Below are 108,105 nucleotides of genomic sequence, written 5' to 3' on the forward strand. Positions count from 1 at the left end.
TCCAACTCCACCTCCTCGACCTCCTCGACACCGACATCACACAAACCCGCTGGCCACAGATCTGAAACGGTCACCCGCGAAGTACGGGTCTAGCATGCGAGCCATGAGTGATCTTGACGAGAGGGTGCGCGCGTTTCGGCTTCACGTGGCCGAGGGGGAGCTGGACGACCTGCGGGAGCGCCTGGGGCGGGCGCGGTGGCCCGACGAGTTGCCCGGGGCCGGATCGGCGTACGGAATGCCGCTCGCGCGGATGCGGGAGCTCGTGGGGTACTGGCGCGAGGCGTACGACTGGCGGGCGGCCGAGGCCCGGCTGAACGAGTGGCCGCAGTTCACCACGGTCATCGACGGGGCGCGGGTGCACTTCGCCCATGTCCGCTCGCCCGAGCCGGACGCGGCCCCGCTGCTCATGACGCACGGCTGGCCCGGCTCGCCGGTGGAGTTCCAGCGCGTCGCGGGCCCACTGACCGATCCCCGCGCGCACGGCGGCGATCCGGCGGACGCCTTCCACCTGGTGCTGCCGAGCATCCCCGGCTTCGGGCTGTCCGGGCCCACGACCGAGCCGGGTTGGGAGTTCAAGCGGGTGGCCCGGGCCTTCGGCGTGCTGATGGAACGGCTGGGGTACCCGTCGTACGGGGTGCAGGGCGGCGACTGGGGAGCCGCGATCTCGCGGGAGCTCGGGCGGATCCGGCCCGACCGGGTCACCGGCGTGCACCTCAACCTGCTGCCCGGGGGCGGGGCCACCGCGGAACCCCGGCCGCAGGAGCTGGCCGAACTGTCCCCCGCCGAGCGGGAGCGGACGCTGGCGTCCTGGGAGCGGTACCGGATCTGGGCGCGCGAGCGGCAGGGGTACGCGGACATCCAGGCGACCCGGCCGCAGACCCTCGCCTACGGGCTGAACGACTCACCCGTCGGGCTGCTCGCCTGGATTGCGGAGAAGTTCGACGAGTGGAGCGACCCCGCGTGCCCGGTGGACCGGGACCAGATGCTGACCAATGTGATGCTGTACTGGCTCACCGGCACGGCCGGCAGCGCCGCCCGCATCTACTACGAGCGCGCGCACGCCGCGTACGCCGGCCGGCCGCCCGAGGTGTCGCACACCCCGACCGCACTGGCCGACTTCCCCCGGGACAACTTCATCCCGCTGCGCCACATCGCCGCGCGCACCGACACCATCGTGCGCTGGACCTCGTACGACCGGGGCGGCCACTTTCCGGCGATGGAGGTCCCGGACCTGCTCGTGGGGGACATCCGCGCCTTCTTCCGGCAGCGGCCCTGACCGGCGCGGACGCGGTTCCGGTGACCCGCGCTCGGCGCCCCGCAGCGCGTGCTGCTCCTCGTCGGAGGAGTGATCGCGGACCGGTTCTCCCGTCAACGGGGCATTGTGATAGGCAACGTGGTGCCGGCCCTCACCCAGGGCGGCGTCGCTCTCCTCGTGGTGTCCGGAGGAGCCACGACAGGGCGGATCGCCCTGTTGGCGGCGCTGGCGGGCTGTGCCTCGGCGTTGACCCGACCTGCCATGAACAGCCTGCTGCCGCAGCTCGTCGCTCCCGGCGAGCTGCAGCAGGCGAACGCGTTGATGCGGTTGCCGAGCAATCTGATCCGCATCCTCGCGCCGGCGGTCGGCGGCGCCCTCGTCGTGCTCATCGGTCCGGAGTGGACCCTGGGCCGGGACGCCGTCAGTTTCGTGGTCGCGGCCCTCCTGTGCGGCCGTCTCGGCGTGTCCGGCCCTGTCAGGACGGCGACTTCAGTCCTCCGTGACCTCAAGGACGGCTGGAAGGATTTCTCCCGTCTCTTGTGGATCTGGTCGTATGTGCTGTCCGGAACCGTGGTCGTCGCCCTCTGGCTCGGCGGCTATCAGCTCCTCGGCCCCGTCGTGGCCGCGAACGGCCGGTTGGGCGCTTCCTCCTGGGGCATCGTCCAAGGGGCCTTCGCGGCAGGCCTGTTCCTGGGCGGAATCGTTTCGCTCACATGGAAACCGTCCCGGATCATGGTCGTGTGCGGATGCGCCAACGTGCCTCTCGCGCTGCCCCTTCTCGCGCTCGCCCAGGGCGCACCCCTCGCCGTGCTGGCGGGGGCGGCCGTCATGGCGGGCATCGGACTCGACATCGCGATCGTGTGCTGGAGCACCGCCGTGCAGGAACATCTGCCCTCCGAGGTGCTCGGGCGGGTCAGCTCCTTCAGTTCGGCCGGTGAGCTCATGTCCGTGCCGCTGGGCTACCTCGTCGTGGGCGCCGCCGCGACGTCCCTCGGCACGGAACCCGTCCTGCTCCGGAGCGCGGTACTGATGACCGCGGCCAGCCCGGTGCTGCTGCTCGCTCCGAGTGTGTGGGCGGTCCGCAGGCTGCCCGCCGGCCCCGGCCCGGCCGCGACAGCGACGGAGGACCAGGAGCACCGGGACGGCCGGAGCCGGACCGGCCGGGCACCGGATCAGGTGGCCCGCCCATAGCGGACCGCTGAGCTCCAGATCCGCTCCAGCCGCACCCGGGTGCCGGGGCGTGGGGCGTGCCAGATTCTGTCGTTGCCGGCGTAGATCCCGACGTGGGTCATGGTCGCGCCGCTCGGGAAGAAGACCAGGTCGCCGGCGGCGCGATCGGCCTCCGGGATGTGGCGGGTGTGCTCGTACTGCTGTTCGGCGGTGCGTGGAAGCCGTTTGCCCGCCTTCTTGAAGGCGTAGAGGGTCAGGCCCGAGCAGTCGAAGCGTTTGGGGCCGGTGGCGCCGTAGGCATACGGCGAGCCCTGTTTGGAGGCGGCCACCGCGACGGCTCTGGCGCCATACGGGGCTGCGGCGTGCGCCGGGGCTGCGGGGCCGCTCAGCGCGGCGGCCGTCAGGAGCAGCAGGGAGAGAGCGGCGCGTGCTCTGGGGCAACAACACGTGGGGAGAAGGCCCTTGGGGGCCCTTCGGAAGTCGGTCCTGAAGCAGGACATCGTGACACCTCCGTGATCGGTTGGCAGGTAACAGTCAGATCAGTGGTCGGGGTCCTGTTCTCGGTCGGATACGTCATGGCTCTGACGGCGGACCAGTTTTCTCCGATGTGCGGCGCTGAAAGGTGTCGGACACAGGCTGATTTGTCTCGATTTTGCATTCGATTCGAGATCATAGTCTTGAAGGACAGTCATATCCGCGTGTCTGGAATGGCAGGTTTTGCCCGTCCGTGCGGGCCTGTCGGCACAACGGCGCGACGCCCGATCGAGCGACTTCTATGATCATCGGATGTCAGATCCTCGCTACCTTCGAGACCCTCGTTACCCCGTGAAGCCGAACCCCGGGGACCGGGTCGCGGTCCTGTCGCCCTCGTCCGGCCTCCCCGGCCTGTTCCCGCTGCCCTACGAGTTGGGCGTGCGCCGGCTCCAGGACGAGTTCGGGTTGAAGGTGGTGGAGTATCCGACGACCCGGACGATGGGCGTGACGCCCGAGGAGCGGGCCGCGGACATCCACGCCGCCTTCGCGGACCCCGGCATCAAGGCGGTGATCGCGAGCATCGGCGGGGACGACCAGATCACCGTCCTTCCCCACCTCGACCGGGACCTTCTCCGCGCCAACCCCAAGCCCTTCTTCGGCTACAGCGACAACACCAACCTGCTCCTGTTCCTACGGGACTTGGGGATCGTCGGCTACCACGGTGGATCGGTCATGGTCGAGCTCGGACGGCCAGGCGCGCTGCACCCGTCGACCGCGGCCTCGCTCCGGGCGGCGCTGTTCACCTCCGGCGAGTTCGAGCTCACCGAGGCGAGCAGCTCCGGAGACGTCAACAGCCCGTGGGAGGACCCGCACACCTTCGCTTCCGAGCCGTACATGGAACCCGCTGACGGCTGGTCATGGCACAACGGCGACCAGGTCGTCGAAGGCATCGGCTGGGGCGGAAACCTCGAGATCATCTCCTGGCTTCTGATGGCCGACCGCGCGGTCCGACCGGCCGACACCTACGCAGGCAACGTGCTGTTCCTGGAGACCTCCGAGGACATGCCGCGCGCCGACGAGGTCTACTGGATCCTGCGGAGCATGGGCGAACGCGGGCTGCTGCGACAGTTCCCCGCACTGCTCATGGGCAGGGCGAAGAGCTGGTCCTTCGAGAAGCCGCTCGGCCCCGAGGCCAGGGCCACGTTCCGCCGGCAGCAGCGGGAGGCCGTCCTGAAGGCCCTCCAGCAGTACGCCCCGGACACGATGGCCGTCTTCGACGTCGACCTGGGCCACACCGACCCGCAGTTCGTGGTCCCCGTAGGAGGCCGCATCCGGGTGGACGGCCCGGCGCGCCGGATCTTCGTCACCTACTGAGACCGGTGCGGCGTCGGCACCGACGCGCTCAGTGGCTCTCGGAGCGGTAGGCGCGCATCGCCAGGGGCATGAGGACCGCGGTGATGCCCGCCGCCCAGAGCAGTGACCAGAGGATCGGCCCGCCCGCCGGTGTGCCGAGCAGCAGCCCGCGGAACGCGTCCGACAGGTGCGTCACGGGGTTGATCTGGACCCATGCCTGGAGCCACCCGGGCATGGTGTCGACCTCGACGAAGGCACTGCTCGTGAAGGTGAGCGGGAAGATGAAGGTGAAGGTGAAGGCGTAGACCTGCACCTTCTCCGGGTCCCCGGCCACCATCCCGATCAGCACCGCCGTCCAGGACACGGCTGCGGCGAACGTCAGCAGCAGGGCCGCCCCGATGAAGCCCGCCGCGCCGCCGGTTGTCTCGAAGCCCAGCACCACGCCCGGCCCGATCATCAGGAGTATGGCCCACAGCTGCTTGGCCAGGTCGGCCACGATCCGCCCGAACAACGGGGCCGATCGGGCGATCGGCAGGCTGCGGAGTCGGTCGAACACGCCCTTGGTCAGGTCGGTGTTCAGTGACATGGCGGTATACATGCTCATGAACAGCGTGTTCTGAACGATGATCCCGGCCAGCGCGTACTGGAGGTACTCCTGAGGGGAGCCCGCCATCTGCCCGCCGAAGACGAAGGTGAACAGGAACACGAACATGATCGGTGTGACGCTGTAGTCGACGAGCTCCAGCGGGTTGTGCTGCACCGGGACCAGGCTGCGCCACGCCATGGTGGCGGTCTGCCGCAGCGCGGGAAGCGGCCGCACCCCTCCGCCGCGGCCCAGAGTGTCGGTGAGGGTCGTGCTCGTCATGACGGCCTCCCCGCTTCCGCGTACTGGCTGTCGTCGCCCGCGTCATCGTCGTTATCGGCGTCGGTGTTGATGTCGGCGTCGTCACGGGGCGCGGTGCCCGGCTCGGCGCGGTGGCCGGTCAGGGCGATGAACACCTCGTCGAGGGACGAGTGACGCAGAGTGAGTTCCCCGACGGGGATGCCGGCCTGGTCGAGTCTGCGTACGACACGCGGCATGAGTGCCGGATCGTTGACCGGATCGTCGACCGGGGCGATGATCCCGTTCCCCTCGGTCTTCGCCTGCGGACCGGCCTCCTGCGCGACCAGGGCGTGCGCCGCGTCGAGATCGGCGGGGTGTACCGGACGCAGGTGCAGCACCTGACCGCCGACCTGGGCCTTGAGCTCGTCCGGTGTGCCGCCGGCGATCACCCGACCGTTGTCGATCACCACGATGCTGTCGGCGAGCCGGTCGGCCTCGTCCAGATACTGCGTGGTCAGCAGCGTGGTCATGCCCTCCGCCACCAGAACGCGCAGCATGTCCCACACCTCACCGCGGCTGTGCGGATCGAGCCCGGTGGTCGGCTCGTCCAGGAAGAGGATCCGCGGCCGGCCGGCCGACCAGGCCGGCCGCGAGGTCGCGGCGCCGTCTCATACCGCCCGAGTAGGTCTTCACGGCGCGTCCCGCCGCGTCACCGAGGTGAAAGCGATCGAGCAGTTCGGCGGCGCGGGCGCGTGCCCCGCCGCGACACGCCGAGCAGGCGCCCGATCATCAGCAGGTTCTCCGTGCCGCTCAGGTTCTCGTCCACGGCCGCGTACTGCCCGGTCGGCCCGATGAGCGAACGGACCCGGCCCGCCTCCCGCACCACGTCGTGCCCGCCGACCTCGGCCCGCCCCTCGTCCGGGCGCAGCAGCGTGGCGAAGATACGGACCGCGGTCGTCTTGCCCGCGCCGTTGGGGCCGAGCAGGCCGAGCACCGTGCCCGCCGCCCCGCTCGACAGCCGTCGGCTGCGGCGCAGGCCCCGCGAGAGGGCCGAAGAGGCGATCCCCGCGGCCCTCGGCGGCGCCGGGATCGCGGTGCGTGCGCCAACTGTCGTGCACGGCCCGGGTATCGCGCGCCGATCGGCGCTTCTGCCCGACACGGGGCGGGCCTGTCCTCCCGACATGGAGGCACTGGCCGTACGGCTGTCAGGACTGGACCCGTACGTCGACGGCGCGATCCGCATCATCGCCTTCTACGACACACTGATGCGTCGCGCGGATCTCCCGGCGCTCGCCCGGGCCTCGGCTGGGCTCGCCGAGTGCGTGGCCGGGATTCGCCTGCACGGCGCGGGGCGGACGATACGATCCGCGTCGCGCCCGACGGCCGTGGGCCCCCGGTCCATCGGCACCCGCGTCCACGACCAGGTCCTCCTCGACCGGCTCGCCCTCGCGGCCGCCGCAGCCGTCGAACGGTACGGTCCGGCTCGGACCGCCCTCCGCTTCACCACCGCCCGCCGACCGGTCTTCCACCACGACGAGTTGGGGTCATTGGCGCTGCTCGCCCAGGTGCCCCGGGACGCGGTGCGCGACAACACCGATGGGCCGGCCGTCGCCCGTATCGCCGCGCGCAACCCCGAGGACCTCGAGACCCTGGACGCCTACCGCGCCACCGGCCCGGACCACGCGGCCGACTACGAAGGGCCGTACCGCGCGAAGCCGCAGCCGGACGCCGCGGTGGCGCAGGGCGTTATCCGCATCCGGTCCTGCGCGTACTCCACGGTCTCGCCCGGGAGGATCAGCAGCCCGGGCTCCTCGTCAGGACAGTCCGTGCCGATCGGCTTCACCTGCACGGCCGGGCCGAGGCCGTCGGCCATGAACACCGTCGGGTCGACCTCCCAGCCGTGCACCGCGAGCCACAGCTCCAGCGCCGCCGTGTCCCGGTCCTCCGCGCCGCGCGGCCACTCGAACGTCGTGCTCCCCATCCCTGCCCCCTGTAGGTGGTTGGATCACCGCGGTAGATCCTGCCACCCACCACTGACAGTCGCCGCACCATTTCGAGCGGTGTCCGCACACACGGGCGTGCCCGCACCCCCGAGTTGCACGGGGGTGCGGGCACATTTTCGGGCCGGGTCAGCCGTTGCGGTGGTGACGGCGGCCGTTCCAGGAGTCGCTGTCGACGACGTTGCCGCGACGGTCGCGGAGCGTGGCGGTGTCGCGCTCGTCCCAGATCTGGTGGCGGCGGTCCTGGTAGACGTCGCGGTGGGTGTCGCGGCCCTGGCCGGTGTGGACCTTGACGCTGGAGCGGCCGTCGAGGCGGAAGTCGGAGAAGCGGTAGCGGTTGCCCTGGCGGTCGGTGAGGGTGAAGCCGCGCAGGTTGACGCTGTTGCGGCCGTTGTTCTTCACCTCGACCCATTCCCGGTTGAGCGCCTGGGCGGAGCGGTCGCGGCCGCCGCTGCCGTACTGGACGTCGCTGATGACGATCGAGGACTGCGGGGCCCGGTGGTCGCGGTCGCGCCGGTGGTCGTCGGCGGTGGCCGGGAGGGCGGCGGCGCCGACCAGGGCGCCTGCGGCGAGGAACGCGGCGACGACCCGGCGGGTGGCGAGAGAAGCAGACATGAAGATGACCCCTTCAACAGACAGCAGCCCCGCCCGCTCATTTACGGCGGGTGGGCTTCGAACAGTTCCCGGCGTCCTGCCGAGGAGCCACACTCTGACCCCCAAGCGCCATCAAAAGCCACCAATTCGGGGCGTGTTGCAAAATACGGACCTTTCGGTGACTGTCCCTTGTAGGGGACACACGTCAACGTCGCGCTGACGCGATCGGCGGGGGCGCGTGCGGTCGGCCTTGGCGGGCCCGGAGACGCGGGCCCTCCCGTCCCGGGCGCCCCCTCCCGTGGCACCCTCACGCCCTGGGCCGAACGGGTTCAGGCCCGCGTAACAGCCGCTCGCACCGTTTCTTCGTACGTGTTCACGCCCACAGTTCTGGTGTTCTGAAGCCGCACCCCCGGGCGGCCCGCCCGCACCCGATGCGGGTGCCGTTTCTCGTCGGCGGGGTGGGTGGCGACCCGGGATGCCGCGTGGGCGGAGGTCCCGCTCTGCCCGATAATGGGGAGGAAAGGGCATTCGCCCGCTGGTGGAGCCGTTCGCCCGGAACTGTCGGGCGCAGAGGAGGCCGTAATGGGACCGGACAGCACGTACGAGCTGGTATTCGTCGCCCCCGACCATGCGGCACCGGGTGGAGAGGAATCGGTCCTCGTGCACCGCACCGACCGGTCCGGCCCCGGAGGTCACCCGATCTACGCCGACGACACCGGCATCGTGCAGGCGGAGATCAGCGACCAGGGCGACGTACGCATGATCGCGAGCGGCGGCCACCAGGAACCCGCCTCGCGGGTGCGGGTCCGTCCGGTGTCGACCGGGTGAGCTTTCGATTCATAAGTTGAATCATCGCCAGGGAATCAATGATGCCGAATTGCCACTGAAAATCCTGAATGTGCGAATGCGGACGGTGATGGCAACGTTGCCATCACGTTAACAATTCACTTCTTGACGAGGGTGTCAGTGCCGAGTTGACTGCCTCTACCTCGGCCGCAAGGACACGGCCTCGTCAGGGAGGTTTACATCGTGAACGCATATCTGGGTCGTGCCGCCGTTGTTGTCGTGGCGTCGGCGATGACCGTCTCGCTCGCCGCCTGCGGCAGCGGGGAGGACGCCGACGGAAGACCGGGCGGCTCTGTCAAGGACGACGAGATCAAGGTCGGTCTGCTGCTTCCGGAGGACCAGACCGCGCGTTACGAGAACTTTGACAAGCCGCTGATCGAGAAGGAAGTCGCCAAACTCACCCGGGGTAAGGGCAAAGTGGTTTATGCCAATGCCAAGCAGGACGCGAACGCCCAGAACACCCAGGTAGACGCGATGATCGCCGCCAAGGTGAACGCATTGATCATCGACGCCGTGGATTCCAAGGCGATCGCGGGAGCGGTCAAGCGGGCCAAGGACGCGGGAATCCCGGTGATCGCCTACGACCGCCTCGCGGAAGGCCCCATCGACGCCTACACGTCCTTCGACAACGAGGACGTGGGCCGGCTCCAGGGCAAGGTGCTGCTGGAGGCGCTGGGCGACAAGGCCAAGGACGGCCAGATCGTCATGGTGAACGGTTCGCTCACCGACCCGAACGCCAAGCAGTTCAAGTCCGGTGCGCACTCGATCCTCGACGGCAAGGTGAACGTCGGCAAGGAGTACGACACCGTCGAGTGGAAGCCGGAGAACGCCAACGCCAACATGGCCTCCGCGCTCTCGACCCTCGGCAAGGGCAGGATAGTCGGGGTCTACTCCGCCAACGACGGCATGGCCGGCGGCATCATCGCGGCCCTCAAGGCGGCCGGCGTCTCCCCGCTCCCGCCGGTCACCGGCCAGGACGCCGAACTCGCCGGTGTGCAGCGCATCGTCGCGGGCGATCAGTACATGACGGTCTACAAGCGGTACGCACCCGAGGCGGCCGCCGCCGCGGAGATGGCCGTCGCACTCGCCAAGGGCGAGAAGATCGACGGACTCATCAACCAGATCGTCGACAGTCCGACCACCAAGCGCATCCCGTCGGTCCTCGTCCCCGGCGTCACGGTGACCAGGAACAACATCAAGTCCACCGTGGTCGATGACGGGGTCTTCACCATCGCGGCGATCTGCACCGACCGGCTGAAGGCCACCTGCGACGAGATCGGTCTGAAGTAGCGGAGCCCAGGGCCGGCGGGGGCGGGGGCGGGCCGGGGGAGACCCGGGGCGGTGTGGCCATGACCACCGTTTCGCTCGGAAGATTCCCTTTCGGTCGGTCGGCTCGCTACCGTGACGATCCGATCCCCCCTCCTACCGGTCCGGATGGTCAGCCGTGTCCGCAGACTCCCCCCTCTCGCCGCTGATCGCGGCGACCGCGTACTGGCTCACCCAGGCCTACCCCGCCGACGGCGGCGCCCTTCAGCGCGGCCTGGCCGAGACCCAGGCCCGCCAAGCCGTCACGGTCGCGGCATGGCTCTGCTATCCGACCGGGCTCGATGCGCAGCTGGTCGTCGTGACCGGCCCCGGCGGAGCGGATCGACTCGACTGGATCACCGGTACGGACGCCCGCGCCTCGACCGTCGGCGAGGGCGCCGGCGGTGGCGCTGGCGGTGAGGGGGAGCGGGAGGACCGGGAGGACCGGGCCTGGCGTTCGTGGGTGGACGAGGTCGTGGCCAGCTGGGCGGCGTGCCTGCTGAGCCACCCCCACCTGGCCGACGCGGCGACCCGGGCCCTGGCCCGCACCGAGCACGGCAGCGCCGTCCCCCTGGCCTTCCACCGTCTGACCCGGCCGGGGGCGGCCGACCACGGGGCGGCCGCCCTGCTGCGCCACCCGGACCTCCTCGCGCCCATAGCCCAGCTGCACCGCTCCCGGCTCCTGGCATGTCTGGACGCTGACACCAGCCTGGCCGGGTAGCGGAACCCGGCACGGACGGCCCGCGCCCCGGCCCATCCGCCCCGGTGGGGAGGGTCTCAGGTGCCGGCGGTCCGGTCGGCCAGCCCGTCGACCACGTCCCGCAGCCGGCCGGTGCGTTCAAGTGCGGCACGCTGGCGGTCCGCTCCGGTGCCCTTCCTGCGCAGCGCGTCCAGCAGACGGCCGACCTCCGCCTCGTCGCCCGCCGCCCGGAGCCCCGGGCCGGCCGTCCTGACCAAGGCGTCGATCAGCGCCCGGGCCGGTACGCGCTCACCGGTGAACGGGTCGAGGGCGAAACCGGCGGCTCCGTACCGGGCCGCGTAGCGGTGCGCGTCGCTCAGCAGCGCGAAGGACACGTCGGGCGGCGGCCGACCCTCGCCGGCCCGGGCGAGGAACGTGGCGCACAGACCGCGCAGCAGCAGGGCGACGAGGAGAGTGGTGTCGAGGTCGGCATTGGTGTCCGTGACCCGGAACTCGATCGTCGGCTGGTGTTCCGACGGGCGGGCGAACCAGTAGATCATCCGGCGGTCGATGAGGACGCCGGAGTCCACCAGCGCCTCCGCCATCTCCTCGTACGAGGCGGGGTCCAGGAGCGGGGAGGGGCCCGCGGTGGGCCACCGGCCGAACTCCAGGGCCCGCCAGCTCGCGAAGCCGGTGTCCAGTCCGCCCGCGAACGGCGAGTTCACGGCGAGGGCCTGGAGCGCGGGAAGCCAGGGGCGCACACGATTCGCCAGGAACAGGGCTTGCGCGCGGTCGGCGGTGCCCACATGGATGTGGCATCCGCACACGATGCCCAGCCTGCCGTCGACGAGCGCGCCGAAGTGCCGGGCCATGCGGCGGTAGCGCGGGGTGTCGGTCACCGGGATCGGAGCCGTCGGCGGCACCACGGGGGTGCCGGAGGCGACGAGCAGGCAGTCCGAGGCGCGCGCCGCGGTGGCGACGGTCGCCCGGAGGAAGCGGAGCTGGGCCCGTAGATCGGCGGCGGTCGTCGCCGGCCGGGTACAGGTCTCGACCATGCAGCGGTAGAACTCCGACTGCACCAGGTCGCCGAGCGGGTACGAAGCCGCTTGGATCACCGGATCCGCCCGTGCCACGGGAGCTCTGGTCAGCCGGTCGACGAGAAGGAACTCCTCCTCGATCCCCACGGTGGACACCACCGGGCCGCCGGTGGGGGCGAGCGCCGGGCCCGGGCCGAGACCCGGAGCGCCGGCCGGAAGGCTGCGCGGCTCGGTAGCTGTCATATGTCACGTTTACCCTAAAAACGCCCCAGAAGCAGCATGGGGCCCGATGAGCCCGGAACGACCGGTGTGACGACCGCCTGTACGGGAAAGCGCACAACGCACGCGGAACCACCACTGCGCGCTCCGACGGCGCGACGGGTACGTGCCGGCCCCGACCGGGTGTGCCACGCCCCGGACGCTTCAGCCCTGGCCGGGAACGCGGATCCCCGGGGGCCACGCCACCTCGCACCAGACGCGTTTGCCGTCCGACCCGGATTCCGAACCCCAGCGCCGCGCGAGGCGCTCCACGATCAGCAGTCCGTGACCGCCCGGCTGCTCGCGTGCCTGCGGCCCGCGGGCCGGGACGCGCACCGGCGGGGCCGGGTTGCCGTCGGTGACCTCGATCCGCAGTCGCTCGGCCGAGCAGTCCAGGACGAGCGCGCGGGGGCCTCCGCCGTGCAGGCAGGCGTTGGCCACCACCTCCGAGACGAGCAGGAGCACGTCCTCGGCGGCCTCGCGGCCGCTTTCCCCCCTCCCCGGGAGCCAGTGCCAGGCGGTCAGCGCCCGGCGGGTGAAGTCACGGCTGCGCGAGACGACGTCGGTGGTTCCGGACAGCCTCAGGCTCCAGGTCCGCTCGGACGGCCCGCGCTGCTCCATCGTGCTCAGGCTCCTCCGCCGTGGGGCGTCCTCAGGGCTTCCGTCACATCGGGGTGGATGGGGAACACGCCGTCCGCACCGGTGATCCGGAACATGCGGGCCACGGGCCCGTGCAGGCCGACCAGTTCCAGGCTGGCGCCCGCCTCCCGCGCCGCGAGCCGGCTGTTCAGCAGTACGTTCAGCCCGGTCGAGTCGCAGAATCCGAGCGCGGCCAAGTCGACCAGCAGCCGGCGGCCCGGGGTGAGTGCCGTGTCGAGGGCATCCCGCAGGGGCTGCGCCGTGTCGTGGTCCAATTCCCCCGCGAGCGCGAGGATGACGGCTCCATCCACGGCCTCCACCGCGACGGTGAACCGTGCTCTCTCCGCTTCCGGCACCATCCGGCATCACCCTTCCGTCGTGCTCTTCTGCACCTGCCCGGGTTCGAGCGCAATATACCTGTCTGTCCGGTGCGAACGGCGGAGCGGGGGTGCCTCAAGCCGGGTCGGCCTGCGCCTCCTCGGCGAGCAGTCCCTCCCTCAGCCGGCCCAGGATGCGGCCCAGTAGCCGGGAGACATGCATCTGGGACATGCCCAGGCGCTCGCCGATCTCGGCCTGGGTCAGCTCCTGACCGAAGCGGAGGGCGAGGATCGTCCGGTCCCGTTCCGTCAGCTCCTCCAGCAGCGGCTTGAGCGATTCCAGGTCCTCGACCGTCTCGAACCGCGCCTCCTCGATGCCGAGGCCGCGGGCCAGGGTGCCCGGAGCGTCGTCCTCCTCCGTCACGGGGAGGTCGAGGGAAAGGCTCGTGAAGCCGTTGGCCGCGATCCGGCCCTCGCAGACCTCCTCCGCGGTGATGCCCAGCCGCTCGGCGAGCTCCCGCGCGCTCGGAGCGTGCCCGAACTCCTGCTCCATGGCGTCGTTCGCCCTGGCCAGGTCGATGCGCAGCTCTTGGAGCCGGCGCGGCACGCGGACGGCCCAGGTCGTGTCACGGAAGTACCGCTTGATCTCGCCCACGATGGTGGGCAGGGCGAACGACATGAACTCGAACCCGCGCTCCGGGTCGAACCGGTTGATGGCCTTGATCAGCCCGATGGTGCCGACCTGCATGACGTCTTCCCACGGTGCGCTGCAATGGCGGACGCGCGTCGCCGCGTACTTCACCATGCTCAGGTTCAGCTCGACCAGCGTGTTGCGCACGTACGAGTACTCCGCGGTGCCTTCCTCCAGTGCGTGGAGCCGCCGGAAGAGCGTCACCGACAGGTCGTGGGCGTCCGCCGTACTCACCGACTGAGGATCGGTGATCTCCGGGATCTCGGGAAGGACCGGAGGTACGTCCGGCTGCGGCGAGGGGGCGGCCTGGATACGCAGAGTAGTGGACATGAGGCCTCCTTGGGAGTTCCCTCAAGCCACATACCCGCTGCCGCCCGGTTGAAGCGGTACGGGTCGTGGCCGCTCGTCACCCTCCGTGAGTTTCCGCGCCCTGATCGGCCCCTGTCGCGCAGGCGGTGCGGCGGATCGGGGGCCGTAGGCGTTCCCTGAGCGGCTACCCGGCCGTCGGGCGTTGATGTGGCCCCCGCGGCGGGTGGGCCGGGATCCCGGCAGCCGCTCAACTGCCGGGTCGGATCACCACCGCCACCACCAGCACCGGCGCGCTGTGGCGGAAGTGGAGGACGAACGGCAGCGTGTCGCCCGCCTGCCAGCCGGTCTTCGCACGCGCCATGACGCTCACGTCGGACGGGGACATGGTGACGGTGCCGCCCGCCGGGATGCTCACCGATCCCGTCATCACCATGGTGTCCGCCCCGAGGCCGGAGCTCCGGTGCCGACTCAGCATCGCCTTCTCGACGCCCGGTGACGTCACCCCCGTCAACTGGTCCTCCGCACCGCCGATGTTGGTGATGTCGAAGAAAGCGGCGGTGTCCCGGCTGTTGCCGTACGGCAGGAAGACGCGGCCGTTGCCGGCCGCGATCTGCGGCGGGGTGCCCGCGGCACCGGACGAGGTCCAGGCCGCCAGACCCGCCAGACCCGCCAGCGCCACCGCGCACGCGATCACCGGGACGGCGGCGGCGCGCACCGCATCGCGCACCCGCTGCCCGGTGGGGAGCCACTGGTCCGGGGACTGTTCCGAAGCCGACTGCGTCATCGCCCTGCACCTCCCGTCCGCAAGCCCGTACCGGCCCGGCGCGTATGCGGCGCCGGCTGCCAGGTGCGCAACCGGAGACTGTTGCCCACCACCATCAGGGAACTCGCCGACATCGCGACCGCCGCGACCATCGGGTTGAGCCACCCCACCGCGGCGAGCGGCACGGTGACGGCGTTGTAGCCGAAGGCCCAGGCCAGGTTGGCCCGGATCGTCCCGAGGGTCTGCCTGGCCAACTGGACGGCGTCGGCCACCGCCTCGATGTCGCCGCGCACCAGCGTGACGTCGGCCGCGCCGATGGCCACGTCCGTTCCGCTCCCCATGGCGACACCGAGGTCCGCGCAGGCCAAGGCGCCGGCGTCGTTCACCCCGTCGCCGATCACCGCGACCCGGCGCCCCTGCCCGCGCAGCTCCTTCACGAGGCGCGCCTTGTCCTCGGGCGAACACTGGGCGTGCACCTCCGCGATCCCGAGCGCGGCGGCGACGCGGACCGCGGTGGCCCGGCGGTCGCCGGTGGCCAGCACCGGCTCCACCCCCAGGCGCCGCAACCGGTCGACGGCCCGGTAACTGCCCGGGCGCAGGACGTCCCCGAGGGAGATCAGAGCCTGGTCGGCGCCGTCCACCCGGACCAGGACCGGCGTGTGCGCGACCGCCTCCGCCTCGGCCAGCGCCCGGTCCAGCGACGGGTGGAGGTCCGCTCCGGCCGCGCGGACCTCCACCCGGTGTCCCTCCACCAGCCCGGCCACGCCGATCCCCGCCGTGGCGCGGAACCCGGTCACCTCGGACAGGGGCCGATGGCGCAGGTCCTGCCGGGCGTACGCGACCAGGGCGCGGCCCAGCGGGTGCTCGGAACCCTGTTCCACCGCCGCGGCCAGCCACAGCGCCCGGTCCCGCCCGATCCCGTGGGGTACCGGTGTCACGTGCGCGACGGTCATCCGGCCGCTCGTCAGCGTGCCGGTCTTGTCGAGGACCACGGTGTCGACATGGCGCAGCGCCTCCAGCGCCCGGGGGCCGCTGACCAGCAGCCCCAGCTGAGCGCCCCGGCCCGTGGCCGCCAGCAGGGCGGTGGGGGTCGCCAGGCCCAGCGCGCAGGGACAGGCCACGACGAGCACGGCCACACAGGCCGTGACGGCCGACTGAGGATCGGCGCCGGCGCCGAGCCAGAAGCCGAGCACGGTGGCCGCCAGGGCCAGTACCACCGGCACGAAGACACCCGCGACCGTGTCCGCGAGGCGCTGCGCACGGGCCTTCCCGGCCTGCGCCTCGGTGACCATACGGGTGATGCGGGCGAGCTGGGTGTCCGCACCGACCGCGGTGGCCCGGACGATCAGCAGACCGCCCGCGTTGACCGCGCCGCCGACCACCGCCTGCCCGGGGCCCACCTCGACCGGTTCGCTCTCGCCGGTGACCAGGGAGAGGTCGAGGGCCGAACCGCCGGAGGCCACCTCCCCGTCCGTCGCGACGCGCTCGCCCGGCCGGACGATGAACTCCTGCCCCACCTGCAACCGCTCGATCGGGAGGAGCCGCTCGCGGCCGTCCTCCCACAGGGTCACGTCCTTGGCCGCCAGTCCGGCCAGCGAGCGCAGTGCCTCACCCGTGCCGCGGCGGGCCCGGGATTCGAGGAAACGCCCGGTCAGGACGAAGAGCGGAACGCCGACGGCCGCCTCCAGGTAGATGTGGGCGACCTCCCCGCCGGCCGAGGGCAGCAGAGTGAACGGCATCCGCATCCCCGGATCGCCCGCCCCGCCCAGGAACAGCGCGTACGCCGACCAGGAGAAGGAGGCGACGACGCCCAGCGACACGAGGGTGTCCATCGTGGCCGCCGCGTGCCGCAGCCCCCGCAGGGCCCGGGAGTGGAACGACCACGCACCCCAGACGGCGACCGGCGCGGCCAGGACGAAGCACAGCCACTGCCAGTTGCGGAACTGAAGGGCGGGCACCATCGACAGGACCAGAACCGGAACGGACAGCAGGGCGGTGACAAGCAGTCGCTGCGCCTCCTCCCGGCCGGGGGAACCCTCGTCCGGCGCCGGCGGCGTCCTGTCCTGCGCGGGAAGGATGGGCGCGGGCAACTCGGCGGTGCAGCCCGCCTTCTCGACCGCGGCGACGAGGTCCCGCGTGCTCACCTCCGAGGGGTGGCTCACCCGGGCCCGTCCGGTGGCGAGGTTGACCGTGGCGCGCACGCCCTCGATCCTGGCGAGCCGCTTCTCGACGCGGTTCACGCAGGCCGCACAGGTCATCCCGCCGACGATCAGGTCCGTGGTCACCATGAGGGTGCCCGTCCGCTCGGCCGTCACCGCGCGCCCTGCGTACCGCTGCCGCCGCTGTGCCCGTGCGGCCGGCCCAGGTCCCCGTCGAATCCCGGGCTGTCGATCTCGGTGGAGTGCATGCCGGGAGCGACCGGTCCGGAGGCGGAGCCCACCGCGTACGCCGCGCCGAACATGGATATGAGGAGCGCCACGAAGCCGACGAGAGCCGGCGGCGGAGCCCACTGCTTGAGGGTGGTGATCGCCGCGGTCGGGTACGGGGGCCGGTCCGTCATCGTCACTCCGGATTCTTGTACTCGGTTCCAGGCGGACGAGGTGCCGGTCACGCTGCGCCGGAGCCGGGACGGCACTCCCTCCGGCGACGTAGTCGCGCGGAAGCGGAAGGAAGTTCCCGCGAAGTTCCACGACTTTTTCGCGGGAGGGAGGTCACAGTGTCGGGCCCTTATGGACCTCTTGCTCCGTATGTCACTCTGGCCGGGCGCACCGGGCCCTCCGCCTGCCGCATGCCCCGGCCGATCGACCGACACGGAAAACGCCCATGTCCCTGCCGTTCCCGTACCGAGCCGTCCCCGCTGTGCTCGCCGGTGCCGTGACCGCCCTGCTGGTGGCGTGCGCGCCCTCGGTCGCCGCCGGTCCCGCGGTACCCGCCTCCTCCGCGGCCTCCCTGCCCTCCGCGCCCTCCGCACCCGCGCGGGCGGCCACTTCCGCCGCCGCCCCCACCCCTGCCCCCGCGCCCGCCGTCGTGCCCGTGGAATCGACGCTGTCCATACCCGCCGCGGGTGTCTTCGGGCTGCGCGTGGTGCCGTACGAGGGCACCACCGATGACGTGCCGGGGACCCGTATCCAGGACCTCGGCGTGGCCGCCAGCCCGTACGGGCAGCGGGGCGGAGCGGGGCCCGGTCAGGTGGGCAACTTCCTGGTCACCGCGCACCGGCTGTCGGCCGGTGGCCCGCTGGGGAAGCTGCCCTCGCTGGGCCCGGGGGACACGGTCCTCGTGACCGTGGGCGGGGTGGCGTACACCTACGAGATCACCGCGACCCGAAAAACGTCCTTCCGGTCGGAGCGCTCGCTCAGCGAGCAGCGCGCGGCCGTGCCGGGGGTGCCGGGCGCGGCCCCCACCCAGGCCATGATCACGATCTCGACCTGCGCCACGCCGGAGGATCACGCCGAGGGCAACTTCTGGAGCGATGCCCAGGGCAACCCAGAGCACCGGATCGACAAGATCGGCGTGCTGCGCAAGACCTCGGCGGCCCCGCCCGCGGGCTGATCGATGCGGGTGACGGACGCGTCAGCCGGGGAGTGGTCGTCCTGCCCGGCCGGGCGGAACAACTCCCTCTGGGGGAAGGCGCCTTCGGTCGTACTCGTCCTGGCCGACCGTGGATTCACCGACCTCGCCTTCACGCCTCCGGGTGCTCGCGGTCGACAGCGCGGGCCATTTCGGCGACGACCCGGTCGGGGTCGTCGGTGTAGTGCAGCACCCAGGCCGGCCGCCCCGGCCTCGCCCAGCTGTGCGAGGCCCTGCTGCCGGCGCTGCGGGACCACTTCGCCACCGGGACCTACCGGTTCAACGATGACGCCGTCATGCTCGTCGCCCGCCGCCGGTGGCGACTTCGCGCCGTTGGCGGGCGGCTGCCTGCCCCGCGCGGCAGCCGTACGCACCCAACTGTACGGATCCGCGGACCCGTACCCGGTCACACGGAGAGATCACCCGCCGACCTCGAACTCCAGGGAGCGCGGGAGCTGCCCGTCGCCCGGTGGGCCGGGCGCTACGGTCTCTCTACGGAGTGATGCGGCGGTGAGCGGCACGAGCGTTGGTGAGGCGGGCCACGACGGTGCCCGTGCTCGCCGCCGCGAGCAGGCAGGTGAGGCGCACGAGGTCGTAGGGGGCGTCCCAGGTGAGCTCGCCGATGGGCGCGGTCGCGTAGGCGTTCAGGACGAGCCAGCACAGCAGGGCCGTGCCCGGGGCGGCGGCGAGGCGCGCGCCGGTGCTCACCACGGCCACGGCGAGGGAGAGCGCCATCAGGTCGACCAGGGGGTCGCCGGGGCCGTCCAGGAAGTTGAGCGCGGCGACCAGCGCGACGGCCGCGACGGCCGCCGCGGCCCAGACCGAGCCGGTCGCCGCAGGCGTGGGCACGGGACGCAAGCCCGAGCTGATCCGTTTCCACTCGAGCATGCGACGCCTCCTTCACGCGGTGCCCCGCCGTTGGGGCCTTCCGAGATGATGCACCACCGGGCGTGCGCGCCCGCTGCCGTTCATCCGCCCGCGGGTGTGATCCGCTCGCGCGGACACCACCGCAAGTGGGGGGCACAGCAGCGCTGTTCACCCCTGCTGTCACTCGGAACGCGCGTCGCTACAGTGGCTGTCGGAGGGGCGCCTCATCGCCCGCCTCCTTCGGCGACAGCACACACCGGGGGGTTTCCGTGCCCGTTCCAGGCCTGAGCAGCACCCCCATACCGGGCATCGGCGTCCGCTACGACCTGACGACCCGTGAGCACCGCCGCATCTCGATGGTGGCGCACCGGGACGGAAGCGGACCCCGAACGCGTATCACCGTGACGATCCGGACGAGTGCGCGCTGTCCGCGAAGTTGATTGCGAGGGAGGCTGGGGCGTTGATCGACGCACTGATGCCGTCCCACCACAGCCCAACTCTCGCTGGGCGTAGGGGCGCTGAGCAACCGGTCGGTACGTGTCCACGCCCCGACCGGGACCGCCCCGACCGACCCTGCCCACCGGCACGCGCTCCGGACCGCCGTCATCGGCGCCCGCCCGCCTGCCCGCACGCCCGCCTGCGGGACCGGCCCTTGTGCGCCCGTTCGGCTCCGTGGGCGGGCAGGGCCGCGGAGCCGGGAAGGCGTGCGCCGCGCGCGGGAGCCGCGGGGGATACTGGCCGCATGCGTCAGACGCCGCCGCCCGCAGCAGTCCCGGAGCCGATAACGGCCGACCCGCCGCACCCGGTGGACCGGCCCCTGCTCACCCAGTCGTGGCTCGACCTCGCCTTCCTGCACTGGGCCGCCGACCCGGCCGACGTCGCCCCACTGCTGCCCGCCGGTACCGCACCGGACACCCTGGACGGGGTCACGTACGTCGGCCTGGTGGCCTTCCGCATGCACCGGGTCGGCTGGTTCCGCCTGCCCGGCGTTCCCTACCTGGGTTCCTTCCCGGAGACCAACGTCCGCCTCTACTCGATCGACGCCCAGGGCCGCCGCGCCGTGGTCTTCCGCTCCCTGGATGCCTCCCGGCTGGTCCCGGTGGCCATCGGGCGGGCCGCATTCCGCATCCCGTACGTCTGGTCCCGGATGACGCTCCGTCACGACGGCGACACGGTCACGTACGCCGGGAGCCGCCGCTGGCCCGGCCCGCGCGGCGCGTACAGCCGGATCGCCGTCCGGGTCGGGGAGCCCGTCGCGGAGCCGACCGACCTCGAGCACTTCCTGACCGCTCGCTGGGGCATGCACACGGAGTTCCGCGGCCGGCCGCTGTACCTCCCGAACACGCACCCCCGCTGGCCGCTGCACCGCGCCGAACTGCTCGACTGCGACGAGAACCTGGTGGCGGCGGCGGGTCTGCCCGCCCCGGTCGGACCGCCGGTGAGCGTGCTCTACTCGCCGGGGGTCCCCGTACGGTTCGGGCGGCCGCAGCTCGCAAGGCCCTGAGCGCCCGACCCGCCCGCGGTGTCGGAGGGGGGCCGGGCGGCCGCCGCGTCCGGCGGGCTGCTTCACACGGGCGCCGACGACGGAGCCGGTGACGCCGTGCGCAGTGTGATCGAGCCCACCGGGCTGCGCGAACTGACCGCCTTCGTCGGAGCGGACGCGGCCGCCCTCCGGCTCGCCGTGTCGGGCGGGGTCCTGCTCGTCCTCCTCGCCGGATGGCTGGCCGTGGCGGTGCGGATGAGGGCCGGCCGTGGCTGGGCCCGTACGGTCCTCGGTATCGCGGGCGTGGGAAATCTGCTGTTCCTGGCCACCGACCTCAGCATGAGCGGTACGCAACCCGGCCTCGGCCCGGCCCTGGCCTCCCTTCCGGAGCTGCTCACCGCGGCGGCCGCGGTCCCGATGTTCCTGCCCGAGGCGCGTGCCCACTTCCGGGCCCGCCCGCACGGGGTCTGAACCCCACCGGGGACTACACCGCCGCGCGGGGCTCGCTGTCGCCGGGCGTGTCGTTCGTCACCTCGGCGGCGGCGGGATCCGTCGGTACGCCCAGCGGACCGGCCAGGTAGGCCAGCAGGCCGGCGATCTCGTGGCCGGCCTCGGCAGGGTGGCGGAAGCGGGCGCCGGGCGCCACCACGTAGCGGTTGCGCCGGCCGTCCCGGGTCCTGGTGAGGTACCCGTCCGCCTGGAGGTCGGTGACGATCGCCTGCACCGTGCGCTCGGTGAGACCGCAGTCCACCGCGATGTCACGCAGACGGATGCCCGGATCCCGCGAGATGGCGATGAGTACCCGGGCGTGGTTCGTCAGGAAGGTCCAGCCGTTGCGCCGGTGACCTGTGTGCTCGCTCTCCACACCCGCCATTCTTGAGGGATAACTCACGAAAAGCAATTCCAGAACCAGCTTTCCGGTATTACTTGACGTCTGTCCTCGACCCCGACAAGGTGCAGGGAAGCGGAGGCAGACTTCCGCACGACCCGAGCTATCGAGCGCACCGCAAGCACACGTGCCCAAGGAGCGAAGACGATGACCTTCACGGCCACGGCCGAGGCCATGACCCCGACGACGACCACCACGGGTGGAGCCGCAGGTGCCGCAGACGCCGCAGGACTGGGCGGGCTGCCGGACGTCCCCTGCCCACGGGAGCTGTCGACCAGCGATGCCCGGGAACTGACCCGTATCTTCTTCGAACGGCTGCAGAGCCTCGAAGAGGGCACTCACGCGTACCAGTACGTGCGCAACACGCTCATCGAGATGAACATCTCACTGGTGCAGTTCGCCGCCCGCCCGTTCCGTGACCGCCCCGGCGGACCCGAGAACGAGGACATCATCCAGGTCGGCGTCATCGGCCTGATCAAGGCGATCGACCGCTACGACCCCGAGCGGAACACGCAGCTCACCACGCTCGCCCTTCCGTACATCACGGGCGAGATCAAACGGCACTTCCGCGACACCACCTGGGCCGTGCGCGTTCCGCGCCGCCTCCAGGAGCTCCGCCTGGAGCTCGCGAAGGCCACGGAGGAGCTGACCGCCGAGACGGACCACGCGCCGACCCCCGCGGAACTCGCCGAGCGGCTGGACCTCACCGAGGACGAGGTCCGCCAGGGCCTGGTCGCGGCCAACGGCTACTCCACCCAGTCCCTCGACGTGCCCCAGGACAACGCGACCGGCGGCACCCAGGCGCCCACGGCCGCACGGGCTGCGCGCAGCCTCGCGGAGACCATGGGCGACATCGACCCCGCCCTGGAGGCGGTCGAGGACCGGCAGGCCCTCGCGCCGCTGCTCGCCGACCTGGACGAGCGCTGCACCCACATCCTGGAGCTGCGCTTCGGCCAGGAGATGACCCAGGCGGAGATCGGCGAGGAGATCGGTCTCTCCCAGATGCAGGTCTCCCGCCTGCTCACCCGCACTCTGGGCACCCTTCGCGCGGAGCTGCTGCACGACTGATCCGGGCGCGGCCGTCCGCAAAGGTCGGGCCGCCCCGGCCCGGTCCTCCCGACCGGGCGGGCTCAGGCGTGCCCGGGCGCCGGCCGCCACAGCCGCTCCGCGTCGAACTCGGCCCAGACGACCTTGCCGTGCGCGATGGCCTCGGCGCCCCAGCGGTCGGCGAGCCTGCGGACGAGCAGCAGGCCGTGACCGCCCGGAATGCCCGGAGTGCGCAGCCGCGCCCCGGGCGCCAGCCGCCGCAGGTCGCCGAGGCCGTCGTAGACCTCGACGCGGAACGCCGCACCGCCGCGGAGCAGCAGCTCGTGGCAGCCACCGCCGTGCAGGTTGGCGTTGGTGACCAATTCGGACACGACCAGCAGGGCGTCCTCGGACGCTTCCTGACCGACCCACCCCCAGTCCTCCAGCGCCTCACGCGCGAAGGCACGCCCCCGTGCGACCTGCCGGCGGGCGCCGTGCAGGGCGAGCCGACGGCGTTGTGCAAACGTCGGCCCCCGTGCGTCGCCCGATGTGCGCTCGCCGGTGTCCACTCCGATGGTCCGCACTGCGCCCTCACCTCGTCCTCGGCTCTGATGTCCCGCTATGTCGTGGTGCGCTTGTACCCACCCTCGCGCGGCGGACGCTCCCCTCCCACCCTCTTGCCCCACCCTCTCGCCCGTTCCTGTTCCCGAGACCCACCTCAGAGGAGTCATGAACAGCCTTCTGCGACTGCTTGCCGTCATCGGCGGCTCGATCGTGCTCACCCTCGTCGTGAGCCGGCTCACCGACCTGCTGCTGCGGCGCGCGGCGGCCCGCCACCCCGAGACACCGCTGTGGGACATGCTGCGCCGCTGCCGCACCGCGGTCCGGGTGCTGCTGTTCACCGCGGTGCTGCGCGGGGTGTACCGGCAGATCGAGTGGCAGCCGCTGCACGATCACGAGGCGTCCGTGGGCCGGATCCTGACGCTCGTACTGATCGGGGCGGGTGCCTGGTGCGTCGTCCTCGTCAGCTCCGCCGTCGTCGAGTCCTCCTACGCCCGCTACGCGCTCGGCACGCGCGACCCCTCCCGCCTGCGCAGGGTCCGTACCCAGGTGACGCTGATCATGAGGATCGTCACCGCCGTGGTCATCGTGGTCGCGGCCGCCGCGATGCTGCTGACCTTCCCGGACCTGCGCGCCGTCGGCACCTCGCTGCTGGCCTCGGCCGGCATCATCGGCATCGTCGCCGGTGTGGCCGCGCAGTCCACCCTCGGCAACCTCTTCGCCGGGTTCCAGATCGCCTTCGGCGACATGGTGCGCATCGGCGACACGGTCGTCGTCGCCGGCGAGTGGGGTGTGGTCGAGGAGGTCACGCTCACCTTCCTGGCCGTGCGCACCTGGGACGAGCGCCGGATCACCATGCCCGTCTCCTACTTCACCGGGCGGCCCTTCGAGAACTGGTCGCGCGGCGGGATCCAGATGACCGGCACGGTGTTCCTCCACTGCGACCACACCGCCCCCGTCGCGCTGATGCGCGAGAAGCTCAAGGAGGTCCTGGACGCCTGCGAAGCGTGGGACGGCCGCGGCTGGGACCTGTCGGTCACCGACACGACCGCCTCGACCATCGTGGTGCGGGCGATCGTCACCGCGAAGGACCCGGACGACCTGTGGACCGCCCGCTGCACGGTGCGCGAACAGCTGGTCGGCTGGCTGGCGGAGAAGCACCCGTACGCCCTGCCGAGGGTCTCCACGTCCTCGGCCGTCTCCCCGCCGACGTGGGAGGACGGAGTTTCGAAACGGTCACCCGGGTCAGACGCGTGAGGGAGAAGTCCAGCGACATGCGCAACACGGATGAGAGGAGTTCGCAGATGTCCAAGGTGGCACGCCTACCGGGCCGTGCGGAGCACCTGTGGCAGTGGCAGGAGGACGCGGCGTGCCGGGCGCTCGGTACGGACCGCTTCTTCCACCCGGCGGGGGAGCGCGGCGAGGAACGCTCGGTGCGGGAGCAGGAGGCCAAGGAGGTCTGCGGGCAGTGCCCGGTGCGGGCGCAATGCCTGAGCCACGCGCTGCGGGTGCAGGAGCCCTACGGTGTGTGGGGCGGCCTCACCGAGGACGAACGGCGGGCGCTGGGCGCCCGGACCCGCGCGCGCAGGGCCGGCTGACCGACCGGGCGCTCCGCGCCGTGCGCGGAGATCCACCCGGTCGGCAGGCCGGCGGACGGCCGGCGGACTGATCAGGGGCGCGCGTTGAGCTCCGCGACGATCGATGCGGGGGTAGGGCCGCTGCCGTCCGAGAGGCGGTGGAAGTCGACGGAGACGAAGTTCGGGTCCCGCCCCCCGGTGGCGGACCGGCACTGCTCGGCGATGCGATTGCGCAGCTTGCTGCCGTTGTCCAGAGCCGCGGTCAGGACGGTGGGGACGTTGCGGTGGTGGCTCATCGTGAACAGGCGGCGGAATCCGGGCTCCTGGCGGTCCAGCGGTACGTCGGACCAGCGGCTGACACAGGTGAGGTCGTTCCCCAGGTCCCCCAGGCTCCAGAAGTTGCTCACGGTCCAGGCCTTGTCGTACATGACACCCAGGTGCTCGCGGTCGGACCGGTCGGAGAAGATCAGCAGGCGTTTGCCCGCGGTGACGAGGTCGGCCACCTTGGGCCAGCCGTGCTGCCGTACGCCCCACTCGTCGGGCCGGAACACCATCTCCTGCAGACCTCTGACCCGGCCGAGGGACTGTTGCAACTGGTCTGCGCCGACGTAGTCCTCGAGGAAGACGGTCACGACCTCCTGCGGATGGGCGGCGAGGAAGTCCACCACGGTCTGCATCGTGCCGTGGAACGACTGCCGGGGCAGGGCGTAGGTGGCACCGGCGAAGGTCTTGCAGTCCCCGTGGCACAGGTACACGTCGCTGGGGTAGCAGTCGCTGCCGAAGCTGATGACGCACAGCCAGGTGCTGCGTTCGTACCAGTGGGTGTCGAGGCTCAGCCCGCGGACGCCGTTGTCGAGCTGGGCGCGCACGGACTCGGACTGGTTCACCGAACTCCAGCGGGAGTCCTCGTAGTTGGTGAAAGCGTTGTGGGTGGTGAGGAAGGCGACCTCGTCGAGCCGCCGGTCGCCCCAGCGGGCCGCCGCGGCGTCGGCCGACCCGGCCGCAGGAGCGGCGGCCGCCGTGGTCGCCGTACCCAGCAGGGCCAACAGGAGGAGTCCGACCAGGAGGCGCAGTCGCCCCCGTGGCCGCCTTGGCTGCATGTCCATGTCAATCATGGCGCGGAGGATAGCGCTCGGGGCGCCGATCCGCTGCACCCGGGACGCGAGCGGCCGAATGGTGGCGCCCCCTCGACCCGCCCCCTCACTCCGCGGCCCCGGCTCGCGCACGCCGCCGGATCGCGGTTTCGTGGAGACAGGGGCGTGTACCGATCAGGCGGAGGAGGGCGGATCATGCCCAGGCTCGGCCCCGTGACCGGCCGCCGCCGCTGCGCGACGGTCCTCGTGGCGGCAGCGATCTGCTCGTCGGCGCTCACCGCGCCGGTCCTGGCCGCCGACCGCGCCGAGCCGTCACCCTCGGCGACCGTCCCCCGGTTGGACTGGAGCCCCTGCAAGGCCGGCAGCCCGTACGACTGCGCCACCGCCGAAGTGCCGCTGGACCACGCCGCCCCGGCCGGCCGCGCCATCGATCTGGCCGTCGTGCGCCGCAAGGCGGGCGACCCCGCGAAACGCGTGGGCACCCTCTTCGTCAACCCGGGCGGCCCCGGCGGCCCCGGCACGGTGCAGGTGCCGCAGAACTACGACGGGTTCCCGAAGGAGCTGCGGGAACGCTTCGACATCATCAGCTGGGACCCGCGGGGGATCGGCAACAGTACGGCGGTGAACTGCTTCGACAGTCCCGAGGAGGCGAAGGCCTGGGGTGCGGGCAAGCCGGGCGGCTTCCCGGTGGGCGACAAGGAGCGCACGACCTGGATCGACGCCTACGAGGACCTCGGCCGCCGCTGCGAGAAGCGCGACCCCGACCTCCTGCGCCACGTCTCGACCGCCGACACCGCGCAGGACCTCGACCTGCTCCGCCGGGCGGTGGGGGAGCCGCAGCTCAACTACCTCGGCGTCTCCTACGGCACCATCCTGGGCGCCACCTACGCCAACCTCTTCCCCGGCAAGGTCCGGGCCATGGTGCTCGACAGCAACATCGACCCGCTGGCCTGGACGAACAACGCCTCGCCGAACGAACCACGGACCACGACCCTGCTGCGCATGGGCTCGGACCGCACCGCGGCGGCGACCCTCGACAAGTTCCTCGAGCTGTGCGGTTCCGCCACCACCGCCCGCTGCGCCTTCTCCGCCGGCAGCCCGGAAGCCACCCGCGACAAGTACGACCAGCTGATGGCGCGCCTGCGCGAGCACCCCGTGGGCCCGTGGACGTACGCCAACGCGGTCGCCGACACGGTGAGCGGCCTCTACATCGTCGACCCGGGCTGGGCCGATCTCGCCGCCCGGCTCCAGGACCTCTGGCAGGGCCGCACCCCGAAGCCGCCCCAGTACCCGCCACCGCCCCCGGTCGCGAACCCGAGTCCGTACCTGGGCGAGGAGCAGGCGGGGGCCGTATGGTGCGGCGACAGCCCCAACCCGCGCGACCCGGCCGTCTACGAGGGGCTCGCGCAGGAGAGCGCTCGGCGCACGGGCGACGCGGGGAGCTACTGGACGTGGTCCGGCGAGCCGTGCGCCACCTGGCCGGCCCGGGCCGCCAACCGGTACGACGGCCCGTGGGACAAGCCCACCGCGCACCCCATCCTGGTGATCGGCACCACCTACGACCCCTCGACGCCCCACTCCGACGCCCAGGCCATGGCTGGGGAACTGGCCGACGCCCGCCTGCTCACGAACAACGGGTACGGCCACACCGCACTCTTCAACAACAACAGCGCCTGCATCAACACGTATGAGAGCCGCTACTTCATCGACGGCACACTCCCGCCGCCCGGCACGACCTGCCGGCCGGACAGGATCCCCTTCTCCTGAAAGGGCCGACGGCCGCGTCACGGGACGAGGACGACCTTGCCGGCGACCGTGCCGGACTCGGCCAGGCGCATCGCCTCGGCGGCGCGGGCCAGCGGGATCTCGGCCGCCACCTTGGCCGTGATCTCACCCCGCTGCAGGGCCGTGAGCACCTGGGTGAGGTCGGAGCGCAGACGGGCCCGGAAGCGGCCCTTCGCAAAGGCGCGCCCGGCCCACACGTTGTAGAAGTACGCGCGGCGGCCGTTGGGCAGGGCGTTCCACACCCACACCCGGCCGAGCAGCTTGAGCACAGGCCACGAGCCGGAGCCCTCGTCGTCGCGGGTGGCGGCGCTGCCGTAGGAGACGAGCGTGCCGCCGGGGGCCAACAGCCCCCAGGACTCGGTGATGCCTTCGCCGCCGACGTGGTCGAAGACCGCGTCCACCCCGCCGGGCGCGAGAGAGCGTACCCGCGCGGCGACATTCCCGGACCGGTAGTCGATGGGGGTCACGCCGAGCGCGCGCAGCGCGTCGTGATGGCGGGTCGAGGCGGTGCCGATGACGTGGGCGCCCGCGGCCAGCGCAAGCTGGACCAGGATCGAGCCGACCCCGCCGTTGGCGCCGTGGACCAGTACGGTGTCGCCGGCGCGCACCCGGGCCTTGCGGTGGAGCATCTGCCAGGCGGTGATGCCGTTGACGACCGCGGTCTCCGCGTCCACCGGGCTGACTCCGTCGGGAACCTCCACCACGTCGTCGGCGGCGAGGGCGATGTGGCTCGCCCAGCCCCCCGTCTTCGTCAGGGCGGCCACCCGCTTGCCGACCAGGCCGGAACCCACCCCCGCGCCCACGGCCAGGACCGTGCCGACCAGGTCGTATCCGGGGACGAAGGGAAACGGCGGCTGGTCGTAGTAGCGGCCGCGCCGCATCTGCTGTTCGGCGAAGGACACACCGGTCGCCTCCATGGCGACGACCACCTGGCCGGCCGCCGGCGCCGGGACCGGTCCGCGGTGGAGCTGCAGGCCTTCCGGCTCGACCTTGCCCGGCAGGACGATCTCGACGCGCTCGACGGTGTTCGTCATGATGACCTCCGAAGTGTTTACATTTCTCATGTTCGTTAGAAGCTGTAACCAGAGTGAGTGCCTATCTCGCCGATGTCAAGGGAATGTCCCGCCCGGCCGTGAATGGATGTGCCGATAGTGATAGCTTCTAACTAAATGGCGTCGACCGGCGAGAGGTGGCGGGTATGACCGGAACGACGAAGACCCCGCGTGAGCGGTACCGGCAGTAGGTGCGCGAGGAGGTGAAGGACCGCGCCCGGCGGCTATCGCCGGTTCCGGCGCCCCCGCGCTGTCCCTCAACGCGATCGCCCCACCCGGACGCACCGCCGTCGGCGCTGCGCCGGGCCCTGACCTGCTGGAGCCGCCTGCACGGCGTACTGTCCCTGGAGCCATGCCGGCCACTTCACCGGCATGGACCTGGACCCGGCCCCTGCTCTTCGAGGCCGAGGTCGAAGCCCTCAGTGCCGGGTGAACCGCCTCTCGTGCGGCCCTGTCAGCGGTCGGCCGGTCGCGGGCGCCCGCTCGCTCACAGCCCGGTGACCTTGGCGCTCGCCGACAGCTCGTAGACCAGCGTGACCGTCTGCCGCCCGCCCGGGGCAAGCGCCACGTCCCAGCGGACAATGCCCTCGGCGTCGACCCCGTCCGGCGCCGGCGAGCAGGCCTCCTTGCGCAGGCGCACCTCCACCGCCGAGACCTCGGAGACCGGGATCCGCTCCCGGACGGCGATCACCCGCTCGCCGACGTCCCCGGGGGCCGAGAAACGCGACAGGTGCAGCCGCACCGTGCGGGTGACCACCGTCCGCTGGGTGAATCCGGCCGAGTCCCGGGACTCCTCGGCGTGCCGGACCACCCGGTGGTCGTCGCGGCTGCCGAAGGCGAGCTCGACCGGGGCGCCCGGAGCGGCGAACTCCAGCGTGCCGCGACCGCCGAATCCGCTGCCGCGGACCAGGTCCACCGGACCGGCGAGCAACGCATGGCCGGACCGGTTGTCGAAGGACACCACCTGCGTGACCAGCGGGGACAGCTCGGGCGAGCAGGAGTACTCACTGCCCGCCGCCGTGCTGAAGGCGGACAGCGGCACCCGGTGCGCGCGGCCGTCCCCCCGGACGGACACCGGGACGGGGGAGTGCAGCACCCGCGCCTCGCCGCCGTCGTCCACCCCGGGCAGGCCGAGCACGGGGGCCGCCGGGCCGAGGTCCCCGATCTCCTCCTCGCGCAGTTCGACGTCCACCGCGCGGCGCTCCGCCGCCGTACGGTCGACCAGCGCCAGACGGTCCTCGCCCAGCCGCGGTGGCTCGGTGGCCAGCGCGGAGCGTGCCGTGGACAGGGTCAGGCGTACGTCGGACCAGTCCTCGCCGGTGCGCTGCCAGACCATCGCGTCGGTCTCCAGCGTCAGCGAGTCCCCGTCGAGCACCGCCCGGTAGGCGGGCCGCCACAGCGCGCACGGGGTGAGGTGGCTCAGCCGCAGCCCGGCCGGCCCGGCGGCCGCCGCCTCCACGGTCAGCTCGACATGTCCGACCAGCTCGGCGGGCTCGGTCTCCGCCAGGTCCACGGCCTGCCGGGTCTCCCCGAGTTCGACCGCGAGGGCGGCCAGCCGGGTCTCCACGGTGCGCAGTTGCTCACCGGACGCGTCGCGTTCGCCGTCCACCCGGTCCGTCTCGCGGACCCAGCGGGCCCCGTCGCCCTCCCCGCGGCCGGCGCCCTCGCCGATCTCCCGCAGCAGATCGGCGGCCAGCCGGCCGAGCACGTCGAGGCGGGCGTGCAGCCGCTCGCGTTGCCGCCCCAGGGCGAGCTGCTCCTCCTCGAGGGCGTGCACGCGAAGGCGCAGGACGGAGTCCTCGTCGGCGGAGGGCAGCGGGCCGCGCGGCTCCCAGGTGCGCACGATCCGTACGTCGAGCACGGTGGCGGGGTGGTCGGCGGTCAACTCGGCGTGCAGGGTGCGGTCGACGGCCAGCGCGCTGACCGGACCGAGGCGCAGCCGCTGGACCCCTGCCTCCAGGTCCAGTACGACGCTGCGCTCGATGTGCGCGCGGTCCTCCAGAGCGGTGACGGCGGTGACGGGAAGGGCGATCGGCTTCGGGGCCGTGGACATGAGGGGTGTCAGCTCCTGCGGTTGCCGCCGACGAGGGCCTTGCCGGCCGGGATTCGGATCTCGTAGCCGCCGTCGAGGGCGACCTGCCCGCCCGCGGGCAGGTCCACCCGCCAGACGCGGATGCCCGGGGCGTGGTGTTCCGGGCCCGTACCGTCCTCGGGGGTGGTCCAGGTGGCGCGTTCCTCGACGCGGACGTCCGGTTCGCTGGAGACGGGCACCCGCTCGTGGACCTCTACGGTGACGGGCCCGGCGAGCCGGTTGGCCAGTTCCACATGAACCTGGTGGTCGAGCACGGTGGTGTTGTTGCGCAGGCCCGCGGTCGACTCGCGCAGGTTCGTACGGCGGGTGACCCGAATGCCCTCGGCGGGCCCGAGGCCCACCCGGCGGACCCCGCCGGGGGCGAGCGTGGGCAGCGCGGCGGTCAGCAGGAACTCGTCATCGACACTGACCTCCACCGGGCCGGCCAGCAGCGCCTGATCGGTGGCGTTGGAGAGGACCAGCGTCGCATACACGGTGGGTTCCACGGACGGCACGCAGACGTACTCGGTGCGCAGACCGACGGGGATCTCACCGACGGTGACGGTGTGCCAGGTGCCGTCCGACGGAATGTCGGCGCGGGCGGCGGCGTCGAAGCGGTGGTCGAACGAACCCGCCGACTCGCGGGGCCGCACGGCGTGCCCGGGCAGCGGTAGCCTGCCCACCGCGTCGGCACGGCGGCGGTGTTCGGCCGCCACGGGGTCGAGGGCGGAGTCCGGGAACAGCCGGCCCCTGCGACCGCCGTGCTCGTCGGGGCCGCACAGGACCAGGGCGGCGTAGTCGAGCTCGGCGCCGCTCGGCTGCGGCGGTCCCGCCGCCGGTTCGGGCGCGGCGGGTGCGGCGGGCGCCGGGGGCGCGGCCCGGCCGGGGGCCGCAGGTGCCGGAGGGGCCGCCGCCGGGGGCCCGCCGAAGCCCATGGCGCCGGCGCGCGACCGGGGAGCGGCCGGGCGGGCGGCGACGGGCTGCGCGGGCGCCGACTGGGCGAAGTCGGGCATCGGACCCCCGAAGGTCTCGGGGGAGCCGCCGTACGCGCCACCGGGCGCCGGGGGAGCGGCGTAGCTCTGCGGCACCGGCACGAATGCCGGTGCGGGCGGTGGCGGCGGAGGCGGTACGGGACCGGCCGCGGAGCCGACCCGGACGCCGGCGGGCAGGGCGGTCGGCGCGGGGCGCCGGGCGCCGGCCGCCTCGTACCCGGCGAACAGGTCGGCCAGACCCGCCGGAGGCTCGCGCCAGCCGGACGGCGCCGGGGCGGGCTGACGGCGCCCGATCCGGACCGATCGGAGCCTCGGCAGGTCGGTGCGGCGCCGCAGGTCGGCGGTGGCCAGTGCGATGCGCACACCGGTCCAGTCCTCGCCGGTGCGCTGGGCGACCGAGGCCCGCAGCACCAGGCGGCCGTCGCCGTTCCCCTGCCCGTGGATGAGCCGGTAGGCCGGAACCCAGACGGCGCCCGGAACCCCGTACTCGAGCTCCAGCTCGACCTCCCCGCCGCCCGGCCCGCCACCTTCCGCGTCACCGTCACCGTCACCGGCGCCGTCGAGGGTCAGGAGGGCGGAGACCGTGGTCTCCACGTGCGCCGACGGTGCGGCGGTGGAGGCGCGGGAGAGCCGGTCCGTGGCCACGCCGAGTTCGTGCTCGACATGGCGCAGGGCCTCATCCAACTCGGCCAGGCGGGCGTGCAGTCCCGTCAGCCGCCCGTCGACGAAGTCGGCCAACTCCAGCCACACGTCGACCGCGGTGCGGCGGTGCGGGTCCTCGGGATTGCGCTCCGGCGGCACCGGGTGCAGGGCCCTGATCTCCTCGATCAGGCCCAACTGGCGGTTCCGGCGGCCCTGCGCCGCCGCGTGGGCGTCCCGCAGTCGCTCGACCTCGCGCCGCAGCACGTCGGGTGCGCCGGCGCCGAGCGGCTCGGCCTCGACCTCCACGCGGGCCTCGGTGACGCGCACCCCGGCGGCGGCGAGAACGGTGGCCCGCAGCGAGGCCGGGTCCAGTGACCGGGGCAGTCCCGTCACGCGCACGCGGCCGTCCGTCGGCACGGAACCCCGGACCAACCGGCGGCAGAGCGCGCCCTGCGCGTACACCACGACCGAATCGAGGGTCGAGTCCCACCTCGGTGCTGTCTCCGCCGTCATGTACCGCGCCCCCTGCTCTGTGCGTGCCGATCGAAGCCTACGCCCGAGCGGACTTGGCGTCCGCGTCCCGGCCCACTCTTTCGGATCAGGCCCGATGTCAGTGGCCTGTCGTACGGTCAGGGGGTGTGCACGTCCGAAGAAGTCCGTGAAATCGCCCTCGCCCTCCCGGAGACGACCGAGAAGGAAGCCTGGGCGATGCCCACCTTCCGGGTTGCCGGGAAGATGTTCCTGACCCTGCCCGACGAGGAGACCTCGCTGGCCGTCCGCTGCCCCAAGGAGGAGCGTGACGAGCTGGTCCGCGCCGAACCCGGGAAGTTCTGGGTCGCGGACCACGAGGCCTCCTTCGCCTGGGTGCGGGCCCGCCTCGCGGCCCTCGACGACGCCGAAGAGCTCCGGGCGATCGTCCTCGACTCCTGGCGGCAGGCCGCCCCGCCCCGGCTGCTCCAGGACCACCCGGATCTCGGGCCCCCCGGCCCGGCCTGAGGCCGCCGCCGGATCGCGCTACGCCGCCGGGGGGCCCGCGTCGGCCCCGCGCGGGCTCGCCGGGACCGGCGTACGCGGGACGGGACGGCGGATATGGGGGGAACATGGTCATGTGCGAAACGTTCCGGGGCGCGATGAGAAGGCCGACCGGCGTGCGCTGAGCGAGGCACTGGTCGCGGCCTGCGCCGACGCGGGAGCGTCCATCGGCATGCTCTACCTGCCCGATCCCGACCCCGCCCGGCGCGTCCTGCACCTGACCTTGGCCTCCGGACTGTCCCGAGAGTTCGCCGCACCCTGGTCCCGGGTCGGCCTGGAGGACCCCATCCCGGTGGCCGACGCGGTCCGCGAAGGCCGCCTCGTCTGGCTCGGCGGCCAGGAGGACACGGCCCGCCGCTACCCACGGCTGGGCCTCGTCCTCCCGTACGACTTCGCCCTCGCGGCCGCCCCGCTGGCGCCGGAGACCCCGACGGGGGCGGGCCTGGTCCTCCTGTGGCCGGGCTCGCACGGGCCCGACCTCGACGAGCGGGAGCACAAGGCCCTGGAATCGGCCCTCTCCCACCTGACGCACGTCCTGCTGCGGGCCGTCGAGAAGGGCCTGCCGCTGCGCCCCACACCGCGTCCGGTCATCCTGCGACCACTGCCGCCCCCCACCCCGGGACCGGCCGAGGCGGCGGCCGCCATGGCCTTCGTACGGCGCCTGCCCGGGGGCAACTGCGCACTCGACCTGAACGGCACCATCACCTTCATCACCCAGGAGGCGGCCGACCTGCTCGGCGCACCCGTCTCCCACCTGCGCGGAGCCCTGCCCTGGGAGGCCCTGCCCTGGATGGACACGCCCGCCGTGGAGAACCACTACCGGGCCGTCGCGATGAGCCGACTGCCGCGCAGCTTCACCACGCCCCGCCCCACCGGAGAGCAGGTGCGTTTCGATCTCTACCCGGACAACACCGGCATCAGTGTCCGCATCACCACGGGGAGTGACCGGACCGACCCGCCGGCTCCCGTCCCGCCCGGATCCCCCGACCAGTCCGCGCCCAGCCGGGCCACCGCGCTCTATCCGCTCATGCTGCTGGCCGCCACCCTCACCGAGGCCGCCCACGCCCAGGACGTCGTGGAGAAGGCCGCGGACCAGATCGTGCCCTCGCTCGGAGCCCACGCCATGGCCCTCCTGGCCGAGCGGGACGGCCGGGTCAGGGTCGTCGGCCACCGCGGATACTCTGCGGCGCACATGGCGGACCTCGACGGCACACCCGTCTCGGCCGACACCGCCACCACCCACATCCTGCGCACCGCCACCCCCCTGTTCTTCGGTGCGGTGGACGAGCTCCTGGCCGCCCACCCGGACGCGCCGATCGAGGACGGCATGGCCGCCTGGGCGTTCCTTCCCCTGATCGCCTCCAACCGTCCCGTCGGCTGCCTCGTCCTCGCCTACACACACCCCCGCGCCTTCGCGCCCGGCGAACGCGCCGTCCTGACCTCGATCGCCGGACTGATCGCGCAGGCCCTGGACCGCGCCCGCCTCTACGACGCCACCCACCAGCTCGCCCGCAGCCTGCAGACCGGTCTCCTGCCCCACAACCTGCCCGGCGTTCCCGGACTCGAGGTGGCCGCCCGCTACCTGCCCGCCAGTCACGGCCTCGACGTCGGTGGCGACTTCTACGACCTCATCCGCATCGACGACACCACCGTCGCGGCCGCCATCGGCGATGTCCAGGGCCACAACGTGAACGCAGCCGCGCTCATGGGACAGGTCCGCACCGCCGTCCACGCCAGCGCCGGCGCACCCCCGGAGGAGGTCCTCGCCCGTACCAACCGGCTCCTGACCGACCTCGAACCGGGGCTGTTCACCAGCTGCCTGTACGTTCACCTCGACCTCGCCGGCCACACCGCCCGCCTGGCATCGGCCGGCCACCCGCCACCCCTGCTGCGCCGGCCCGGCGGTCCCGCCGAGCTGCTGGGTCTGCCGGCCGGACTGCTCCTGGGCATCGACCCCAAGGCCGCGTACACGGCCGTCGAGATCCCCTTCAGCCCCGGCGCCTTCCTCGCCCTCTACACCGACGGACTCGTCGAGGCCCCCGGCCGGGACATCGAGGACGCCATCGGCGCGGTCGCGACGCGCATCACCGAGGCTCCCGAGCGCCACCCGCTCGGCGACCTTGCGGACGAGCTCATCGAGCACGCCCACCGTGACGCCCCGCGCACCGACGACATCGCCCTCCTGCTGCTGCGAACCGAGGGCACCGGTCCCTCCGGGGGGCAGCGCCACCGCTGAACCGCCGAACCCACCCCACGGACGGCGGCGGCGGTGCGCGGCGGTGCGGCCCAACGCCCTGCGTCGGGACGAACCAGCGTCTTGCCGGCCCTGTCTCGCGGCGGCCTCGCGCAGCTGCGCCGAAACACCGAGGCCGGAGCCCGGCTGTTCGAGGAACTCGGCGACCGGTGGGCCGGGCGCAGCGGGGGTACGTGGCCGAAACGCGCGGGGACGCCGCGTCGCGGAGGCCCGTCACCGGGAGGGCCGGGCTGCGGCCCGCCGGTCGGGGGACCCCAGGGCCCGCGCCCTGGCCTTCGAGGCACTGGCCGGCGCCGGGGCGGTGGCCGGCGACCGCCTTTGAGGTGGCGCGCGCCGAGGCAGGTATTTCCGGCCATTTCTCGGTACGGTGCTGACATGCTCCTGACACTTCAAGGTCGCTGTGGGACTCTCCCGGCACGCACTCCGCACACTCTGTGAGGCCGCGCGCCTCGCCCACCCCCACCAGTACGTGGCATGGAGGAGCGAACCATGAGGCACATCACGCACAGCAACCGGAACCCCCGCACCACCCACATCGCACGTCTCGCCGGGATCGCGACACTGGTCGTCGCGGCGGCCTTCGCCGGGACCGGCGCCGCACTCGCCCAGGGAGCCGGCGCGTCGGCCGTCGACCAGAAGGTCGACGGCGTGATGGTGGTCTCCGGCAACAGCTGCAGCTGGACCAACGCGAACACGAGCTCCGTTCCCCCCAACGCCCTCACGGTCGACCGCGCGAGCATCAACACCCCGGGCGGCAACCTGGCCTGCGGCGGCGGCATCGTCGCCTCCCTCAACAACAACCCCGCCTTCACCTTCGACGACGCCGCCGGCACGGCCCGGACCGATCTGATCGACATCACCGGCAGGCTGAGCTTCATCTCCTGCCGCTACAAGGCGACGGACATCGTGTGGGACCGCGACGCGACGAGCCGGAAGTACATCAACCGGGCTTTCACGGCCGCCAAGACCTCGGGCAGCTTCCTGTGTCCGGGCTCGGTCACCACCCCGGTCGGCGACGCGTCGATGCTGTTCCACTGAACCGGAAACGGCCGGCCGGACGGGGCGGCCGGGGGGCAGGGACGCCCCCCGGCCGCCCGGTCGGCGAGGACGGCCTCGCGGTCCTGGCCCGGCCCGAACCGGCCCGGGCGCTTTTTCCGGACCCGCGGAAGGAACCGGCCGCCGTCGTCGCCGGCCTGCCGGAGGAGGACCTGCGCGAACTCAGGGTCTGCGGGCGGATCACCAGGCATGCGCGGCCCCCGAAGAACGGTGTGGGCGTTGACATCCGGCGCAGGGGACAACTCCCGCGCGGGCGGCATGCGGTCGCCCGGCCCGCATTCCCCTTCGGCGATGGCGCGCCGCATGGCCCCGGCCACCTGCTCGTGCAGAGGGCGGTTGTCCGCGATGTTCAGACGGAGAAGCAAGATGTGAGTGACGCTGGCACTATCCACTCCCTTGGATCCGGGTGGTGGCGAAAATGCCGGCTCCGACGGTCGAACCGGATCGCGGGGCCCCTCGTGTGAGGGGCATGAACACGCCTTCCGCCGGCCTCCGCGCGAGAGCCTCCGAGCACGCACTCCTGCCGCTGCGCCTCTTCCTGGGCGTCACATTCGTCTACGCCGGTCTGGACAAGCTGACCGATCCGGCGTTCCTGTCAGTCACCGGTGACGGCTCGATCGGCCAGCAGATGGAAGCGGTGCGGGACGCCGCGGCGGTGCCGGGTCTGATCGATCTCTCCCTGAACAACCCGGTCGGCTTCGGCATCGCCATCGCCGCCGGGGAACTGGCCGTCGGACTGGGCGCCCTGGCCGGTCTGCTGACCCGGCTCGCGGCCCTCGGCGGCGCGCTGATCTCCCTCAGCCTGTGGTTGACCATGAGCTGGTCGACGAACCCGTACTACTTCGGCGCGGACCTGATCTACCTGCTGGCCTGGACCCCGCTGCTCCTGGCCGGCGCGCCGACCCTGTCCCTCGACGCGCTGCTCCACCGGCGGCGCGGTGCGACCGGGCGGGGGCGCACCGACTCGGGCCCCGTCGCGAGAACGGGACCGAGTGCGGGCCTGAGTGCGGGGCCGGGCGCGGGCGGCCGGCGGGCCCGGGGACGGGCCCGCGCCCGGGTCAGTCCGTGATCCGCTCCAGCGGGCGGCCGCGAGCGGCCATCGACGAAGCCCCCTCTCCTGTCGGACAGGAGAGGGGGCTTCGTCGATCAGGGGCGGTTCACAGGGCGCTCTTCGTCGCGCTGGAGACGACGCACTCCCTGTACTCGCTGCCGTCGCCCTTGCCTGTGTACGGCGTGGTGGCCTCGGCCTGCTGGGACGCACCCGCCTTGACGCTGAGGTCGGTGACCTTGGCCTGGGCGGAGGCGGCCGCCGAGGCGGTGTCCCCGCGGAACTTCATGGTGATGTTGTAGGTCTGGTCCAGCGAGCCGGAGTTGGTGACGGTGATCTTGGCGACGAGGTTCTTGCCCGCGTCGTCCATCTCGCAGGCGTCGATCCTGATGTCGCGCTCGGCCTTGTTCTTGCCGGATCCGCCGGTGACGGACGAGCCGCCCGAGGTGCTGGTGCTGCCGCTCGTGCTGTCACTGTCGTGGCTGCCGCCGCTGGACCCCGAGCCGGAACTGCCGCAGCTGGCGCCGTGGGAGCCGCGGGCTCCGGTGAGTGCGAAGATTGCGATGCCGAAGACGGCAACCGCGCGGACATGGCGAAGCTTCACGTGAACCCCGTTGGAATAGCAGTGCGCGAGAGGCCCGACTTGATGGGCGCATGTCACGCCACAGAACGTGCCGCCACCGGGCCCACCAGCGGGTGGGCGGCAGGTCCCAGATCGCTTCGTAGCCGCTCTGCAGCATGGTTGCGAAGGACAGGCCGAACACGGTCAGCACCGCGAGCCCGAAGGCCGTCGTGGTCCGCCACGCCTGGCCGGGCAGGGTGAACAGCCGGTCGATCTCCGCCTCGGCGGCCGGCGATACGCCGAGCCCGTCCCCCAGCCACTGCGCGAAGCCTTCGCCGGTAGCGGTGTTCGCCGCCGACACGACGATCAGCAGCGGTACGAGCGTCAGGAACCCGAGCGCCGAGAAGCTCAGGGAGCGTTGCCACAGGTCCGCGTCCCGGATCCGCGCCCAGCGGCGTCCGGCCCGCGCGCGGCGTATCGCACTGCGTATCCGTCCGACGGGCGACAGCCGACCCCGTCCGCCCGACCCGGTCATGTGTCCGGAGCCGGGGGAGAGGTGACGAGCATGGCCGCTCCAGATGTCGCTCCCACGATAGGACGCGGGCGCCACGGAAGCCATCATGCGGAACGTGTGGGAGAGGGGATGCGGCCCGGCTCGCCGTGACGTCCGGTCGCAGAGGTCAGGCCGGCCGGTCCTGAGGTGCCACCACCGTGAACAGCGCCCCGTCGGGATCGGCGAGCACGACCCACCGGCTCACGGTGGACGTATGGACCGGCGATGCGGTCCTGCCGCCCAACCGGGTCGCTGCCTCGATGACGGCCTCCAGGTCGGGCACCCGGAAGTGGACGTGCCAGCGGGGACGCACCTCGGGGTCCGGCGCCGCTTCGAGCGCACCGCCGCTGATACGGGCCACCGTGTCGTGCCCGTGGCGCAGGACGACATGGGCGTGCTCGTACGAGACCGCGCAGCAGCCGGGACGACCGCCGGCCCAGTCGAGGACCTCCCCGTAGAAGATGGCGGCCGCGAACGCGTCCCGGGTCCGCAGCTCCAGCCAGGCCGGCGCGCTGCCGCGGCCGACCGACCAGTCGGGCACGACCTCGCCCTGCCAGAACCCGAAGACCGCCCCCGCGGGGTCCGCCGCGAGGGCGATGCGGCCGGTACCGAACGCCACGGGGCCGACCGCCATGGTGGCGCCGCGCTCCAGGATCCGGGCGGCGGTGAGGTCGGCGTCCTCGACGGCGAAGTACGGCGTCCACACCACCGGCGCGCCGCCGCGCGTGCCGCCGAGCGTGCCGATGCCGGCGACGGGCGCCCCGTCGCGGAAGGCGACCAGAATTCCGCCCCCGAGGTGGGTGGGACGGAAGTCCCAGCCGAGCGCGCCGGCGTAGAACCGCTGTGTGGATTCGAGATCCCGGGCCATCAGGCTGACCCAGCACGGGGCGCCGCAGATCTCATGGCTCGATGTCGACACAGCTGTCAGCCTCATCTGCCGTTCACGGGGGACGGGACCCTTCCACCGTAGTCCCGGGGACGGCGCCGGGCCGCGAGGCTGTGCCAGGCGACCGGCTGGATTCCGGGGGTCCGGGCCGCGGTGTTTGGCCGGTGGCAGGGCGGGCACCCGCGTCAACACATACGGAAGGGCCCCACGGATTCACCCTGCCGGAGGAGTTGTTTCGCGTGACTGAGCACGTGTGGAGCTACGGTCCGGCCTCGGGCCACCTGGCCTGGGCGGACCTCACCGGATACGGGGTCGAGGCGAGCGACGGCCATATCGGGAAGGTCGACAAGCACTCCTACGAGGTCGGCGACGCCTACCTGGTCGTCGACATCGGTGTGTGGATCTTCGGCAAGGAGGTCCTCCTTCCGGCGAGCACCGTGTCGCGTATCGACCTGGAGGACGAGAAGGTCTACGTGAACACCACGAAGGACCAGATCAAGAGGGCTCCCGAGTTCCACCGGGACAAGCACCTGCAGGATCCCGGCTACCGGGAGGAACTCGGTACCCACTACGGCATCGGAGGGTTGCCCGGGCAGGGCCCCTCCGGCAGCCACCGCGCCTGAGACCGATGCGGCGGGATTTCCGCCGCTGAAAAAATAGGCACGGCACTGATAAAGATGAATTTCGAGGGTACACGCCTCTCGAGACGCCAAGGCGGAGCCAACTGGTCCGCCGAATTCCGAAGTGGGAACGAGGGCATCATGATTCTTGTCGGTCTTATTCTCCTGCTCGTCGGATTTCTGACCGGGATCTCCATCCTGTGGACCATCGGGATCATCCTGCTCGTGGTGGGCGCGGTGCTGTGGATCCTGGGCTCGGTCGGGCATGCGGTCGGCGGCCGACGCCACTACTGGTAGCCGACCGGCACTGCGCCGCGAGAGGCGTGGCCAGTTCCCATTTCTCTTTCCATCTCCAGGGAGTGATCAGCTGTGTCGGACAAGGAGAAGAGCCGGGCCAAGGTCGAGCAGGCCAAGGGAAAGGCCAAGGAAACCGTCGGCCGCGCGGTGGGCAACGAAAGCATGACCGCCGAGGGGCGCGCCGAAAAGGCCAAGGGTGACGCCCGGCAGGCCAAGGAAAAGGTCAAGGATGTTTTCAAGCGCTGACGCGCTCCGGAGTTCCGCCGAGGTCCCGTTCCCGTGTGGGTGCGGGACCTCGGCATTTGAACGGCGCATCTTCCGTGACGACGGATCCTGTGGGGCATCGGGGCACGATGGGCGGCGGCATGCGAAGTGTGGGCGTGGAAGAAGAGCTGCTGCTGGTGGACGCCTCCACCGGTGAGCCGCTGGCCCTGTCGGGCGCGGTCCTCGCGGCGGCCGACCGTTGCGCCGGGGAGTGTTCCAAGGGCCGGGAGGAGCAGGAGCACGTCTTCGAGATGGAGCTCCAGCGGGAGCAGGTGGAGTTCGCCACCAAGCCGGTGACCGAGATGGGCGAGCTCCAGGAGGAGATCGTCCGCTGGCGCGCGGAGGCGTCCCGGCACGCCGCGTCCGCCGGAGCACTCGTCGCGGCCCTCGGTACCTCCCCCCTGCCCGTACGGCCCTCGCTGAACGCCGGGAAGCGCTATCGATGGATCGCCGAGCAGTTCTGCCTGACCGCGCAGGAGCAGCTGACGTGCGGGTGCCACGTCCATGTCGCGGTCGAGTCGGACGAGGAGGGCGTGGCCGTCCTGGACCGGATCCGCCCCTGGCTCCCCGTACTGACCGCGATGAGCGCGAACTCCCCCTTCTGGCAGGGCGCGGACAGTGGGTACGCGAGCTACCGGAGCCGGGTGTGGGACCGGCTGCCCTCGGCCGGGCCGGAGGGCGTCTTCGGGTCCGCCGACCGCTACCACGAGCACGTCCGCGCGATGGTGGACACCGGCGTGCTGCACGACCAAGGGATGATCTACTTCGACGCCCGGCTGTCGGCCGCCTACCCCACCGTGGAGATCCGGGTCGCGGACGTGTGCCTGGAGGTGGGTACCACGGTGCTCGTCGCCGCCCTCGTTCGCGCGCTGGTCGAAACGGCCGCCCGGGCCTGGCGTGCCGGGGAGCCGCCCGCCCGGATCGGCACGGGCCTGCTGCGCCTGGCGGCCTGGCGGGCCGGAAGGTCGGGGCTGGACGGACCGCTGCTGCATCCCCGCACGATGCGGGAGACCGCGCCCGCCGAGGCCGTACGGGCCCTCTACGAGCACGTCCGCGAGGCCCTCGTCGACCACGGCGACCGGGACCGGGTGAGCGCGGCGATGGCCGTGCTCCTGCAACGGGGCAACGGTGCCCGCGCCCAACGTGCGCTGCTGGAGGCGCGCGGCGATCTCGCCGGCGTCGTCCTGGGCTGCGCGGGCATGACCACGGCCGCGCCCGCCTCCTGAGCCGGCACGGCCGCGCCCGCCCTCGGGGTCCTGCGGCTCAGTCCGCCGCGGTGTAGCGCACACGCGCCCACAGGGGGAGCACGAACCAGCACAGCAGGTACCAGGCCAGGACTGCCGCGACCAGCCACGGGACGATCGCGTTGTGCGTGGCGACCCGCAGGACCAGGAGCAGGGCGCACGTGCAGGTGGCCAGGAGCAGGATCAGGCCGGCGAAGGTCAGGCGCGAGGCCCACGCGACCGCCTCGGACTTGATCCGGCGGCCCGAGACGATCCGGTGGAAGGAAACGGGCCCGATCAGCGCCCCCGTCGCCAGTGCGCCCAGCACCACGGTGACGATGTAGATCACCTTGTCGGTCTGCGGGAGCCCCTGGAAGTGCGGGGTGAAGGCGACGGTCAGCAGGAAGCCGAAGAGGATCTGCACGCCCGTCTGCGCGACCCGGATTTCCTGGATGAGCTCCTGCCACTGCCGGTCCGCGCGCTCCTCGACGCTCTCGCTCCGCCCGCCCCGGGCATCCTGCCCCTGGTCCATGTGGCCTCCTTCTGTCCGTTGCGGCGGTTTGTGCGTGCGTCCGACCCGGAGGTCACCGCCAGGGGTACCCGGGCGGTGACCTCCGGGAAACGTCCACTCCGCCGCCGTCACCGGGGTTCCGTCTCCCGCCCCCGCGCCCGTTCGGCATTGAACTGGGCCCCGGTCAGCAGGGCCAGATTGGCCAGCCACAGCCACACCAGGAAGACGACGATGCTGGCCAGCGAGCCGTAGAGCCGGCCGTAGGTGTCCAGCTCCGTGTACAGCGTGAAGAGCCCCGTGGTGGCCAGCCAGAGCAGTGCCGCGAGGACGCCGCCGGGCAGCCCCCGCCGGGTGCCCCGGCTGCGGGACGGGCCGGTACGGAAGACGATCAGTACCAGGAGCGTGACCACCACCACCTGCACCGGCCAGCGCAGCAGCGCGACGACGTCCGGGCCGGGCCCGCCGGTCGTGGCGTGCGCGACCCACCGGGTCAGCGGCCCGGACACGACCAGTCCCAGTGCACCGACGAAGAGCAGGACGAGCAGCAGGGCGTTGATGACCAGCGTGTGGGCCGCACGCAGCGGAGGCCGTGTGTCGGGCACCCGGTGCATCGTGTGCAGGGCCCGCCGGAACACCGCCAGGTAGCTGCACGCCGACCACAGCGCGCTCAGCACCCCGCTGATCAGCAGGGCCCAGATCGAGGACCGGTCCGCCGAGAGACTGCCGAGCGCGTCACTGAGCACCTGCGCCGACTGGGGCGGTGCGTACGAGGTGATCGCGGCGATCAGCCGGTCCCGCGTCGCCTCGCCCAGGAGCCCCACGAGGGAGACCGCGATGACGAGCGCGGGCAGCAGCGCCAGTACGGCGTAGTAGGTGAGGCCGGCCGCGTGGTCGGCCAGGTTCTCGGTCCACACGTGGACGGCCGTACGTCGCAGCTGGGCGCGGGTGCGCGCCGCCGGGGCCGCCGCGGCGGGCGGACCGCCGGGGCGCAGGGCGGTGCGGGGGATGTCGGTCACGCTGTTCGCGTGCCCGAAAGTGCAGGTGAACATGCGCAGTTGGCGTCCGGCGTACCGGGCCGCCGACGGGGTACACGCGCCCGCATGACATGGAGCTACGCGCGGTGGCGCGGTGCGGCGTCGGAAAAAGAGCTCGTCGAGCCCACAGGACGGCAACGCCGTCCGGTACACCCGGTCGTCCGGGCGCTGGCCATGGTCGCGGCCTTCGTCGGGACCGTCCTGTTCAGCGCGGTGCTGGCCCGGCTGACGTTGGAACCGTCCGCCGCCTCGGCGGCCCTCGTCCACAGCAATGTCCAACCCGGCCATTCGATCAGGGCCTACCTGGACGGGACCTCGACGATCGAGGCGGTGCGCCAGCTGGGCGGGAACGTGCTGCTGGGCGTGCCCTTCGGGGTGCTCCTGCCCGTCCTGCTGCCCCCGGCCCGCGGACTGCTCAGGGTGGCCGCCGTGACGGTCGTCATGATGACGCTGGTGGAGCTGACCCAGGGCGCCCTCGTCACGGGACGCGTCTTCGACATCGACGACGTCATCCTCAACACGGCCGGGGCGCTCCTCGGCTACCTGCTGATCGGCCTGCGGCTCGGCCGTGCCGTACACCCGCGCCGCAGGCACTGGTGGCACCGCTGAGCCCGCCACCGCAGCGGGCTCACGGCCGGATGCCGGGGCCCGCTGCGGGTTCAGACCTCGCGCCACCGGGCCATCGCCCAGGAGAACGTCCCGAAGAGCATCAGCCCGACGGCCACCGCGACCAGCAGCCACGGTCCCGCCGGCGTACTGGTGAACGACCTCAGGGTGTCGTCCATGCCCTTCGCCTGCGCCGGGTCGTAGCGCACCGCGGCGTACACGACGAAGCCGCCGGCCACGGCGAACACGGTTCCCCGGGCCAGGCCGCCGGTCACCCCGAGGAACCCGACGGTCTTGCGCACCGGCTCCGGGACCCCGCCCATGGCGAGATGCTTGTGGAAGCTGCCCCGAGCGGCCTGCACCGCGATGACCACGCCCGCGACGGCGATCCCGAGCCCGGCCGCGCCCACCAGCCACTGGCCGGCCGGCAGCTCCAGCGCCCGCGCCGTCGCGTCGCGTGACTGCTGGTCACCGGAGCTCCCGCCGCCGCCCGCCGCGAACGACAGGACGGAGAAGGCGACCACCGCGTAGAAGACGGTCCGGCCCGCCGCGGCCAGCCGCTTCACCGGCTTGCCGCCGTCCGGCCCGGCCGCCCCGAACACCGCCTCCGACAGGCGCCACAGCATCATCCCCACGAGCCCGATGCCCACGGCCCACACGAGGACGTTGCCGAGGGGCTTGCCCGAGAGCTCCTGGAGGGCGCCCTGCCGGTCGGCCTCCTTGCCCCCGGAGTCACCGAAGGCCACGCGCAGGGCCAGCACCCCGACCAGTACGTACAGCACCCCGCGGGCCAGCAGCCCGCACCGCGCCGTGACCTCGCGCGCCCCGCCTCCGCGGGACGCGGCCCGTATGCCCCTGCGCGCTTGCCCGCCGCCGTTCACAGCGGTCAGACCTCTCCCCGCCAGGCGCCGGTCGCGACTCCCCGCGACTCGATGTACATCTTGAACCGCTTCAGGTCGCCGGCGACCTGGCGCTTGACGAAGCCGAGCTTGTCGGCGGCGCTCTCGGCCAGCCCCTCCGGCACCCAATTCATGTGCAACACGACCTTGGTGGTGGTCGCGTCGATCGGCTGGAAGACGACCAGCCCGGCCTGGCGCGTCTCCCCGTCGACCGTCATCCATGCGACGCGGCGGTCCGGGAGCTGCTCGGTGATCTGCGCGTCGAACTCACGCTGCACACCGTTCACGTTGGTCACCCAGTGGGTGAGTGTGTCCGTGCGCTGGTCGATGCGTTCGACCCCCTCCATGAACGCGGGGAACTCCTCGAACTGCGTCCACTGGTTGTAGTCCGTCCGTACGGGGACGTTGACCTCGACGTACTCCTCGACGTGCGACATGCGTATCCCTTCGGTACCGTCGGCGGCCCCCGTCCTGCGAGGACCCTTCAGGGCCCGGCTACCCCTCCCCGGGCGGCGCATGCGCCGTGGTTGAGCGCCGATGGGCAGGGAAGAGGACATCGGCCCCGGACATCCCGCCAGACCCGCCGGTTGTGTCGACACGGCGGAGGCAGGGCGCAGCGCGCAGGACCGCGGCCGCACGCGGTGCCCGGGGGGACGGAACACCTGCGTGCGGCCGCGGATCTCGGCGGGTCGCTGCCCCGCTCGAAACGGCGACTCGCCGACATCACGCGTATGACCGCGGATCGAGGTCTCAAACAGAACCGATGAAACTTTTCGGTGCGCCCTCGCCGGGCGTCGGGGTCAGCGCCTTCGGGGCCGTCCCGCTCCCCGCTCTCCCGGCCGCTGCGACAACGCCGGCAGCAGGAGCGGCCCCGCCCGTTTGGCCCGGCGCTGGATCAGGGCGCTCTCCACCCGCCCGATGCCCGGGAGCGCGGCCAGCTCACCGGCCAGGTAGTCGTACAGGGCGCCGGTGTCGCGGCACTGGACCATCGCGAAGACCGACGTCCGGCCCGTGGTGACGGCGGCGAAGGCGACCGCGGGGTGTCCCGACAGCGCCTGCGCGACCCGGGCCAGCGCGGCCGGTGTCACCTCCAGCCACAGCAGTGCCTCCAGGGGAGAACCGAAGTGGGCCGGGTCCACGTCCACCTCGAAATGCAGTACGAGAGGCAGACCATGCTGACCGTCCTTCCCATCAGGTACGTGGCCGACGTCGAGGCGTCCCGGGAGTTCTACGCCGGGCTGGGGCTCGCCGTCCGGCAGGAGCCGGGCGCTGCCGTCCGGGTGCGGCTGGGCGCCGGAGCGGGCGCCGTCGGGATCCACGCCGCCGCCGTCTCGCAGGGCCGGCCGCCCGCCACCACCGAACTCGGTTTCACCACCGACGAGCCGCTGGAGGACGTCGCGCGGCGGCTCGAACGCGGCGGCCACCCGTGCGAGATCGTCGAGGAGAACTTCGGCCGCAGCGTCCGGGTCACCGACCCGGAGGGGGTCGTCGTCCAGATCCAGCAGATCGATCCGGACGTCGTCGGCAGGTCGGCAGGTCGGCAGGTCGGCAGCGGCAGGTCGGCAGCGGCAGCGGCGGCGGCGGCTGCCGAAGCGGCCGAAGAGGCACTGGCGGCGGAAGCGGTGTCGGCGACCGTGGCCGGCGACCGGGCCTGATCGCCGGCCCGTGGAACCGCTCATCGCCCTGATCACCGTCACCGGCCTGCTGCTGCTCGCCCGGGCACTCGGCATCGGCCGCCCCCGCCGGCCGGCCGCCGCGCTGAGGGGCGGCCTGGCGGCCATGTTCACGCTCACCGGCAGCGCGCACTTCGTCGGGATGCGCGAGGAGATGATCGCCATGGTGCCGTCGGCGCCGTGCCCTGGTGGGACCGGCTGGGCCCCGGACCGCCCTGCAGTGCGTCTTCCTCGCGGCCACCGCCACCGTGGTCCTGCGCCACCGCGGACCCGGCGGGGCTCCCGCGGCGCCGGGCCGCGCCCCTCACCCGTAGCTGATGTTCACCGTGCGGAAGCCGAGGGAGTGCAGCAGACCCTCCAGCATCGCCGTCGTGTTCTTCTCGGCCCGCTCGGCGAGACCGCTGTCGCGGGCGGCCTCGTCGATGTGCTGGGCGGCGAGCCTCAGGACGGCCTGCTCACCGGCCGGGTTGTCCGAGAAGAGATCGCCGAGCCGGTCCAGCAGGCCGCGCTGCTTCGACACCGCGTACGAACGGTTCGGATCCAGCGCGGCCGCCCCGAGCACCGGTCGCGGCAGCCGGATCGTGGCCTGCGTACGGTCGCCGTTCACGGTGACGCTCCGCTCGCCCAGCCCGCCCAGGTCCACATAGCCGCTGACCGAGCCCGCTCCCACATACAGGGTGCGGGTCCCCCGGATCGCGTCCGGCAGGAACGCCGCGTCCTTCTCCAGGTCCACGACCACCTGGAAGTTGCCGACGGCGGCTTCGTAACGGTGCATGTCCTGAAGCGACTTCAGCAGCGCCGGGCCGGAGCGGTCGTGCGTCTCGTCACCGAACAGCGCGCCGAGTCCCGGAATCGGGAGGAACCGCTCCACGAGCACGATCAGCACCACGACCACCGCCGCACCCACGGCGACCCTCGCCCACCACGGGCGCCGCACGGCGCCCGGCCGATCCGAAGAGGTTTCCATACCCCGCGCATACCCCGTGGACGCGGCTCCAGCGCCCGAGTCCTACGGGGTGAGGCCGGCCCGCAGGGAGGCCGTGTGCTCCCGGACCTGTCCGGGCGTCAGATAGGCGTCCGTGTGCTCGAACCCGCGCAGCGTCGGCGGTCGCCACGCCTGGAAGCCCGTCCTGACGAAGTCGTCGCCCGCGACCGCGTTGAGGAGCCAGGTCGTCGCGACCCTCGCCTTCGCCACATTGGTGCGCAGCGCCGCCCAGTGGTACCCCCGGGCCACGGCTTGCGCGGGCCACCCGCGCAGCTCGATGCCGAGCGGCCTGGAGACGCCGTCGTGTCCGCCGAGGTCCACCACGAGCCCGAGGTCCTTGTGCCGGTAGGGCCGGAGAGCCTGGTGGCGCAGGGTCGCGATGAGGTTGTCGGCGGCCGTGCGCCCCTGCCTCTGGGCGTGCTGGGCGGTGGGCGGGCAGACCGCCCCGTCCCGCTCCGCGGCGAGGTCGGGCACCGCGGCCGCGTCGCCGAGCGCGAGCACCCCCGGCAGGCCGGGGACCGTGAGATCGGGGGCGATCACGAGCCGGCCGCGATCGGTCTCGGCCCCCAGAGTGGCGATGAGCGGGCCGGCGGCCACCCCGGCGGTCCAGATCGGGGTGTGGCTGCGCAGCACGCGGCCGTCGGTGAGCGTCACCTCGTCCGGTCCCGCTTGCCGGGCCAGACTGCTGACGAGGACGAGGAGGGCGAACGCGATGACGAGCAGGTGGAGCCAGGCGGGGCCGGGCGCCGGGGTCAGGGCCAGGGAAGTGAGCGCATGAGATGTCATACCGCGCGCCTGCCCCCGTACCGCGGGATGAAGCTCCCGTACGCGGCCGGGGGCGCGGGGCGGACCGGCCGGGTCACCGGCCCGTGGACCTGCCCGAGGTCAGACGGGACACGTCGATCTCGGCCCAGACGGCCTTGCCGTGCTCATGGACGCGGGTGCCCCAGCGGTCGGAGAGCCGCTCCACGATGTAGAGGCCGTGGCCGCCCGGGAGGCCGCGCTGCGGCGACGGGTGGCGGCGCGGCAGGGTCGTCGTGCCGTCGAAGACCTCGATCCGCAGGACCTCACCGGCCGAGACCACGAGCTCGACGCAACCCCCCGCGTGCAGTGCCGCGTTGGTCAGCAGCTCCGACACGAGCAGCAGGGCGTCCTCGGACGTCTCGCTGCCGTCCCACCCCCAGTCCAGCAGGGCCTGGCGCGTGAAATCGCGGCCCTTGGCCACGTGACCGCGCACGCCGGAAAGGGCCAATCGGCGGCGCTGCCCCGCGATGGAAGGCCCGCCAGGCCGTCGATCGCCGGTTTCCGGCCCGATCGTTTCCACTGTGGTCTCTCACCCCCACCGTTGACGCCGGTCTCCGTTCGTGGGACCGATCGAGGCCCCTTGGGGCCGAGGACACCCGAGCATGTCCGTGACAGTCTAGGGGACCGCCGGTCCCTCAGGACGTGGTCATGTGCAGTCTCAGGGTGAGACCGCTGTCCGACGCGCGGACCTCGACCAGGTCGCACAGCTGGTGGATCATCCACAGGCCGCGTCCGCCGTTGACCGATGCCAGCGCCGGGCGCCTGCGCCCCGCCAGCGGGTCCGTCAGCCGCCCCGCGTCGCGGATCTCGGCGACCACCCCCGAGGGGGCCCCGGCACCCGCGGCGGGCGTGCTCCACAGCCGCAGCGCTCCGTGCCCGCCGCCGTGGGCGAGGGAGTTGGCGGCCGCCTCGCTGACCGCGAGGACGAGGTCGCCGCGCCGCGCCGCGCTCAGGTCGCTACCGCGGGCCCAGGCCTCGGCGTACGACCGCACCTCGCCCAGCTCCCCGTGGGCGTACGCGAACCAGGGCGCGCCGCCGTGGGGCTCGGGCAGGGGCCGGTCGCAGTCGGCGCAGACCGCCGAGGCGTCGGCGTACTCCGCGCTGAGCAGGACCTTGCCCTCCTCCCTCACCACCGGATGGGTGCGCCGGGCGTCGGACACCACCCCGGCGGGCAGGCCGAGGACGTCGTACGGGCACAGGATGGTGGCCCGGCGCCCCGCGAAGGCTGTGTTGATGAGCGCCTCGTGTCGGGTCGCCTCCAGCACCTCGGCCCGCGAGCGGCCGGGCCAGATCGGCTCGCCGACGATCCGGGCGGGCCGGTCCGGGTGCCGGTCGGCGAACTCCTGCAGAGAGGCCAGGATGCGGCCCGGGTTGCGGCCCAGCTGCGTCATAGCGGTCCAGGTGACCTGGGACGATATGACGCCGAGGCTCTCGCGCAGCGCGTCCAGCCGTCGGCCGGGCACGGCCACGAGCACCGGCTCGTCGGCCGTCAGGGCGGCCTGGACGAACCCTCCGACGCCCGCCAGGTAGTCCGCCTCGCCCCGGTAGAAGAGGGCGGGGTGGACGAAGGCCCCGGGGGCGTCGGCAGCAGGATCGTTGATCATGCTGCGACCTCCAGCGCGGCACATTCGTCCGGGAACATCTCCACTACCTTGCGCAGTGAGTATGGCGGGTCGTGGAGCAGCAGGCGACGCCCCTGACCGGTCACCGTGGCGTTCGCCTGCACCAGGGCCGCGACAGCGGCCGCGTCGAGGAAGGCCACCGCGGAGAGGTCGAGGTGGACGACCGGGCCGGGTATCCGGGTGACGACGCCCAGCGCCGCGCTCAGGATCGGCCGGGTGTCGAGGTCGCAACTGCCGCTCAGGAGCGCGCCGGGCCGGTCGCGCATCGGCAGGGCGGTGAGGGTCGGCACCGCGCCCGCGCCCGTTCCCGTACTCGTGCCCGTACCGACGGCCGCGCACCGTACGACGGCGTCCGCCCACACCACGTCGGCGCCGTAGGGCTGCTGGACGCCGACGGGCGGGACGCGGCCGTCGTCTCGGCGGGGTGAGGGCGGTGAGGGCATGCCGCTGCCTAAACCGTGAGCATTCCGGCGCGCAGCCGGGCCAGGGTCCGCGACAGCAGACGGGAGACCTGCATCTGCGAGATGCCCAGTTGGGCGCCGATCTCCGCCTGGGTCTTCTCCTCGCCGAAGCGCATCCGGAGGATGATCCGATCGCGTTCGTCCAGCTGCTCCAGCAGGGGGGCGAGGGTGTGGAAGTCCTCGAAGAGCTCCATGGCGGGGTCGACGTCGCCGAGCCGCTCGGCCAGCGGACGCATCGTCCGGTTCGCCGCCGAGGGTTCGTCGCTGTCGGCGCCGGTGTCCAGGGAGCCGCTCGTGTACCCGTTGGCCGCGACCAGCCCGTCGATGACCTGCTCCTCGGTCAGTTCGAGGTGCTGGGCGACCTCCTTGACCGTCGGAGCCCGGCCCAGGACGTCGGTCAGCGACTCCTGGGCCTTGGCGAGCTCCGTCCGCAGCTCCTGCAGCCGGCGCGGCACGTGCACGGCCCAGGTGGTGTCACGGAAGTACCGCTTGATCTCACCGATGATGTAGGGGAGGGCGAGGGTGGAGAACTCGACCCCGCGCTCGGTGTCATAGCGGTCGATGGCCTTGATGAGGCCTATGGTCCCCACCTGGATGACGTCGTCCATGTCCAGGCCCCCGCCCAGCACGCGGGCGCGGAAGCGCCGCGCCGCGAACTGCACGAGGGAGAGGTTCATCTCGACCAGGGTGTTGCGGGCGTACTGGTACTCGCGGGTGCCCTCCTCCAGAACGCGGAGCTGTTCGAAGAAGAGCTTCGAGAGCTCACGCGCGTCGGAGGGGGCCATCTCCCGCGCGTTCTGCACCTCGGGCAGTGTCCCGTCCTGCGCCCGGGCCGCCACGGTGGCGGGCGCAGCGGGCGTGATCTGCGCGTCCGTTGTACGAACGAGGCTGACGGCGGTGGCCGAGTGAGACATGTGGCCGTTCCCTCCCGATTGACTGACGGCTGCTCGGTCGCTTGTGCCCCGACTTCGCGGCCTTATTCGCCCCAGGCGAAATCTTTCTTCTCCGGCTGCTGCCGGGAGGTGGTGCGCGCCGCCCGGCGCCCGTCCCAAGACTGCGGCGTCCACGTCCGGCTGACGAACAGGCATACTCCCTTGCGGAGGCCGTGCAGATGACGATCCGGGGAGGCGGACATGACCGGAGCAGGGGACGCGTACCACCACGAAGGTGTCGTCGGGGACAGTTACCCCGCGGGGTCCGGGTGGGTGGTGACGGCACACGGGGAGTTGGACCAGGACACGCTGGCGCCGCTCGAGACGGCGCTCGCCTCCGCCGCGGACCGGCACCGGGTGGTCGTGCTGGACGCCGGCTCCATCACCTTCGGCGACTCGTCGTTCCTGAACCTGCTGCTGCGGCTGCACCACCTGACCACCCTGCGGATCGCGGCCCCCGGCGAGCAACTGCGCCGTCTCTTCGCCCTGACGGGCGCCGATACGGTCCTCTCCCTGCACCCGACCGTCGAGGACGCCGTCAGCGGATCCTGACCGCCGAAGGAACCAGTCGACTCAGTCGGTCTCTCCCGGACCGGTCGGTGGGCCGTGGTGAGGACCGGTGTGGGGGGCGGTATGGGGCGACACCGCGCCCGGCGGGCGGAAGCACGCCGTGATCGCCTTGCCTCCATGACATGCGTGGACGTCCCAGGAGTCGGCGAGGACGGTGACGATCCCCAGCCCCCGGCCGGAAGTGGCGCCCGTATCGCCGTCGGCATCGGCCCCGCGCGGGCGGGGCAGATGCGGGTCGGAGTCGGCGACGCTCACGTGGAGGCAACTGCCGTCCCACGTCAGTACGAGGTGGGCCGGGCCGACGGCGTGCAGATGGGCGTTCGTGACGAGTTCGGAGACGCTGAGGAGTACGGAGTGCACCGTGTCCGCGGCCGAACCGCCCCACGGGAGCGAGGCGAGGTGGGCTGCGGTCCACTGCCGTGCCGCCCGGACTCCTCTCGAAACCGGGAACGAGCGGGCCCAGCCCACGGCCTTGACCGCCAATGTCCTCACCCCTCTTCGGTCGCGTTGTTCGTGTCGTTCGTCACGGTTCGCCTACCCGCTGCCCGCCCATGAATCCGCCGGTCACCCGGCGGTGTCCGCACACGACGCTACGCACTGATCGGGGATCAGGTGATCAGACGTGCCCGGGTCGGCGATAGCCTTCTCCATTGGATGTACGGCGAGAGACGGATCCCCCCCGGCCCGTCCGGGGGATCCGGCGCGTTCCCCTGCCGTGTCCTGTCCCGTGCGCCGGCACGGTCGTTGTCTAGAGTGAGGTTGGCGGATGGCTGAGCGGACGGGTTCCGAGGCACTGGGCACGACACCGGCGCTTCCCGGCGATGACAGGATCGGCGAATCGGAACTGCGCCAGCTGCTGGCGGGGCTCACGGCCGTGCGGGACGGAGACTTCCGTACCCGGCTGCCCGACACGGCGGACGGACTGCTCGGCGAGATCGCCACGGTCTTCAACGGGATGGCCGACCAGCTGTCCCTGTTCACGTCCGAGGTGACGCGGGTCGCGCGCGAGGTGGGCACCGAGGGAACGCTCGGCGGTCAGGCGGACGTGCCGGGAGTCGGCGGCGCCTGGTTGGACCTCACGGATTCGGTCAATTTCATGGCCGGAAACCTCACCGCCCAGGTGCGCTCCATCGCCCAGGTCGCGACGGCCGTGGCCAAGGGCGACCTCTCGCAGAAGATCAACGTCACCGCGCGCGGCGAGATCCTGGAGCTCAAGGAGACCATCAACACGATGGTCGACCAGCTCTCCGCCTTCGCCGGAGAAGTGACCCGGGTGGCCCGTGAGGTCGGTACCGAGGGCCGGCTCGGCGGCCAGGCGGACGTCAAGGGCGTCTCCGGAACCTGGAAGGACCTCACGGAGTCGGTCAACGTCATGGCCGACAACCTGACCGCCCAGGTGCGCTCGATCGCGGAAGTCACCACCGCGGTGGCCCAGGGCGATCTGACGCAGAAGATCCGGGTGGACGCCCGCGGCGAGATCCTGGAGCTCAAGGAGACCATCAACACGATGGTCGACCAGCTCTCCGCCTTCGCCGACGAGGTCACCCGGGTTGCCCGCGAGGTCGGCACCGAGGGCAACCTGGGCGGCCAGGCCACCGTCCGGGGGGTCTCCGGCACCTGGAAGGACCTCACCGACAACGTCAATGTCATGGCGTCCAACCTGACGGGCCAGGTGCGGTCCATCGCCCAGGTGGCCACCGCCGTCGCCCGTGGCGACCTCTCGCAGAAGATCATGGTGGAGGCCAAGGGTGAGGTCGCCGCGCTGGCCGGCGTCATCAACACGATGGTCGACACGCTGTCCGCGTTCGCCGACGAGGTGACGCGCGTGGCCCGGGAGGTCGGCACCGAGGGCCGGCTCGGCGGCCAGGCCCAGGTACCCAACGTCGCGGGCACCTGGAAGGACCTCACCGACAACGTCAACTCCATGGCCAACAACCTCACCGGCCAGGTCCGCAACATCGCCCTCGTCACGACGGCCGTCGCCAACGGCGACCTGTCCAAGAAGATCGACGTGGACGCCCGCGGGGAGATCCTGGAGCTCAAGACCACCATCAACACGATGGTCGACCAGCTCTCCGCCTTCGCCGCCGAGGTCACCAGGGTCGCCCGGGAGGTCGGCAGCGAGGGCCGGCTCGGCGGCCAGGCCGAGGTCGAGGGCGTCTCCGGGACGTGGAAGCGCCTCACCGAGAACGTCAATGAGCTGGCCGGCAACCTGACCCGCCAGGTCCGCGCCATCGCCGAGGTCGCCAGCGCGGTCGCCGAGGGCGACCTGACCCGCTCCATCACCGTCGACGCCTCGGGAGAGGTCGCCGAACTCAAGGACAACATCAACTCCATGGTCGGCTCGCTGCGCGAGAGCACCCGGGCCAACCAGGAGCAGGACTGGCTCAAGTCGAACCTGGCGCGCATCTCGGGCCTGATGCAGGGCCACCGGGACCTCGCCGTCGTCGCCGAGCTCGTCATGGACGAACTCACCCCGCTGGTCGCGGCCCAGTACGGCGCCTTCTATCTCGCCGAGGACGGCCCGCACGGCACCGTGCTCACCCTGGTCGGCTCCTACGGCCGCCCCGCGGGCGCCGCCCTGGGCGTCGGCTTTGCCCTCGGCGAGTCCCTGGTGGGGCAGGCCGCGCGCAGCCACCGGATCATCGCCACCGACCGGGTCCCCGGTGACTACGTCATCTCCTCGGGCCTCGGCCACACCACCCCCGGCAGCCTGATCATCCTGCCGATCGTGGTGGAGGACCAGGTCCTCGGCGTGATCGAGCTCGCCTCCTTCTCCGCCTTCACCCCCGTGCACCGGGACTTCCTCGGCCAGCTGATGGAGACCATCGGCGTCAACGTCAACACCATCGTCGCCAACGCCCGGACCGACGAGCTCCTGGAGGAGTCCCAGCGGCTGACCGGGGAACTCCAGGCCCGCTCGGAGGAACTCCAGGTCCAGCAGGTGGAGCTGCAGCGCTCCAACGCGGAACTGGAGGAGAAGGCGGCCCTCCTCGCCAGCCAGAACAGCGACATCGAGGCCAAGAACCTGGAGATCGAGCAGGCCCGGCAGGAACTGGAGGACCGCGCCCAGCAGTTGTCGCGGGCCTCCACCTACAAGTCCGAGTTCCTGGCCAACATGAGCCACGAGCTGCGGACCCCGCTCAACAGCCTGCTCATCCTCGCCCAGCTCCTCGCCCAGAACCCGACCCGCAACCTCTCCCCGAAGCAGGTCGAGTACGCGGGCATCATCCACTCGGCGGGCTCGGACCTGTTGCAGCTGATCAACGACATCCTCGACCTCTCCAAGGTCGAGGCGGGCAAGATGGACGTCAACCCCGAGCGGGTGGACCTGCCGCAGCTCCTGGAGTACGTCGACGTCACCTTCCGCCCGCTGACCACCCAGAAGAGCCTCGACTTCACCGTCACCACCGCCCCCGACGCCCCGGCCGACCTGCTCACCGACGACGCGCGGCTGCGCCAGATCCTGCGCAACCTGCTCTCCAACGCGGTCAAGTTCACCGAGCGCGGCGGCGTCGAGCTGCGCATCGAACCCGCCGCGGCCCCCGAGGTCCCCGCCGGGCTCCCCGGCCGCGCGCCCATGCTGGCCTTCCGGGTACGGGACACGGGCATCGGGATCCCCGAGCAGCAGCTGGAGTCCGTCTTCGGCGCCTTCCAGCAGGCCGACGGGACCACCAGCCGCAAGTACGGCGGCACCGGGCTCGGGCTCTCCATCAGCCGCGAGATCGCCCAGCTCCTCGGCGGCGCCGTCACCGCGGAGAGCACACCGGGGCAGGGCAGCACCTTCACCCTCTACCTGCCGGTCAGCCGCGCGGACTACGAGGAGGAACCCTTCGCCGACGCCCCCGCGACCGCCCGGCACGCCGTCGGGGGGCCCACCGCGCCGGCGGGCGGTGGCCGCGGCCCGGCCGTACCTGTTCCGCCCCAGCGGCAGGCCCGTAGGCTCCTGGTGATCGAGGAACGCCCCAACGGGCTGCTCTCCCTCGTCGCCGAGAGCGCCGACCGGGACTTCGCCCCCGGCCACCAGCCGCCCGGGGACCACCGCGAGGGCATCCAGGTGGTCAACGCCACGAGCTCAAGGGAAGCCGCCGCGGCCCTGGCGTCGGACTCCTTCCACTGCGTCGTCCTCGAGCTCGACATGCCCGACGGGGAGGCCGTGCGCTTCCTCGACGCGCTCGACGGGGACCCGGCGCTCTCCTCCCTCCCGGTCCTCGCGCACAACAACCCCCGCCTGAAGACCGGCCAGGAGAGGGCCCTGCGGGAGCGGGCCGCGTCGCGCCGGCTGGAACTGCTGTCGAGCCTGGACGAGCTCCGCGAGCGCATCGTGCTGCACCTGTCCGCCGACCGGCCGGGGGACGTACTGCCCCTCGTCCGCGAGGAGTCGGAGCGCCGGCCGAGCACGCCGCTGCTCGACGACGACCTGGCGGGACGGACCGTCCTCGTCGTCGACGACGACGCGCGCAACCTGTTCGCCCTCAGCGGCGTGCTGGAACTGCACGGTGTGCGCGTCCTCCACGCGGAGGACGGGCGCAAGGGCATCGAGACGCTCACCCGCAACGACGGCGTCGACCTGATCCTGATGGACGTGATGATGCCGGAACTGGACGGCTACGCGGCGACCGCCGAGATCCGGCGGATGCCGGCCTACGCGGGGCTGCCCATCATCGCGGTCACCGCCAAGGCCATGCCGGGGGACCGGGAGAAGAGCCTCGCCGCGGGAGCCAGCGACTACGTCACCAAGCCGGTCGACGCCGACGACCTCATCGCCCGCGTCCGGCACTGGCTCACCGGATGACCGCCGCGCCGTATCCACTGTCCGTCCCGTCCGCCGAGTCCGGACCCTTCGCCCTGTCCGCCCGAGCATGCCCCCCGCGTCCCCTCCCGCAGGGCCACGATCGCCCCGACAAGGAGCCGGCAGCACGGTGAACACCCCCGACACACAGCAGTACGACGACGCGCGGCGGCCGGAAGCGGTGGCCGCGGAGCCGTCACGCAACACCATCCCGCACCAGACCGCCACACCCCTGGGGCGCCTGGTCGCCACCGTCGAACGCCTGCGCCGCGAGGTGCGGGAGGCGCATGCCGCCGCCGACGGCAGGGCCCTGGTCGAACTGGCCAAGGGCATCCTGATCGGACAGTTGAACTGCACCCCCGCGGCGGCGGCCCGCCAGCTCGACGAACTGTCGCGCGAAACGGGGCTGTCCCCGCTCGAACTCGCCGCCGACATCGTCAACCAGGCCGCCCGCGACCACGTCAGCGAGGTCGCCGCCGAGTTCGTCGAGCGCACCGCCACGCCGGAACCGGCCTCGGCCGAACCGGCGTCGCCCGAACCGGCCGAGCGCTCCACCACGCTCGCGGTACGACTGCGTACCGCCGAGAGCGGGGTACTGGCCGCCGCCGACGACACCCAGGCCGTGGCCGAGTCCCTCCTGACGAACGCCCTCGGACCCCTGGGAGCGGTCGCCGTCGCCGTGTGGAGCGCGGCACCCGACGGCTCCCTGGCCCTCGCGGGGCACGCCGGGTTCGGGCCCGGGGAAGCCGCGCGCTGGCGCCACGTACCCCCGGGCGTCTCCACCGTCGCCCGCCGGGCGCTGCGGGAGCGCCGCCTGGTCGCGCTCGCCCGTCTGAACCGCGACGGTCTCCCCTCGATCGGGCACTTGCAGTGGCCCGAGGGCGGCCGCATGGCCGTACCCGCCGGGACCGGCGGGCGGATCCACGGCGTCCTGGAGATCTGCTGGCCGCAGCCCCTGGCTCCGCAGCCCCCGCAGATCGAGCGCCAGGTCGAGGCCCTCGCCGAACTGTGCGCCCGGACCATGGACACCGCACCCCCGGGCGACCCGGGCGTCCTTGAAGCGGTCCTCCCGGACGTCGCGGAGCTCATCGACCTCTCCGAGGGCCTGCACGACCCCGCCGTGGTCCTCACCCCGGTGCTCGATCCCGACGGCAGGCTGACCGACTTCCGCATCCGCCACGCCAGCAGCAGGTTCGTCGACCCCGCCGGGCGGCAACGCGGCGACGTGAACGGCGCGCTGCTGCTCGAGGCCTATCCGATGGCCGCCGGCGAGCGGGGGCTCTTCGACATCGTCGAGCGGGTCCACGCGACGGGCGAGCCCTTCCGCGCCGAACGCATGAGCCTGACCGCGCTCGTCGACCAGATCCCGCTCACCTCGGTCGCGGACATCAGCGTCAGCCGGCACGGCGCGGCCGTCCTGCTGATCTGGCGCGTCGAGGACGAGACGGCACGCCTCGCCGACCTCCTCCAGCACGCCCAGCGCCTGGGCCGGATCGGCGGCTTCGAGGAGAACCTCGTCACCGGCGAGATCACCTGGAACGCACAGCTGTACGCGCTCCACGGACTGCCGACCACCGCCCAGCCCGTACGGCTGCGGGAACTGCCCGGCTACGCCCACACCGACGACTCCGAGGCCCTCGGCCGATTCCTGCGGGCCGTGCTGCGCTACCGCCGTCCGGCCTCCGTCAACCTGCGCCTGCTCAGGTCCGACGGAATCACCCGGCACATCCGCGTCGTCGCCGAGCCCGTTCTCGACGCCGACCAGCGGCTGCACGCCGTCCGAGGCGCCTACCAGGACATCTCCGCGCAGCACTGGACCGAGGTCGCCCTGGCCGCGACACGGGACCAACTGGCCCACAGCGAGGCCGAGTCCGCCGAGCGCAACCGCCTCGCCCTGCAGCTCCAGCACGCCATCATGCCCCCGACCCCGCCGGCCATCACGGCACCAGGCCTGCGCGTCGCCGTCCGCTACCGGCCCGCGGAGACCGAGTCGCTCGTCGGGGGCGACTGGTACGACACCGTGGTCCTGCCCTCCGGGCTGATCATGCTCTCCGTGGGGGACGTCGCCGGCCACGGCATCGAGGCCGCCACCGGCATGGTCGTCCTCCGTAACGCCCTGCGCGGCCTCGCCGTGACCGGAGCGGGCCCGGCCCAGCTGCTGTCCTGGCTCAACACCGTCACCCACCACCTTGCCAAGCACGTGACGGCCACCGCGGTCTGCGGGCTCTTCGACCCCGGCACCAGGGTGATGCGATGGGCGCGCGCCGGGCACCTGCCGCCCGTACTCGTCCGCGGCGGCGAGGCCGAGGCCTTCCCGCTGATCGAGGGCCTGCTGCTCGGCGCGCTCCCCGAAGTCACCTACGCCGAGCGGGAGGTGCGCCTCGAACCGGACGACACCCTGCTGATGTTCACGGACGGGCTCGTCGAGCGGCGGGACTCCTCGGTGCAGGACTCCCTCGGCCACCTCGTGCAGGCGGCGGCCGCCTGCTCCGGGGACCTGGACCGGCGGCTGGACCGCCTCCTGGCCGCGAGCAGGTCCGACACGGACGACGACACCTGCGTCATCGGCATCCAGGTCGGCTGAGGGCCTAGGGTCCTCCCATGATCGCCGATCGCCTCGTCCGGACCTGGGAGATCCTCCCCGCCGGGGGGTACTCGACCGCCTGGACCGAGCTCACGGGACGTCGGCTCGCCGCACACGGGCGCGCCGTCGGCCTGGTGCCCGAGCCCTACTGGCTGACGTACACCCTGGAGACCGGCGAGGACTACGTGACCTCCCGCCTGCGCGTCACCACGCAACCCGGGACGGGGAGCGGGACCGGGGCCGGGACCGGGACGCGGACCCTGGACCTGCGCAACGACGCCGGCCGCTGGATCGTCGACGGCGTGCACCGCGCCGACCTCGATGGCGCGCTCGACTGCGACCTGGGGCTGTGCCCGCTGACGAACACCATGCCCGTCCTGCGCCACGACCTGCACCGAAGTCCCGGTGCCGGCCCGCACGAGTTTCTCATGGCCTGGGTCTCGGTACCCGATCTGGAGGTCAGCGCGAGTCGGCAGACGTACACCCCGCTCGCACCCGACGGGCACGGCACACGTGTCCGTTTCTCGTCGGGAGACTTCCACAGCGACATCGAGTTCGACGAGCACGGGCTGGTCCTCGACTACCCGGAACCGGCGACCGCGCTCACCCGTTGACGAGCGCGTCCGGGGCCGCCGGCGGCCGGGTCGGCGTCAACGGCGTCGTCCGGCGCTGTCCGGGCGCGCGCAAGGTGTCGTTCGCGCCGATGGAGACGGCCGTGGAGCTGACGGGCATGGAGTACGGGGGCATCACCCCGATCGGCCTGCCGGCCGACTGGCCGCTCCTGGTGCACGCGGCTGTCGTCCGGGTCGGTGTTCGGGTCGGTTTCAGGCGATCCCCACGGTGTACGCGGCGCGGTACCCGTCGCCGGCGGGGACGGGCGCCAGCGTCATCGAGGCTCCGGAGGCGCGGTAGCGGTCGTCGCGGGCGTTGGGGTGCTTCGGCGCGCGGCGGTCGGTGTACGGCGGGCGCGCGTACACCTGGAGCAGGAGGGGCTCGGGGAAGAAGAACTGCGAGGTCGTCTCGGTCCGGCGGTCGGGGCGCACCTTGAAGTGGATGTGCGGTGCCAGTCCGGCGTACCAGCCGGGCACGATCGTGCGGAAGGTGCTGCGGCCCGCTCCGTCAGTGACCTGCGTACCGCGTAGGAAGGCGGCGCCCCCGGTGGAGTAGGCGCCCGAGGGGTCGGCGTGCCAGACGTCGACGGCGGCGTCCGCGACCGGCCGGCAGCCCGCCGACACCCGCACCACGGTCAGGTCAAGCCGGAACGGCACCCCGGTGCGGCCCTCCGTGATGTCCGACCGGACCTTGTCCAGGTCCAGGTAGTAGGGGCCGGCGCCCGCCCGCACGGCGAGGACCCAGGCCGGCGTGCTGCCGCCGGGCGAGGGCGGGAGGGAGGGGGATGCGGACGGCTGCCCCGCCGCCCCGCGGGTCCCGGTCGGCCCGGAACAGGCCGCCGTCAGCGCCGTGACCCCGACCGACCCGGCGGCCAGCAGGAGGGCGCGGCGGCTGGTCGGGGAACTGCCGTTCTCGGTCATACGAAACTCTCCGGCGCGCTGTACGACCGCCGCACCGGACGCGACGGCCACCGACCGCGCCCACCGTGCCGGACGCGGGGCGCCCGGGCCATCACCGACACGTCACGGATCCGCACCCCAAGTAGGACGGGTCCTGGCCTCATTCGTACCTACGGTGGCGATGTCACGAGGAGCGACCGCAGCAACAGCTCCAGCAACACGCACGCCGGGGGAAGGAACGAGACCGATGGACCACTTCGCCCCCGAGGGCTACACGAGCGTCGCACCGTGGGTCGTCACCGACGACACGGGCGCGCTGCTCGGCTTCATCACGGCGGCGTTCGACGGTGAGGAGATCGTGCGCGTGGCGGTCGAGGACGGCAGCATCGGTCACGGCGAGATCCGGGTCGGCGACACGGTCGTGCTGGCCTTCGACCGACGGCCCGACTGGCCGGTGACGCCCTCCATGCTGCGGGTCTACGTACCGGACGCGGACGCCGCCATGGCCGCGGCCGTCGCCCACGGAGCGCGGGTGATCACCGAGGCGGACGACAGCGCGTGGGGTGACCGAGGGGGCCGGGTGCGGGACCCGTTCGGCAACATCTGGTGGGTGGTGAGCCGGGTCGAGGAGGTCGCGCCGGACGAGGCCTGGCGGCGCATGGGCGAGCCGAAGTACGCCGCCTCGATGCGCACGGCCCAGCAGACCCTGGACGCCGACCTCGGCGGCCGCGCCGCCGGCGTGGCCAGTGGCCCACAGCGACCGCCCCGCTAGGCCGAGTTCCGGGCCGGCGACGGGACGACGGTCCACGGCCCGGCCGGGGTGCAGAGCGGGAGCGGGAACCTCCAGGTCAACGTCCACGAGCACCGCGTCGGCATCCTGTCGGCCTGCGCCGTCGCCCTGGTGTGCGTGGCCACGGTGATCGCTGTCCGGGTGGGCGGCGGCCCGGGAGCCGAGGCCGACGTGCCGCCCGCCGCGGTCCCGGCCACGACCCCGGGCGCGGCCGGGGAAGACACATCGGTGCTCACCGGACGGCTGGTCAACATCGGCAGCGGGCTGTGCCTGCGGGTTCCCGGTACCGGCGACGACCTCGTGCCGGTGCAGGACACTTGCAGCGCCGACGCCGACCGCACCTGGACGCTGGCCCAGCAGGACGGCGGCGCCACCCGCACGCTGCGCAACGCGTCCAGCGGCCGGTGCCTGACCGTGGCCGGCGAGGAGCAGCTCGCCCCCGTCCGCCAGTTCGCCTGCACGGCCGGCCGGGCGGGGCAGCGCTGGGAACTGCTGTGGGGGACGGGGACCCGGGCCGGACAGTTCGTGCTGCGCAACGCCGGAAACGCCAAGTGCCTGCTGGTCCAGGGGCGCGAGCGGACCCGTCCGGCGGCGCAGACCTCATGCGGCGAGGAGTACAACGACCAGTGGTGGCACCTCGCGCTCCAGGGGCGGGCGAGCCCCGCCGGATCGCTGCCCGAGATGCCGAGCGCGGGATAGGCGACTAGCGTTCCTTAGTGAGAACCGCAACTGTGGGGAACACACTCAGCCCGCAGTCGTGCGCCCAAGCACCACGCTTGAGGAATCGCGCGTCGGACCGGATGTCCGCAGCCCCAACCGGGCGGCGTTGACGGGGGATACGCGCACTCGCATCCATGCGGTGATCCACGCACCCGCGCTCCACCACATCGCGCGAGGGGGCGTCTTCGGCACGCCCCGAATGCGTGGCACAACAACGAAAAGAAGGGTTCGAAATCATGCAAGCACTGAGAGTGAAGCGACTCTTCGCGGTGTCCGCCATCGGTGTCCTGATGGCAGGCGGCGCTGCCCTCGGAGCCGCAGGCACGGCCTCGGCGGCCACCCCCACCCACGCACCCACGTACGTCACCGGCGGCGGCTGGGGCGACGGTGACCACGGTTACGGCGGTCACGGCGGTCACGGCGGTTACGGTGGCCACGGCCACGGCTACGACGACGATGACGACTGGGGCGGCTACGACGACGGCGACTGCTGATCGGGCGGCTTCCGGCACGGACGGCCGGCGCGCGGACCCTCGCGCGCCGGCCGTCCGCGCGCCGCTCCAGAGGGCGGGCACAAAAATTTCACAATTCGGTCCGGCGTGCGCCCAGTAGGCCGTCGGGCCGCTGGTACGAGCGTCACCGGGCCCCGGGTCCGGCGTGGTCGGGTCGAAACCGGCACGTCCCTTTTGGCGTGAACGCGTTCGGTCGGAGCGGCTCGGTCGAAGCGCCCCTGCGGCCGGGCCACCGGAAACGTCCCAGGCGGCCGCCGCAGGCACCCGTACCACCGTAGGGAGACCGGTGCGAACGCCGTCCGGCATGCCGGGCGGCGGTCCGGCGTGAAATCGAGCTCCCGGGGTCCGCCGCGGCCCGGGCCGCGCCACGCGCCCGTGCCCGCGTCATGTGCGGCGCACCTTTGCTCAATCATGACTGGCACATGGCAAGGATGTTACGCGCCCGTTGGGCTCTTGTGGGTGAGCGAGGGGTGGGTCAACCTTTCGAGGGCGGCAGCCCGTTGGCCATTTGATTGTCATGCGCATGGCTATCGAGCTGCGCCTCGTCCCCGCAGTGCAGCACCCATGAGGAGGACCCCCCACATGTCCGTCATGCGTCACACCCGCCGGAAGCTCGTCGGCATCAGCGCGACCGCCGTCGCCGCGCTCGCGCTCGGCGCGGCCGCCGCCTTACCCGCCTCGGCGGCCGACAACGGCGCGCAGGGCGTCATCGAGAACGCAGGCGCCGCCGGAACCATCTCCGGCAGCTACATCGTGACCCTGAACGACACCGCGGCCCGCTCCACCGCCGACAGCGGCAAGGCCGTGGCCAAGCGCTACGGTGCGAAGATCGACAAGACCTACAGCGCCGCCCTCAACGGCTACTCCGTCGAGGTCTCCGAGACGCAGGCCAGGAAGCTCGCCGCCGACCCGTCGGTCAAGTCCGTCGTGCAGAACCGGGTCTTCACCGTCGACGCGACCCAGCCCAACCCGCCGTCCTGGGGCCTCGACCGCATCGACCAGAAGGCACTCCCGCTGAACCAGAGCTACACCTACCCGGACAAGGCCGGTGAGGGCGTCACCGCCTACATCATCGACACCGGTGTCCGCATCACCCACCAGGACTTCGGCGGCCGCGCCTCCTACGGCTACGACGCCATCGACAACGACAACACCGCGCAGGACGGCCACGGCCACGGCACCCACGTCGCCGGAACCGTCGGCGGTGGCGCGTACGGCGTGGCCAAGAAGGCGAAGATCGTCGGCGTCCGCGTCCTCGACAACAACGGCTCCGGTACGACGGCCCAGGTCGTCGCCGGCATCGACTGGGTCACCCGCAACGCCGTCAAGCCGGCCGTGGCGAACATGTCGCTCGGCGGCGGCGCGGACTCCGCGCTCGACACCGCCGTGCGCAACTCCATCGCCTCCGGCATCACCTACGGCGTCGCCGCGGGCAACGAGTCCACCAACGCGTCGACCAAGTCCCCGGCGCGCGTGGCCGAGGCCATCACGGTCGGCGCCACCACCAACACCGACGCCAAGGCCAGCTACTCCAACTTCGGCACCGTCCTGGACATCTTCGCGCCGGGCTCCTCCATCACCTCCTCGTGGGGCACCGGCGACACCGCCACCAACACCATCTCCGGTACCTCGATGGCCACTCCGCACGTGGTCGGCGCGGCGGCTCTGTACCTCGCGCAGAACACCGCGAGCACCCCGGCCCAGGTCCGTGACGCCCTGGTGGCCGCCGCGACCCCGAACGTCGTGACCGGCCCCGGAACGGGCTCCCCGAACCTGCTGCTGTACGTCGGCGACGGCGGCACCGTCCCGCCCGGCAAGCGCTTCGAGAACGCCGCCGACTACGCGGTCAACGACAACGCCACCGTCGAGTCGCCGGTCACCGTCAGCGGGGTCGCGGGCAACGCCCCGGCGGCGCTGACCGTTGCGGTCGACATCAAGCACACCTACATCGGTGACCTCAAGGTGGACCTGGTCGCGCCCGACGGCAGCGTCTACACCCTGCACAACCGCACCGGCGGCAGCACCGACAACATCATCAAGACCTTCACCGTCAACGCCTCCTCCGAGGTCGCCAACGGCGTGTGGAAGCTCCGGGTGAACGACAACGCGAACATCGACACCGGCAAGATCGACTCCTGGGCGCTCCAGTTCTGAGCACCGGGAACGGCGCGTGACTTCTGAGCCGCGATGAACAGGTGGGGGCGACCACAGGGCGGTCGCCCCCACTGCGTCGTCCGCCCGCGATGGAGGCTCCGCGGCGCGAAACGGTGCTGCAATGGACGCATGTACCTCGAAGAGCTCCGCACCCTGCTGGCGCGGCACGCCCGCTCCGACTGGAGCACGGCCATCGACGGCGTCAGGATTTCCCGGGTCGACCGGGCGGATCCGCCGACGCCCTCCATGTCGGGTACGGTCCTTGCGGTCATCGCCCAGGGAGCCAAGCGGCTGGCGCTGGGCGACCGGGTCTACGAGTACGGCGCCGGGCAGTACCTGGTGGCGTCCGTCGACCTGCCGGTCACCGGGCAGTTCACGCAGGCCGGCCCCGAACAGCCGGCCCTCGGCTTCGGCCTCGCGCTCGAACCCTCCGCCGTCGCCGAACTCCTGATGCGGGCCGGCCCCGCAGACACCCCCCGCTCCGGTTCGGGCGCGCCCTCGGGGATCGCCGTCAGCGATGCCCCGCCCGCCATGCTGGACGCGGTGGTCCGGCTGCTGCGGCTGCTCGACGAACCCCGCGACCGGGCCGTACTGGCCCCGCTGGTCAAGCGCGAGATCCTGTGGCGGCTGATCACCGGCGAACAGGGGGCGGCGGTGCGCCAGCTCGGCCTCGCCGACAGCGGCCTCAGCCATGTCTCGCGTGCCGTCCGCTGGATCCGCGAGCACTACGCCGAGCCCTTCCGCGTCGAGGACGTGGCGCGTCTGGCCGGCATGAGCGTCTCCGCCTTCTACCGGCACTTCCAGGCGGTGACCGCCATGAGCCCCATCCAGTTCCAGAAGCAGATCCGGCTCCAGGAGGCCCGGCTGCTGCTCGCCACGCACCCGGGTGACGTCACGGGCGTCGGCCACCGCGTCGGCTACGACAACCCCTCGCAGTTCAGCCGCGAGTACCGCCGCCAGTTCGGCGCGCCCCCGAGCCGGGACGCGGCCCGCCTGCGGGACGGCGTGGGCGCCCCTGCGGGTGTCCTTCCCTGAGCAGATCCGCCGGCGGAGGAGGATCGTGCAAGAGGTGGCGAGGATACTTCTACTCTTTGTGCAGGTCAGAGCGATTCAATGGGATCAGAAGTTCTTCCGCGGAGCAGGCAAATGCCTGTCGCTCCGTGGATCTCCGATCCCACCACATCGCAAGGGGCACATTGTGAAGACCGTTCTGATCACCGGCACCTCCTCCGGCTACGGACGGGAGACCGCCCGCTACTTCCACGAGCAGGGGTGGAACGTCATCGCCACCATGCGGACGCCGCGAGCCGGCATCCTGCCCGAGTCGGACCGGATCCGCGTCGTCCGGCTCGACGTGACCAGTCCCGAGAGCATCACCGAGGCGCTCGAGGCGGCAGGACCCGTCGACGTCCTGGTCAACAACGCGGGCGTCCCCTCCATCGGCGTGTTCGAGGGCACCCCCATGGCCCGGGTACGGGAGGTCTTCGAGACCAACACCTTCGGCGTGATGGCGATGACCCAGGCGGTGCTGCCCGCGTTCCGCGAGCGCGGCTCCGGCGTCGTGGTCAACGTGACCTCCAGCGTCGTGCTGGGCCATATGCCGCTCACGGCCGTCTACAAGGCCAGCAAAATGGCCGTAGAGGGGTTCACCGCCTCCCTCGCGCTCGAGCTCGAGCCCTTCGGCGTACGGGCCAAGTCGGTCGAGCCGGGCGCCTGCTTCACCACGAACTTCGGCAACAGGGCGACGAGCGAGGGCTCGCCGGACGAACTGGTCCCGCAGCCGTACGCCGCCTTCACGAAGAAGGTCCTGGCCGACTTCACGAGCCAGGACCTGTACACCACGGAGCAGGACGTGGCCGAGACGGTGTGGCGCGCCGTCCACGACACAACCGGCCGGCTGCGGTTCCCGGCCGGAGCCGACGCGGTACGGCTCGCCGAGGCGAAGTGATCACACGGTCAGGAAGCCGGCGCGGGCGGGCTCCAGTGGGCGTCCGCGGGCAGGTCGCGGGGGACCGAGGCCGCCCCGCCGGCGCGTACGGCGTCCACCACGGCCTGGTGCAGGAGGCGGCTGCCCTCCTCGGACTCGCAGGGCACCGGACTGCCGGTCACGGTGAACCAGTCCGAGCCGCCGCTGTACTGCACGGCCACATTGGCCTCCGGCGCCGACCATGTGGTGTGCACGGTCAGGTCGCCGCTGAGGATCCCCGCCTCGTCGGTGCTCACTCCGCCCCGTCCGGCGAAGACTCCTGTCGTCGTCCACGAAGCCCAGGTCATGGCGCATCGCCCCTCACCGCGGAGTGCCTCTGATGCTTCCACGCTACGGCGGGAGCGGGGTTCGCGCGCCCGCACGGCCGGATCAGTGGCCGGCGGCCGCCTTGACCAGGGCGACCGCGGTGCCGATGGCCGCGTCGAGGGTCCCGGCCAGCAGGGCCAGGCCCGTACCGCCGCCCATCCGGACACCGCCGTACCAGCCCCAGGTGAACAGCCCGGCGACGCTCACCCCGGCCGAGATCAGCAGGGCCGTCTCCACCGCCATCACCCCGAGCGCCGCCGAGGCGATCAGGACCAGGGGGCCCACGGCGGACAGCAGCAGCGGGCTGCTGACGTACAGCATGCGGCGCAGCTCGTGGCCGGTCGCCAGGCGGCCGTGGACGACCCGGTGGGCCTGCTGGTCCGCGACCAGCGCGGCCAGCCACAGGCCCACCGCGGCGGTCAGGACGGTCGCGGCAGCTCCGGCGGGGCTGATGTGGTCGGCGCTCCCGAGGCCGATCACCACCGAGATCATGGTGATGGTCGCGTACAGGCGCTCCTTCAGCCGCGCGGCGGCGAACCGTGGATCGCGGTCGAAGGCCTGCTCCTGGTCCGGTACGGGGGCGGCGCCGCCGGGGGAGGACCCGGCAGGTTGCGTCTCGTCAGGGGCCATGCGGTCCACCGTAGGGCCGGCCGGTGGCTGCGCCCCGCAGGTGAGCGGGCAGCGCGCCGTCCGCTCTGCGCCGGGTGGGGAAACCGCTGTCGCGGGGAACCGGTGACCGGGACGGCAACGGACCCGACAGCCGCGAGGCGCCGCTCGGCCGGGGCGCTGCATGCCGTTCACCGTGCCGGACGTCATGGCCGAGGAGATCCGGCGTATGCTTTAATAAATGAACGAGCATTTATTAAAGGAGTGTGACGGTGGCCGGACGTCCCCGAGGCGTGGAAGACCTCGTGATCCTGCGTGCGGCGGCCGAGGTGATGGGGCAGGTGGGTCCTTCCGGGCTCACCCTGGCAGCGGTGGCCCGCCAGGTCGGCCTGGTACCCGGCACGCTCGTGCAGCGGTTCGGGTCCAAACGCGGCCTGATACTGGCCCTGGCCGACCAGTCCGTGCGCGACGTGAACGAGCTGCCCACGCGGACCGGCGACGAGCACGGCTCGGCGCTCGGCGCCCTCGCCGCGCTGATCGCGAGCTGGACGGCCCCGATGGCGACCCCCGAGACGTTCGCACATCACCTGGCGTTCCTGTGCGCCGATCTCACCGATCCGGAACTCCATGAACGGGCGCTCGCCGTGCACCGGGCCCAGCGCCGGGCGGCGGGGACGCTGTTGGAGGAGGCCGTGTCCGCGGGCGAGCTCGATGCCGCGACGGATGTCGAGGAGCTCACCGCGACCGTGCTGGCCGTCACCTCCGGTACGGGCCTCACCTGGGCGCTCGACCGCCACGGCACCCTCGACCGGCGCCTGCGGCACGGACTCGACGCCGTGCTGGCACCGCACCGCGCCACGCACTCCGCCTGAAGCCGCCCGCAACCGCCGCGAGACCGGGAGAAGCCATGACGACACGAACACCTCAACTGGCCGGGAAGGTCGCGCTGGTCGCCGGCGGCACGCGGGGCGGCGGCCGGGGCATCGCCGTCGAGCTCGGCGCCGCCGGCGCCACGGTCTACGTGACCGGCCGCAGCAGCGGAGCGCGCCGCTCCGACCTCGACCGCCCCGAGACCATCGAGGAGACGGCCGCGCGGGTCACCGCCGCCGGAGGACTGGGCGTGCCGGTGCGGACCGACCACAGCGACCCGCAGGACGTACGGGCCCTGGTGGCGCGGATCGCGGCCGAACAGGACGGACGGCTCGACATCCTGGTCAACTCCGTCTGGGGCGGTGATCCACTCACCGACTGGGAACACCCCCTGTGGGAGCAGGATCTGGACCAGGGCCTGCGCCTCCTGCGCCAGGCGGTGGAGACCCATGTGATCACCAGCCGGTACGCGCTCCCGCTGATGGTCACCCGCAGGAGCGGGCTGGTCGTGGAAATCACCGACGGGAACACCGCCCGCTACCGCGGTTCCTTCTTCTACGACATGGCGAAGTCGGCAGTGATCCGCCTCGCCGTCGCACAGGCCGCCGAGCTCAAGCCGCACGGCGTGGCGGCCGTGGCGCTGACACCGGGGTTCCTTCGGTCGGAGGCCATGCTGGAGCACTTCGGCGTCACCGAGGCCAACTGGCGCGACGGCGCGGTCGAGGACCCGAACTTCGCCCACTCCGAGACCCCCGCCTACCTGGGGCGCGCGGTCGCGGCGCTGGCGGCCGACCCGGACGTCATGGCCAGGACCGGCCGGGCGCTGGCCACCTGGGACCTCCACAAGGAGTACGGGTTCACGGACGCCGACGGCAGCCGCCCCGACTTCGCCGCGCACTGGGCCAGAAACCTGGAGGCGGAGTACGGACCGCTCGGCGATCCGCTCTGAGCATCCGCTTCGTTGTGACCCCGCAGGGGTGTGCGGTGTTGATACGGGCATGGACGATGCAGGCGATGTGCTGGACGTGCTGGATGTGCTGCTCGACGGTGTGACGGAACCGAGGCTGAAGGTGATCAGCGGGGACGAGGCGCGGGCCTTGGTGGTGCTCCTGGGGCTGCTCGACAGCGACGAGCAACCCGAGGAGGTCCGCAGGGCCGCGGGCGAGATGCGGTTCCGCATCGCGTCCCGCCTCGGCAGACCGGACGGCAGTGGCGCCCGGCCCCTGCCCCGCTAGCGAGCCGGCAACCGGCCGCTTCTCCTTGCCGCCCCCGTGTCGTGGAGGCGGCGGACGGTCAGCGCATAGGAGGGCAGGAGGACCGCCCCGGGTCACCCCGTCGGCCGGCCGGTGCGGCGCAGGGCGGCGGGCGTGGCACCGTACCAGCGCTGGACCGCCCGGCGAAGGGCCCGGGCGTCGGCGTAGCCGCTGCGGGCGGCGATCGCGTCGATGCTGAGGTCGGTGCTGTGGAGCAGCCGGGTGATGTGGTCCCGGCGCGCGGTCTCGACCTCGTTGCTCCACGTGGTGTCGTGTTCGTCGAGGCGGCGTTGGAGGGTCCGGGTACTGACGGCCATCCGGCGCGCCACCGCGGGCAGCGTGGGAACGCTCTCGTCGTGGACGGAGGCCAGCGCGGTGCGGAAGAGGTCCAGCCAGTTGTGCAGCGGGATCGCGCCGGCGAGGGTCTGTTCGGCGTGCCTGCGCAGCACCGTCGACAGACCGGGCTGCGCGTGCGGAGCCGGCGCGGTCAGGTCGGCGGCGGGGAAAGTGATGGAGCTGGTCGGGGCCTCGAAGTCGATGGCCCGGGTTCCGTACAGCTCGATCAGGGCGTCGTGGCGCCGGGGAGCCTTGGCGGCCAGGGTGACGCGGAGCGGGATGAGGCGGCGCTGCGCGGCGTCGCCGAGGCGCCGCTGGTACAGCCCGAGCGCGTAGGCGCGGATGGCACAGGCAGCCTCGTAGTTCAGATCCGCCTCGTTGACATGGCTGATGACGACCTGCTCGCCGTCCTCGGTGATCCGCAGGGTGTCCGTTCCGGCGTCGGCGACCGTGGCCAGATAGGTGGCGGCGTCCCGGATTCCCTCGAGCGGCGTGGGCGCGGAGGTGACCAGATAGTCCCAGACACCGAGCGCGCCGATGGTGGACTGCTCCGTCAACTGCCGGGCCAGCTCCGTCCAGGGAGCGTGGACGGTCGTCAGCTCGGCGATGCGGATGCCCGTGGCGGCGGGGGTGCGGAGCGAATCGTCGTGGAGGTGCTCGGGCGCCAGACCCAGCAGGTGCGCGTACCCGTGGGCGGGTATGCCGAACCGGCGCGCCGCGTTGACGCTCATTCGGGTGAGGGCGGAGGAAGTCGTGCCCTGGAGTGCTTGCGGGATCACAGGGGCTGAGCATAGACGAGCGTGAATGACCAGCCCATCCGAGTGGCTTGGCGCCCGATGCCCCCAACTCGGCGTGTGCGGTCCCCCGGTGGCGCGCACGGTCCCCTGGCTGGCGCGAGCTGCCCTGGGCCGAGCGGTCGGCGCGCTCTAGCGTGGTGATCGTTCCCGCCGACGAGTCGTTGTCCGAACGCCGTTTCCCCCTCGACGAGGAGTGCCCATGGAGTTGACCCGAGACGATTTCGCGCTGGCCGCTCTGGTCCGGGCGCCGTCGTCGCCTCCCGACCCGGCCGCGTAGGACGGGCTTCGCCGAACGCACTGCCCCGGACGGGGGTCTGGGCAGTGCGGGGCAGCGAGGCATCGGTGCGTCGGGTCGACCGGGGCGCACTGACCCGCACGGGGATGGGGTCAGTGCGCAATGCTGTCGATCAGCTCCCGGGCGCCCTGCCGCAGGAGTGCGACGGCGACGGACGTCCCGAGGGTGGCCGGGTCCAGGCGGCCCGCCCACTCGTGGGCGTTCAGAACGTCCTTGCCGTCCGGAGAGAACACGCAGGCGCGCAGCGACAGGTCCCCTCCGCGTTCCGCTCGCGCGTACCCCGCGATCGGGCTGTTGCAGTGTCCTTGGAGGACGTGGAGGAACATGCGCTCGGCGACGGTCTCGCGGTGGGTGTCCGGGTGGCCGAGGGCACTGACGGTGTCGATGAGCGAGGCGTAGTCCTCCCGGCACTGGAGCGCGAGGACCCCGGCGCCGATGGGAGGCATGAGGGTGTCGACCGGGATGATCTCCGTGATGACGTCCGCGCGACTGATGCGGTGCAGGCCGGCGACGGCCAGGAGGAGGGCGTCCGCCTCGCCGGCGGCGAGCTTCTCCAGCCGCCGGTTGGCGTTGCCGCGCATCGGTACGCACTCCAGGTGCGGGTGGGCGGCGGCGAGCTGGGCGATCCGGCGCACGGACGATGTCCCGATCCGGGTGCCGGGCGGGAGCCGGTCGAGGGTGAGCCCCTCAGGGTGGATCAGCGCGTCGCGGATGTCGTCGCGTTCCAGGAACGCGGCGAAGACGGTCCCGGCGGGCAGCGGACGGTCGGCCGGGACGTCCTTGACGCAGTGCACGGCGAGGTCGGCCTCTCCGGCGAGGATCGCGGCGTCGACCTCTTTGGTGAAGGCGCCCTTGCCCTCGACCAGGGAGAGGTCTCCCATCCACATGTCCCCGGTGGTCTTCACCGGCAGGACGGTGGTCTCGATCCCGGGGTGGAGCGCGGCGAGCTCGGCGCGGACGCGCTCCACCTGGGCCAGGGCCATGGGGGAGTCGCGGGACACGATACGGATCGGATCAGCGGGCATGCGGGCACGATACGCCCTCGGGGCACCCCCGCGAGCATCCGTCCTCCAGGCACACCGCCCCTGCATGGAACGGGAGTTGCCGACTCGGCAGAATGTTCGGGTCGACCGGCGGGCGCCGTGGCCGGTCAGCCCTCGGGCACGGCCCGGGCGCCGTCGAGCCCGTCCAGCCCGGACGTAGCTCTCGGGAAGCAGGCCGGCGACGGGCACGCTCCGGATGCGGTCGCCCTCGCCGATGATGACCTCGATGGCGGCCGCCGTCGTGTGGTCCTCGCCCTGGCACGGGGTACGGGCGACGTGTGCGGCGGCCTCGATGAGCTCGTGGTCGACCGGAAGGGGATGTGTGGGATGGGTGGTCATGTTCTCTGCCCCCGTGCGCTGGTCGGTCGACGGTGGCCCGAGCGACGATGGGGGTGCAGACGACCAGTGACCGGCGCCGCCCTTCGATGACGGGCGCTGCCCTTCGATGACTGATGGCGCCCCCGGACACCCGTGGGGCGCGGCGTGCGTGCCTGTGACCAGTGCTCCTGCTGGAATGGCTGCTTCGGAGGTCCGGGGCGAGGAGGTCTGTTGCCGCAGCGTGACGGGAGGCCCACCGGGCCTGTCGGTGGGTACGAGGGGCTGCTGGCGCGTGTCCGGGCGGCCGAGGCCGCCGTCGAGCAGATCGGTACGACCCTCGACGCGGTGACCACGTGCGAGGAGCTGGCCCGGTTCCTGCTGCGGAAGGTGTGCGACGCGGTCGCCGTGGACCTCGTGGACGAGGACGGCGGCCCCTTCCGTGCGGCGACGGCCGGAGCCGTGGAGCTGCTGGCCGCAGGGGTCGGCGCGTCGCCCTCCGTACGGGCGACGGACGGCGGACACCGGATCTCGCAGTGGGCGACGGTTTCCGGCGGCGTACCGGTCCACGTCCTGTTGGTCCCGCTGCCGGACCGGTTCAGGGTCCGCGGGCTGCTGACCGCCGTCCGCGCCCGGGCGGCGTTCGGCGACCACGAGGCGGCCACGGTCCACTTCGCGGCCCGGCTGGCAGCGGTGCACCTCGGGCACGCGTGGCAGCTGGCCGCGACCGAGGACACCGTGTCGCACCTGCAGCGGGCGCTGGTGGCGGAACCGGGGCGGCCGCACCCCAACCTGGAGACGGCCAGCCGCTACCTGCCGGCCGGGCCCCGGGCGCTGGTGGGAGGCGACTGGTTCGAGACGGTCCGCCTCCACTACGGCCGCACCCTCCTCGTGGTCGGCGACGTGATGGGCCACGGGCTCGACGCGGCGGTGGACATGAACGCCTACCGCTCCACCCTGCGGGACGTGGCGTCGACGGACCTCGCCCCGCACCGCGTGCTGCGCCAGCTCGACGCACTGGCCGCCGCCGACGAGGGCCGCAGGCCGGCGACCTGCCTGCTCGCACGGGTCGACCCCGCGCGTGGCGTCGCGATGTTCGCCAGCGCCGGCCACCTGCCTCCGGCGGTCTTCGGCGCCGACGGCTCGGCCGTCCTCATCGACGTCCCGGTCGGACCGCCGCTCGGCACAGGTGTCGGCGGCTACGAAACCGTCACGCGCGCCGTCACCCCGCAGGAGACCCTGCTGATGTTCACCGACGGCCTCGTGGAACGCCGGGGCGAGGACATCGACGTCTCGCTGGCCAGGCTGGCGGCGGTGCGCCTGCCGCCGGGGGCCGCAGTGAGCGCGGTGGTGGACGCCGTGGTGGCGGCCCTCGACGCCGACCGCGCGGAGGACGACGTCGCCGTACTCGCCGCCCGGGCCCGTCCCCGCCGCCCCGAGGAGCCCGCAGACGCCGCCGGAACGTCCTGAAAGGGCCCCGGATCGACTCCGGCATGCCCGCGGCGCCGGGCGTGCCTACGGTGGAACGGTGAGTCACCGCCTCGCCTGCGCCGTCCTGGCAGGCACCCTGTGCGCGACTGCGTTGTCATGTACGGCGGCGAAGCCCGAAGCGGGCTTCCGGATCGCACCCGTGCCCGCGGCGAAGACGCTCTCCGCGCACGTCACGGCCGTCCCCCGGGAGAAGCTGGGCGCCACCTACCGACCGGGGTGCCCGGTGCCACCGGCGCGGCTCAGGCTCGTGACGATGAACCACTGGGGCTTCGACGGCACGGTGCACCGCGGCGAGCTGGTGGTCCACGAGGACGTCGTGGACCCCGTGGTGCGGGCCTTCGGCGGGGCCTTCGCCGCCCGCTTCCCGATCCGCCGCATGCGGGTGACGGCCGAGTACGGTGGCAGCGACATCGCCGCGATGGCCGACGACAACACCTCAGCCTTCAACTGCCGACCGGTCACCGGAGACCCGGGCCGACTGTCCCGGCACGCCTGGGGCGACGCCATCGACATCAACCCGGTCGAGAACCCGTACGTCGACGTCCGGGGCACCAGCCATCCGGCGAACGGCCGGGCCTACCTCGACCGCGGCCGCGCCCGCCCGGGGATGATCACCCCGGAGGGGGCGGTGACCCGGGTCTTCCGGGAGGCCGGCTGGTACTGGGGCGGCCGCTGGAGCCCACCCGACTACCAGCACTTCTCCGCCGAGGGCGGCTGAAGGCGCGCCCGCCGCGGGGACGGGGCCGTGCCCGGCTCAGCCGCCCGGTGTGAAGGTCACCGGCAGAGACTCGGGACCGCGCAGCCCACCGGGGCGCCAGGGGATCTCGTCCGGCGGCACCGCCAGGGCGAGCCCGGGAAGCCGGCGCAGAGCCGTACCGATGGCGATCTGGCCCTCCAGCCGGGCCAGCGGAGCCCCCAGGCAGTAGTGGATGCCGTGCCCGAACGCGAGGTGCGCGTTGTCCTGCCGGGTGACGTCCAGGCGGTCGGGGTCGGTGAACCGCGCCGGATCGCGGTCGGCGACGGCCGAGCCGATCAGCACGGTCGCGCCGCGCGGAATCCTCACGCCCGCGATCTCGACGTCCTCACGCGCGAACCGGGCGATACCGGGGCTGACCGGCCCGTCGAAGCGGAGGAACTCCTCGATCGCGCTCGGCAGCAGGGCCGGGTCGGACCGCAGCAGGTCGAGCTGGCCGGGGTCGGCGAGCAGCATGGCGATGCCCCCGCCGATCAGGTTGACCGTGGTGATGTAGCCCGCGACCAGCAGCAGGAACACCATCGCGACCAGCTCGTCCTCGCTCAGCCGCCGCTCCTCGTCCCGCGCGGTGACGAGGCCGCTGAGCAGGTCGTCGCCGGGCTGCGCCCGTTTGGCGTGGATGAGTCCGGTCAGGTAGGCGCGCATGTGCTGCCACGCCTCGTTGACCACGGTGGGATCCGGCGGCTCCGCGCCCCGCCTGATCATGCGGTCGGTCCACACCTGGAACTCGCGGCGGTCGTCCACCGGAACCCCGAGGAGCTCGCTGATCACCGTGACCGGCAGCGGCAGCGCGAAGTCCGCCACCAGGTCGGCGCGGCCGGACGGGACGATGTCGTCCAGCAGCCGGTCGGTGATGCTCTGGATCCGCGGCCGCATCCCGGCCACCCGGCGGGCGGTGAACGCCTTGGAGACCAGGCGGCGCAGCCGGGTGTGGTCGGGCGGATCGCTGCGGAGCATGTTGCTCAGCATCGACTCGCTTTCCGTTTCCGGCAGTTGCCGCATCAGTCGGGGGTCCGAGGCATCGCGTACGTCGCTGCTCAAGCGGGTGTCGGACAGGGCCGCGAGTCCGTCCTCATAGCGGGTCACGAGCCAGGCGTCCAGACCGCCCGCGGCGACGACGTGACGCACCGGGCCGTCCTCGCGCAGTTGCCGGTACAGCGGGAACGGGTCCGCGACGAAGGCCGGATCGGCGTAGGGAAGAAGGGCCGGCGGCTGCTCAGTCATGGTGCCTCCCGAAGCGTGTCGTCCTCGCTCTGGAGAGTGAGGTTATATGCCCAAGGCTCCCAATACGTCGCTTTCCGGCCATGCCGGTCGCCGCGGCGGCGCGGCCCTGGCGGGGCCGGGTCGGGGTCAGCGCAGCGATTCCTTCGGGGGCCGCTCCCGCAGGGCCCCGTAGGCGAGGAAGTAGGCGGGCAGCCGGTTCAGCCAGCGCGACTCGGTGACGATCTCGGTCAGCCGCTTGGCCCGGCGCGGGTTGCCGAACGCGACGCGGCCGGCCATCAACGGCTCGATGACCTGGGTGTGGGCGACGCGCTGGAGGCCCTGGGTCGCCACGGTCGTGGGCATGCGCCGCTGCTGCACCCGGCGTACGTCGTGCAGGCCCACCGTGCCCTCGCGCAACGGGCCCACGAGGTGGCGGGCCGCGGCCACCGCGTCCTGCACGGCCAGGTTGATGCCGATGCCGAAGACCGGTGACATCGCATGGGCGGCGTCGCCGATGCACAACAGGCCCGGGCGGTGCCAGCGGCGCAGCCGGTCGAGCCGTACGTCGAGCAGCTTGACCTCGTCCCAGGAGGTGACGGTGCCGGCCCGGTCGGCCAGCCAGGGGACGGCCTGCGTGAACTGGTCCATGAACGCCTCCAGGCCCCCGGCGCGACGCTGCGCGTCGGACCCCTTGGGGACGAGCGCCGCGCACTGCCAGTAGTCGCCGCGGTCGATGAGCGCGACGAAGAGCCGATCCCCGATGCCCCCGACGAGCCCGCTGGGGTCCTCCTCGCGGCGCGGCACCCGGAACCACCACGCGTCCATGGGGCACGGGAAGTCCTCCAGCCCGAGCTCGGGAAGAAGCCTGGCCAGCGAGCCGCGCCCGTCGCAGGCCACGGTCAGCCTGGCCCTGAGCTCGCCGACGGCGCCATCGGCGGTGCGGTAGCGCACGCCCGTGACCCGTCCCCGCTCGATCAGGAAGGACGTGGCCTCGGTGTTCATGCGCAGCCGGAAGGACGGCTCCCGGCCCGCCTCGTCGGCGAGCAGGTCGAGCAGGTCCCACTGCGGCACCATGGCGATGTAGTTGTACTTCCCGTGCAGCGCCCCGATGTTGCCGACCGTGACGAGGGACCGGTCGGGCCCGATGGGCAGCTGCACCGAGGTGACCCGCCGCTGCGGCAGTGCGGCGAACCGGTCGGCGAGGCCGATGGAGTCCAGCAGCGACAGGGTCGACGGGTGCACGGTGTCACCGCGGAAGTCGCGCAGGAAGTCGCCGTGCTTCTCCAGTACGGTCACCTCCACCCCGGCGCGGGCCAGCAACAGGGCCAGCACCATCCCCGCCGGCCCTCCTCCCACCACACAGCAGGTGGTTCGTTCCACGGCAACCGCTCCCTTCGCAGGCATCGGGCGCATCGGGCAGGCCCCGGGGGACCAACACACCTAGAACCCCACCGACGCGACCGGCGCCGGTAAGGGCGCGACCGCGCCGGGCGGGCCTCAGTAGCGCAGGGCCGTACCGGTCTGGGCCGACACGGTGCCGGACAGCTTGTGCGTGCTGCGGGCCGTGCCTTGCCCCGTGCCCTTGCCGGCCACGTCCGCGACCGTCACCACCACCGTGTCGACGAGGTTGCCGGCCTCGTCCTTGAACTCGACCTGCACGGCGAAGGACTTCGTCGCGTCGTCGGTGTTCTGCACCGTCACGGGAACCGTCGTGTAGCCGTCCGAGTCGGTCGCCACCGGGCCCAGGGTCACCTGGCCCTTGGCGTCGATCCCGTCCTTCACCTCGCCGAGCTTGTCCTGCGCCACGGCAGCCGCCGACTCCGCGGCCCGCTTGGCCTCGGCCGCGGCCGACGAGACCGCCTCGCCCGCCGACTTCACCGCCGACGCGGCGCTCGACACGGCCCCGGACGGGGTGCCGTCGCCGTCCGAGCAGCCCGAGGCGCCGAGCGCCACCAGTGAGACCGCCACCGCACCTGCCGCACCACGCATCCACGCGAGCGCCGTCACCATGCCTCCACGGGTGTTCGCAACCTCCGGACCCCCAGTCAACGGCGCGCCGGCCCGGATGCCCAGCGGACCGGGCATCCGGGTGAGACCTACGACCGCGCCGCCGCGAGCCGGTGTTCGTGGACGCGCAGCTGGAGGGCGGCTAGGTCCAGCAGGGGAGTGGCCAACCCCAGCTCGCGGGCGCGCACGGTGAGGTCCGTCAGGACGTGGTCGGCCTCCGTCGGCGCACCCGCGACGAGGTCGCGGTACAGGGACGGGGTGAGCGGGGAGCCCGGCGCCGTGACGGCCGACGTGGTGAAGGCGAGTTCCCGCTCGGTCACCGGGTGGCCCGCGGCCTGCGCCACCGCCGCCGTTTCGGCGATCAGGGCGGCAGCCAGATCGGTCCCGCCCGCGACCGCGTTCACCTCCCCGACCGTGCCGCGCATCAGGCAGGTCAGGGCGACGAGGGTGGAGATGAAGGCCCACTTGTGCCACATGGCGGCGACGATGTCCGCGGTCGCCGGCGCATCGATGCCGGCTTCGGTCAGCATGGAGCGGATCGTGTCCACGCGGGCCGACGGACGGGCGTCGAGCTCGCCGGTCAGGATGACCGCGGGCGGGGCCATCCGCAGGATGTCGCCGTCCTCGCCCAGCGTGGTGACCACCTTCGCGACTCCGCCGAGGACCGCTCCGGCCCCGAGGCGTGCGACGAGTGGGTCGAGGTGGGCGACGCCGTTGAGCAGGGGTACGACGGCGGTCTCCGGGCCGACGGCGGGCTCGATGTCCGCCAGGGCCGTGTGCAGGGCGGTGGCCTTCACGGAGAGCAGGACCAGGTCGTACGGCCCGCCCACGGCGCCGGCCGTCACCAGTTTCGGCGTGAGGTGGAGCTGCTCTCCCTGACCCGACACGCGCAGGCCGCGCGCCGCGAGGGCCTTGGCCCTTGCCGGTCGGACCAGGAAGGAGACGTCCTGGCCCGAGTCCGCGAGCCGGGCGCCGAAGAAGCCGCCGACGGCGCCGGCGCCGACCGTGAGGATTCTCATGGGGTGCTTGCCTTTCGGGAGAGGTGGTGTGGTCAGGTCCGGCCCGCGCCGAGCGGACTGCCCCCGGTGGGAGTGCGCCGCGAGCGTGGCGCGTACCGGGAGACCGCCACCCCGGCCAGGCAGAGCAGGCCGCCGAGGAGGGTCAGCCACGCGGGTACCTCGCCCAGGAGCGCCCAGCTGAGCAGGACGACGATGGCGGGGACGGCGTACGTGGTCGCGCCCAGCTTGCCGGCGGGCATGCGCGCCAGGGCGTACGTCCACGTGGTGAAGGCGAGAGCGGTCGGCACCACGCCCAGGTAGAGCATGTTCAGGGTCGCGGACACCGGCGCCTTGGGGATTTCCGCGAGCAGCTGAGCCGTGAACGGCAGGCAGGCGACGGTTCCCGTGAGGCAGGCGTAGGCGGTGACCTGCAGCGGAGCGCCGTAGGAGAGGGCGGGCTTCTGGGCGATGACGCCGGTCGCGTAGGCCACGGCCGCGAGCAGGCACAGGACGACCCCGAGCACCGAGGTCGAGCCGCCCTCCCCGGACGACATGGACAGGCCCACGACCACGGCTCCGGCGAAGGAGACGGCCATGCCCAGGAGGAGCCTCGGGGGCAGCGCCTCGCCGAGGAGCCGGGCGGCGAGGAGCGCCATCAGGATGGGCCCGGTGTTCACGAGCAGCGACGCCGTGCCGGCGTCGACCAGCCGTTCACCCCAGTTCAACGCGATGGTGTAGCCGCAGAACCACACCACACCGGACACCAGGATCCCGCGCCAGGCCTCGCGGGGCGGCAGGCCCTGGCGGCGTACGAGGACCAGGATCACGAGCACGAGCGACGCGGCCAGCAACCGGCCGAGGGCCAGGGCGCCGGGCGAGTAGGCGGCCCCCGCGCTGCGGATGGAGACGAAGGCGGAGGCCCAGGCGAACACCGTGAAGGTGACGGCGCCGACGGTGAGGACGCCGGGCGGGATCGGACTCGAACGGAACGTCATGGGCCCACCCTACGACCGCAACATTTCGGTGTCGACCGAATTAACCCTCCGGTCATGCAGGCGGTCGCGGCTCAGCTCCACGCCTCCGGAGTGAGCTCCAGCAGTTCGCCGAACGCCCGCTCCCCGGCAGCGGTCACCTCCAGGCCCCGCCCGCCGCCCGCCGGGCGCACGACCCACTGCTCGTCCATCGCCCGCGCGCACAGGCGCGCCCCGGCGAGGCCGCCCAGGTGGCGACGCCGCTCGGTCCAGTCCAGGCAGGAGCTCGCCAGGCGCCTGCGCCCCTCGTCGGCGAGGCCGATGCCCGCCTCGTCGCACCAGGCCCGGCCGGCCTCCGTCAGTTCGAACACCCCCTCCGTGCGCAGCAGGCCGCGCCGCTCCATCGCGTCGGTCACCGCCATGCCGAGTCGCCCGGCGAAGTGGTCGTAGCAGGTCCGGGCACGGGCGAGCGGGTCCGGTGCGGCGACCACGGGCACGGCGTGCGCGGCGTCCCGGTCCGGGATCGCGTGCGAGGCGAGGTCGTCGAGCAGCCGTGCGGTCGCACCGTCGGCGATGCGCACGTAGCTGTGGCGGCCCTGCCGCTCGGTCACGCAGATACCCGCGTCCAGCAGCCGGGTGAGATGGCCGCTGATGGTGGAGGGTGCCACCGAGGTGATCCGGGCCAGTTCACCCGCGGTCCAGGCGCGTCCCTCCAGCAGCGTCATGCAGATCGCGGCCCGCGTCTCGTCGGCCAGGGCGGCGGCGAAGGCGGCCAGGAGGGCGGCGGGGGCCGGTCCGCACGCGGGCGTCGACCCGGGATGCATCTCGTTCATACGTCCAGGATGCCCCATGATTTCGGCAAACAGCGAACAATTGGTACGGGTGACAGCTCGCATCCATGTTCACGACCGGGCGGAGGCGGGCCCTCTGTCGCGACCGGGGTCCACCGGCCACACTGAGTGCTCCGGGGCGGAACGCCCCCGTCACGGGGAGGTGGTGGGGTGGTGTTGTCGGGTGACCCTGCGGAGCGGCGGTCGCGGCCCGCTCCGGCCGTACGGCCCGAGGTGTGGGAGACGTACGGGCCGGCCGATCTCAGTGCCGTTCCGGTGTTCGCCGGAGGGTTCATCAACTTCGGCTACTGGGAGGCCGTCGATCTCGAGGGGCCCCTGTCGCAGGGCGACCGCATCCGCAGCGAACAGGACCTCTACCGGCACGTCCTGGACGCGGTGGCCCCCGCGGGCGGCCGCGCCGTCGAGGTCGGCTGCGGTCTCGGCCTCGGATGCGCCCTCGCGCTGGAGGAGTACGGTCCCGCGGCCGTCACCGGGGTGGACATCCACCCCCAGCAGCTCCAGCGGGCCCGCGAGGCCAACTCACCGCTCCTCGCGACGCAGCCGCACCGGCTGCGCTTCGTCCTCGGAGCGGCCGAGCAACTGCCGCTCGACGACGCGGAGTTCGACTGCCTGTACAGTGTCGAGGCGGCCCAGCACTTCCCCGACCTGCCCTCCTTCGCCCGGGAGGCGGCGCGGGTCCTACGCCCCGGCGGCAAGGTGGCGGTCACCAGCTTCTTCAGTGTCGGCGGTGCGCACGAGCCCGCGGAGCGGCTGGCCGCGCTGCTCGACTCGTTCGCGAGCGGTCTGGACATCGCCCGGCCCGTGTCCCGGCTCGCCGACGCCCTCGTCGAGGCCGGTTTCGCCGACGTCAGGGTCGCTTCCATCGGCCCGCAGGTCTGGCCGGGCTGGGACCGCTGGCTCGCCCGCCTGTGGGAGCCGGGCACCTGGCCCCGGAACTTCCTCGCCGCCTGGGAGCAGCGGATCCTGGACTACTACTTCGTGACCGCCACCCGGCCGTAGCCCGCTCCGGCCGGCCGCCTGCCTGCCCGGCACGCCCGCCGTTGGTCCGCCCACCGTCGGACCGGCCGTCCGCTTGATAGGTAGGAGATTCCCTCTTCGCCCTCTCGGGCCCGGGCATGGGGGATTTCACGCCCGGCTCCACCCCGGGGATCATGCAGCTCTGAGGACGCTCCTCACCCGGACGGATGCGCGGGCGGTGCGGGCGGGGGAGCCGGGGGCAGCGCCCAGCGGATCGCCCGCGTCATGGCGTGGCCACCGGCGCGTACGGCAACCGGGCGGCCCCGGCAGCGGGGGATCGGTCAGCAGGAACCGGGCGGTGTCGCGCGGTACGGTACGCCGTCGGCCGTCACCCATTTCGCTCAGTGTCGCTGGTGGTGATGTTGAGCGACGTCTGGGGCCTGGGGTGGGTTGTGACATCGGTTGAACGGGCCGCGTATCCGCGGTTCAAGCGGCTGATCACCGCGCATGCGTGGATTGGCTTCGGCAACCGCGGTGTCATTGCCGACAACGACCCCATCGAGGAGGAAAGGGCGATGAGGTTCAAAGCCCTGCTCCGACTGGACCTCGGTCAGTCGATGCCTTCGACGATGCGGAAGTCGCGCTCGACGCCGTCGGAGAGGGCGACCAGCGCCTCCTGGTACGCCGCACTCTCGTGCGCCGCGACGGCCTGCTCGAAGCTGTCGAACTCGATCAGCACGGTGCGCTCGGCGATTCCGGCGTCATGCGCCACGACCCGACTGCCACGGACGAGGACCCGACCGCCCCCGGCTTTGACGGCCGGAGCGGCCAGCTTGTTGTAAGCAGCCAGCTTCTCAGGGTCTGAAATGGTGCGGTAGGCGCTGACCCAGTAGCCCTTGGGCATGGAACCTCCAGTGTTGGGATGAGTGCATCTGACTTACGGGTTGGTCTCGGACGAGCGTCGGCGGGCGAGAGCGAGGCCTGTCAGCGTCGTGATCGCCATGGCGCCGATGCCGACCAGCGCCGCGGTGGTGTAGGCGCTGTCGTCGGGGAAGAGGTGGCCGGGGCCGGTGCCCGCGGCGAGGATCAGGCCGCCGATGGCGCTGCCCAGGGAGTACCCGACGCTGCGGACGACGTAGTTGAAGCTCATGGCGCTCGACATCTCGCTCTTGGGGGTGACGGCCAGGATGACGCCGGGTATCGCGGCTGAGAAGCCGCCGACGCCGAAGCCGAGCACGCCCATCGCCGCGAACAGTTCGGCCAGGTCCGACCGGGCCGCCGCGAACAGGGCGAACCCGCCGCCGACCACGACGGCGCTGCCGGCCAGGAGCAGGGGGTCGGCGATCCGTGTCCGGACCCGCGGCGTGAGCTTGCCGGCGACGAACCCCAGCACCGAGAACGGGATGAGGACCAGCCCGGCGACGACGGTCGTCAGCCCGAAGCCGTAGCCGGCGCCGTGCGGCGTCTGCGCGTACCGGGTGATGAGCGTGAGCAGGAGGTACATGCCGATCCCGCCGACGAACATGGCGAGGTTCGCCCCGGCGACCGCAGGGTGCCGCACTGCCCGCACACCGACCAGGGGCGTCGTGCTGCGCAGCTCGATGACGGCCAAGACGCAGAGCAGCACCACCGCGACGACGGCGAGGCCCGCCGCCACGGCGAGGTGCCGGGTCCACAGATTCCGTTCGCCGGCGAGGAACAGCACCAGGAGCAGCGCAGCGGCCAGGACGACCGCGCCTGCCACGTTCACGTGGGCGGAGCGGCCTTCGGGGGCTTCGGGCATGGAGCGCCACGCGGTCAGGAGGGCGGCGGCGGTGACGACCAGGCCGAGGCCGTAGGCGGCCCGTACCCCGCCGAGCTCGGCGAGCAGTGCGGCCAGCGGGTAGCCGACGCCGGCCCCGATGATCGAGACCACCGAGATCAGGGCGATCACGGCCGCGCTGCGCTCCTCGGGGAGGTGGTCCCGGGCCACGCCCATCATCAGCGCCGTCAACCCGAGCCCGACGCCCTGGGCCGCCCTGCCGGCCAGCAGCCACGCGAACGGCAGCGGCAGCACGGTGAGCACGCTGCCGGCGACGACGACCGCCAGCGTGGCGAGGATCGTGGCCCGCCGGTGCCGGCCGGCTCCGAGCCGGCCCAGGACCGGCGTGGCGACGGCGCCGCTGAGCAGCGCGACGGTCAGCGTCCACTGCGCGCTGCCGAGCGAGACGTGGAACGAGGTCGCCACGCTGGTGATGAGCGGCGTCCCTAGGCTGGCGACCGCCGCCACGACCAGAGCGACGAACATCAGGGCGGGGACCAGCAGCCGCGCCTCGGAACGCGCCACCGGGTACGCCTTCACCGCGACTCCGCCGACCGGCTGCCCGGTCACCGCTTCGGCCCTTCGCGGTCCTGGCTTTCGAGCTCTGCCAGATGCTTCAGCGCCGGAAGGGCCGCCACCAGCGCCTCGACCTCGTCGCCGGTGAGCTCGCCGATCAACCGCTCGAACGCGTGGATGCCCGCCTGGCGCCGCGTCCGGACGTAGGAGGCGCCGGCCTCGGTCGGGCACACCAGCGTGACCCGCTTGTCGGACGCGTCGCCCCGCCGCTCGACCAGGCCGGACTCCTCCAACACCCGGACCAGGGCGGTCATCGCGGGCTGGGTGACGCCCTCGACCGCGGCCAGATCGGTGATGCGCCGCGGGCCGGTCCGGTCCAGGGTGGCCAGGGTGGCAGCGGATGTCAGGCTCATGTCCCGGGGCAGGCGTCTCGCGGCCTTGGTGGCCAGGCCGTAGAGGGCTGCCCCGATGGCGGCGGACGCGCCGGGAGAGGTGTCTTGACGACTCACGCTCAAAGCATAGCATTTTTATATTCATCGTTTATGTAAATGGTGGACTGCGCGGGCGGCGCGCCCCTTGAGCAGGCCGGCCCGCCGGATCCGGGTCAGTGCCAGGCCCAGCAGCCGGTCGGCGCGGTCGCTCTCGGCGAGCCGGTCGCGGAAGTGGGACAGCGCCGTGGTGGAAGCCGGGGTCTTCCAGCTCCAGGCCGAGGGCGTTCGAGGCGGTCGTGGATCCACATCGCAGTGGTGCCGTGGGGTTGCGGCCCTCGCCGTATTTCAGAGGGATACCCGCGCTGTTCTGCCAGCGGCAGAACACCGGCCGGACCGGGCTCGACGATCACTACAGTCCAGTCTCATGACGACGATTACGACGCGTACGGTCGAGTACCCGGCCGACGGTTTGACGATGATCGGGCACCTCGCGCTCCCGGCCGGTGTCGACCGCCGGCCCGCGGTGCTGCTCGGACCGGAGGGCATGGGGCTCAGCGACGTCGAGCGCCGCCGGGCCGATGCTCTCGCCGAGCTGGGATATATAGCGCTGGCCTTCGACCTTCATGGCGGGCGCTATTTGGGCGACCCCGAGGAGATGCTGGCCCGTTGCCTGCCGCTGCTCGCTGATCCCGAGCGGATGCGGGGCATCGGCCATGCGGCGCTCGATGTGTTGTGCACCGAACCGCGGACCGACCCCGACCGGATCGCCGCCGTCGGCTATGGCACGGGGGGCGCCGTCGGGCTGGAACTCGGGCGCGGCGGCGTCAGCCTGCGCGCGATCGGGACAGTCAACGCACTGACCACGGGCCGACCGGGCGAGGCGGCGCGCATTCGCTGCCCGGTGTGGGCCGGGGTCGGGTCGGAAGACCCGATCATGCCGCCCGCGCAACGGAACGCGTTCACTGCTGAGATGCAGGCCGCGGGCGTCGACTGGCGCCTCACGGTCTACGGCGGCGCCTTGCACGCCTTCCACCACCCGCCGGTCGGCCACCCCGTGGTCCCCGGCGTCGGCTACCACCCACGGCACGCGCAGCGAGCCTGGCGCGACGTCGTCGACCTGCTCGCCGAGTGCCTGCCCGTGACGGAGGAGCCGGGGCATGACCCAGGCAAGCATGCTGGCCCCGGGCACTGACAGTCCACTCCCCTCCCCTCAAGCCCGCACAGCAGAAACGCATTCGGGCGGTCCTCGATCGCGGAGAAGTATTCACAACTACCGCAGTAGATACCGGATTTACTGCGGCAGTACCGGAAGGGAGGGACGGCGTGACGATCGAGCCGGTGACCGGACTCGAAAGCAGGGGCACACTTCGGTTGCCGCGCGCTCGGGTCTCACCTCTGTCCGCCCCGCCGCGGCTTCTTCGACCACTTCGTCGTCGCCGACTACGACCTGGCTCGCGCCGAGGCCGCCGTCGCGGCCCTCGGCGGTGAGGAGCAGCGCTTCAGCGCCTGCCGCGTCGACGCCTCCGACGAGGCCGCGGTCACGATCCTGCTCACCGAGCGCGGATGCGACGTCCTGATGAACGCCACCGACCCGCGGTTCGTGCTGCCGCTGTTCAACGCCGCGCTGGCGGCGGGCAGCCACTACGTCGACATGGCCATGTCCCTCTCCCGGCCGCACCCCGACCACCCGCACAGCGCTGACGCCGGTCGCGGCGGTCAGCTCGGAGACGATGGTGACCGCCGGAGGGCACAGGGTCACGGGGGTCGGGCCGCGGGTCGGGCCGCGGGTCGGGCCGCTGGTCACAGCCACCGGGGCGGGATGATGCCGTAGTAGCCGCCGAGCAGCTGCCGGTAGTCCGTGTCCTGGAGGTGGACGTCCCGGACGAACGCGGGAGCGTTCTTGATCTGCTCCTTCGTCAGCCCGACCTGGATCTTCTCTTCCTCCACGTCGATACCGGTGACGGTGCCAGCCGGGAGGAGGACCTCCCTGCCGAAGATCCACGGGCCGGTGTCCACGACCAGGTAGGCGGAGCCGGCCTCGTCGGAGTGCTTGTCGACCTTTCCGATGGCGCCGTCCGTCGCCTCCACCTTGAAGCCGGACAGGTCCACATCCGTGAGGCGGCCAACGGTGAGGTGGTAGCCCCAGACGTTCTCTGACATGGGGGAAACAGCTCCCTTGATCGATCCGTGTCCGTCACGGCGCGCCTGCCCCACGCCGTCGCGCCTACACGTCCCGCCCCCGATCCGGTGCGGGACGACCGCTCCGGCGGTGCGGGCTGACGGCGCGTAGGCCCGTCAGGCGCGTTCGATCATGACGACGCCGTACGCGACGAAGGCAGCCGCGGCGAGCACCAGCAGCGCGAGGCGGGCGGCCGAGAGACGCAGTGCGCGGCGCCGGGAGCGGTCGGCTCCGGCCCGGGCGAGCAGGGTCGCCGTCACGGCGAGGGACGAGATCAGCGCGAGGGCGGCCGCGAAGAGGACAAGAGCCCCGCGGGACAGAGGCCCGATGGCCGGAACCCGGTCCTCGACGATCTCGGGCAGCAGCAGGCCGACCCCGCAGAGGCCGAGGGACGCCAGGAGGGTGCCCACGAGATCGAAGGCGAGGACGATCGACCAGCCGACGGACAACCGCCGCACGGGCCGTACCGGTCGCGGCCGCTGCTTGGCTGCCATGTGTTTCTCCGTGGGTCCAGGAGCGGGGGGAGGGATCCGAAAGGCGTTCTGCCGGTTCGAGCCCTTGCGGCGCTGGCCGAAAACGGCCGGCGTGATGCAGAACCTAGCGCCGCCCCCCGGCGCCAAACCGGCATAGAACAGCCCATGCGATATGCGGACCTGAGCAAGAGTTACCGAAAGGTGAGCAAGCCGCTGTGCGGTGCAGGGCGCCGTCCCGCGGCTCCGTGGACATCAGCTCCATCTGCGCGCGGGTGTTGTCCAGCACGTCGGCGGCCACCGCGTGCCGTTCGGCCTCGTAGCTGTCGAGCAGCCCCTGCGGCGCCCAGCCGGCCACCTCGGCGGCCAGTTTCCAGCCGAGGTTGAAGGCGTCCTGGATCCCGAGGTTGAGGCCCTGCCCGCCGGTCGGCGGGTGGATGTGCGCCGCGTCGCCGGCCAGCAGCACTCTGCCTTACCGTGCGCGAGGAACCGCTCCAGCAGCCCCCGCTGGGCCATCACCTCGATAATGCGCCCGTGCAGGCCGAGCGCGCGGACGTACCGGGGCGGCTCCGGCTCCTTCTCCAGCACGAGCGTCCGCACGCCGTGCAGCCGCAACGCGGCGGCCAGCATCAGGCCGGTCGGCCCGCCGCCGACGATCACCACGTCCATCAACAAGATCCCCTATGGTCCACACACCGCATCGCGCCGGACTTCGGCCTCCCACGCCGCGTGGGAGCGAGCCGTGGGCCTGCTTCGAACGCAGATTGTGCAGCCGGGCAGGGGTCTTGCCGCAAGGCCCCCCGCGCGCTATATGTTGAAAGTGGCAAGGAGCGGTTACCTCCTTGCCCTTTCTTTTTTGCCGCCCGGGATCCGGGGCGCGGAGCTACGCTCCGCAGATGGAACGCGCAGAGGTACTCAAGCGGGTCATCGGCATCCTCACTGACGCTCAGGACATCCGCCGGGCCGCCGAGGCCGGGGAGGGCGTCGGGGAAGGCGACCTCCCGGAACCGACGGCCGGAGTGGCCACCCTGCTCCTGAACGAAATGCTGCCGTCGATCCGGGTACCGGCCGACGCGTCCCCGCAGCAGGTCGCCGCTCTCGTGGCGGAGGCACTCGGCCCGGCCCTGCACACGATGGTCTCCGGCTTCAGCCTGGCGTTCACCAGCCTCGCGATGGCGCACGACAGCGGGCGGACGGACATCTCCTCGATCGGGGTCCTCCAGGAGCTCGCCCTGGAAATCGAGGCGGGGACCTACGACGAGGGCTCGTAGAGCCCCGCCGACGGTCCCTGCCCCTGCTCCGTCCCGGTCTACGGCCGGACGCCGTTACTCCGCGTCGTCGTCGCCCGTTCGGGTCGTCTTCCGCTCCTGCAGCCGCCTCAGTTCCTCCGGGGTCTTGCCACTGACCCGCTTGCTGGCCTCCGGGTGGACCGGGTCCGGACCGGGGTGCTCCTGCACCTGCTCCTCACGACCCGTTCCCGGCTTCTGACGCTTGCTCTCCATACCGCTCATGGCTGCCGCTCCCTCGCAGATCTCATGGACAGGGAATCCGGACACCCTCCGCATACCCGCGAACGGCCCGGTCACCCTCCTCGCACCACCATCCTCAATCCCACGAACCCCGGCGGCCACGCCATGCGTCATCCGGCCCAGCAGCGGGAAGGCGCCCCGCATGACGGAAACGATCACCAGCCTGGCCACCCGTTTCGCACGCCGCCGCCGCGAGCCGGTCGCCGTCCAGGCCCTGCGTTCCACCGCCGCGGCCGTCATCAGCTACGTCGTCGCGCTCCGCCTGAGCAGCGAGCCGAACCCGCTGACCGCACCACTGACCGCCCTGCTCGTCGTCCAGGTCACCCTGTACTCCACGCTGACCACCAGCATCCGCCGGGTGAACTCGGTGGTCGTCGGCGTGCTGATCGCGATCGGCTTCAGCGCCCTGGTGGGTCTGACCTGGTGGAGCCTCGGCCTGCTGATCCTCGCCTCCCTCGTCGTGGGCCACCTGGTGCGCGTGGACGAGTTCGTCCCCGAGGTCGCCATCAGCGCCATGCTCGTCCTCGGCGTCACCCAGGTCACCGACACCGCCTGGGACCGGGTCCTGGAGACGATCATCGGGGCGGTGGTCGGGCTGCTCGTCAACCTGCTGCTGGCCCCACCGCTCTGGGTCGGCCCCGCGGGCGCCGCGATCACCGACCTCGCCCAGCGCATGAGCCGGCTGCTCGACCACCTCGGAGAGGATCCCGCCGGCCCGGCCCGGGTCGCACAGGCCGCGGCCCGGCTGCACGAGGCGCGCCGCCTCGACAACGACATCGCCCAGGTCGACGCCGCCCTCCGGCAGGCCGAGGACAGCCTCAGGCTCAATCCGCGGGTCAAGGAGGGGCTGCTCTTCCGGCTGGTGCTGCGCACCGGCCTGGACACCCTGGAGATCTGCGCGGTGGTGCTCCGCGTGGCCTGCCGGACCCTGACCGACCTGGCGAAGGCCCGCCCCGACGGCCCGCTCTTCGACGCGGGCACCGCGGCCGCGCTGCGGCAGGTGCTGCGCCACACTGCCATCGCGGTGGAGAGCTTCGCCCAGCTGATCACCGCGCAGGTCAGCGCCAACGCGGAGGAGGCGGAGGCCCGCCTGACGGGGGAACTCGCCGTCGCCCGGGCCTACCGGGACCGGCTCGCGGACCTGCTACTGGCCTCCGCCCGCGAGGATCCTGCGCACTGGCAACTGCGCGGCGCGCTGCTCACCGAGATCGACCGGGTCCTCGACGAGCTGGGCGTGGACAAGCGCTCCCAGCGGCTCTTGGAGGAACTCGACCAGCACACCCGCAGCCGCCGCAGGAGCTGGAAGCCGTGGAAGCGGCCCCGGCCGGACGGTGAGTGAGGGAAGGTGGGGCCATGGTGCACGTACTGGGCAGCAGGACGCTGCTGCGACCCACGGATCCCGAACGCTCGCGCGCCTTCTACGGCGACACCCTGGGGCTGGCCGTCTACCGCCAGTTCGGCACCGGCCCCGAACGCGGCACGGTCTACTTCCTCGGCGGCGGCTTCCTTGAGGTGTCGGGCCGCGCCGACGAGCCGCCGGCGCCCGGTCTGCGGCTGTGGCTCCAGGTCGCGGACGTCGAGGCGGCGTACGAGGAACTGCGCGGTCGGGGCGCCGAGGTGCGGCGACCTCCCCGACGCGAACCGTGGGGTCTGATCGAGATGTGGATCGCCGACCCCGACGGCGTCCGCATCGCCCTGGTGGAGGTCCCCGCGGACCACCCCCTGCGCTCCCGCCCCTGACCCGCTCAGCGCCGCCGCCGGGTACGGTCCGGGGCGAAAGGGCGAGCTAGCGGGCGCTGCCGAGGTCGCGGTCGGCGTCGGAGCCCTGGAGCATCAGAGTGGTCTCCTCGATGCGGCTGAAGCGGCCGTCGGCGGCGAACTCGCCGAACAGGTAGACCTCCATGCGCACCGTCGAACCGTCCGTCTTCGTGATGTACATGGTGTGCCGGTCGGCGTACGTGCTGCCGTCGTACAGCTCCTCGTGCACCTCGACGCGCCCGGACTCGACGACGCCGCGCAGGTGGGTGATGTGCTCGATGAAGCTTGCCCGGTCGGCCCACTCCCCGTCCGTGCGCTGGCGGTACTCCGGAGCGAAGTGGAGGTCGGCGGCTTCCTCGACGGTGAGGTCGCGCTTGAGGAGCAGGTCGGTGAGGGCGGCGGTGATACCGGTGCGCGTCATGGGACTGCCTTTCGGTACGAGGTGATGACCGGCAGTGCGTGCGCTGCGCACGCTCTTTCGTCACCGTAACACCGATGCGTGCGCAACGCACGCTATTCTTTTTCCGTGGACAACGAGATCGGGCACGAGATCGCGGACGCGCTGGGCATCCTGCTCAGGCGCACGACCCGCACGCACCTGCACCAGCAGCTCACGGACGGCATGGGGGAGGCGGTGGACGAACTGACGTACCCCGTGCTCAGCGCCCTGGCCCGGACCGGCCCCCGCAGTGCGGCCGACCTGGCCCAGGTCGCGGGGCTCGACCGCTCGGGCGTCACCCGCCGGGCCTCCCGGCTGGAGGCCGCCGGCCTCGTCCGCCGCGAGCCGGACCCCGCCGACCGGCGTGCCCACCTCCTCGTCCTGACCGAGGAGGGACAGCTCGCCGTGACCGAGCTCCGCGCGCGGCTGGCCGCCCGCATCACGGCGAGCCTGGCCTCGTGGCCGCCGGGCGAGGCCGAGACGTTCGCCCACCACCTGCGCCGATTCATGGCGGAAGGCCCCTTCGCCTAAGCAGCCCGGAGCGCTCCTCGTCGGGCTGTTCACGCAAGCCCGAGATACCGCGCGCAGGCGTCGCCGCTTCCCGTCGGTCCGATCCTTCAGACCGTCACGGGAACCCCGGCTCCGGCCAGTTCCGCCAACGCCTCCAGCCGCTCCCGGGTCTCGCGGTCCAGCGGTACGTAGGTCACGAGCCGCGGCCCGGTCCTCGGGCCGAGCCACAGGTTGGTGTGCTCCAGGTGCAGCATGCCCACGTGAGCGTTGCGGATGTACTTCGCCTTCGAGACCTGCCCGCCGACCACCTCATGGCGCGCCCACGCCGCCCGGAACTCCGCCGACGCCCCCTCCATCCGGGCCAGCAGCGTCGTCCACGCGGGCTCCGCCAGGTCCGCCGTGGCGATCGGCGTCGCCACGCTCGGCAGCCTCTTCCTCGCCCTGGCCCCGAAGGCGGGCGTGCGCGAGGCGGTGTCGACGACCCTGCTCGTACAGCTCGGCCTCATCGGGCTGACCGTCCTGCTCAGCCTGCGGCTTCCCCGTATGCGGTGAACCGGCGGCGGGTCGTATGAGTACGAAGCACAGGGCGGCTGAGTGGGTACGCCGAGGCGCCGCGCGCGGCCGGTCGATTCACTGGGTCCATGACCGAGACCAACCGCACGCGGGCGCCGGGCCCGCCCGCACGCCGCCGCACGAAGCCGTGCCAGTGGTGCGGGCGTCCCGTACCGCAGCCCTTCCCGGTGGTGCGCAAGCTGCACTGCAACACCCGCCACTGGATCAGGGACGTGCGCGAGAACTTCTGGCGCAGAGTCCGGGAAAACCTCTGAGCCGCCGCACCGGGAGGCTTTTCCGGCCCGGTGCCGCGGCTCAACCTGCGGCTCGATCTGCGGTTCAGCCCGCGGCGAGCAGGGTGAGGGTGTCGATCACGCGGTTCGAGAAGCCCCACTCGTTGTCGTACCAGGCGACCACCTTGACGTGGCGGCCGTCGACGCGCGTGAGCTCCGAGTCGAAGATCGACGAGGCGGGGTTGCCCGTGATGTCGGAGGACACGAGCGGGTCGTCGGAGTACTCGAGCACGCCGGCCAGCGGTCCCTGCGCCGCGGCGCGGTACGCCTCGAGGATCTCCTCGCGCGTCACCTCGCGGGCGACCGTGGTGTTGAGCTCGACGATCGAGCCCACCGGGACCGGCACGCGGATCGAGTCGCCCGACAGCTTGCCCTCGAGCTGGGGCAGCACCAGGCCGATCGCCTTCGCGGCTCCGGTCGAGGTCGGCACGATGTTGACGCCGGCGGCGCGGGCGCGGCGCGGGTCGCGGTGCGGGCCGTCCTGCAGGTTCTGCTCCTGCGTGTAGGCGTGCACCGTGGTCATGAAGCCGTGCTCGATGCCGGCGAGCTCGTCCAGTACGGCGGCCAGCGGGGCCAGCGCGTTGGTCGTGCAGGACGCGTTCGAGACGATCGTGTGCAGCGCCGGGTCGTAGGCGTCGGTGTTGACACCGTAGGCCAGCGTGACATCGGCGCCGTCGGACGGCGCGCTGACCAGTACCTTCCGCGCACCCGCCGTGATGTGGCCACGGGCGGCCTCGGCCGAGGTGAAACGGCCGGTCGCCTCCAGGACGAGGTCGACACCGAGCTCGGCCCACGGCAGCTGCTCCGGCTCGCGCTCGGCGAGCACCGTGATGCGGTGGCCGTCGACGACGAGCACGTTGCCCTCGACGGTCACCGGGCGGCCGAGCCGCCCCGAGGTGGTGTCGTAGGCGAGCAGTCGCGCGAGGGTGGCCGGCTCCGTCAGGTCGTTGACGGCGACGACCTCGAGGTCGGTGTCGCGCTCCAGGAGCGCGCGCAGCACGTTGCGGCCGATGCGGCCGAATCCGTTGATGGCAATGCGAGTCATGAGCGATGTCCCTTTCGTTCGCCATCAGGTTCGCTCCCGCTCCGCGCCTCCGACAGCGGCGAGATCGCCATGGTTCGTAAGGATCTCGCCACAGCCTGTGGGATCGGTCCTTCCCGGGCCGACCAGGGGTTATGCGCCCTGGGTGAAGGTGCGCCGGTACTCCGTCGGCGTGGTGCCCAGGATGCGGTGGAAGTGCAGGCGCAGATTCGCGCCGGTGCCGAGCCCGACATCGTCGGCGATCTGCTCGACACTGCGCTCCGAACGCTCCAGCAGCTCACGGGCTACGTCGATCCGGGCGCGCATGACCCACTGCATCGGCGTGTAGCCGGTGTCCTCGGCGAAGCGGCGCGAGAACGTACGGGGCGAGACGCCCGCGTGCAGGGCAAGCGCCTCCAGGGTGAGGGTCTCGCCGAGCCGGTGCAGCGCCCACTCACGGGTGGCGGCGAACCGCTCCCCGAGCGGCTCCGGCACGCTGCGCGGCACGTACTGCGCCTGGCCGCCGCTGCGGTACGGGGCCGCGACCAGCCGCCGGGCGGCGTGGTTGGAGGCGGCCACACCGAGGTCGCGGCGCAGGATGTGCAGGCAGAGGTCGATGCCCGAGGCGGCGCCGGCCGATGTCAGGACGCTGCCCTCGTCGACGAACAGGACGTTCTCGTCGAGGCGGATGCGCGGATGTTTCGCCTCCAGGGCCCGGGCGTAGTGCCAGTGGGTCGTGGCGCGCTTGCCGTCCAGCAGGCCCGTTGCGGCGAGCGCGAAGGCGCCCGTCGAGATGGCCGCGAGTCGCGCGCCCCGGTCGTGGGCGGCGATCAGCGCGTCGATCACGGCCCGCGGCGGGTCCTCGCGGTCGGGGAACCGGTAGCCGGGGACGAAGACGATGTCGGCCCAGTCGAGCGCGTCCAGCCCGTGCGTGACGTGGTACGAGAGCCCGTCGCCGCCGGTCACGAGACCGGGAGCCGCCCCGCACACCCGCACCTCGTACGGCATGCTCGCGCGGGTCGTGAACACCTGCGCGGGGATACCGACGTCGAGGGGCTTCGCGCCCTCGAGGACGAGGACGGCGACACGGTGGAGGCGGGAGGGCGGCACGGGGTTCAGGGTACGGCGCTGTCGTCACCCGCACCGCCGTCGCCCGCACCGCCGTCGCCCGTGCCGCAGCGGCCCGCCCTGCTGCCGTCCGCCGCCCGGGACCCTCGCGGGTGCGGTCCTGCTGCGAGCCCGCCGGGAGGCACCCCGGCGGGCCGGCGTCACAGCTGCTTGGCGATGAGGTCCAGGTCCCCGCGGGTGAAGCCCGGGCCGTCCGGGCCGTCCGGTGCGAACGACTCGATGACCGCCTGGACGACGGGAGCCGCATCCGTGCCCGCCACATCGGTGAATTGCACGTTGTAGAAGACGAGCCGGCCGTCGACGTCCGCGCTGGAGATCTCCAGGACCTCGTCGAGCCAGTCGGCCGTCTTGGCCACGTTGCCCAGCTCGCGGTCAAGTTCCCGCAGGCAGCTGCGGGCGATGCCCGGCAGCAGCGTCGCGGTGAGAGCGGTGGCGTCGGCGAAGGTGCGCACATCCGGCCAGAAGGTGTTGATGGGCCGGGGCCGGGAGGCTTCCGTGAAGTCGAAGAACGTGAGCGTGTGGCGCACGCAGACGTGGTGCACGTTCTCCTCGGCCGCGGTCAGCGTCAGGGTGACCTGCCGCCCGCTCACCGTGCCCCGGACCGTGGCGTTCGCGGCGGCGTTCGCGGAGTCGGCGTACGCCGCGATCGACGGCGCGTTCACGCGTGCCTGCGCGAAGAGGAGCCGCCCCTGCGCGAGCGTCGGGAACGGCGTCAGCCCCTTGCGGAGGTTCTGCTTGGTCGTGGAGTCGTACACCCACTGCTCGCGCAGCGGCGGGTACAGCACCCGCTCGTCGCGGTCGACCCGTTCGGCGGCGGTGTGCGCGGTCTGCAGGTGCCGCTGCAGGGTGGTCCACAGCGCGGCGTCGTACACGCCGCGGCCGTTGTCCGCCCCGGCGGCGCTGAGCCAGGCGTTCTCCAGGTCCTTGAGCGCCAGGGACACGGCGTCCATCCTGCGCGTGCCCGGGCCGTCCGGCATCGGCTCGGTGTCGGGGTCGAAGTTCATGCCCGGGTCGTTGGCCGGACTCTGCGGGCCCAGGGACACCATCAGCGGCAGGTTCCACAGTAAGCGGTGCGGATTGGGGCTGCCGCCGGGGCCCGCCATCGCCACGGCCTGGGCGACGCCCTCACCGGCCACCGCCCAGCACAGATTCCAGAACCCCTTCGCGGCTGCCTGGATCTGCGTGTTCTTCGAGTTCCAGGCCGGGGTGACCTGTTCGGCGATCGAGCTGAGACGCTCCTTGGCGATCTTGTGGTGGAGTGCGCCGCTCTTCCACTCGGTGGGCAGCGTGTAGGCGGCCTTGCCGTCGTTCAGCGGTTTGACGGCCCACTTGCCCTTGTCCGGTACCTCCCGGGCGGTGCTCGGTGGTGGAGCGGGCCTGCCGGCCACCGGAGACGTCGTCATGGCACTCCCTTCACGGCCCACCGAGCGCGGGCCGCGCTCATCTTCGGCCGCTCGGGGAGCGGCCGTCCACCGGTTCCGGCGCATTGGGAGGGGCGGAAACGGCGGTCGCCGCAAGCGCTGCCGCAAGCGCCCCGTGTGCCTCACCCGACACGCTCGGTGATCATCCGTGAGGCGGCTGCGCAAGGCGGCCGGGGCCCGGAAATCCGCGAGCCGCCCCGGGGCACCGCCCGCTACGATCGGGCCCTCGCGCACCTCACGCGATCACGGCCGTCCCCCGGAGGCACCGATGACGCCGGCCCCCTCGCGGACGCCCGCCCACCCCGAACGACTGGAGCAGGGACACCCGTTCCGCCAGTGGAAGACCTGGCGCATACCCGGCACCGAGCTCACCCTCACCGGGTATTCGCGCGCCAACGACAAGACCATGCTGTGGGCGCACCCGGACAGCCGGCTCCCCGAACAGCACCAGCACGGCTGACGGGGCTGCCGGCGCCCGCTCCGGGGTCGCGGCGGCCGGCCGGTGCCGCCGCGACCCCGTCGGTGAGCGCACCCACGGCAGGTGCGGCCCGCTACCGGTCCTGCGAGAGGCGTACGAGCTCGGCGAAGGAGCCGTCCAGCCGCACCAGTTCCTCGTAGCTGCCCTGCTCCGTGATCCGTCCCGCGTCGAGCACGATGATCCGGTCGGCGAGGCGGCAGTTCTCCATCCGGTGCGTCACGATCACCGTGATCCGGTCGTCGCGCATGTCCCGCAGGCCGGAGAACACCATGTGCTCGCCGCGCGGGTCCATGGCCGACGTCGGCTCGTCCATGACCAGCAGGCCCGGCTTCCGGTGGAACGCCCGCCCGCAGGCCAGGCGCTGCCACTGGCCGCCGGAGGGCTCGTGCCCGCCCCAGACCGAGCGGGCCAGCAGGGTGTCCAGGCCGTTCGGGAACTCCTCGACGGTCGTCCGCATGCCGACCGCGTCCAGGGCGTCCCAGACGGCTTCCTCACCGCGAGGGTCGGGCTGGCCGAGGGTGATGTTCTCCCGCGCGGAGAAGGGCCAGTATCCGTAGGACTGGGTGACGAGGCCGACGTGCTGCCAGGCGGTGCGCTGGTCGGCGTCGGAGGTCGGGACCCCGTCCCAGGAGACGGTGCCGGAGGTCGGAACCGTCAGCGAGGTCAGCAACCGGATCAGTGTGGACTTCCCCGCACCGTTCTCCCCGACGACGGCGATCACCTCGCCCCGGGACAGGGTCAACGAGACCGGCCCGAGCGCGGGCGTGTCCTTGCCCGGGTAGGAGTACGTGGCCTCCTCCAGCCGGATCTTCTCCGGAGCGCCCTCCACCACCTGCGGTCCGCGCGGACCGGACTTCTCGGCGGCCTCGGCGACGAAAGCGGTGTAGTCGCCGAGGTAGAGCGCGTGCTGGAACATCGCCGCCCCGTAGACGACGAGCTGTGACAGGGCCGCCGTCGAGGTCCGCATGGCGACGATCGCCGTGCCGGCCGCGGCGATGGCCATGTATCCGCCCATGACCAGCCCGGCCAGGGCCCCGTAGGTCGCGACGACGAAGACGCCCGAGGCGGAGGCGGCGATCAGGTACACGGTGAGGTAGCGGGGCGCCGAGCTGACCATCCGCGAGTCGATGCGCGCGCAGACCGCCGCGTACCACTGGTGGGCGTGCGGCCGCATGCTGTTGCCGCGCAGCTCGTCGGCGAGCTTCGGGGTGGTCAGGTGCCAGCGCATCATGTGCTTGATGTTGCGGGAGGCGATCGTCTCGTTGTGGAGGCGGTAGTCGAGGCGGGCGGCGTAGACCGAACCGAGGCCCCGGGGGACCACCGACAGCAGGAGCAGGGGCAGCAGCACGGGGTGGACGACGGCGAGGACGGACGCCACCGCGAGCATGTCGATCAGACCGCCGGTGAAGCCGAGGGCGTCCTGCAGCAGCATGGCGGAGCGGGCGGATCCGGTCTCGGCCGCCTCGGAGCGCTCGGTGAAGTCGGGGGCGTCGTAGGCGGCGAGTTCGACGTCCATGTGGGCGTCGACCATGGCGAGATCGGCGAGGGTGGCCATACCGGGATTCAGGCGGCGGGCCGCGCTGCCCGAGGTGATGGAGGCCAGCGCGCCGAGCGCGGTCATCGCGGCGGCGACGACCAGGGGCCCGGCCGCGGCCGAGATCCGCTCCTGGACACCGTCGCCCGCCAGGAGCGGAACCATGGCCCGGGAGATCGCCGCGAGCGCCGCCGCGGTACAGAAACCCCCGAGGATCTGGGCGGTGACCAGTACGTGGAACGCGGTGCGGTTGACGGCGAGGGCGAGCCGCGCCGTCTGCCGGAGGGCTGACGGAACGCGCCGCGCCATCTGCCCGAGCGTCAGCGCCTCCATGGTCTCGTTGTGCTGGCCCCAGGTGTACCTGAACTCGGGAGGGGCGGGTGGTGCGGCGGCGCTCTTGCGCTGCTCGGCCTGCTGCTCGGACATATCGCTTCTCCTTCAACTGGGTTGTCGTGGAGGCCGGTTCGTCCGCTCGCGGCGCATGGTGGGAAAGCCCGGCTCCGCGGTGTGCGGAGGGGCGGCTGCGTGGTCGCGGGAACTGGAGGGAGTGAGTACAGCGCAGGCCGGCGGGCGGAGCAGCCGGATCTGGCCGACCTCGCCGCGCCGGCTCCCCAACGGGGGCCGCTGATCGTGTTCGCGTTCCGCGGGGCTCCCGGGCACAGCGGGAAGGGAGGTTGGCCGGAACCGGCCGGTTCGGGGATCGGCCCCCGGAATTCGATTGCGGGCGAGACCGTGGATGATGGCGGGGTGTTGGTACAGCTGGAAGCAGTGCGGCAGCCCGCGGCGGAACCCACATCCGTGCGGGTGCGTTCGGCGGCGGGAAGCGCCGTGGTCCGCTGGCAGCACGGCGCCGGTCGGGCAGCGGTGGGGGAGCACCACATCGAGTGGACGGTCGACGAGGACATCGCCTGGCCGGGGAACACCTGCGCGGCTGCCGCTTGCACGCCCGAGGTGCGGGAGGACGGCCCCCACATCGTCTTCCGCGGGAGGCTGAGCCTCACCGAGGACGGCGCGGCCTTCTTGGACGTGGCCGGAGCGTCGATCCTGTTCGATCTGGCAGGGTCGCCGCCGGACGGTGCCGATGGCTCGTGGGTGGAGGTCCGTGCCGCACGCGGCCGTGTCAGCGTCTGGCCCCACCGGTACTGAAGGCGATCCGGACGGCCACCGTTCGCGTCAGCGGGGTGAGCCAGATGGCCGGCTCCCACATGCGCCGGGACAACGCGGGGAGGACGCAACGACGCCGCCCCACCCGCCGTGGCATGGTGACACCATGGTCATCCGCGTTCGTCCGGCCACGGACTTCGAAGACGTCCGCGCCGCTGGCCGGGCACCCCCGCGTCCTGATGCGGCTCGACCTGCGCTGACGCCCGTCCTAGGCCTGCTGGGAGACGCGCTGGAGGGCGTTGAGCGCGGTGGCCCACGGGAAGTGGAGCGGGGCGTCGGGGTCGGCGGGGTCCGCGGTGTACCCGGTATCGCCGTCAAGGACTTCGACCCCGGCGGTGCGCAAGGTGTTCAGGGAGATCTCGAACTGGGGGTGCGTGGCCAGGGCGGTGCTGGTGCACGGCATCGCGATGACGGGCTTGCGCGCACCGGTCGCCTCGGCGGCGAGGCCGACGACGAGGTTGTTGGTCAGCCCGAGGGCCCATGAGTTGACGGTGTTGAAGGTGGCGGGCGCGAAGAGGACGGCGTCGGCGGCGGGCCACACGTCGGGCTGTCCGGGGAACTTGTACTGCCACCGGACCGGGTGGCCCGTGAGGGCGGCGAGTCCGTCGAGGCTGTCGGACAGCCAGTGTGCGGCGGTGGGGGTGAGGCCGAGGCACACGTCCCAGCCACGGGTCTGGGCGTCCTCGATGACGTGGGCGATGTCGAAGACGGGCGGGGCGGCGGAACAGAGCAGGTGGAGAGTCCTCGTGGTCATGCCGCCATATGATCACATTGTTTGACCATGATCGGGTTTTCGGGAACGGTCGGCTTCCCCCTCGGCCTTCGCAACGGAGCCAACCGGAGGGGAGGCCGACCGGCACCGGCGCCGACGCGGGTCCGGACGCGCGGACCACTTCCGCGTTCCGCGCACCGGCTTCGGCGGGCTCAGTCCACGAGCGCGGCCGCCTCTCGGCGAGCCTGGTGCAGCCAGCCCGCGCGTTCCCCGCCGGAGGAACCGGTGACCGTCGCAAGACGGTGCGTCGCACGTCGATGATCCCGGCGTACGGGAGGACGCACGCCGCCCCGATGCGCTGCAGCGGGTCGCCGAACTCCGTCTCTTCGCGATCGAGCGGAGCATCGGAGGTGTTCAGGACGAGCGCCCGGGACGCCTTCAGGAGCGGTTCCGGCTCCCCGTCCGCGGTACCGAGTTTGTACGCGCCGCCCGGCGCGGGGACGCGCTGCACCCAGCCCGCGAGGACGGCGGGCGGCATGCCCCACCGGTTCGGGTGGACGAACACCAGCGCGTCGAGCGTGGCCACCTTCCTCTGGTGCAGCGCCACCTGCGCCTCGGGGACCCGCGGCGCCGACCGGACCGTACCGGTCTCCTCGGCTTACAGCGGCGGCGGGAACCCCTCGGCGCAGAGGTCGTGCGCCACGACCCGGCAACCCCGGCCGCGCAACTCCTCCACCACGGCATCGAACACGGCGTGGTTGAAGCTCCCCGGCCGCGGGTGTGCGAGGTGGACACGATCCGTATGTCCGTCCCCCCTCTGCTTCGTTTCACTCGGTCACCGTCATGATCGGGTTCAGCCGCTGCTCGCCGGGCTCCGGGTACCGGCTGCCGGGGCCGCTTCAACGGAACTCGTGGACCACCTGGATCTCGCCGACGATGTGGGCGTTGAAGTCATCGAGCTCCTCGGCCGGAACCCAGAGCTCCAGGATCGTCCGACCGCCGGCCTGCTGGACGGGATACCGGCTCAGGAACTCCGACTCGACGTCGAAGCGGGTGACGAAGCCGACACCGCTGTGCTTCACGTTCCAGTCCCGGGCGATCCTGATCGCGTAGTCCTCGTTGAGCACCGGGTAGAAGATCGGCTGCTCGGGCAGCCGGGGCGGCCAGGCACGCCACTCCAGCTCGCGGACCAGCTCCAGCTCCTCGGGGCCGGTGGGGCGCCAGAGGGTCGTGGTTGCTTTCCGGCTGGTCATCTGCGTCACTCTCTGCACGTGACCCGCAGCTGCGGCGGGCCGACTCGGGTCGGTGGACCGGACGGACGATACCGACACCGCGACGCGGCGCCTACGGAGTTTCCGCCCCCCCCCGACCGGTCCCGTGAGCGGCGCCCACCGGGTTGCGGCGGCCGGATGGCCTGCCCATGCCGCGGACAGACGCTGTCCTGTCCCGCCCGGCGGACGCCGAATGCCCTGCCCTGCGAGCCTGGCCGACCGCCGACGGGCCAGGAGCGGCTCGACGTGTTCGACGTCGAGACCGACCGTGTCGTGCTCTTGGCCGAGCCCGACACCGGGCCCACCGACGGATGGCCGGGGCCAGGGATGAAGGCCCCCGACTCCGTCCGGGGGCCGGGTCGGTCGGGGCTGATCACGTCATCGCACTCGGCGGGCACGGCCGTCTCGGACCTGTCCGCCACGGCGGCCTTCCGTACGAAATCTCCCCGTCGACAGGTCCGCCGCACAGATCGCGGACGTCGTCACCTCACCCCGTCCTGCGGCCATGACCCAGCCCCCGCGGCGATCAGGCAGCCGGCGACCAGTCCGCCGATCGTCCTGACTTCGTGTGCATCAGCCCCACAGCTTGCGGTAGTTGGCCTCGTCGACGTCCTGAGAAGGTGAACAGCCGGTGCGCGCAACGATCTTGATGTGCGAGCCCGGGTACTGCCACTTCGTGACGGCCCAGGTGAACGCGTCTTCGTAGCCGGTCCTGTCGGTCCACCGGATCTCGCCGTCGTCCACGGAACTGTCCGCGGGGGTCTCCGTCGCGTCCGGTCCCGACTTCGCGATGTACGGGGCGGGGTGCACGGCCGCGTGCGCCGGAGAGGGCGCGAGCAGCAGTACGGCTGCGGCCGAGGTGAGGCCTGGCGAGGAGGTTGTTCATCCCATCCACGGTAGGACACACCGAGCGGCGGGGCCGATCGTTTCAGCACCGGGGCCCGGAAGGAAGATCCTCCCGCGGGGTGACTAGGGTCGTGGACATGACCATGGTGAATGAACAGTTCAGTGACGCGTTCCTCCTGGAGGCGGAACGGCACGCGGCCTGGGGCGCCGCACAACTGGAAGTCCTGACCGACTTCCTGCCGGAAGGTCCCTGGACGGCCGATCTTCCGTCCTGCCTGTACCGGCAGGGCGGCCTGGAGCTACGGATCGCCGTGCTCGGCACCTACGACATCAACGAGCGGTCCTGGATGTGGGGCTGGGCCAACCCGGGGCTGCGCGACACCGAGGTGGTGGCGCTGACCGGAGCCGTCGAGCGCTACGGACGGGCCCACGGGATCGCCGAGTTCACCGAGGAGGTCGTGGACCTGTCCGGTTTCGCCGATCCCCGGAGGGCGGCGGAGACACTGGCCTTCGCGGGCATGGGCGTGGCCGAGGCCCCCGGGTACCTGGGCCTTCCGGCGGGGCCGGACACGCAGGTGTACTTCCTGCCGGACGACCCGCAGGTCCCGCGGGCGGCGCTGGACACGGTCGCGCTGCCGAGGGAACTGGTCACCGGCGCGGGCCTGATCGGCCGCTCGGCCCGCAGGGTCGTCACGGGCTACCTGGAGTACCACGCACTGCTCTGGCGGGAGGACGGCGACCGGATCCTCACCGACCTCCCGGGCGGTGGGGGCGCGGAAGTCGCCTTCGACGCCGCGGACCGCATCGCCGGCGTCCGCCTGACCATGACCTGAGCCGGTCCCCGGCCACCACCGGCCACGGGCGGGGCGGCCGGCGGTGGCGGGGAGTTCAACCCAGCGGGGCCGAGGCCCGGCCGAGTAAGGCCTTCGACCTGGCGGCAGCTCGGCCTGGCCCGCGGGGGCCGCCAAGCTCAGGTCAGCTCAGTTCAGCGCGAGCCGGGCGACGCGTTGGTCGCCGCTGAGTTCGCCGGTGGGGAGGAAGCCGAGGCCGAGGTAGAACGGCTCGGGGCTGTGCGCACCGGTGTGCCAGCTGACGTACGCGTGGTCGGTGCCTCGGGCGCGGATCTCCTCGGTCACGGCGCGCACGGCGAAGCGGCCGTACCCCTTGCCCTGGTGGCGGGCGTCGATGTTGAGCCGCCAGAGCCCGCTGCGCCGGTGGTCGGGGTCGACGGCCGGGTCCCACACGAAGTCGTGGAAGGCCATCGCGAATCCGACGACCTCGTCGCCGTCGACGATGGCACGGGGCCAGGCGGCGGTGGTGTGCACGTACGCCTCGGCGAGTGACTTCACCACGGGGGAGACCAAGTGGGCCTGTTCGGGGCGTACCTGTATCGCGCAGACCGCGTCGAAGTTGTAGGCGGTGACGGGCTCCAGGCGCAGGGAGTGTGGTGCGGAGGTGTTCAGGGCTGACATGGCTTCAGCGTATCCCCGGTCGGTCGGCCGACCGGTACTCGGATCCGCTGGCCGACGGCGGTACCTCGACGACGAAGAACAGGAAGGTGGGCGTGGTCGAGAGGGCAGGGAACGCGTCGGGGAACAGCTCACGGGCGGCCGGGTCGGGAAGCGGCTCACCGATGGCGGTCAGGCGGAAACCGGCGGTGGTGAAGGCATCGGTCATCGCGTGCAGCGGCTTGCGCCAGAACCTCATGGGCACGGACCGCCCGCCCACCGTCCAGTCGAAGGTATAGCTGGTGGTCGCGAAGTAGTCGGGCCGAGGATCGTGGAACGTGTAGGCCACGACGGGGTGGTCCACCGATGCGATCAGCCGCCCGCCGGGCTTCAGCACACGATGGAACTCGGCCAGCGCCGGCCCCCAGTCCTCCAGATAGTGCAGCACCAGCGATGCGACCACGTCGTCGAACTCCGCGTCGGCGAACGGCAGCCGGTCGTTCAGGTCGGCCAGGCGCAGGTCCGCCTCGTCACCGAGCCGCCGCCTTGCCAACGCCAGCATCCCGGCGCTCGCGTCGATGCCGGTGACGGCCGCACCGCGATCGCGCAGTGAGGTGGACAAGGGGCCCGAGCCGCAGCCGGCGTCCAGGATCCGGCGGCCGGCCACGTCTGCGGCGAGGGCCAACATCGCGGGCCGCTCGTAGTGGGCGTTCACGAGGCTGTTCTCGTTCTCCGCCGCGTACGCGTCGGCGATGCCGTCGTAGTCATTCACCCGGGCCTGGTCGAGGGGCACAGAGACGGTCGCGGGTATATCGGTTGCTCGGTCCATCGTCGCAGCCTAATAGCGAGGTCGGGACGGCCCGGGTGGCGTCCGTCGGCGCGTGAAAACCGGGTGCGGTCACTCGCCCCGCCTTGGGATCATCCCGGAATGGTGCACCGACTCGACCCTCTGCTCATCCGACACACCCACCGCATCGCCCTCCCCACCGGACCCGCCGGGGAAGGCGCCGTCGCGGCGCAGCAGTTCGACGCCGCGCTGATGTCCGTCGGCTTCAAGCTCTCGGCCGAGCTGCTCGAGCACCTGTCGGGGCTGGCCGAGGGCGCGGTCGTCGAGACAGCCGTACGCACCCTGGGCACCGTCCGCGAGATGGTCGGCGACCACGTCCGGCACAACGCGTACTTCATCGACTTCCCGGCCAACGTGCCCGACACCTTCGACTTCTGGATGCGGTGCATCGCCGGGGCGCTCGCCGACGACGGGGCGCGCGCGAGCACGCTGGAGCAGCTCAGCACCGGGGTGGTGGACCTGCTCACCCTCCCGTCGTACGGAAACTACCGGCACACCTACGCCAGGATGCTCACCCACCACGACGAGCTCATCGCCGCGGCGGGGGACCGTCTGACGGTCCTGCACCTGGGCGGGGCCCTCGACGACGAACTCACCTCCCTCTACCTGGCCCTGGCCGCCGGCAGCACCGCGCTGGGCGAGGACGGCCTGCACGACCTGCGGGACCTCGCCGCCCACTGCGCCGACGGGCCGCAGCCCGAGCAGATCCCCGTACGGGAGAACCGCGCCGTGGTCAACCAGGCCCGGCTGATGGCCGGTGCGGGCCTGCTGCTGGACACGGTCACCGACGTGCTCCGCCTGGCCTGCGCACTCGTGGGCGGTGACGTCACCCTGCAGGAGCCGACGCGGCTGCGCACCCTGCCCCGATCGGTGCGCCGGGCGCTGCTCGCGGGCCTCGACGCGGTCGTGGCCGCGTCGTCGGCGAAGCTCGCCGACGTGCACGCCCACCGCGAGAGGTGGAAGCGGCTCGGCGAGCGCCTGCACCCGCACGAGTACCCGCAGTGGCCGCACGCGGCCGACGTGTTCGCCGTCGCCCGCGGCGAGAAGACCGCCCGCTCCCTGGACAGCCGGGTGGAGGAGCTGCTCGCCAGGGCCGACACCACCGGCGCGGTCGCACTGTTGAAGGCGGCGCCCGGCAAGCTCTTCCGCTCCCTGGACCAGCTGCTGCGCGACTCCTACACGCAGGAGGAGCGCGATGCCGTCGTGGCCGCCGCCGAGCAGGTCGTCCCCGAGGTGTCCGGACCGGTCGTGCTGTCGGTGCGCCAGCACCTGCACAACCGGGCCGGGGAGACGGGGGAGAAGCGCGTGTTCGTCAACCGCCTCGGCCGTGCCTGGGTCACCGACGACACCCGCCGTCCGGTGCACGCGCCCGAGCGCAAGCGGCTGATCGCCGCGCTCGACGCGGAGCTGCGCCGTCGGATCCCCTCCGCTGACCACCTGCTGATCGATCCGGACGTCCTGGACGTGGCGCTGCCGCTCAGCGGCAAGGCCACCGCGTCCGGGCTCGGCGTGCTGCCGCGCGGCTCGGTGTCCCGCGTCGACGGAGAGCTGCTGCGTTTCTTCGTGTACTGGAAGCAGAGCGAGCAGTCCACCGACTACGACTTGTCGGCGGCGCTGCTGAACGCCGACTACTCGACGGCCTCCTGGCTGTCGTACACCAACCTGCGCGGTGTCGAGGGTGAACACTCCGGTGACATCACCAACGCACCCGACGGAGCATCGGAGTTCATCAACCTGCGTCTGGGCGCCGTGCGGGCCGCCTGCATCGTTCCGCAGATCAACATCTTCTCCGGAGAGGGCTTCGAGGAGGTCGAGGAGTCGTTCTTCGGCTTCATGCTGCGCGAAGGGGAGCAGAAGGGCCGCCCGTTCGAGCCGCGGACGGTGCGCATGAAGTCGGAGCTGCGCGGACCGGGCCGGGTCGCCCTGCCGCTTGTGTTCCTGCGGGGGTCCGACGGAGGGTGGCGCGCCAAGTGGCTGCACCTCTACCTGAAGGGGGCTCCCGCGTCGAACAGGGTCGAGAGCAACCGGGTGACCGTCGCGACGCTGCTGCGCGGCATCGTCGAGCGCGAGCAGCTCACCGTCCGCCACCTCACCGAGCTGATGACCGGCAGCGCGACGACCGTCACCCTGTGGGACGGCAGGACGGTTCCGGCGGGTCCCGTCACCTACATCGGCCTGGAGCGCCCCGCCGGGCTGCACCCGCAGTCCCGGATCGTCACTCCCGAAAACCTGCGTGACCTGATCCCCGCCTGACTGTTAACGTGGCCGTGGCGAGGCCATGAAGGGGCTTCCTTCTCCAAACTCCCTGAAACTAGTCCCTTCGCTTTCCTCGCCACCGACTTGAGGCCTCCGGCCGCCCCGCCTGTACGCGGGACAGCCGGAGGCCTTTCGGCCGACCGGTACCGATCTCCGTCCGTCAGGCCAGGAAATCGGCGACCAGGTCGGCGAAGGCCTCCGGCGTGAGGACCTCGATGCCGAGGTCGGCCGCCTTCACCGCCTTCGAGCTCGGCTTGCCGCCGGCCGCGGGTGCGGAGACCAGGATGGAGGTCTTGGGGCTGACGCTGCTGCCCGCACGCCCGCCCGCCTTCTCGATCAGGGCGTTCATCGCGTCCCGCCCCCAGCCCTCCAGCACCCCGGTCATCTTGCCGGTCACCACCACGACCTTGCCCGCCAGCGGCCCCGAGTCCTGCGTCGCCGCCGTGTCCTGGGGCTCGTTCATATTGACGCCCGCAGCGGCGAGCTTGTCGATGACCGGGGCAAGAGCGGCGATCTGTTCGACGATCACCGGCGCCTTCTCGGGACCGATGCCGTCGACCGCCTGCATGGCCGTGGCGTCGGCCCCGCGGACCGCGTCCATCGTGCCGAAGTGCCGGGCGATACGGCGCGAGATGCTGCGCCCGGTCCCCAGAATGCCCAGCGCGCAGACCACACGGTTCAGCGGGCGGGCCTTCGCCGCCTCGATCTGCTCGGCGAGCTTCGCGGCCCGCTTGGCGCTCCCGGAGGCCGCGGTGAGCTGCTCCGGGGACAGGGAGAACAGGTCGGCGACGTCCGTGACGTCACCGGCGTCGACCAGAGCCTTGACGTACGTTCTGCCGAGCCCGTCGATGTCGAGCATCTCGCGCCCGGCCGCGTACTCGATGAGCGCCGGGAGGGCGCAGGCCGCGCCCTTCGCGCAGCGCCAGCGCTCCTGCGTCTTGTTGATCTCCCCGCCGCAGTTCGGGCACTCCTGGGGGAGCGGCACCTCCACGGCTCCGGCGGGTCGCAGCGGGACCACGGCCGCCTGGACGCGCGGAATGATGTCGCCCGCCTTGTACACCGTCACGGTGTCGCCCAGGTGCAGGTCCCGGCGCCGGATGTCGGCCGGGTTGTGCAGCGTGGCCCGGGTCACCGTGGACCCGTCGATCAGGACCGGGGCGAGGATCGCGGTCGGGGCGAGCACCCCGGTCCGGCCGACCTCCCACACCACGTCCTCCAGCACCGTCTGCCGTTCCACGGCCGGGAGCTTGAAGGCGACGGCGAAATAGGGGAAGCGGCTGCCCAGGCCCGCCGCCGCCTGCTCGGCCGCGTCATTGACCTTGATGACGACCCCGTCGATGCCGAACGGCAGCCCGGGGCGCAGGGCCGCGATCTCGTCCACCCG

110 protein-coding genes and 11 pseudogenes (1 of these 121 only partly in view) are annotated in these 108,105 nt (G+C 72.3%); 54 read left to right on the forward strand and 67 right to left on the reverse strand.

Annotation, left to right across the window (positions count from 1 at the left end):
- The first annotated feature begins 103 nt into the window (after window positions 1-103).
- Together ACIQZO_RS30555 and ACIQZO_RS30560 are read left to right on the forward strand one after the other, a co-directional pair.
- Complete coding sequence (locus tag ACIQZO_RS30555; RefSeq protein WP_403632208.1) at window positions 104-1,276, forward strand: epoxide hydrolase family protein; 1,173 nt, start codon at window positions 104-106, stop codon at window positions 1,274-1,276.
- Window positions 1,277-1,324: 48 nt separating this feature from the next.
- Window positions 1,325-2,446: an MFS transporter gene (locus ACIQZO_RS30560; protein WP_403632210.1), complete on the forward strand. Its 1,122-nt coding sequence runs from the start codon at window positions 1,325-1,327 to the stop codon at window positions 2,444-2,446.
- On the opposite strand, the gene ACIQZO_RS30565 is transcribed toward ACIQZO_RS30560, so the two are convergent.
- On the reverse strand, window positions 2,428-2,925 hold the full coding sequence (locus ACIQZO_RS30565; RefSeq protein WP_403632212.1) for a C40 family peptidase: 498 nt from the start codon (window positions 2,923-2,925) through the stop codon (window positions 2,428-2,430). The two genes, ACIQZO_RS30560 and ACIQZO_RS30565, sit on opposite strands and share 19 nt — an antisense overlap.
- A 286-nt stretch (window positions 2,926-3,211) precedes the next feature.
- Here ACIQZO_RS30565 and ACIQZO_RS30570 point away from each other — a divergent pair, with 286 nt between their 5' ends.
- Window positions 3,212-4,273, forward strand: a complete 1,062-nt coding sequence (locus ACIQZO_RS30570) for a S66 peptidase family protein (protein WP_403632215.1) — start codon at window positions 3,212-3,214, stop codon at window positions 4,271-4,273.
- Between the two features lie 28 nt (window positions 4,274-4,301).
- Here the strand turns inward: ACIQZO_RS30570 and ACIQZO_RS30575 are convergent, their stop codons facing one another.
- The 4 genes and pseudogenes from ACIQZO_RS30575 to ACIQZO_RS30590 form a co-directional block, all read right to left on the reverse strand.
- Complete coding sequence (locus ACIQZO_RS30575) at window positions 4,302-5,117, reverse strand: ABC transporter permease (RefSeq protein WP_403632218.1); 816 nt, start codon at window positions 5,115-5,117, stop codon at window positions 4,302-4,304.
- Window positions 5,114-6,111 (reverse strand): annotated as a pseudogene (locus ACIQZO_RS30580) (ATP-binding cassette domain-containing protein). The gene ACIQZO_RS30575 and the pseudogene ACIQZO_RS30580 overlap by 4 nt, the downstream one beginning before the upstream one ends.
- A 654-nt stretch (window positions 6,112-6,765) precedes the next feature.
- Window positions 6,766-7,056, reverse strand: a complete 291-nt coding sequence (locus tag ACIQZO_RS30585) for a hypothetical protein (protein WP_403632220.1) — start codon at window positions 7,054-7,056, stop codon at window positions 6,766-6,768.
- Window positions 7,057-7,204: 148 nt separating this feature from the next.
- A complete protein-coding gene (locus ACIQZO_RS30590; protein WP_403632223.1) occupies window positions 7,205-7,690 on the reverse strand; it encodes a lamin tail domain-containing protein in 486 nt (161 codons plus the stop codon).
- Between the two features lie 561 nt (window positions 7,691-8,251).
- Between ACIQZO_RS30590 and ACIQZO_RS30595 the strand changes: the two genes are divergently transcribed.
- The 3 genes from ACIQZO_RS30595 to ACIQZO_RS30605 all read left to right on the forward strand — a co-directional run bounded on the left by ACIQZO_RS30595 (window position 8,252) and on the right by ACIQZO_RS30605 (window position 10,541).
- A complete protein-coding gene (locus tag ACIQZO_RS30595; RefSeq protein WP_403632225.1) occupies window positions 8,252-8,497 on the forward strand; it encodes a DUF6296 family protein in 246 nt (81 codons plus the stop codon).
- A gap of 249 nt (window positions 8,498-8,746) precedes the next feature.
- Window positions 8,747-9,805 (forward strand): sugar ABC transporter substrate-binding protein, encoded by a 1,059-nt coding sequence (locus ACIQZO_RS30600; RefSeq protein WP_403632597.1) that lies wholly within the window; start codon window positions 8,747-8,749, stop codon window positions 9,803-9,805.
- A 154-nt stretch (window positions 9,806-9,959) separates the two neighbouring features.
- Entirely contained in the window at window positions 9,960-10,541 is a 582-nt protein-coding gene (locus tag ACIQZO_RS30605; RefSeq protein ID WP_403632227.1) for a hypothetical protein, read from the forward strand.
- Between the two features lie 56 nt (window positions 10,542-10,597).
- Here the strand turns inward: ACIQZO_RS30605 and ACIQZO_RS30610 are convergent, their stop codons facing one another.
- The 7 genes from ACIQZO_RS30610 to ACIQZO_RS30640 all read right to left on the reverse strand — a co-directional run bounded on the left by ACIQZO_RS30610 (window position 10,598) and on the right by ACIQZO_RS30640 (window position 17,073).
- Window positions 10,598-11,779: a glutamate--cysteine ligase gene (locus tag ACIQZO_RS30610; protein ID WP_403632230.1), complete on the reverse strand. Its 1,182-nt coding sequence runs from the start codon at window positions 11,777-11,779 to the stop codon at window positions 10,598-10,600.
- 180 nt (window positions 11,780-11,959) lie between these two features.
- Window positions 11,960-12,415: an ATP-binding protein gene (locus ACIQZO_RS30615; protein ID WP_403632233.1), complete on the reverse strand. Its 456-nt coding sequence runs from the start codon at window positions 12,413-12,415 to the stop codon at window positions 11,960-11,962.
- 5 nt (window positions 12,416-12,420) lie between these two features.
- Complete coding sequence (locus ACIQZO_RS30620; RefSeq protein WP_403632235.1) at window positions 12,421-12,792, reverse strand: STAS domain-containing protein; 372 nt, start codon at window positions 12,790-12,792, stop codon at window positions 12,421-12,423.
- 94 nt (window positions 12,793-12,886) lie between these two features.
- The gene (locus tag ACIQZO_RS30625; protein ID WP_403632237.1) at window positions 12,887-13,771 is read right to left on the reverse strand and encodes a SigB/SigF/SigG family RNA polymerase sigma factor; all 885 of its coding nucleotides are present in this window, start codon (window positions 13,769-13,771) and stop codon (window positions 12,887-12,889) included.
- 226 nt (window positions 13,772-13,997) lie between these two features.
- Window positions 13,998-14,534 carry a copper chaperone PCu(A)C gene (locus ACIQZO_RS30630; protein WP_403632240.1) on the reverse strand — a complete coding sequence of 179 codons (537 nt, stop codon included), beginning with the start codon at window positions 14,532-14,534 and terminating at the stop codon, window positions 13,998-14,000.
- Entirely contained in the window at window positions 14,531-16,801 is a 2,271-nt protein-coding gene (locus ACIQZO_RS30635; protein ID WP_403632243.1) for a heavy metal translocating P-type ATPase, read from the reverse strand. The genes ACIQZO_RS30630 and ACIQZO_RS30635 overlap by 4 nt, the downstream gene beginning before the upstream one ends.
- Window positions 16,802-16,824: 23 nt before the next feature.
- Complete coding sequence (locus ACIQZO_RS30640; protein ID WP_403632245.1) at window positions 16,825-17,073, reverse strand: hypothetical protein; 249 nt, start codon at window positions 17,071-17,073, stop codon at window positions 16,825-16,827.
- A gap of 263 nt (window positions 17,074-17,336) precedes the next feature.
- Here ACIQZO_RS30640 and ACIQZO_RS30645 point away from each other — a divergent pair, with 263 nt between their 5' ends.
- Complete coding sequence (locus tag ACIQZO_RS30645) at window positions 17,337-18,065, forward strand: class E sortase (RefSeq protein ID WP_403632248.1); 729 nt, start codon at window positions 17,337-17,339, stop codon at window positions 18,063-18,065.
- Window positions 18,066-18,195: 130 nt separating this feature from the next.
- On the opposite strand, the gene ACIQZO_RS30650 is transcribed toward ACIQZO_RS30645, so the two are convergent.
- Together ACIQZO_RS30650 and ACIQZO_RS30655 are read right to left on the reverse strand one after the other, a co-directional pair.
- A complete protein-coding gene (locus tag ACIQZO_RS30650; RefSeq protein WP_403632251.1) occupies window positions 18,196-18,348 on the reverse strand; it encodes a hypothetical protein in 153 nt (50 codons plus the stop codon).
- 227 nt (window positions 18,349-18,575) lie between these two features.
- The gene (locus ACIQZO_RS30655) at window positions 18,576-18,971 is read right to left on the reverse strand and encodes a DUF4118 domain-containing protein (protein ID WP_403632254.1); all 396 of its coding nucleotides are present in this window, start codon (window positions 18,969-18,971) and stop codon (window positions 18,576-18,578) included.
- A 248-nt stretch (window positions 18,972-19,219) separates the two neighbouring features.
- Here ACIQZO_RS30655 and ACIQZO_RS30660 point away from each other — a divergent pair.
- The 3 genes and pseudogenes from ACIQZO_RS30660 to ACIQZO_RS30670 all read left to right on the forward strand — a co-directional run.
- Window positions 19,220-19,452 (forward strand): annotated as a pseudogene (locus ACIQZO_RS30660) (potassium transporter TrkA); the annotation flags it as partial.
- 240 nt (window positions 19,453-19,692) lie between these two features.
- Window positions 19,693-20,454, forward strand: a complete 762-nt coding sequence (locus ACIQZO_RS30665) for a YqjF family protein (RefSeq protein ID WP_403632600.1) — start codon at window positions 19,693-19,695, stop codon at window positions 20,452-20,454.
- A gap of 96 nt (window positions 20,455-20,550) precedes the next feature.
- Window positions 20,551-20,904, forward strand: a complete 354-nt coding sequence (locus ACIQZO_RS30670; protein WP_403632257.1) for a hypothetical protein — start codon at window positions 20,551-20,553, stop codon at window positions 20,902-20,904.
- 13 nt (window positions 20,905-20,917) lie between these two features.
- On the opposite strand, the gene ACIQZO_RS30675 is transcribed toward ACIQZO_RS30670, so the two are convergent.
- The gene (locus tag ACIQZO_RS30675; protein ID WP_403632260.1) at window positions 20,918-21,307 is read right to left on the reverse strand and encodes a helix-turn-helix transcriptional regulator; all 390 of its coding nucleotides are present in this window, start codon (window positions 21,305-21,307) and stop codon (window positions 20,918-20,920) included.
- 162 nt (window positions 21,308-21,469) lie between these two features.
- Here ACIQZO_RS30675 and ACIQZO_RS30680 point away from each other — a divergent pair, with 162 nt between their 5' ends.
- Window positions 21,470-22,390: a SigB/SigF/SigG family RNA polymerase sigma factor gene (locus ACIQZO_RS30680; protein ID WP_403632263.1), complete on the forward strand. Its 921-nt coding sequence runs from the start codon at window positions 21,470-21,472 to the stop codon at window positions 22,388-22,390.
- Window positions 22,391-22,452: 62 nt separating this feature from the next.
- Here the strand turns inward: ACIQZO_RS30680 and ACIQZO_RS30685 are convergent, their stop codons facing one another.
- Window positions 22,453-22,932 (reverse strand): ATP-binding protein, encoded by a 480-nt coding sequence (locus ACIQZO_RS30685; protein ID WP_403632266.1) that lies wholly within the window; start codon window positions 22,930-22,932, stop codon window positions 22,453-22,455.
- A 145-nt stretch (window positions 22,933-23,077) separates the two neighbouring features.
- Here ACIQZO_RS30685 and ACIQZO_RS30690 point away from each other — a divergent pair, with 145 nt between their 5' ends.
- Window positions 23,078-24,166: a mechanosensitive ion channel family protein gene (locus tag ACIQZO_RS30690; protein WP_403632269.1), complete on the forward strand. Its 1,089-nt coding sequence runs from the start codon at window positions 23,078-23,080 to the stop codon at window positions 24,164-24,166.
- A 47-nt stretch (window positions 24,167-24,213) separates the two neighbouring features.
- Window positions 24,214-24,507 (forward strand): WhiB family transcriptional regulator, encoded by a 294-nt coding sequence (locus tag ACIQZO_RS30695; RefSeq protein ID WP_403632272.1) that lies wholly within the window; start codon window positions 24,214-24,216, stop codon window positions 24,505-24,507.
- Between the two features lie 71 nt (window positions 24,508-24,578).
- Here ACIQZO_RS30695 and ACIQZO_RS30700 read toward each other — a convergent pair whose 3' ends face one another.
- Window positions 24,579-25,601 (reverse strand): PI-PLC domain-containing protein, encoded by a 1,023-nt coding sequence (locus ACIQZO_RS30700; RefSeq protein WP_403632275.1) that lies wholly within the window; start codon window positions 25,599-25,601, stop codon window positions 24,579-24,581.
- A gap of 174 nt (window positions 25,602-25,775) precedes the next feature.
- Between ACIQZO_RS30700 and ACIQZO_RS30705 the strand changes: the two genes are divergently transcribed.
- Window positions 25,776-27,347 carry an alpha/beta hydrolase gene (locus ACIQZO_RS30705; protein WP_403632278.1) on the forward strand — a complete coding sequence of 524 codons (1,572 nt, stop codon included), beginning with the start codon at window positions 25,776-25,778 and terminating at the stop codon, window positions 27,345-27,347.
- A 17-nt stretch (window positions 27,348-27,364) separates the two neighbouring features.
- Here the strand turns inward: ACIQZO_RS30705 and ACIQZO_RS30710 are convergent, their stop codons facing one another.
- Window positions 27,365-28,399, reverse strand: coding sequence for a medium chain dehydrogenase/reductase family protein (locus ACIQZO_RS30710; RefSeq protein ID WP_403632280.1), 1,035 nt, complete (start codon window positions 28,397-28,399; stop codon window positions 27,365-27,367).
- Window positions 28,400-28,698: 299 nt separating this feature from the next.
- Between ACIQZO_RS30710 and ACIQZO_RS30715 the strand changes: the two are divergent.
- Window positions 28,699-28,850 (forward strand): annotated as a pseudogene (locus tag ACIQZO_RS30715) (TetR-like C-terminal domain-containing protein); the annotation flags it as partial.
- Between the two features lie 54 nt (window positions 28,851-28,904).
- Here ACIQZO_RS30715 and ACIQZO_RS30720 read toward each other — a convergent pair.
- Together ACIQZO_RS30720 and ACIQZO_RS30725 are read right to left on the reverse strand one after the other, a co-directional pair.
- Window positions 28,905-30,470: a DUF4139 domain-containing protein gene (locus ACIQZO_RS30720; protein WP_403632282.1), complete on the reverse strand. Its 1,566-nt coding sequence runs from the start codon at window positions 30,468-30,470 to the stop codon at window positions 28,905-28,907.
- A gap of 8 nt (window positions 30,471-30,478) precedes the next feature.
- The gene (locus ACIQZO_RS30725) at window positions 30,479-32,635 is read right to left on the reverse strand and encodes a DUF4139 domain-containing protein (RefSeq protein ID WP_403632284.1); all 2,157 of its coding nucleotides are present in this window, start codon (window positions 32,633-32,635) and stop codon (window positions 30,479-30,481) included.
- 123 nt (window positions 32,636-32,758) lie between these two features.
- Here ACIQZO_RS30725 and ACIQZO_RS30730 point away from each other — a divergent pair, with 123 nt between their 5' ends.
- From ACIQZO_RS30730 to ACIQZO_RS30740, 3 genes are all read left to right on the forward strand, one after another.
- Window positions 32,759-33,118, forward strand: a complete 360-nt coding sequence (locus ACIQZO_RS30730; RefSeq protein ID WP_403632287.1) for an MmcQ/YjbR family DNA-binding protein — start codon at window positions 32,759-32,761, stop codon at window positions 33,116-33,118.
- Between the two features lie 112 nt (window positions 33,119-33,230).
- A complete protein-coding gene (locus ACIQZO_RS30735) occupies window positions 33,231-35,390 on the forward strand; it encodes a SpoIIE family protein phosphatase (protein WP_403632290.1) in 2,160 nt (719 codons plus the stop codon).
- Between the two features lie 507 nt (window positions 35,391-35,897).
- Entirely contained in the window at window positions 35,898-36,446 is a 549-nt protein-coding gene (locus ACIQZO_RS30740) for a hypothetical protein (RefSeq protein ID WP_403632293.1), read from the forward strand.
- Between the two features lie 209 nt (window positions 36,447-36,655).
- On the opposite strand, the pseudogene ACIQZO_RS30745 reads toward ACIQZO_RS30740, so the two are convergent.
- Window positions 36,656-36,829: pseudogene (locus tag ACIQZO_RS30745) on the reverse strand (GntR family transcriptional regulator); the annotation flags it as partial.
- A 104-nt stretch (window positions 36,830-36,933) separates the two neighbouring features.
- On the opposite strand from ACIQZO_RS30745, the pseudogene ACIQZO_RS30750 reads away from it, so the two are divergent.
- Window positions 36,934-37,401: pseudogene (locus ACIQZO_RS30750) on the forward strand (TQO small subunit DoxD); the annotation flags it as partial.
- A 220-nt stretch (window positions 37,402-37,621) separates the two neighbouring features.
- Here ACIQZO_RS30750 and ACIQZO_RS30755 read toward each other — a convergent pair.
- Together ACIQZO_RS30755 and ACIQZO_RS30760 are read right to left on the reverse strand one after the other, a co-directional pair.
- The gene (locus ACIQZO_RS30755) at window positions 37,622-38,116 is read right to left on the reverse strand and encodes a hypothetical protein (protein WP_403632296.1); all 495 of its coding nucleotides are present in this window, start codon (window positions 38,114-38,116) and stop codon (window positions 37,622-37,624) included.
- Between the two features lie 638 nt (window positions 38,117-38,754).
- The gene (locus ACIQZO_RS30760) at window positions 38,755-39,495 is read right to left on the reverse strand and encodes a VOC family protein (RefSeq protein ID WP_403632602.1); all 741 of its coding nucleotides are present in this window, start codon (window positions 39,493-39,495) and stop codon (window positions 38,755-38,757) included.
- Between the two features lie 257 nt (window positions 39,496-39,752).
- Here ACIQZO_RS30760 and ACIQZO_RS30765 point away from each other — a divergent pair, with 257 nt between their 5' ends.
- From ACIQZO_RS30765 to ACIQZO_RS30780, 4 genes are all read left to right on the forward strand, one after another.
- On the forward strand, window positions 39,753-40,136 hold the full coding sequence (locus ACIQZO_RS30765; RefSeq protein WP_403632299.1) for a PRC-barrel domain-containing protein: 384 nt from the start codon (window positions 39,753-39,755) through the stop codon (window positions 40,134-40,136).
- 138 nt (window positions 40,137-40,274) lie between these two features.
- Window positions 40,275-40,430 carry a DUF6131 family protein gene (locus ACIQZO_RS30770; protein ID WP_184792125.1) on the forward strand — a complete coding sequence of 52 codons (156 nt, stop codon included), beginning with the start codon at window positions 40,275-40,277 and terminating at the stop codon, window positions 40,428-40,430.
- Between the two features lie 72 nt (window positions 40,431-40,502).
- The gene (locus ACIQZO_RS30775) at window positions 40,503-40,676 is read left to right on the forward strand and encodes a CsbD family protein (RefSeq protein ID WP_403632302.1); all 174 of its coding nucleotides are present in this window, start codon (window positions 40,503-40,505) and stop codon (window positions 40,674-40,676) included.
- A gap of 119 nt (window positions 40,677-40,795) precedes the next feature.
- Window positions 40,796-41,920, forward strand: a complete 1,125-nt coding sequence (locus ACIQZO_RS30780; RefSeq protein WP_403632305.1) for a glutamate--cysteine ligase — start codon at window positions 40,796-40,798, stop codon at window positions 41,918-41,920.
- Window positions 41,921-41,957: 37 nt separating this feature from the next.
- Here ACIQZO_RS30780 and ACIQZO_RS30785 read toward each other — a convergent pair whose 3' ends face one another.
- Together ACIQZO_RS30785 and ACIQZO_RS30790 are read right to left on the reverse strand one after the other, a co-directional pair.
- Window positions 41,958-42,449: a DUF6328 family protein gene (locus ACIQZO_RS30785; protein WP_403632308.1), complete on the reverse strand. Its 492-nt coding sequence runs from the start codon at window positions 42,447-42,449 to the stop codon at window positions 41,958-41,960.
- 107 nt (window positions 42,450-42,556) lie between these two features.
- The gene (locus ACIQZO_RS30790; RefSeq protein WP_403632310.1) at window positions 42,557-43,444 is read right to left on the reverse strand and encodes a YihY/virulence factor BrkB family protein; all 888 of its coding nucleotides are present in this window, start codon (window positions 43,442-43,444) and stop codon (window positions 42,557-42,559) included.
- A gap of 84 nt (window positions 43,445-43,528) precedes the next feature.
- Here ACIQZO_RS30790 and ACIQZO_RS30795 point away from each other — a divergent pair, with 84 nt between their 5' ends.
- On the forward strand, window positions 43,529-44,071 hold the full coding sequence (locus tag ACIQZO_RS30795; protein ID WP_403632313.1) for a VanZ family protein: 543 nt from the start codon (window positions 43,529-43,531) through the stop codon (window positions 44,069-44,071).
- A 50-nt stretch (window positions 44,072-44,121) separates the two neighbouring features.
- Here ACIQZO_RS30795 and ACIQZO_RS30800 read toward each other — a convergent pair whose 3' ends face one another.
- The 3 genes from ACIQZO_RS30800 to ACIQZO_RS30810 form a co-directional block, all read right to left on the reverse strand.
- On the reverse strand, window positions 44,122-44,949 hold the full coding sequence (locus ACIQZO_RS30800) for a DUF1206 domain-containing protein (protein WP_403632316.1): 828 nt from the start codon (window positions 44,947-44,949) through the stop codon (window positions 44,122-44,124).
- Window positions 44,950-44,954: 5 nt separating this feature from the next.
- Window positions 44,955-45,404, reverse strand: a complete 450-nt coding sequence (locus ACIQZO_RS30805) for an SRPBCC family protein (protein WP_403632319.1) — start codon at window positions 45,402-45,404, stop codon at window positions 44,955-44,957.
- 363 nt (window positions 45,405-45,767) lie between these two features.
- Window positions 45,768-46,112 (reverse strand): Lrp/AsnC family transcriptional regulator, encoded by a 345-nt coding sequence (locus ACIQZO_RS30810; protein WP_403632322.1) that lies wholly within the window; start codon window positions 46,110-46,112, stop codon window positions 45,768-45,770.
- Window positions 46,113-46,118: 6 nt separating this feature from the next.
- Between ACIQZO_RS30810 and ACIQZO_RS30815 the strand changes: the two genes are divergently transcribed.
- A complete protein-coding gene (locus ACIQZO_RS30815) occupies window positions 46,119-46,622 on the forward strand; it encodes a VOC family protein (RefSeq protein ID WP_403632325.1) in 504 nt (167 codons plus the stop codon).
- A 322-nt stretch (window positions 46,623-46,944) separates the two neighbouring features.
- Here the strand turns inward: ACIQZO_RS30815 and ACIQZO_RS30820 are convergent, their stop codons facing one another.
- From ACIQZO_RS30820 to ACIQZO_RS30845, 6 genes and pseudogenes are all read right to left on the reverse strand, one after another.
- Window positions 46,945-47,607 carry a DUF4230 domain-containing protein gene (locus ACIQZO_RS30820; protein WP_403632327.1) on the reverse strand — a complete coding sequence of 221 codons (663 nt, stop codon included), beginning with the start codon at window positions 47,605-47,607 and terminating at the stop codon, window positions 46,945-46,947.
- Window positions 47,608-47,649: 42 nt separating this feature from the next.
- A pseudogene (locus ACIQZO_RS30825) lies at window positions 47,650-48,297 on the reverse strand (NAD(P)/FAD-dependent oxidoreductase); the annotation flags it as partial.
- A 187-nt stretch (window positions 48,298-48,484) separates the two neighbouring features.
- Window positions 48,485-48,862, reverse strand: a complete 378-nt coding sequence (locus ACIQZO_RS30830) for an ATP-binding protein (protein WP_403632330.1) — start codon at window positions 48,860-48,862, stop codon at window positions 48,485-48,487.
- Window positions 48,863-49,064: 202 nt separating this feature from the next.
- Window positions 49,065-50,033, reverse strand: a complete 969-nt coding sequence (locus tag ACIQZO_RS30835; protein ID WP_403632332.1) for an anti-sigma factor RsbA family regulatory protein — start codon at window positions 50,031-50,033, stop codon at window positions 49,065-49,067.
- A complete protein-coding gene (locus ACIQZO_RS30840; RefSeq protein WP_403632334.1) occupies window positions 50,030-50,494 on the reverse strand; it encodes an STAS domain-containing protein in 465 nt (154 codons plus the stop codon). The genes ACIQZO_RS30835 and ACIQZO_RS30840 overlap by 4 nt, the downstream gene beginning before the upstream one ends.
- A gap of 8 nt (window positions 50,495-50,502) precedes the next feature.
- Window positions 50,503-51,426 carry a SigB/SigF/SigG family RNA polymerase sigma factor gene (locus ACIQZO_RS30845; RefSeq protein ID WP_403632336.1) on the reverse strand — a complete coding sequence of 308 codons (924 nt, stop codon included), beginning with the start codon at window positions 51,424-51,426 and terminating at the stop codon, window positions 50,503-50,505.
- Between the two features lie 219 nt (window positions 51,427-51,645).
- Here ACIQZO_RS30845 and ACIQZO_RS30850 point away from each other — a divergent pair, with 219 nt between their 5' ends.
- The gene (locus tag ACIQZO_RS30850) at window positions 51,646-51,996 is read left to right on the forward strand and encodes an STAS domain-containing protein (RefSeq protein ID WP_403632339.1); all 351 of its coding nucleotides are present in this window, start codon (window positions 51,646-51,648) and stop codon (window positions 51,994-51,996) included.
- A gap of 21 nt (window positions 51,997-52,017) precedes the next feature.
- On the opposite strand, the gene ACIQZO_RS30855 is transcribed toward ACIQZO_RS30850, so the two are convergent.
- Window positions 52,018-52,497 carry an ATP-binding protein gene (locus tag ACIQZO_RS30855; protein WP_403632605.1) on the reverse strand — a complete coding sequence of 160 codons (480 nt, stop codon included), beginning with the start codon at window positions 52,495-52,497 and terminating at the stop codon, window positions 52,018-52,020.
- Window positions 52,498-52,780: 283 nt separating this feature from the next.
- Here ACIQZO_RS30855 and ACIQZO_RS30860 point away from each other — a divergent pair, with 283 nt between their 5' ends.
- The 4 genes and pseudogenes from ACIQZO_RS30860 to ACIQZO_RS30875 form a co-directional block, all read left to right on the forward strand.
- Window positions 52,781-56,809 carry a HAMP domain-containing protein gene (locus ACIQZO_RS30860; protein ID WP_403632342.1) on the forward strand — a complete coding sequence of 1,343 codons (4,029 nt, stop codon included), beginning with the start codon at window positions 52,781-52,783 and terminating at the stop codon, window positions 56,807-56,809.
- Window positions 56,810-56,876: 67 nt separating this feature from the next.
- Window positions 56,877-59,390, forward strand: a complete 2,514-nt coding sequence (locus tag ACIQZO_RS30865) for a SpoIIE family protein phosphatase (protein WP_403632345.1) — start codon at window positions 56,877-56,879, stop codon at window positions 59,388-59,390.
- Between the two features lie 17 nt (window positions 59,391-59,407).
- Window positions 59,408-60,004 carry a putative glycolipid-binding domain-containing protein gene (locus tag ACIQZO_RS30870; protein ID WP_403632348.1) on the forward strand — a complete coding sequence of 199 codons (597 nt, stop codon included), beginning with the start codon at window positions 59,408-59,410 and terminating at the stop codon, window positions 60,002-60,004.
- Window positions 60,005-60,030: 26 nt separating this feature from the next.
- A pseudogene (locus tag ACIQZO_RS30875) lies at window positions 60,031-60,192 on the forward strand (YbaK/EbsC family protein); the annotation flags it as partial.
- Between the two features lie 22 nt (window positions 60,193-60,214).
- On the opposite strand, the gene ACIQZO_RS30880 reads toward ACIQZO_RS30875, so the two are convergent.
- A complete protein-coding gene (locus ACIQZO_RS30880) occupies window positions 60,215-60,922 on the reverse strand; it encodes an intradiol ring-cleavage dioxygenase (RefSeq protein ID WP_403632351.1) in 708 nt (235 codons plus the stop codon).
- Between the two features lie 226 nt (window positions 60,923-61,148).
- Here ACIQZO_RS30880 and ACIQZO_RS30885 point away from each other — a divergent pair, with 226 nt between their 5' ends.
- From ACIQZO_RS30885 to ACIQZO_RS30910, 6 genes are all read left to right on the forward strand, one after another.
- Window positions 61,149-61,673, forward strand: a complete 525-nt coding sequence (locus ACIQZO_RS30885) for a VOC family protein (RefSeq protein WP_403632353.1) — start codon at window positions 61,149-61,151, stop codon at window positions 61,671-61,673.
- Window positions 61,674-61,721: 48 nt separating this feature from the next.
- Entirely contained in the window at window positions 61,722-62,390 is a 669-nt protein-coding gene (locus tag ACIQZO_RS30890) for an RICIN domain-containing protein (RefSeq protein WP_403632355.1), read from the forward strand.
- 257 nt (window positions 62,391-62,647) lie between these two features.
- Window positions 62,648-62,905 carry a hypothetical protein gene (locus tag ACIQZO_RS30895; protein ID WP_403632358.1) on the forward strand — a complete coding sequence of 86 codons (258 nt, stop codon included), beginning with the start codon at window positions 62,648-62,650 and terminating at the stop codon, window positions 62,903-62,905.
- Between the two features lie 600 nt (window positions 62,906-63,505).
- Window positions 63,506-65,077, forward strand: a complete 1,572-nt coding sequence (locus ACIQZO_RS30900) for a S8 family peptidase (RefSeq protein WP_403632361.1) — start codon at window positions 63,506-63,508, stop codon at window positions 65,075-65,077.
- Window positions 65,078-65,206: 129 nt separating this feature from the next.
- Entirely contained in the window at window positions 65,207-66,112 is a 906-nt protein-coding gene (locus ACIQZO_RS30905) for an AraC family transcriptional regulator N-terminal domain-containing protein (RefSeq protein WP_403632364.1), read from the forward strand.
- Window positions 66,113-66,275: 163 nt separating this feature from the next.
- Window positions 66,276-67,025, forward strand: coding sequence for an SDR family oxidoreductase (locus ACIQZO_RS30910; RefSeq protein WP_403632366.1), 750 nt, complete (start codon window positions 66,276-66,278; stop codon window positions 67,023-67,025).
- 8 nt (window positions 67,026-67,033) lie between these two features.
- On the opposite strand, the gene ACIQZO_RS30915 is transcribed toward ACIQZO_RS30910, so the two are convergent.
- Both ACIQZO_RS30915 and ACIQZO_RS30920 read right to left on the reverse strand, forming a co-directional pair.
- Window positions 67,034-67,351: a hypothetical protein gene (locus ACIQZO_RS30915; RefSeq protein ID WP_403632369.1), complete on the reverse strand. Its 318-nt coding sequence runs from the start codon at window positions 67,349-67,351 to the stop codon at window positions 67,034-67,036.
- Between the two features lie 82 nt (window positions 67,352-67,433).
- The gene (locus ACIQZO_RS30920) at window positions 67,434-68,000 is read right to left on the reverse strand and encodes a hypothetical protein (protein WP_403632371.1); all 567 of its coding nucleotides are present in this window, start codon (window positions 67,998-68,000) and stop codon (window positions 67,434-67,436) included.
- 248 nt (window positions 68,001-68,248) lie between these two features.
- Between ACIQZO_RS30920 and ACIQZO_RS30925 the strand changes: the two genes are divergently transcribed.
- From ACIQZO_RS30925 to ACIQZO_RS30935, 3 genes are read left to right on the forward strand one after another with little or no spacing between them, the layout of a single operon-like run.
- Window positions 68,249-68,848, forward strand: a complete 600-nt coding sequence (locus ACIQZO_RS30925; protein ID WP_403632373.1) for a TetR/AcrR family transcriptional regulator — start codon at window positions 68,249-68,251, stop codon at window positions 68,846-68,848.
- A gap of 35 nt (window positions 68,849-68,883) precedes the next feature.
- Entirely contained in the window at window positions 68,884-69,795 is a 912-nt protein-coding gene (locus ACIQZO_RS30930) for an SDR family oxidoreductase (protein WP_403632376.1), read from the forward strand.
- A 49-nt stretch (window positions 69,796-69,844) separates the two neighbouring features.
- Window positions 69,845-70,081, forward strand: coding sequence for a hypothetical protein (locus tag ACIQZO_RS30935; RefSeq protein ID WP_403632379.1), 237 nt, complete (start codon window positions 69,845-69,847; stop codon window positions 70,079-70,081).
- A gap of 92 nt (window positions 70,082-70,173) precedes the next feature.
- Here the strand turns inward: ACIQZO_RS30935 and ACIQZO_RS30940 are convergent, their stop codons facing one another.
- Both ACIQZO_RS30940 and hemC read right to left on the reverse strand, forming a co-directional pair.
- Window positions 70,174-71,214: an AraC family transcriptional regulator ligand-binding domain-containing protein gene (locus ACIQZO_RS30940; RefSeq protein ID WP_403632381.1), complete on the reverse strand. Its 1,041-nt coding sequence runs from the start codon at window positions 71,212-71,214 to the stop codon at window positions 70,174-70,176.
- Between the two features lie 405 nt (window positions 71,215-71,619).
- On the reverse strand, window positions 71,620-72,552 hold the full coding sequence (gene hemC / locus ACIQZO_RS30945) for a hydroxymethylbilane synthase (RefSeq protein ID WP_403632384.1): 933 nt from the start codon (window positions 72,550-72,552) through the stop codon (window positions 71,620-71,622).
- Between the two features lie 567 nt (window positions 72,553-73,119).
- Between hemC and ACIQZO_RS30950 the strand changes: the two genes are divergently transcribed.
- Entirely contained in the window at window positions 73,120-74,355 is a 1,236-nt protein-coding gene (locus ACIQZO_RS30950; RefSeq protein ID WP_403632387.1) for a PP2C family protein-serine/threonine phosphatase, read from the forward strand.
- A 58-nt stretch (window positions 74,356-74,413) separates the two neighbouring features.
- Window positions 74,414-75,094, forward strand: coding sequence for a M15 family metallopeptidase (locus ACIQZO_RS30955; protein ID WP_403632390.1), 681 nt, complete (start codon window positions 74,414-74,416; stop codon window positions 75,092-75,094).
- 36 nt (window positions 75,095-75,130) lie between these two features.
- Here ACIQZO_RS30955 and ACIQZO_RS30960 read toward each other — a convergent pair whose 3' ends face one another.
- The 6 genes from ACIQZO_RS30960 to ACIQZO_RS30985 form a co-directional block, all read right to left on the reverse strand.
- A complete protein-coding gene (locus tag ACIQZO_RS30960) occupies window positions 75,131-76,354 on the reverse strand; it encodes a cytochrome P450 (RefSeq protein WP_403632392.1) in 1,224 nt (407 codons plus the stop codon).
- Window positions 76,355-76,480: 126 nt separating this feature from the next.
- On the reverse strand, window positions 76,481-77,713 hold the full coding sequence (locus ACIQZO_RS30965; RefSeq protein WP_403632395.1) for an FAD-dependent oxidoreductase: 1,233 nt from the start codon (window positions 77,711-77,713) through the stop codon (window positions 76,481-76,483).
- Window positions 77,714-77,830: 117 nt separating this feature from the next.
- Window positions 77,831-78,343 carry a hypothetical protein gene (locus ACIQZO_RS30970; RefSeq protein ID WP_403632398.1) on the reverse strand — a complete coding sequence of 171 codons (513 nt, stop codon included), beginning with the start codon at window positions 78,341-78,343 and terminating at the stop codon, window positions 77,831-77,833.
- An 86-nt stretch (window positions 78,344-78,429) separates the two neighbouring features.
- Window positions 78,430-79,359 (reverse strand): 2-dehydropantoate 2-reductase, encoded by a 930-nt coding sequence (locus ACIQZO_RS30975; RefSeq protein ID WP_403632400.1) that lies wholly within the window; start codon window positions 79,357-79,359, stop codon window positions 78,430-78,432.
- 32 nt (window positions 79,360-79,391) lie between these two features.
- Entirely contained in the window at window positions 79,392-80,333 is a 942-nt protein-coding gene (locus ACIQZO_RS30980) for a DMT family transporter (protein ID WP_403632402.1), read from the reverse strand.
- A gap of 71 nt (window positions 80,334-80,404) precedes the next feature.
- Complete coding sequence (locus ACIQZO_RS30985) at window positions 80,405-81,142, reverse strand: ArsR/SmtB family transcription factor (protein ID WP_403632405.1); 738 nt, start codon at window positions 81,140-81,142, stop codon at window positions 80,405-80,407.
- Between the two features lie 171 nt (window positions 81,143-81,313).
- Here ACIQZO_RS30985 and ACIQZO_RS30990 point away from each other — a divergent pair, with 171 nt between their 5' ends.
- Complete coding sequence (locus ACIQZO_RS30990; RefSeq protein ID WP_403632608.1) at window positions 81,314-82,159, forward strand: class I SAM-dependent methyltransferase; 846 nt, start codon at window positions 81,314-81,316, stop codon at window positions 82,157-82,159.
- 568 nt (window positions 82,160-82,727) lie between these two features.
- On the opposite strand, the gene ACIQZO_RS30995 is transcribed toward ACIQZO_RS30990, so the two are convergent.
- The 4 genes from ACIQZO_RS30995 to ACIQZO_RS31010 form a co-directional block, all read right to left on the reverse strand.
- Window positions 82,728-83,021 (reverse strand): DUF1330 domain-containing protein, encoded by a 294-nt coding sequence (locus ACIQZO_RS30995; protein WP_403632408.1) that lies wholly within the window; start codon window positions 83,019-83,021, stop codon window positions 82,728-82,730.
- 33 nt (window positions 83,022-83,054) lie between these two features.
- Window positions 83,055-84,488: an MFS transporter gene (locus tag ACIQZO_RS31000; RefSeq protein WP_403632411.1), complete on the reverse strand. Its 1,434-nt coding sequence runs from the start codon at window positions 84,486-84,488 to the stop codon at window positions 83,055-83,057.
- The gene (locus ACIQZO_RS31005) at window positions 84,485-84,847 is read right to left on the reverse strand and encodes a MarR family winged helix-turn-helix transcriptional regulator (protein ID WP_403632610.1); all 363 of its coding nucleotides are present in this window, start codon (window positions 84,845-84,847) and stop codon (window positions 84,485-84,487) included. Before ACIQZO_RS31005 ends, ACIQZO_RS31000 begins: the two co-directional genes overlap by 4 nt.
- Before the next feature lie 120 nt (window positions 84,848-84,967).
- Window positions 84,968-85,171 carry a hypothetical protein gene (locus ACIQZO_RS31010; protein WP_403632414.1) on the reverse strand — a complete coding sequence of 68 codons (204 nt, stop codon included), beginning with the start codon at window positions 85,169-85,171 and terminating at the stop codon, window positions 84,968-84,970.
- Window positions 85,172-85,289: 118 nt separating this feature from the next.
- On the opposite strand from ACIQZO_RS31010, the gene ACIQZO_RS31015 reads away from it, so the two are divergent.
- Together ACIQZO_RS31015 and ACIQZO_RS31020 are read left to right on the forward strand one after the other, a co-directional pair.
- Complete coding sequence (locus ACIQZO_RS31015) at window positions 85,290-86,057, forward strand: dienelactone hydrolase family protein (protein ID WP_403632417.1); 768 nt, start codon at window positions 85,290-85,292, stop codon at window positions 86,055-86,057.
- A gap of 213 nt (window positions 86,058-86,270) precedes the next feature.
- Window positions 86,271-86,618: pseudogene (locus ACIQZO_RS31020) on the forward strand (saccharopine dehydrogenase NADP-binding domain-containing protein); the annotation flags it as partial.
- 47 nt (window positions 86,619-86,665) lie between these two features.
- On the opposite strand, the gene ACIQZO_RS31025 reads toward ACIQZO_RS31020, so the two are convergent.
- The 3 genes and pseudogenes from ACIQZO_RS31025 to ACIQZO_RS31035 form a co-directional block, all read right to left on the reverse strand.
- Window positions 86,666-87,025, reverse strand: a complete 360-nt coding sequence (locus ACIQZO_RS31025; protein WP_403632419.1) for a PRC-barrel domain containing protein — start codon at window positions 87,023-87,025, stop codon at window positions 86,666-86,668.
- A gap of 135 nt (window positions 87,026-87,160) precedes the next feature.
- On the reverse strand, window positions 87,161-87,538 hold the full coding sequence (locus ACIQZO_RS31030) for a hypothetical protein (RefSeq protein WP_403632422.1): 378 nt from the start codon (window positions 87,536-87,538) through the stop codon (window positions 87,161-87,163).
- Between the two features lie 196 nt (window positions 87,539-87,734).
- Window positions 87,735-88,186: pseudogene (locus ACIQZO_RS31035) on the reverse strand (FAD-dependent monooxygenase); the annotation flags it as partial.
- A gap of 224 nt (window positions 88,187-88,410) precedes the next feature.
- Between ACIQZO_RS31035 and ACIQZO_RS31040 the strand changes: the two are divergent.
- A complete protein-coding gene (locus tag ACIQZO_RS31040) occupies window positions 88,411-88,785 on the forward strand; it encodes a hypothetical protein (protein WP_403632425.1) in 375 nt (124 codons plus the stop codon).
- A 54-nt stretch (window positions 88,786-88,839) separates the two neighbouring features.
- Here ACIQZO_RS31040 and ACIQZO_RS31045 read toward each other — a convergent pair whose 3' ends face one another.
- Window positions 88,840-89,025 carry a hypothetical protein gene (locus tag ACIQZO_RS31045; RefSeq protein ID WP_403632428.1) on the reverse strand — a complete coding sequence of 62 codons (186 nt, stop codon included), beginning with the start codon at window positions 89,023-89,025 and terminating at the stop codon, window positions 88,840-88,842.
- Window positions 89,026-89,185: 160 nt separating this feature from the next.
- On the opposite strand from ACIQZO_RS31045, the gene ACIQZO_RS31050 reads away from it, so the two are divergent.
- Window positions 89,186-90,382, forward strand: coding sequence for an aromatic acid exporter family protein (locus ACIQZO_RS31050; protein ID WP_403632431.1), 1,197 nt, complete (start codon window positions 89,186-89,188; stop codon window positions 90,380-90,382).
- 14 nt (window positions 90,383-90,396) lie between these two features.
- Window positions 90,397-90,783 carry a VOC family protein gene (locus ACIQZO_RS31055; RefSeq protein WP_403632434.1) on the forward strand — a complete coding sequence of 129 codons (387 nt, stop codon included), beginning with the start codon at window positions 90,397-90,399 and terminating at the stop codon, window positions 90,781-90,783.
- 46 nt (window positions 90,784-90,829) lie between these two features.
- Here ACIQZO_RS31055 and ACIQZO_RS31060 read toward each other — a convergent pair whose 3' ends face one another.
- Window positions 90,830-91,222, reverse strand: coding sequence for a nuclear transport factor 2 family protein (locus ACIQZO_RS31060; RefSeq protein ID WP_403632437.1), 393 nt, complete (start codon window positions 91,220-91,222; stop codon window positions 90,830-90,832).
- Between the two features lie 105 nt (window positions 91,223-91,327).
- Here ACIQZO_RS31060 and ACIQZO_RS31065 point away from each other — a divergent pair, with 105 nt between their 5' ends.
- On the forward strand, window positions 91,328-91,771 hold the full coding sequence (locus ACIQZO_RS31065; RefSeq protein ID WP_403632440.1) for a MarR family winged helix-turn-helix transcriptional regulator: 444 nt from the start codon (window positions 91,328-91,330) through the stop codon (window positions 91,769-91,771).
- Between the two features lie 86 nt (window positions 91,772-91,857).
- Here ACIQZO_RS31065 and ACIQZO_RS31070 read toward each other — a convergent pair.
- Window positions 91,858-92,142, reverse strand: a pseudogene (locus ACIQZO_RS31070) (XRE family transcriptional regulator); the annotation flags it as partial.
- A gap of 7 nt (window positions 92,143-92,149) precedes the next feature.
- Here ACIQZO_RS31070 and ACIQZO_RS31075 point away from each other — a divergent pair.
- Together ACIQZO_RS31075 and ACIQZO_RS31080 are read left to right on the forward strand one after the other, a co-directional pair.
- Window positions 92,150-92,302: a hypothetical protein gene (locus tag ACIQZO_RS31075; protein WP_403632443.1), complete on the forward strand. Its 153-nt coding sequence runs from the start codon at window positions 92,150-92,152 to the stop codon at window positions 92,300-92,302.
- A gap of 89 nt (window positions 92,303-92,391) precedes the next feature.
- A complete protein-coding gene (locus ACIQZO_RS31080) occupies window positions 92,392-92,577 on the forward strand; it encodes a hypothetical protein (protein ID WP_403632446.1) in 186 nt (61 codons plus the stop codon).
- Window positions 92,578-92,641: 64 nt separating this feature from the next.
- Here the strand turns inward: ACIQZO_RS31080 and gap are convergent, their stop codons facing one another.
- The 3 genes from gap to ACIQZO_RS31095 form a co-directional block, all read right to left on the reverse strand.
- Window positions 92,642-93,640, reverse strand: a complete 999-nt coding sequence (gene gap / locus ACIQZO_RS31085; RefSeq protein WP_403632449.1) for a type I glyceraldehyde-3-phosphate dehydrogenase — start codon at window positions 93,638-93,640, stop codon at window positions 92,642-92,644.
- Window positions 93,641-93,769: 129 nt separating this feature from the next.
- Window positions 93,770-94,726 carry a GlxA family transcriptional regulator gene (locus ACIQZO_RS31090; protein WP_403632451.1) on the reverse strand — a complete coding sequence of 319 codons (957 nt, stop codon included), beginning with the start codon at window positions 94,724-94,726 and terminating at the stop codon, window positions 93,770-93,772.
- Between the two features lie 158 nt (window positions 94,727-94,884).
- Window positions 94,885-96,147: a hypothetical protein gene (locus ACIQZO_RS31095; protein WP_403632454.1), complete on the reverse strand. Its 1,263-nt coding sequence runs from the start codon at window positions 96,145-96,147 to the stop codon at window positions 94,885-94,887.
- Window positions 96,148-96,433: 286 nt separating this feature from the next.
- Here ACIQZO_RS31095 and ACIQZO_RS31100 point away from each other — a divergent pair, with 286 nt between their 5' ends.
- On the forward strand, window positions 96,434-96,625 hold the full coding sequence (locus tag ACIQZO_RS31100) for a hypothetical protein (protein WP_403632456.1): 192 nt from the start codon (window positions 96,434-96,436) through the stop codon (window positions 96,623-96,625).
- Window positions 96,626-96,716: 91 nt separating this feature from the next.
- Here ACIQZO_RS31100 and ACIQZO_RS31105 read toward each other — a convergent pair whose 3' ends face one another.
- A complete protein-coding gene (locus ACIQZO_RS31105) occupies window positions 96,717-98,603 on the reverse strand; it encodes an ATP-binding cassette domain-containing protein (protein ID WP_403632459.1) in 1,887 nt (628 codons plus the stop codon).
- Between the two features lie 321 nt (window positions 98,604-98,924).
- Here ACIQZO_RS31105 and ACIQZO_RS31110 point away from each other — a divergent pair, with 321 nt between their 5' ends.
- Window positions 98,925-99,323 carry a hypothetical protein gene (locus ACIQZO_RS31110; protein WP_403632462.1) on the forward strand — a complete coding sequence of 133 codons (399 nt, stop codon included), beginning with the start codon at window positions 98,925-98,927 and terminating at the stop codon, window positions 99,321-99,323.
- 226 nt (window positions 99,324-99,549) lie between these two features.
- On the opposite strand, the gene ACIQZO_RS31115 is transcribed toward ACIQZO_RS31110, so the two are convergent.
- The 4 genes and pseudogenes from ACIQZO_RS31115 to ACIQZO_RS31130 form a co-directional block, all read right to left on the reverse strand.
- Window positions 99,550-100,095, reverse strand: coding sequence for a flavoprotein (locus ACIQZO_RS31115; RefSeq protein WP_403632465.1), 546 nt, complete (start codon window positions 100,093-100,095; stop codon window positions 99,550-99,552).
- A gap of 400 nt (window positions 100,096-100,495) precedes the next feature.
- Window positions 100,496-100,660 (reverse strand): annotated as a pseudogene (locus ACIQZO_RS31120) (flavodoxin family protein); the annotation flags it as partial.
- A gap of 292 nt (window positions 100,661-100,952) precedes the next feature.
- Window positions 100,953-101,306, reverse strand: coding sequence for a hypothetical protein (locus tag ACIQZO_RS31125; protein ID WP_403632468.1), 354 nt, complete (start codon window positions 101,304-101,306; stop codon window positions 100,953-100,955).
- Window positions 101,307-101,897: 591 nt separating this feature from the next.
- Complete coding sequence (locus ACIQZO_RS31130) at window positions 101,898-102,134, reverse strand: hypothetical protein (protein ID WP_403632471.1); 237 nt, start codon at window positions 102,132-102,134, stop codon at window positions 101,898-101,900.
- Between the two features lie 173 nt (window positions 102,135-102,307).
- Here ACIQZO_RS31130 and ACIQZO_RS31135 point away from each other — a divergent pair, with 173 nt between their 5' ends.
- The gene (locus tag ACIQZO_RS31135) at window positions 102,308-103,003 is read left to right on the forward strand and encodes a DUF6882 domain-containing protein (protein WP_403632473.1); all 696 of its coding nucleotides are present in this window, start codon (window positions 102,308-102,310) and stop codon (window positions 103,001-103,003) included.
- Between the two features lie 147 nt (window positions 103,004-103,150).
- On the opposite strand, the gene ACIQZO_RS31140 is transcribed toward ACIQZO_RS31135, so the two are convergent.
- On the reverse strand, window positions 103,151-103,642 hold the full coding sequence (locus ACIQZO_RS31140; protein ID WP_403632475.1) for a GNAT family N-acetyltransferase: 492 nt from the start codon (window positions 103,640-103,642) through the stop codon (window positions 103,151-103,153).
- A 4-nt stretch (window positions 103,643-103,646) separates the two neighbouring features.
- Window positions 103,647-104,447 (reverse strand): class I SAM-dependent methyltransferase, encoded by an 801-nt coding sequence (locus ACIQZO_RS31145; protein WP_403632478.1) that lies wholly within the window; start codon window positions 104,445-104,447, stop codon window positions 103,647-103,649.
- A gap of 99 nt (window positions 104,448-104,546) precedes the next feature.
- Between ACIQZO_RS31145 and ACIQZO_RS31150 the strand changes: the two genes are divergently transcribed.
- On the forward strand, window positions 104,547-106,718 hold the full coding sequence (locus tag ACIQZO_RS31150) for a TerD family protein (protein ID WP_403632479.1): 2,172 nt from the start codon (window positions 104,547-104,549) through the stop codon (window positions 106,716-106,718).
- Between the two features lie 163 nt (window positions 106,719-106,881).
- On the opposite strand, the gene ligA is transcribed toward ACIQZO_RS31150, so the two are convergent.
- Window positions 106,882-108,105, reverse strand: partial view of an NAD-dependent DNA ligase LigA gene (ligA, locus tag ACIQZO_RS31155; protein ID WP_403632482.1) — the 3' portion only. It continues 840 nt past the right edge of the window; the window shows 1,224 of its 2,064 coding nt (coding positions 841-2,064); the start codon falls outside the window, past its right edge; it ends in the stop codon at window positions 106,882-106,884.

Origin of the sequence: Streptomyces sp. NPDC097617 (assembly GCF_044761485.1) — a bacterium.
Classification (GTDB): domain Bacteria; phylum Actinomycetota; class Actinomycetes; order Streptomycetales; family Streptomycetaceae; genus Streptomyces.

What these genes read in the sequence shown, in the direction of transcription:
- ACIQZO_RS30555 (WP_403632208.1), top strand. Translation starts at nt 104, where the DNA reads ATGAGTGATCTTGACGAGAGGGTGCGCGCGTTTCGGCTTCACGTGGCC.
- ACIQZO_RS30565 (WP_403632212.1), bottom strand. Translation starts at nt 2,925, where the DNA reads ATGTCCTGCTTCAGGACCGACTTCCGAAGGGCCCCCAAGGGCCTTCTC.
- ACIQZO_RS30570 (WP_403632215.1), top strand. Translation starts at nt 3,212, where the DNA reads ATGTCAGATCCTCGCTACCTTCGAGACCCTCGTTACCCCGTGAAGCCG.
- ACIQZO_RS30575 (WP_403632218.1), bottom strand. Translation starts at nt 5,117, where the DNA reads ATGACGAGCACGACCCTCACCGACACTCTGGGCCGCGGCGGAGGGGTG.
- ACIQZO_RS30585 (WP_403632220.1), bottom strand. Translation starts at nt 7,056, where the DNA reads ATGGGGAGCACGACGTTCGAGTGGCCGCGCGGCGCGGAGGACCGGGAC.
- ACIQZO_RS30590 (WP_403632223.1), bottom strand. Translation starts at nt 7,690, where the DNA reads ATGTCTGCTTCTCTCGCCACCCGCCGGGTCGTCGCCGCGTTCCTCGCC.
- ACIQZO_RS30595 (WP_403632225.1), top strand. Translation starts at nt 8,252, where the DNA reads ATGGGACCGGACAGCACGTACGAGCTGGTATTCGTCGCCCCCGACCAT.
- ACIQZO_RS30600 (WP_403632597.1), top strand. Translation starts at nt 8,747, where the DNA reads ATGACCGTCTCGCTCGCCGCCTGCGGCAGCGGGGAGGACGCCGACGGA.
- ACIQZO_RS30610 (WP_403632230.1), bottom strand. Translation starts at nt 11,779, where the DNA reads ATGACAGCTACCGAGCCGCGCAGCCTTCCGGCCGGCGCTCCGGGTCTC.
- ACIQZO_RS30615 (WP_403632233.1), bottom strand. Translation starts at nt 12,415, where the DNA reads ATGGAGCAGCGCGGGCCGTCCGAGCGGACCTGGAGCCTGAGGCTGTCC.
- ACIQZO_RS30620 (WP_403632235.1), bottom strand. Translation starts at nt 12,792, where the DNA reads ATGGTGCCGGAAGCGGAGAGAGCACGGTTCACCGTCGCGGTGGAGGCC.
- ACIQZO_RS30625 (WP_403632237.1), bottom strand. Translation starts at nt 13,771, where the DNA reads ATGTCCACTACTCTGCGTATCCAGGCCGCCCCCTCGCCGCAGCCGGAC.
- ACIQZO_RS30630 (WP_403632240.1), bottom strand. Translation starts at nt 14,534, where the DNA reads ATGACGCAGTCGGCTTCGGAACAGTCCCCGGACCAGTGGCTCCCCACC.
- ACIQZO_RS30635 (WP_403632243.1), bottom strand. Translation starts at nt 16,801, where the DNA reads ATGGTGACCACGGACCTGATCGTCGGCGGGATGACCTGTGCGGCCTGC.
- ACIQZO_RS30640 (WP_403632245.1), bottom strand. Translation starts at nt 17,073, where the DNA reads ATGACGGACCGGCCCCCGTACCCGACCGCGGCGATCACCACCCTCAAG.
- ACIQZO_RS30645 (WP_403632248.1), top strand. Translation starts at nt 17,337, where the DNA reads ATGTCCCTGCCGTTCCCGTACCGAGCCGTCCCCGCTGTGCTCGCCGGT.
- ACIQZO_RS30655 (WP_403632254.1), bottom strand. Translation starts at nt 18,971, where the DNA reads ATGCTCGAGTGGAAACGGATCAGCTCGGGCTTGCGTCCCGTGCCCACG.
- ACIQZO_RS30665 (WP_403632600.1), top strand. Translation starts at nt 19,693, where the DNA reads ATGCGTCAGACGCCGCCGCCCGCAGCAGTCCCGGAGCCGATAACGGCC.
- ACIQZO_RS30675 (WP_403632260.1), bottom strand. Translation starts at nt 21,307, where the DNA reads ATGGCGGGTGTGGAGAGCGAGCACACAGGTCACCGGCGCAACGGCTGG.
- ACIQZO_RS30680 (WP_403632263.1), top strand. Translation starts at nt 21,470, where the DNA reads ATGACCTTCACGGCCACGGCCGAGGCCATGACCCCGACGACGACCACC.
- ACIQZO_RS30690 (WP_403632269.1), top strand. Translation starts at nt 23,078, where the DNA reads ATGAACAGCCTTCTGCGACTGCTTGCCGTCATCGGCGGCTCGATCGTG.
- ACIQZO_RS30695 (WP_403632272.1), top strand. Translation starts at nt 24,214, where the DNA reads ATGTCCAAGGTGGCACGCCTACCGGGCCGTGCGGAGCACCTGTGGCAG.
- ACIQZO_RS30700 (WP_403632275.1), bottom strand. Translation starts at nt 25,601, where the DNA reads ATGATTGACATGGACATGCAGCCAAGGCGGCCACGGGGGCGACTGCGC.
- ACIQZO_RS30705 (WP_403632278.1), top strand. Translation starts at nt 25,776, where the DNA reads ATGCCCAGGCTCGGCCCCGTGACCGGCCGCCGCCGCTGCGCGACGGTC.
- ACIQZO_RS30710 (WP_403632280.1), bottom strand. Translation starts at nt 28,399, where the DNA reads ATGACGAACACCGTCGAGCGCGTCGAGATCGTCCTGCCGGGCAAGGTC.
- ACIQZO_RS30720 (WP_403632282.1), bottom strand. Translation starts at nt 30,470, where the DNA reads ATGTCCACGGCCCCGAAGCCGATCGCCCTTCCCGTCACCGCCGTCACC.
- ACIQZO_RS30725 (WP_403632284.1), bottom strand. Translation starts at nt 32,635, where the DNA reads ATGACGGCGGAGACAGCACCGAGGTGGGACTCGACCCTCGATTCGGTC.
- ACIQZO_RS30740 (WP_403632293.1), top strand. Translation starts at nt 35,898, where the DNA reads ATGAGGCACATCACGCACAGCAACCGGAACCCCCGCACCACCCACATC.
- ACIQZO_RS30760 (WP_403632602.1), bottom strand. Translation starts at nt 39,495, where the DNA reads ATGGCCCGGGATCTCGAATCCACACAGCGGTTCTACGCCGGCGCGCTC.
- ACIQZO_RS30770 (WP_184792125.1), top strand. Translation starts at nt 40,275, where the DNA reads ATGATTCTTGTCGGTCTTATTCTCCTGCTCGTCGGATTTCTGACCGGG.
- ACIQZO_RS30780 (WP_403632305.1), top strand. Translation starts at nt 40,796, where the DNA reads ATGCGAAGTGTGGGCGTGGAAGAAGAGCTGCTGCTGGTGGACGCCTCC.
- ACIQZO_RS30785 (WP_403632308.1), bottom strand. Translation starts at nt 42,449, where the DNA reads ATGGACCAGGGGCAGGATGCCCGGGGCGGGCGGAGCGAGAGCGTCGAG.
- ACIQZO_RS30795 (WP_403632313.1), top strand. Translation starts at nt 43,529, where the DNA reads ATGACATGGAGCTACGCGCGGTGGCGCGGTGCGGCGTCGGAAAAAGAG.
- ACIQZO_RS30805 (WP_403632319.1), bottom strand. Translation starts at nt 45,404, where the DNA reads ATGTCGCACGTCGAGGAGTACGTCGAGGTCAACGTCCCCGTACGGACG.
- ACIQZO_RS30815 (WP_403632325.1), top strand. Translation starts at nt 46,119, where the DNA reads ATGCAGTACGAGAGGCAGACCATGCTGACCGTCCTTCCCATCAGGTAC.
- ACIQZO_RS30820 (WP_403632327.1), bottom strand. Translation starts at nt 47,607, where the DNA reads ATGGAAACCTCTTCGGATCGGCCGGGCGCCGTGCGGCGCCCGTGGTGG.
- ACIQZO_RS30835 (WP_403632332.1), bottom strand. Translation starts at nt 50,033, where the DNA reads ATGATCAACGATCCTGCTGCCGACGCCCCCGGGGCCTTCGTCCACCCC.
- ACIQZO_RS30840 (WP_403632334.1), bottom strand. Translation starts at nt 50,494, where the DNA reads ATGCCCTCACCGCCCTCACCCCGCCGAGACGACGGCCGCGTCCCGCCC.
- ACIQZO_RS30845 (WP_403632336.1), bottom strand. Translation starts at nt 51,426, where the DNA reads ATGTCTCACTCGGCCACCGCCGTCAGCCTCGTTCGTACAACGGACGCG.
- ACIQZO_RS30850 (WP_403632339.1), top strand. Translation starts at nt 51,646, where the DNA reads ATGACCGGAGCAGGGGACGCGTACCACCACGAAGGTGTCGTCGGGGAC.
- ACIQZO_RS30860 (WP_403632342.1), top strand. Translation starts at nt 52,781, where the DNA reads ATGGCTGAGCGGACGGGTTCCGAGGCACTGGGCACGACACCGGCGCTT.
- ACIQZO_RS30865 (WP_403632345.1), top strand. Translation starts at nt 56,877, where the DNA reads ATGCCCCCCGCGTCCCCTCCCGCAGGGCCACGATCGCCCCGACAAGGA.
- ACIQZO_RS30870 (WP_403632348.1), top strand. Translation starts at nt 59,408, where the DNA reads ATGATCGCCGATCGCCTCGTCCGGACCTGGGAGATCCTCCCCGCCGGG.
- ACIQZO_RS30880 (WP_403632351.1), bottom strand. Translation starts at nt 60,922, where the DNA reads ATGACCGAGAACGGCAGTTCCCCGACCAGCCGCCGCGCCCTCCTGCTG.
- ACIQZO_RS30885 (WP_403632353.1), top strand. Translation starts at nt 61,149, where the DNA reads ATGGACCACTTCGCCCCCGAGGGCTACACGAGCGTCGCACCGTGGGTC.
- ACIQZO_RS30895 (WP_403632358.1), top strand. Translation starts at nt 62,648, where the DNA reads ATGCAAGCACTGAGAGTGAAGCGACTCTTCGCGGTGTCCGCCATCGGT.
- ACIQZO_RS30900 (WP_403632361.1), top strand. Translation starts at nt 63,506, where the DNA reads ATGTCCGTCATGCGTCACACCCGCCGGAAGCTCGTCGGCATCAGCGCG.
- ACIQZO_RS30905 (WP_403632364.1), top strand. Translation starts at nt 65,207, where the DNA reads ATGTACCTCGAAGAGCTCCGCACCCTGCTGGCGCGGCACGCCCGCTCC.
- ACIQZO_RS30915 (WP_403632369.1), bottom strand. Translation starts at nt 67,351, where the DNA reads ATGACCTGGGCTTCGTGGACGACGACAGGAGTCTTCGCCGGACGGGGC.
- ACIQZO_RS30920 (WP_403632371.1), bottom strand. Translation starts at nt 68,000, where the DNA reads ATGGCCCCTGACGAGACGCAACCTGCCGGGTCCTCCCCCGGCGGCGCC.
- ACIQZO_RS30930 (WP_403632376.1), top strand. Translation starts at nt 68,884, where the DNA reads ATGACGACACGAACACCTCAACTGGCCGGGAAGGTCGCGCTGGTCGCC.
- ACIQZO_RS30935 (WP_403632379.1), top strand. Translation starts at nt 69,845, where the DNA reads ATGGACGATGCAGGCGATGTGCTGGACGTGCTGGATGTGCTGCTCGAC.
- hemC (WP_403632384.1), bottom strand. Translation starts at nt 72,552, where the DNA reads ATGCCCGCTGATCCGATCCGTATCGTGTCCCGCGACTCCCCCATGGCC.
- ACIQZO_RS30960 (WP_403632392.1), bottom strand. Translation starts at nt 76,354, where the DNA reads ATGACTGAGCAGCCGCCGGCCCTTCTTCCCTACGCCGATCCGGCCTTC.
- ACIQZO_RS30970 (WP_403632398.1), bottom strand. Translation starts at nt 78,343, where the DNA reads ATGGTGACGGCGCTCGCGTGGATGCGTGGTGCGGCAGGTGCGGTGGCG.
- ACIQZO_RS30975 (WP_403632400.1), bottom strand. Translation starts at nt 79,359, where the DNA reads ATGAGAATCCTCACGGTCGGCGCCGGCGCCGTCGGCGGCTTCTTCGGC.
- ACIQZO_RS30980 (WP_403632402.1), bottom strand. Translation starts at nt 80,333, where the DNA reads ATGACGTTCCGTTCGAGTCCGATCCCGCCCGGCGTCCTCACCGTCGGC.
- ACIQZO_RS30985 (WP_403632405.1), bottom strand. Translation starts at nt 81,142, where the DNA reads ATGAACGAGATGCATCCCGGGTCGACGCCCGCGTGCGGACCGGCCCCC.
- ACIQZO_RS30995 (WP_403632408.1), bottom strand. Translation starts at nt 83,021, where the DNA reads ATGCCCAAGGGCTACTGGGTCAGCGCCTACCGCACCATTTCAGACCCT.
- ACIQZO_RS31005 (WP_403632610.1), bottom strand. Translation starts at nt 84,847, where the DNA reads ATGAGCCTGACATCCGCTGCCACCCTGGCCACCCTGGACCGGACCGGC.
- ACIQZO_RS31015 (WP_403632417.1), top strand. Translation starts at nt 85,290, where the DNA reads ATGACGACGATTACGACGCGTACGGTCGAGTACCCGGCCGACGGTTTG.
- ACIQZO_RS31025 (WP_403632419.1), bottom strand. Translation starts at nt 87,025, where the DNA reads ATGTCAGAGAACGTCTGGGGCTACCACCTCACCGTTGGCCGCCTCACG.
- ACIQZO_RS31030 (WP_403632422.1), bottom strand. Translation starts at nt 87,538, where the DNA reads ATGGCAGCCAAGCAGCGGCCGCGACCGGTACGGCCCGTGCGGCGGTTG.
- ACIQZO_RS31040 (WP_403632425.1), top strand. Translation starts at nt 88,411, where the DNA reads ATGGAACGCGCAGAGGTACTCAAGCGGGTCATCGGCATCCTCACTGAC.
- ACIQZO_RS31045 (WP_403632428.1), bottom strand. Translation starts at nt 89,025, where the DNA reads ATGAGCGGTATGGAGAGCAAGCGTCAGAAGCCGGGAACGGGTCGTGAG.
- ACIQZO_RS31050 (WP_403632431.1), top strand. Translation starts at nt 89,186, where the DNA reads ATGACGGAAACGATCACCAGCCTGGCCACCCGTTTCGCACGCCGCCGC.
- ACIQZO_RS31055 (WP_403632434.1), top strand. Translation starts at nt 90,397, where the DNA reads ATGGTGCACGTACTGGGCAGCAGGACGCTGCTGCGACCCACGGATCCC.
- ACIQZO_RS31060 (WP_403632437.1), bottom strand. Translation starts at nt 91,222, where the DNA reads ATGACGCGCACCGGTATCACCGCCGCCCTCACCGACCTGCTCCTCAAG.
- ACIQZO_RS31080 (WP_403632446.1), top strand. Translation starts at nt 92,392, where the DNA reads ATGACCGAGACCAACCGCACGCGGGCGCCGGGCCCGCCCGCACGCCGC.
- gap (WP_403632449.1), bottom strand. Translation starts at nt 93,640, where the DNA reads ATGACTCGCATTGCCATCAACGGATTCGGCCGCATCGGCCGCAACGTG.
- ACIQZO_RS31095 (WP_403632454.1), bottom strand. Translation starts at nt 96,147, where the DNA reads ATGACGACGTCTCCGGTGGCCGGCAGGCCCGCTCCACCACCGAGCACC.
- ACIQZO_RS31100 (WP_403632456.1), top strand. Translation starts at nt 96,434, where the DNA reads ATGACGCCGGCCCCCTCGCGGACGCCCGCCCACCCCGAACGACTGGAG.
- ACIQZO_RS31105 (WP_403632459.1), bottom strand. Translation starts at nt 98,603, where the DNA reads ATGTCCGAGCAGCAGGCCGAGCAGCGCAAGAGCGCCGCCGCACCACCC.
- ACIQZO_RS31115 (WP_403632465.1), bottom strand. Translation starts at nt 100,095, where the DNA reads ATGACCACGAGGACTCTCCACCTGCTCTGTTCCGCCGCCCCGCCCGTC.
- ACIQZO_RS31125 (WP_403632468.1), bottom strand. Translation starts at nt 101,306, where the DNA reads ATGACCAGCCGGAAAGCAACCACGACCCTCTGGCGCCCCACCGGCCCC.
- ACIQZO_RS31135 (WP_403632473.1), top strand. Translation starts at nt 102,308, where the DNA reads ATGACCATGGTGAATGAACAGTTCAGTGACGCGTTCCTCCTGGAGGCG.
- ACIQZO_RS31140 (WP_403632475.1), bottom strand. Translation starts at nt 103,642, where the DNA reads ATGTCAGCCCTGAACACCTCCGCACCACACTCCCTGCGCCTGGAGCCC.
- ACIQZO_RS31145 (WP_403632478.1), bottom strand. Translation starts at nt 104,447, where the DNA reads ATGGACCGAGCAACCGATATACCCGCGACCGTCTCTGTGCCCCTCGAC.
- ACIQZO_RS31150 (WP_403632479.1), top strand. Translation starts at nt 104,547, where the DNA reads ATGGTGCACCGACTCGACCCTCTGCTCATCCGACACACCCACCGCATC.